The 103,239-nt window shown below is 59.5% G+C and carries 81 protein-coding genes, 2 tRNA genes and 1 pseudogene; 34 read left to right on the top strand and 50 right to left on the bottom strand.

Annotated features, from left to right (window positions below):
* Positions 1-236: 236 nt before the first annotated feature.
* A complete protein-coding gene (glnA, locus tag PMI16_RS12740; RefSeq protein ID WP_007880082.1) occupies positions 237-1,652 on the bottom strand; it encodes a type I glutamate--ammonia ligase in 1,416 nt (471 codons plus the stop codon).
* A 361-nt stretch (positions 1,653-2,013) separates the two neighbouring features.
* Here glnA and PMI16_RS12735 point away from each other — a divergent pair, with 361 nt between their 5' ends.
* Complete coding sequence (locus tag PMI16_RS12735) at positions 2,014-2,478, top strand: rhodanese-like domain-containing protein (protein WP_007880081.1); 465 nt, start codon at positions 2,014-2,016, stop codon at positions 2,476-2,478.
* Between the two features lie 38 nt (positions 2,479-2,516).
* Here PMI16_RS12735 and PMI16_RS12730 read toward each other — a convergent pair whose 3' ends face one another.
* From PMI16_RS12730 to PMI16_RS12720, 3 genes are all read right to left on the bottom strand, one after another.
* Positions 2,517-3,212, bottom strand: coding sequence for a response regulator (locus tag PMI16_RS12730; protein ID WP_007880080.1), 696 nt, complete (start codon positions 3,210-3,212; stop codon positions 2,517-2,519).
* Between the two features lie 8 nt (positions 3,213-3,220).
* Complete coding sequence (locus PMI16_RS12725; RefSeq protein ID WP_007880078.1) at positions 3,221-3,907, bottom strand: response regulator transcription factor; 687 nt, start codon at positions 3,905-3,907, stop codon at positions 3,221-3,223.
* Positions 3,908-4,075: 168 nt separating this feature from the next.
* Positions 4,076-5,368: an EAL domain-containing response regulator gene (locus PMI16_RS12720; protein WP_237719855.1), complete on the bottom strand. Its 1,293-nt coding sequence runs from the start codon at positions 5,366-5,368 to the stop codon at positions 4,076-4,078.
* A gap of 447 nt (positions 5,369-5,815) precedes the next feature.
* On the opposite strand from PMI16_RS12720, the gene PMI16_RS12715 reads away from it, so the two are divergent.
* Both PMI16_RS12715 and PMI16_RS12710 read left to right on the top strand, forming a co-directional pair.
* Positions 5,816-7,318: a DUF1800 domain-containing protein gene (locus PMI16_RS12715; protein WP_007880071.1), complete on the top strand. Its 1,503-nt coding sequence runs from the start codon at positions 5,816-5,818 to the stop codon at positions 7,316-7,318.
* A 7-nt stretch (positions 7,319-7,325) separates the two neighbouring features.
* A complete protein-coding gene (locus PMI16_RS12710; protein ID WP_007880069.1) occupies positions 7,326-8,645 on the top strand; it encodes a DUF1501 domain-containing protein in 1,320 nt (439 codons plus the stop codon).
* A gap of 87 nt (positions 8,646-8,732) precedes the next feature.
* Here PMI16_RS12710 and iscX read toward each other — a convergent pair whose 3' ends face one another.
* From iscX to iscR, 9 genes are all read right to left on the bottom strand, one after another.
* The gene (gene iscX / locus PMI16_RS12705; RefSeq protein WP_007880068.1) at positions 8,733-8,927 is read right to left on the bottom strand and encodes a Fe-S cluster assembly protein IscX; all 195 of its coding nucleotides are present in this window, start codon (positions 8,925-8,927) and stop codon (positions 8,733-8,735) included.
* Between the two features lie 48 nt (positions 8,928-8,975).
* Complete coding sequence (gene fdx, locus PMI16_RS12700; RefSeq protein WP_007880067.1) at positions 8,976-9,314, bottom strand: ISC system 2Fe-2S type ferredoxin; 339 nt, start codon at positions 9,312-9,314, stop codon at positions 8,976-8,978.
* Positions 9,315-9,331: 17 nt separating this feature from the next.
* Positions 9,332-11,197: a Fe-S protein assembly chaperone HscA gene (hscA, locus tag PMI16_RS12695; RefSeq protein WP_034380231.1), complete on the bottom strand. Its 1,866-nt coding sequence runs from the start codon at positions 11,195-11,197 to the stop codon at positions 9,332-9,334.
* Positions 11,198-11,204: 7 nt separating this feature from the next.
* Positions 11,205-11,819, bottom strand: a complete 615-nt coding sequence (locus PMI16_RS12690; protein WP_007880065.1) for a LysE family translocator — start codon at positions 11,817-11,819, stop codon at positions 11,205-11,207.
* A 6-nt stretch (positions 11,820-11,825) separates the two neighbouring features.
* A complete protein-coding gene (gene hscB / locus PMI16_RS12685; protein ID WP_007880064.1) occupies positions 11,826-12,341 on the bottom strand; it encodes a Fe-S protein assembly co-chaperone HscB in 516 nt (171 codons plus the stop codon).
* Between the two features lie 188 nt (positions 12,342-12,529).
* On the bottom strand, positions 12,530-12,853 hold the full coding sequence (gene iscA / locus PMI16_RS12680; RefSeq protein ID WP_007880060.1) for an iron-sulfur cluster assembly protein IscA: 324 nt from the start codon (positions 12,851-12,853) through the stop codon (positions 12,530-12,532).
* 28 nt (positions 12,854-12,881) lie between these two features.
* Positions 12,882-13,286 carry a Fe-S cluster assembly scaffold IscU gene (iscU, locus tag PMI16_RS12675; RefSeq protein ID WP_007880057.1) on the bottom strand — a complete coding sequence of 135 codons (405 nt, stop codon included), beginning with the start codon at positions 13,284-13,286 and terminating at the stop codon, positions 12,882-12,884.
* 69 nt (positions 13,287-13,355) lie between these two features.
* The gene (locus tag PMI16_RS12670) at positions 13,356-14,609 is read right to left on the bottom strand and encodes an IscS subfamily cysteine desulfurase (RefSeq protein ID WP_007880055.1); all 1,254 of its coding nucleotides are present in this window, start codon (positions 14,607-14,609) and stop codon (positions 13,356-13,358) included.
* 15 nt (positions 14,610-14,624) lie between these two features.
* Positions 14,625-15,128 (bottom strand): Fe-S cluster assembly transcriptional regulator IscR, encoded by a 504-nt coding sequence (gene iscR, locus PMI16_RS12665; protein WP_007880054.1) that lies wholly within the window; start codon positions 15,126-15,128, stop codon positions 14,625-14,627.
* A 301-nt stretch (positions 15,129-15,429) separates the two neighbouring features.
* Between iscR and PMI16_RS12660 the strand changes: the two genes are divergently transcribed.
* The 5 genes from PMI16_RS12660 (at position 15,430) to PMI16_RS12640 (ending at position 23,863) form a co-directional block, all read left to right on the top strand.
* Complete coding sequence (locus PMI16_RS12660; RefSeq protein ID WP_007880053.1) at positions 15,430-16,221, top strand: FadR/GntR family transcriptional regulator; 792 nt, start codon at positions 15,430-15,432, stop codon at positions 16,219-16,221.
* Positions 16,222-16,472: 251 nt separating this feature from the next.
* A complete protein-coding gene (kdgD, locus tag PMI16_RS12655) occupies positions 16,473-17,387 on the top strand; it encodes a 5-dehydro-4-deoxyglucarate dehydratase (protein WP_007880052.1) in 915 nt (304 codons plus the stop codon).
* A gap of 115 nt (positions 17,388-17,502) precedes the next feature.
* Positions 17,503-18,939 carry an aldehyde dehydrogenase family protein gene (locus PMI16_RS12650; RefSeq protein ID WP_007880051.1) on the top strand — a complete coding sequence of 479 codons (1,437 nt, stop codon included), beginning with the start codon at positions 17,503-17,505 and terminating at the stop codon, positions 18,937-18,939.
* Positions 18,940-19,318: 379 nt separating this feature from the next.
* Positions 19,319-20,989: a methyl-accepting chemotaxis protein gene (locus PMI16_RS12645; RefSeq protein ID WP_007880050.1), complete on the top strand. Its 1,671-nt coding sequence runs from the start codon at positions 19,319-19,321 to the stop codon at positions 20,987-20,989.
* 237 nt (positions 20,990-21,226) lie between these two features.
* Entirely contained in the window at positions 21,227-23,863 is a 2,637-nt protein-coding gene (locus PMI16_RS12640; protein ID WP_007880049.1) for a 2-oxoglutarate dehydrogenase E1 component, read from the top strand.
* Positions 23,864-23,888: 25 nt separating this feature from the next.
* Here the strand turns inward: PMI16_RS12640 and PMI16_RS12635 are convergent, their stop codons facing one another.
* The 4 genes from PMI16_RS12635 to PMI16_RS12620 form a co-directional block, all read right to left on the bottom strand.
* On the bottom strand, positions 23,889-25,463 hold the full coding sequence (locus PMI16_RS12635; RefSeq protein ID WP_007880046.1) for a methyl-accepting chemotaxis protein: 1,575 nt from the start codon (positions 25,461-25,463) through the stop codon (positions 23,889-23,891).
* A gap of 217 nt (positions 25,464-25,680) precedes the next feature.
* Positions 25,681-26,766, bottom strand: a complete 1,086-nt coding sequence (locus PMI16_RS12630) for a lactonase family protein (RefSeq protein WP_007880044.1) — start codon at positions 26,764-26,766, stop codon at positions 25,681-25,683.
* 101 nt (positions 26,767-26,867) lie between these two features.
* On the bottom strand, positions 26,868-28,451 hold the full coding sequence (garD, locus tag PMI16_RS12625) for a galactarate dehydratase (protein ID WP_007880041.1): 1,584 nt from the start codon (positions 28,449-28,451) through the stop codon (positions 26,868-26,870).
* Between the two features lie 47 nt (positions 28,452-28,498).
* The gene (locus PMI16_RS12620; RefSeq protein WP_237719856.1) at positions 28,499-29,788 is read right to left on the bottom strand and encodes an MFS transporter; all 1,290 of its coding nucleotides are present in this window, start codon (positions 29,786-29,788) and stop codon (positions 28,499-28,501) included.
* A gap of 386 nt (positions 29,789-30,174) precedes the next feature.
* Between PMI16_RS12620 and PMI16_RS25900 the strand changes: the two genes are divergently transcribed.
* Entirely contained in the window at positions 30,175-30,405 is a 231-nt protein-coding gene (locus PMI16_RS25900) for a hypothetical protein (RefSeq protein ID WP_157212621.1), read from the top strand.
* Here the strand turns inward: PMI16_RS25900 and PMI16_RS12615 are convergent.
* The 3 genes from PMI16_RS12615 to PMI16_RS12605 form a co-directional block, all read right to left on the bottom strand.
* Positions 30,387-30,806 carry a CHRD domain-containing protein gene (locus tag PMI16_RS12615; RefSeq protein ID WP_007880037.1) on the bottom strand — a complete coding sequence of 140 codons (420 nt, stop codon included), beginning with the start codon at positions 30,804-30,806 and terminating at the stop codon, positions 30,387-30,389. The genes PMI16_RS25900 and PMI16_RS12615 overlap by 19 nt on opposite strands.
* 64 nt (positions 30,807-30,870) lie before the next feature.
* Positions 30,871-33,123 (bottom strand): xanthine dehydrogenase family protein molybdopterin-binding subunit, encoded by a 2,253-nt coding sequence (locus PMI16_RS12610; RefSeq protein WP_007880035.1) that lies wholly within the window; start codon positions 33,121-33,123, stop codon positions 30,871-30,873.
* Complete coding sequence (locus PMI16_RS12605; protein WP_007880033.1) at positions 33,120-33,590, bottom strand: (2Fe-2S)-binding protein; 471 nt, start codon at positions 33,588-33,590, stop codon at positions 33,120-33,122. Before PMI16_RS12605 ends, PMI16_RS12610 begins: the two co-directional genes overlap by 4 nt.
* 262 nt (positions 33,591-33,852) lie before the next feature.
* On the opposite strand from PMI16_RS12605, the gene PMI16_RS12600 reads away from it, so the two are divergent.
* Positions 33,853-34,734, top strand: coding sequence for an alpha/beta hydrolase family protein (locus tag PMI16_RS12600; protein ID WP_007880019.1), 882 nt, complete (start codon positions 33,853-33,855; stop codon positions 34,732-34,734).
* 109 nt (positions 34,735-34,843) lie between these two features.
* On the opposite strand, the gene PMI16_RS12595 is transcribed toward PMI16_RS12600, so the two are convergent.
* Positions 34,844-35,152 carry a hypothetical protein gene (locus tag PMI16_RS12595; protein ID WP_007880018.1) on the bottom strand — a complete coding sequence of 103 codons (309 nt, stop codon included), beginning with the start codon at positions 35,150-35,152 and terminating at the stop codon, positions 34,844-34,846.
* Between the two features lie 499 nt (positions 35,153-35,651).
* Here PMI16_RS12595 and mgrA point away from each other — a divergent pair, with 499 nt between their 5' ends.
* Positions 35,652-36,689, top strand: coding sequence for an L-glyceraldehyde 3-phosphate reductase (gene mgrA / locus PMI16_RS12590; protein WP_007880017.1), 1,038 nt, complete (start codon positions 35,652-35,654; stop codon positions 36,687-36,689).
* A 109-nt stretch (positions 36,690-36,798) separates the two neighbouring features.
* On the opposite strand, the gene PMI16_RS12585 is transcribed toward mgrA, so the two are convergent.
* A complete protein-coding gene (locus PMI16_RS12585) occupies positions 36,799-37,593 on the bottom strand; it encodes an IclR family transcriptional regulator (RefSeq protein ID WP_034380226.1) in 795 nt (264 codons plus the stop codon).
* Positions 37,594-37,798: 205 nt separating this feature from the next.
* Here PMI16_RS12585 and PMI16_RS12580 point away from each other — a divergent pair, with 205 nt between their 5' ends.
* From PMI16_RS12580 to PMI16_RS12565, 4 genes are all read left to right on the top strand, one after another.
* Entirely contained in the window at positions 37,799-38,569 is a 771-nt protein-coding gene (locus PMI16_RS12580; protein ID WP_007880013.1) for an ABC transporter substrate-binding protein, read from the top strand.
* A 94-nt stretch (positions 38,570-38,663) separates the two neighbouring features.
* Complete coding sequence (locus PMI16_RS12575) at positions 38,664-39,320, top strand: amino acid ABC transporter permease (RefSeq protein WP_007880011.1); 657 nt, start codon at positions 38,664-38,666, stop codon at positions 39,318-39,320.
* A complete protein-coding gene (locus PMI16_RS12570; protein ID WP_007880009.1) occupies positions 39,317-40,090 on the top strand; it encodes an amino acid ABC transporter ATP-binding protein in 774 nt (257 codons plus the stop codon). Before PMI16_RS12575 ends, PMI16_RS12570 begins: the two co-directional genes overlap by 4 nt.
* Positions 40,091-40,098: 8 nt before the next feature.
* Positions 40,099-41,406 (top strand): NAD(P)/FAD-dependent oxidoreductase, encoded by a 1,308-nt coding sequence (locus tag PMI16_RS12565; protein ID WP_034380304.1) that lies wholly within the window; start codon positions 40,099-40,101, stop codon positions 41,404-41,406.
* Positions 41,407-41,421: 15 nt separating this feature from the next.
* Here the strand turns inward: PMI16_RS12565 and PMI16_RS12560 are convergent, their stop codons facing one another.
* A complete protein-coding gene (locus PMI16_RS12560) occupies positions 41,422-42,273 on the bottom strand; it encodes an SDR family oxidoreductase (protein ID WP_007880006.1) in 852 nt (283 codons plus the stop codon).
* Positions 42,274-42,381: 108 nt separating this feature from the next.
* Between PMI16_RS12560 and PMI16_RS12555 the strand changes: the two genes are divergently transcribed.
* Both PMI16_RS12555 and PMI16_RS12550 read left to right on the top strand, forming a co-directional pair.
* Positions 42,382-42,789: a winged helix-turn-helix transcriptional regulator gene (locus PMI16_RS12555; RefSeq protein WP_007880005.1), complete on the top strand. Its 408-nt coding sequence runs from the start codon at positions 42,382-42,384 to the stop codon at positions 42,787-42,789.
* Between the two features lie 376 nt (positions 42,790-43,165).
* Positions 43,166-44,101: a hypothetical protein gene (locus PMI16_RS12550; RefSeq protein ID WP_007880004.1), complete on the top strand. Its 936-nt coding sequence runs from the start codon at positions 43,166-43,168 to the stop codon at positions 44,099-44,101.
* A 166-nt stretch (positions 44,102-44,267) separates the two neighbouring features.
* On the opposite strand, the gene PMI16_RS12545 is transcribed toward PMI16_RS12550, so the two are convergent.
* The 3 genes from PMI16_RS12545 to PMI16_RS12535 are packed head-to-tail and all read right to left on the bottom strand — an operon-like array spanning position 44,268 to position 48,819.
* Complete coding sequence (locus PMI16_RS12545) at positions 44,268-45,617, bottom strand: ATP-binding protein (RefSeq protein WP_237719854.1); 1,350 nt, start codon at positions 45,615-45,617, stop codon at positions 44,268-44,270.
* Positions 45,618-45,628: 11 nt separating this feature from the next.
* Positions 45,629-47,797 (bottom strand): ATP-binding protein, encoded by a 2,169-nt coding sequence (locus PMI16_RS12540; RefSeq protein WP_007880002.1) that lies wholly within the window; start codon positions 47,795-47,797, stop codon positions 45,629-45,631.
* A gap of 47 nt (positions 47,798-47,844) precedes the next feature.
* Positions 47,845-48,819, bottom strand: coding sequence for a TRAP transporter substrate-binding protein (locus PMI16_RS12535; protein WP_007880001.1), 975 nt, complete (start codon positions 48,817-48,819; stop codon positions 47,845-47,847).
* A 300-nt stretch (positions 48,820-49,119) separates the two neighbouring features.
* Here PMI16_RS12535 and PMI16_RS12530 point away from each other — a divergent pair, with 300 nt between their 5' ends.
* From PMI16_RS12530 to PMI16_RS12495, 8 genes are all read left to right on the top strand, one after another.
* Positions 49,120-50,511 carry an aminopeptidase P family protein gene (locus PMI16_RS12530; RefSeq protein ID WP_007880000.1) on the top strand — a complete coding sequence of 464 codons (1,392 nt, stop codon included), beginning with the start codon at positions 49,120-49,122 and terminating at the stop codon, positions 50,509-50,511.
* A gap of 211 nt (positions 50,512-50,722) precedes the next feature.
* Entirely contained in the window at positions 50,723-52,333 is a 1,611-nt protein-coding gene (locus tag PMI16_RS12525; protein ID WP_007879997.1) for an ABC transporter substrate-binding protein, read from the top strand.
* Positions 52,334-52,649: 316 nt separating this feature from the next.
* The gene (locus PMI16_RS12520; protein WP_007879991.1) at positions 52,650-53,660 is read left to right on the top strand and encodes an ABC transporter permease subunit; all 1,011 of its coding nucleotides are present in this window, start codon (positions 52,650-52,652) and stop codon (positions 53,658-53,660) included.
* A complete protein-coding gene (locus PMI16_RS12515; RefSeq protein ID WP_007879989.1) occupies positions 53,657-54,583 on the top strand; it encodes an ABC transporter permease subunit in 927 nt (308 codons plus the stop codon). The genes PMI16_RS12520 and PMI16_RS12515 overlap by 4 nt, the downstream gene beginning before the upstream one ends.
* Positions 54,584-54,586: 3 nt before the next feature.
* Positions 54,587-55,585 (top strand): oligopeptide/dipeptide ABC transporter ATP-binding protein, encoded by a 999-nt coding sequence (locus PMI16_RS12510; protein ID WP_007879988.1) that lies wholly within the window; start codon positions 54,587-54,589, stop codon positions 55,583-55,585.
* Positions 55,585-56,604 carry a dipeptide ABC transporter ATP-binding protein gene (locus PMI16_RS12505; protein ID WP_081493410.1) on the top strand — a complete coding sequence of 340 codons (1,020 nt, stop codon included), beginning with the start codon at positions 55,585-55,587 and terminating at the stop codon, positions 56,602-56,604. Before PMI16_RS12510 ends, PMI16_RS12505 begins: the two co-directional genes overlap by 1 nt.
* 138 nt (positions 56,605-56,742) lie before the next feature.
* Positions 56,743-58,029 carry an aspartate carbamoyltransferase gene (locus PMI16_RS12500; protein ID WP_034380222.1) on the top strand — a complete coding sequence of 429 codons (1,287 nt, stop codon included), beginning with the start codon at positions 56,743-56,745 and terminating at the stop codon, positions 58,027-58,029.
* A 1,081-nt stretch (positions 58,030-59,110) separates the two neighbouring features.
* Positions 59,111-60,637, top strand: coding sequence for a hypothetical protein (locus PMI16_RS12495; protein ID WP_007879983.1), 1,527 nt, complete (start codon positions 59,111-59,113; stop codon positions 60,635-60,637).
* Positions 60,638-60,766: 129 nt separating this feature from the next.
* On the opposite strand, the pseudogene PMI16_RS25305 reads toward PMI16_RS12495, so the two are convergent.
* The 3 genes and pseudogenes from PMI16_RS25305 to acs all read right to left on the bottom strand — a co-directional run.
* Positions 60,767-60,997 (bottom strand): annotated as a pseudogene (locus tag PMI16_RS25305) (Arm DNA-binding domain-containing protein); the annotation flags it as partial.
* Between the two features lie 323 nt (positions 60,998-61,320).
* Positions 61,321-61,411: transfer RNA gene (locus tag PMI16_RS12490), tRNA-Ser, on the bottom strand.
* 205 nt (positions 61,412-61,616) lie between these two features.
* Positions 61,617-63,599, bottom strand: a complete 1,983-nt coding sequence (acs, locus tag PMI16_RS12485; RefSeq protein WP_007879981.1) for an acetate--CoA ligase — start codon at positions 63,597-63,599, stop codon at positions 61,617-61,619.
* Positions 63,600-64,044: 445 nt separating this feature from the next.
* Between acs and PMI16_RS12480 the strand changes: the two genes are divergently transcribed.
* From PMI16_RS12480 to PMI16_RS12465, 4 genes are all read left to right on the top strand, one after another.
* On the top strand, positions 64,045-64,668 hold the full coding sequence (locus PMI16_RS12480; protein ID WP_007879978.1) for a YqhA family protein: 624 nt from the start codon (positions 64,045-64,047) through the stop codon (positions 64,666-64,668).
* Between the two features lie 36 nt (positions 64,669-64,704).
* Positions 64,705-66,246: a fumarate hydratase gene (locus tag PMI16_RS12475; RefSeq protein ID WP_007879976.1), complete on the top strand. Its 1,542-nt coding sequence runs from the start codon at positions 64,705-64,707 to the stop codon at positions 66,244-66,246.
* Positions 66,247-66,376: 130 nt separating this feature from the next.
* On the top strand, positions 66,377-67,207 hold the full coding sequence (murI, locus tag PMI16_RS12470) for a glutamate racemase (RefSeq protein ID WP_007879973.1): 831 nt from the start codon (positions 66,377-66,379) through the stop codon (positions 67,205-67,207).
* Positions 67,208-67,307: 100 nt separating this feature from the next.
* Positions 67,308-67,383 (top strand) — tRNA-His (locus tag PMI16_RS12465).
* A 265-nt stretch (positions 67,384-67,648) separates the two neighbouring features.
* Here PMI16_RS12465 and PMI16_RS12460 read toward each other — a convergent pair.
* A complete protein-coding gene (locus PMI16_RS12460; RefSeq protein WP_007879971.1) occupies positions 67,649-68,317 on the bottom strand; it encodes a response regulator transcription factor in 669 nt (222 codons plus the stop codon).
* 625 nt (positions 68,318-68,942) lie between these two features.
* Complete coding sequence (locus PMI16_RS12455) at positions 68,943-69,734, bottom strand: ferredoxin--NADP reductase (RefSeq protein WP_007879966.1); 792 nt, start codon at positions 69,732-69,734, stop codon at positions 68,943-68,945.
* 257 nt (positions 69,735-69,991) lie between these two features.
* Here PMI16_RS12455 and PMI16_RS12450 point away from each other — a divergent pair, with 257 nt between their 5' ends.
* Together PMI16_RS12450 and PMI16_RS12445 are read left to right on the top strand one after the other, a co-directional pair.
* On the top strand, positions 69,992-71,758 hold the full coding sequence (locus PMI16_RS12450) for an autotransporter assembly complex protein TamA (RefSeq protein WP_034380292.1): 1,767 nt from the start codon (positions 69,992-69,994) through the stop codon (positions 71,756-71,758).
* A gap of 30 nt (positions 71,759-71,788) precedes the next feature.
* On the top strand, positions 71,789-75,793 hold the full coding sequence (locus PMI16_RS12445) for a translocation/assembly module TamB domain-containing protein (protein ID WP_007879964.1): 4,005 nt from the start codon (positions 71,789-71,791) through the stop codon (positions 75,791-75,793).
* A gap of 235 nt (positions 75,794-76,028) precedes the next feature.
* On the opposite strand, the gene corA is transcribed toward PMI16_RS12445, so the two are convergent.
* The 3 genes from corA to PMI16_RS12430 are packed head-to-tail and all read right to left on the bottom strand — an operon-like array spanning position 76,029 to position 79,368.
* Positions 76,029-77,009 (bottom strand): magnesium/cobalt transporter CorA, encoded by a 981-nt coding sequence (corA, locus tag PMI16_RS12440; protein WP_007879963.1) that lies wholly within the window; start codon positions 77,007-77,009, stop codon positions 76,029-76,031.
* On the bottom strand, positions 77,006-77,923 hold the full coding sequence (locus tag PMI16_RS12435) for a DMT family transporter (RefSeq protein WP_007879962.1): 918 nt from the start codon (positions 77,921-77,923) through the stop codon (positions 77,006-77,008). The genes corA and PMI16_RS12435 overlap by 4 nt, the downstream gene beginning before the upstream one ends.
* Before the next feature lie 20 nt (positions 77,924-77,943).
* Positions 77,944-79,368: a DHA2 family efflux MFS transporter permease subunit gene (locus tag PMI16_RS12430; RefSeq protein WP_007879961.1), complete on the bottom strand. Its 1,425-nt coding sequence runs from the start codon at positions 79,366-79,368 to the stop codon at positions 77,944-77,946.
* Positions 79,369-79,562: 194 nt separating this feature from the next.
* On the opposite strand from PMI16_RS12430, the gene pabB reads away from it, so the two are divergent.
* Positions 79,563-81,437: an aminodeoxychorismate synthase component I gene (gene pabB, locus PMI16_RS12425; RefSeq protein WP_007879959.1), complete on the top strand. Its 1,875-nt coding sequence runs from the start codon at positions 79,563-79,565 to the stop codon at positions 81,435-81,437.
* 39 nt (positions 81,438-81,476) lie between these two features.
* Here pabB and PMI16_RS12420 read toward each other — a convergent pair whose 3' ends face one another.
* The 5 genes from PMI16_RS12420 to PMI16_RS12400 all read right to left on the bottom strand — a co-directional run bounded on the left by PMI16_RS12420 (position 81,477) and on the right by PMI16_RS12400 (position 91,872).
* Complete coding sequence (locus PMI16_RS12420; protein ID WP_007879958.1) at positions 81,477-82,940, bottom strand: efflux transporter outer membrane subunit; 1,464 nt, start codon at positions 82,938-82,940, stop codon at positions 81,477-81,479.
* 22 nt (positions 82,941-82,962) lie between these two features.
* Positions 82,963-86,184 carry an efflux RND transporter permease subunit gene (locus tag PMI16_RS12415; protein WP_007879956.1) on the bottom strand — a complete coding sequence of 1,074 codons (3,222 nt, stop codon included), beginning with the start codon at positions 86,182-86,184 and terminating at the stop codon, positions 82,963-82,965.
* Between the two features lie 22 nt (positions 86,185-86,206).
* Positions 86,207-89,383 carry an MdtB/MuxB family multidrug efflux RND transporter permease subunit gene (locus PMI16_RS12410; RefSeq protein ID WP_007879955.1) on the bottom strand — a complete coding sequence of 1,059 codons (3,177 nt, stop codon included), beginning with the start codon at positions 89,381-89,383 and terminating at the stop codon, positions 86,207-86,209.
* Positions 89,384-89,392: 9 nt separating this feature from the next.
* The gene (locus PMI16_RS12405; RefSeq protein ID WP_007879954.1) at positions 89,393-91,039 is read right to left on the bottom strand and encodes an MdtA/MuxA family multidrug efflux RND transporter periplasmic adaptor subunit; all 1,647 of its coding nucleotides are present in this window, start codon (positions 91,037-91,039) and stop codon (positions 89,393-89,395) included.
* Between the two features lie 308 nt (positions 91,040-91,347).
* Positions 91,348-91,872 (bottom strand): Spy/CpxP family protein refolding chaperone, encoded by a 525-nt coding sequence (locus PMI16_RS12400; RefSeq protein WP_007879953.1) that lies wholly within the window; start codon positions 91,870-91,872, stop codon positions 91,348-91,350.
* Positions 91,873-92,079: 207 nt separating this feature from the next.
* On the opposite strand from PMI16_RS12400, the gene PMI16_RS12395 reads away from it, so the two are divergent.
* Positions 92,080-92,808, top strand: coding sequence for a response regulator (locus PMI16_RS12395; RefSeq protein WP_193365731.1), 729 nt, complete (start codon positions 92,080-92,082; stop codon positions 92,806-92,808).
* Positions 92,805-94,235 (top strand): ATP-binding protein, encoded by a 1,431-nt coding sequence (locus PMI16_RS12390; protein WP_007879951.1) that lies wholly within the window; start codon positions 92,805-92,807, stop codon positions 94,233-94,235. Before PMI16_RS12395 ends, PMI16_RS12390 begins: the two co-directional genes overlap by 4 nt.
* A 53-nt stretch (positions 94,236-94,288) precedes the next feature.
* Here PMI16_RS12390 and trpS read toward each other — a convergent pair whose 3' ends face one another.
* The 11 genes from trpS to rpsP all read right to left on the bottom strand — a co-directional run bounded on the left by trpS (position 94,289) and on the right by rpsP (position 103,074).
* A complete protein-coding gene (trpS, locus tag PMI16_RS12385) occupies positions 94,289-95,350 on the bottom strand; it encodes a tryptophan--tRNA ligase (protein WP_007879950.1) in 1,062 nt (353 codons plus the stop codon).
* A 325-nt stretch (positions 95,351-95,675) separates the two neighbouring features.
* The gene (locus PMI16_RS12380) at positions 95,676-96,242 is read right to left on the bottom strand and encodes a glycine zipper family protein (protein ID WP_007879948.1); all 567 of its coding nucleotides are present in this window, start codon (positions 96,240-96,242) and stop codon (positions 95,676-95,678) included.
* A gap of 89 nt (positions 96,243-96,331) precedes the next feature.
* Positions 96,332-96,664, bottom strand: a complete 333-nt coding sequence (locus tag PMI16_RS12375) for a hypothetical protein (RefSeq protein WP_007879946.1) — start codon at positions 96,662-96,664, stop codon at positions 96,332-96,334.
* A 267-nt stretch (positions 96,665-96,931) separates the two neighbouring features.
* Entirely contained in the window at positions 96,932-98,320 is a 1,389-nt protein-coding gene (fumC, locus tag PMI16_RS12370) for a class II fumarate hydratase (RefSeq protein ID WP_007879945.1), read from the bottom strand.
* A gap of 155 nt (positions 98,321-98,475) precedes the next feature.
* Positions 98,476-98,820 carry a DUF3579 domain-containing protein gene (locus tag PMI16_RS12365; protein ID WP_007879944.1) on the bottom strand — a complete coding sequence of 115 codons (345 nt, stop codon included), beginning with the start codon at positions 98,818-98,820 and terminating at the stop codon, positions 98,476-98,478.
* Between the two features lie 169 nt (positions 98,821-98,989).
* The gene (locus PMI16_RS12360) at positions 98,990-99,946 is read right to left on the bottom strand and encodes a CobD/CbiB family protein (protein WP_007879943.1); all 957 of its coding nucleotides are present in this window, start codon (positions 99,944-99,946) and stop codon (positions 98,990-98,992) included.
* Between the two features lie 189 nt (positions 99,947-100,135).
* Positions 100,136-100,801, bottom strand: a complete 666-nt coding sequence (locus PMI16_RS12355) for a CoA pyrophosphatase (RefSeq protein ID WP_007879933.1) — start codon at positions 100,799-100,801, stop codon at positions 100,136-100,138.
* An 81-nt stretch (positions 100,802-100,882) separates the two neighbouring features.
* Entirely contained in the window at positions 100,883-101,266 is a 384-nt protein-coding gene (rplS, locus tag PMI16_RS12350) for a 50S ribosomal protein L19 (protein ID WP_007879931.1), read from the bottom strand.
* A 154-nt stretch (positions 101,267-101,420) separates the two neighbouring features.
* Entirely contained in the window at positions 101,421-102,167 is a 747-nt protein-coding gene (trmD, locus tag PMI16_RS12345; protein WP_007879930.1) for a tRNA (guanosine(37)-N1)-methyltransferase TrmD, read from the bottom strand.
* Between the two features lie 47 nt (positions 102,168-102,214).
* Entirely contained in the window at positions 102,215-102,733 is a 519-nt protein-coding gene (gene rimM / locus PMI16_RS12340; RefSeq protein ID WP_007879929.1) for a ribosome maturation factor RimM, read from the bottom strand.
* A gap of 86 nt (positions 102,734-102,819) precedes the next feature.
* The gene (gene rpsP, locus PMI16_RS12335; RefSeq protein ID WP_007879928.1) at positions 102,820-103,074 is read right to left on the bottom strand and encodes a 30S ribosomal protein S16; all 255 of its coding nucleotides are present in this window, start codon (positions 103,072-103,074) and stop codon (positions 102,820-102,822) included.
* Positions 103,075-103,239 lie beyond the last annotated feature (165 nt).

The following is a 103,239-nucleotide window of genomic DNA, read 5'->3' as shown; positions in this document are numbered from 1 at the left end:
GCGTTACGAATCGGGGTCAAGACGCCCAGTCTTGACCCCGATTCGCGCCTTGCACTTCATCCCAAACAGGGCAAGCTCGCACTCACGCCTATTTATGAAATGAGTTCTAGTGTATGACAATATTTTCGCAGGTCCAACCATGTGCGACGAAGCATGACGGCAATGCATGCAAGGTCGCGACAAGCCATAAAAAAAGGGAAGCAAGCTTCCCTTTTTTATCAATGCAAAATCGACGATTACAGCGAGTAGTACATGTCGAATTCGATTGGGTGTGTCGTCATGCGATAGCGTTGCACTTCCTGGCCCTTCAGGTCCAGGTAGGCATCGATCATGCTGTCGGTGAAGACGCCGCCGCGTGTCAGGAACTCGCGATCCTTGTTCAGTGCGTCCAGCGCTTCTTCCAGCGATGCGCACACTGTCGGGATCAGCTTGTCTTCTTCCGGCGGCAGGTGGTACAGATCCTTCGAAGCTGCTTCGCCTGGATGGATCTTGTTTTGCACGCCGTCCAGACCCGCCATCAGCAGAGCCGAGAAGCACAGGTATGGGTTCGCCAGTGGATCCGGGAAACGTGTTTCGATGCGACGGCCCTTGGGATTCGCAACGTGTGGAATACGGATCGATGCGGAACGGTTGCGTGCCGAGTAAGCCAGCTTGACCGGTGCTTCGAAGCCCGGAACCAGACGCTTGTACGAATTGGTGCCTGGGTTGGTGATCGCGTTCAGCGCCTTGGCGTGCTTGATGATGCCGCCGATGTAGAACAGCGCGAATTCGGACAGACCGGCATAGCCGTCGCCTGCGAACAGGTTCTTGCCGTCTTTCCAGACCGATTGGTGAACGTGCATGCCGGAACCGTTGTCGCCGACCAGTGGCTTGGGCATGAAGGTCGCTGTCTTGCCGTAGGTGTGGGCAACGTTCCAGATCACGTACTTCAGTGTTTGTGTCCAGTCGGCGCGCTCGACCAGCGTCGAGAACTTGGTGCCCAGTTCGTTCTGACCTGCGCCGGCCACTTCGTGGTGGTGCACTTCAACAGGGATGCCCAGGGATTCGAGGATCAGGGACATTTCCGAACGCATGTCCTGGAAGCTGTCGACCGGTGGGACCGGGAAGTAGCCGCCCTTGACGACAGGACGGTGGCCGGTGTTGCCGCCTTCGAGCTTGGCGCCGGAGCTCCACGATGCTTCTTCGGATTCGATCTTGACGAAGGAACCGGACATGTCCGCGCCCCAGCGCACGCCGTCGAAAATGAAGAATTCTGGCTCAGGACCGAAATAGGCGGTGTCGCCCAGGCCCGAGGACTTCAGGTACGCTTCAGCGCGCTTGGCGATGGAACGTGGGTCACGATCGTAACCCTTGCCGTCGGATGGCTCGATCACGTCACATTGCATGAACAATGTGGTTTCTTCCATGAACGGGTCGATGTTGGCAGTATTCGGATCAGGGATCAGCAACATGTCCGAAGCTTCGATACCCTTCCAGCCAGCGATCGAGGAACCGTCGAATGCGTGACCCGATTCAAACTTGTCGATGTCGAAATGGGAAACTGGAACCGTTACGTGCTGCTCTTTACCCCGGGTGTCGGCAAAACGGAAATCAACAAACTTGACTTCATTGTCTTTCACCAACTTCAAAACCTCTGCGGCCGTCCTTGCCATGCGAATCTCCTAAAACGAGGAAGTAGTATAAATTTGTACAATTTGGGTGATGAGCCGACTACGTGCGACTTGATGTGTGCAGCAAAATACAACAGATAGTGCGCCAGAACTCAGGCGGGAATGATAGCAGATTCCATGCCATCAACTGCCTTGTGTTGATGCGTATGGCATATTTTAGGGAGTTATTGCCGGACAGGCGTTTCCGAGCAGTGCATTGGCGCGTAATCATCGACTCAAAATGGTGCAAATTACAATAAATGCACCAATAAACATCATTTTCACTTATACGCACCATTTAAGTGCATTTATCAGAATCGATATTTGTACTTTTTACTTTCATTCATAATTGACAGGAAGCAATATGACCTCCAGCAACGACATTCTTTCTTCCGCGCAACAGCGCGCCCAAACCGGTCAATTTCCCTACGCCGGCGCAGTCACGCCGCAAGAAGCATTTGCATTGCTGCAAGGCAATGCAACCATCAGGCTGGTCGATGTCCGCACCAAAGCTGAACGCGACTGGGTCGGCCAGGTGACGGTGCCGGCCGAACAACATCTGGCGGTGCAATGGAACCTGTATCCGGAAGGGACGCCGAATCCGCAATTCCTTGAACAACTTGCTGCCGTTGCGGGCAAGGATACCGTCCTGCTGTTCCTGTGCCGCTCGGGCGTGCGCTCGCGGCATGCGGCGAAACTCGCCACCGAAAACGGCTACACGCAGTGCTACGACATTCTGGAAGGATTTGAAGGCAACAAGGATAGCGCGGGCCATCGCAAGACGATTGAAGGCTGGTGCAAGGCTGGACTACCCTGGGCAGGCGCCTGAGAGCGGTTAGGTCAATGCTGCGCAACGATGAAACAGGCTCAGATCGTCTGCAGTTGCTGCTTCAGCATATCGATTTCGGCAGGCAGGTCCGACGCCGGCGCCGCGTTGCGGATGACAATGGCTTCGATGCGTTCGAGCGTCCCGACGATAGTTGCGGCGCCCATGGTCAGTGCGGCGCCTTTCATGCGATGCGCCATGCGACCGATGCCGCGCATGTCGGCTTGTGCGAGCAACACCTGCATGGCGGCAAAATCCTCCAGCGACGTCGATCTGAACAAGGCCTGCAAATCGGCGGCCGACATTTCCTCCACGGTCGTCGCAGGCGATGCGGCGACATCAACGTCGCACCAAAGCGACAATATCTTCTTCAGTTCGTCAACCGGCAGAGGTTTGCCCAATACGCCGTCCATCCCGCTGTCCAGGCACATTTGCATATGGGCCGCGTCGGTTTCGGCGGAAATCGCGACGATGGGCGTGTGTGCGCTCTCCTCTTCCCGCTCCCGCTTGCGCACCTGCATCGCAACGTCGTAGCCGCTCATGTCCGGCATCTGGCAATCGAGCAGAACCAGATCGAACTCGACCTTTGCCATCGCGGCCAACCCGGACATGCCGTCTTGTGCCGTGGTCACGTTACAGCCCAGTTTCTTCAGTTGCTTTTCAATCACGACGCGGCTGGTGGCCGAATCATCGACGACGAGAATCAATGGCTCCGGTGCTGACAAAGTAGTAGTCATGATGCGCCTTATAAATCCTGAAGTTGATGCTGAATCTTGAACAGTTCGTTATCGTTGCGCACGCCAAGCTTGCGAAACGCGGCCTGCTTCTGGCCGCTGATGGTCTTCACGCTGCGCGCAAATTTTTCGGCGATCTGCGTCACGCTCATGCCTTCCAGGCAGCAGCGCAGCACTTCTCTTTCGCGCGGAGACAATTCGGTATTGTCGGTCAGGGAATCGCCCGTGCCGGAGGCGTCGTCGTCTTGCACATTACTGGACAGCATGGAAGAGATTTCCGCCGCCATCAGCGGGTTGAGATGCACCCTGCCGACCGACACCGAGCGCACTGCGGCGATCAGCTCCGACAGCTCCTGCTCCTTGCCGACGAAACCGCGCGCGCCCGCCCTCATGGCCAAAGCGACCGTAGCGGGGTTGTAGTGGGAAGATGAGACGAGGATTTTACTGTCGGGGAAACGCACCTTCAAGGCACGGATCAGATTGAGCCCGTCGATGTCGTTGATGCTCAGCGAATAATCGATCAGCAGTATGTCGGCAGGAGACGCACGCAATGCCGCCATCATGTCTTTGCTGGTGGCGTAGGTGCCGACGATCTGAAAGTCCGACTCTTCTTTCAACCGCGCCGCCAGTCCGTGTCTGACAACGGCATGATCGTCCAGCAATGCGATTCGAATCGCTTTTGTTCCTGCCCATGTCATCGTGACACCCTTTCGCGAGCCTTCCGAGTCTTCATTACGCAGCAAAACCGACGGACATCGATATCGATTCTTTTGTTTGGCCTAGATGCGATCACGATAAAATTCGAGCCAACGGCCAAACGAATCATGATCAAGTGTATCAAGAATAGTAAAAATACAATAGTAAGTTCACTCATCTACGAGGCTATTGTTAAACAAATACGCGGCGCCGACGCTATTCAAAAAATCTTCCTGCTTCATCGCCTTGGCAATCCCCCCTTGCCCATGCATGCATCCCATCGCAGCCAGCACTTCCATCTGCCGCGCGTTCTCAATCCCTTCCGCCACGACCTTGAGGCCGAGCCGCCTGGCGATGTTGATGATCGATTCGACAATGACACGGCACTGGGCCTGGCGCAGAAACTGGCGGACGAAGTGGCCGCCGATGCGAATCTCGGTAAAAGGCATCTGCGACAGCAGCTTCATTGTCGAGATGCCCGACCCGAAATCGTCGATCGACAAACCCAATCCGCGCAAGCGCAAGCGATTGAGCGAAGCAGCCAGCTTCAGGGCTTGCTGCGGCGGCTCCTCCTCTGAAATGCCGATGGTGATGAGCGCGGGTGGGACGTCATGTTGCTGAAGGCGCTCATGGAGGTAATCCGCGATTTCCGGCGTCTCCAGCGTGACGGCGGAGGCCTTCACGCAAACGGGAATACTGCAGCCGATTTTTCCCAGCTTTTGCTGGGTCTTCAGGACGTGGTTGACGGTACGATAAAACAACATCAGCCCGAGGCCTTGTTTCTCGATCAGATCGGCAAACTGGGCCGGCGACAAGCCGCTGAATTTGGGATGGCGCCAACGCACCAGCGCATCGGCGCCGACGACCATTTTGGTCTTCAGTGAAATATGCGGCTGATACCACACCTCGAACTCGCTGGTGTCGCATATCGCCCGCAAAATATCGTCGTCGCCGATTCCTTCTTCGGAAGAAACGCGCGTCGACGCGGGCATCCTCTTCTGTGCAACATCAGTTGTCTTCAACGACGCCAGCACCGCGTCGAGGGCGGCCGCCAGCATCGGCGAGGTCAGCGGCTTGGCAATCGCATCGACAAAAGGAAAACCTGCCGAACTCGCCATCTGCAAATGCGATTCCAGCACGTCTCCGTCGTGTGCGCTCATCCAGATCAGCATGGGAAGATGCGCGCCATGCGACGCCGGCAACGCGACTTGCGCCAGCACGAATTGAGAGCCATCCATATTGGGCATGCCGATGTCGCAAAATATCAAGTCGACCCGGCGCTCTTTCAACAGGGCGATGGCTTCAACGCCGTCGCCTGCACATCGGATATCGATTGCCCCCAGTTCTTTGAGTTTCTCGGCGATGAAGGTGCGTTGAAGTGGTTCGTCTTCGACGATTAAAACGGATAGTTCCTCAATAATTCTCATAGTCGCTCCAACTTGGTGGCGCTTGCCGCAGCGCATCGGGTAGCTTGGTACAGGGCGCCATTGTGGACATCGAATTAAAGAGCGTATATGAGAATTTTCTTAATTTTTAACCTTGTTTTTTCGAAGAAAAAAGACGAGATTTCAAATCTGTCTTACAGACGAAAACATCGCCAATCCGATTAAATATTTTTGCTAAATTTAAATAATTTTTTCTTGATTATATTTTCAAAAATATTAGTGAAAATAATTGAATTACATTCAAATTAAGTCGATGTTTTTAGAGAAAATACGTCACAAAAATCAATGTGTTTTTTTTCAAAAAAACACCAATCCCGGTGATAATCTGTGCGAGTTGAATCCATCGTGACTGACAGCTTTTTGTCAGGATTATTTCTATCCTTACACTTTATTACAGCGACAGGAAACGAGGATGTCCATACTGAAGGCATCGCCCCGCCCCCCCTTTTTTTGCGCAGAGAAATCATGCAGACCTCGTTCCGACACGGCTTGACCGGATTGCTGACATTGTGCCTGTGCAGCGTCGCATCCGCGCAGGCGCTGACCTCTCAGGAGAAGGCGCTGCATGTACTCAACCGGCTGGCATACGGTCCTCGCCCCGGCGATGTCGCTGCCGTCGAAAAGATCGGCATAAAGCGCTACATCGACGAGCAGCTCGATCCGGAACACATCGCGTTGCCTGCCGACCTGCAGGCCAGACTCAACGGCTTGCCGACCTATAACCTGAGCGCACCGCAACTGTATATCCAGTACGGCCCGCCGTCCTCCCCCCCCAACACCGCTTCACCGGAGGAAAAAAATGCCGCGCGCCAGCGCGCCGCCAAAGAGATCACGCCGGCCAGCCATCTGGCCCGCCTGTGGATGGCGACGGAAAGTCCGCGTCAGTTGCAGGAGGTCATGACCGAGTTCTGGTTCAATCATTTCAATATCTTCGAAGGCAAGGAATGGGTGCGCTACTGGAATGCGGACTACGAAAAGAACGTGATTCGTCCCAACGCACTCGGCAACTTCCGCCAGTTGCTGGGCGCCGTCGCACATCATCCCGCCATGCTGTACTACCTCGACAACTGGCTCAGCAGCGGCGCCAATACGCCGCAAGCCAAAGGCCGCTTCAAGGGCCTCAACGAGAACTACGCGCGCGAGCTGATGGAGCTGCATACGCTGGGCGTCAACGGCGGCTATAGCCAGGCCGACGTCATTTCTCTGGCGCGCATCCTCAGCGGCTGGACCATCGATGTGCGTGAAATGAAAGAAGGCGCCGACGACGCCTCCTTCATCTTCCGTCCGGGACGTCACGATACGGGCGACAAGCAATTCCTCGGCAGGACCATTCCGCGCGGCGGCCAGCAGGAAGGCGAAGTTGCCCTAGACATGCTGGCGCGCCATCCCGCCACGGCGCGTTTCATCTCGACCAAGCTGGTGCAATACTTCGTCTCCGATCAAGCCGATCCGGAATTGGTCAATCAGATGTCGCAGCGCTTTCTCGCCACCAACGGCGACATCAAGTCGGTGCTGCGCGTCTTGTTCGACAGTCCGCAATTCTGGGCGCGCAAGAATTACCAGAGCCAGTTCAAGACGCCATACCAATACGTCATCTCGTCCCTGCGTGCAACCGCAACGCCGGTGGTCAACGGCAAGCCCGTCAGCGGCGTTTTAAACCAATTCGGGATGCCTTTGTACGGCTGGCTGACGCCGGAGGGCTACAAATACTCCGAAGAAGCCTGGCTCAATCCCGATGCGCTATTGCGCCGGATCAATTTCGTCAACGGCCTGAGCAACGGCAAATCGCCGATTGCGCGGCCCGAGGGGACGCAACCGTCGCCCGATGCGGCGTCCGTCGATCCCGTGCAACTGATGCAAACGCTGTCGCCGATGCTGAGCCAAGAGAACGTGACGACGATTGTCGCGTCGCCAACGAACCTGCAGGTTGGCCTGATCCTGGGCAGCCCTGCCTTCATGAAACGTTAGGAACATCATGAACCGTCGTGAATTCATTCGTTACATGGGCATGGCCGGCGGCAGCGCCATCGTCATCCCCATCGGCCTGTCGGGCTGCGCCGTGGCGCCGGTCGGCAAGCCCTCTTCTGCCGCGTCTTCCACCAGCAGCGCCCCGCTCGCCTATGGCACACCCAAGCAACGCCCGCATGCCAACGGCGACGGCACGCCGCGCATGGTGGTCGTCTTCCTGCGCGGCGCCGTCGACGGCCTCAATGTCGTCGTGCCGCATGGCGACCGCGAGTACTATCAGGCGCGCCCCGGCATCGCCGTGGCGCGTCCGGGGCAGAACAACGGTGCGATCGATCTGACCGGCTACTTCGGCCTGCATCCGTCTCTGCGCCCTTTGATGCCCTATTGGGAAAGCGGGCAGCTGGCTTTCGTCCATGCATCGGGTTCGCCGGACGGTTCGCGCTCTCACTTCGAAGCGCAGGACTATATGGAGACCGGCACGCCCGGCCAGCACAACACGCGCGACGGCTGGATGAATCGGCTGCAAGGCCAGCTGCCGCGGTCCGAATCGCCGGTGCAAGCGTTGACGCTGGGAGAATCGACGCCGCGCATCCTCAGCGGCCGGCAAGTCGTCGCCAACATGCCGACCGGCCGCGATGCGGCCCGTCAAACTTTGATCGATCAACCCAAAGTCAATCAAGCCTATGGCGCCATGTACGTCGGCAACGACGCCCTCGGCAAGGCTTACCGCGACGGCCTCGCCGCACGCAAGGAGCTGATGGCGGAAATGAGCAGCGACGAGCAACGCATGGCCAACAACGGTGCGCCCTTGCCGAATGGCCTGTCCATCGACACCGCCCGCCTGGGTCGCTTGATGCGCGGCGATCCGAAGATCCGTCTTGGTTTTCTCGCGGTGGGCGGCTGGGATACGCACGCCAATCAAGGCAACGGCGCCGGCCAGCTTGCCGGCCGCCTGGCTCCGCTGGCGACCGGTCTGGCGACGCTGGCGCAGGAACTCGGTCCGGCGTTCAATGACACGGTGATCGTCGTGGTGTCGGAGTTCGGCCGCACCTTCCGCGAAAACGGCAACGGCGGCACCGACCACGGTCACGGCAACGTGATGTGGCTGCTCGGCGGCAACGTGCGCGGACATACGATTTACGGCCAGTGGCCGGGGCTGAACAAGGCGGAACTCAATGAAGGACGCGATCTGGCGATCACCACCGACTTTCGCGCGGTGATGTCGACGCTGTCGGAGAAGCACATGCGCATTCCCGACAGCGCCATGCAGCAGATTTTTCCGCAGTACGCGACGGGCATGCAGCACGTGTCGAATATTCTGGTGTGATTGCCGGCGCAGATTGCCACATTGCAGGCATGAAAAAAGGAGCGATCTACGCTCCTTTTTCACGTCTGCAGCAAGCACCGCCGGAACTTACCCGGCTTCTTCGATCCAGGCGGCCTGAATCGCTTCCAGAATCTTTTCGCCGGAACGATTGGCGTCGTCATCAAAACCATCCAGCTCCATCACCCAGCGATGCAAATCGGTGAAGCGTATGGTCTTGGGATCGGTGTCCGGAAACTTGTCGTTGAGTTCTTCAGCAATATGCTGAATATCGGTCCATTTCATGGCTGCCTCCTTCATGTTGATCAGTCGCCCACGCAGCCGCAAGTCGAATCAATGATTCTCGCTGGCGTGATTGATCGTGTACTTCGGAATCTCGACGACCAGATCGTCGTCGCCCAGCACCACCTGGCACGACAGGCGCGAATTCGCTTCCAGGCCCCAGGCCATGTCGAGCAAATCTTCTTCCTTGTCGGTCGGGTCATCCAGCGTGTCGAATCCTTCGCGGATCACCACGTGGCAAGTGGTACAGGCGCACGACTTCTCGCAGGCGTGTTCGATGTCGACATCGCTGTCGAGCATGGCGTCGCACAGGGTCTTGCCGACCGGCGCGTCAATCACGGCGCCGTCGGGGCAAAAAGTGGGGTGTGGGAGTATGACGATTTGTGGCACGGTATTCACCTCTATCTTTACGAAACTTCATCCAATTTCTTGCCGGCCAGCGCGGCGTGAACGCTGCGGTCCATGCGGCGCGCAGCGAATTCTTCGGTGCCCTGCGCCAGCGCTTCGACCGCCGCCTTGATCGCCAGATGATCGTCGCCTTGCGCCTTCTCGCGCACGACTTCGATCAATGCAGCGACGTCGATGCGCTCTTGTTCATTCAGCAAGGCACTGTCGACATTCAGCGCCGACTCCGTCGCGAGAATGATGCGCTCGGCTTCAACCTGTTCTTCGCGCAAGGCGCGGCGCTTCATGTCTTCGTCGGCCGACTGGAAGGATTCCTGCAGCATACGTGCGACGTCGTCATCGGCCAGGCCGTAGGAAGGCTTGACCGTGATCGCCGCTTCCACGCCCGACGTCATTTCACGCGCCGACACCGACAGCAAACCATCGGCATCAACCTGATACGTCACGCGGATACGCGCAGCGCCTGCCGCCATCGGCGGAATGCCGCGCAGTTCGAAACGCGCCAGCGAACGGCAGTCGGCGACCAGCTCGCGCTCGCCCTGCACCACCTGGATCGCCATCGCGGTCTGGCCATCCTTGAACGTCGTGAACTCTTGCGCACGCGCGCACGGAATGGTGGAATTGCGCGGAATGACTTTCTCCGCCAGGCCGCCCATGGTCTCGATGCCGAGCGACAAGGGAATCACATCCAGCAGCAGCCAGTCGTCGCCGGCAGCACGGTTGCCGGCCAGCAGATTGGCCTGTACGGCGGCGCCCAGCGCCACGACCTTGTCCGGATCGATATTGGCCAACGGTGTCGTCTGGAAGAATTCACCGACCGCCTTGCGCACGTGCGGCATGCGCGTTGCGCCGCCGACCAGCACCACGCCGTCGACGTCATCCACGGAAAGGTTCGCATCGCGCAGCGCCTTGCGGCACGGCGTGATGGTCTTGCCGACCAGATGCTGGGTCAGCGCGGTGAACTCTTCCGCCGTGATCGACAGGTGCACTTCTTCGCCCGAATTCAGGACCGCATCGATTTGCGTGTAAGCCTTGGACGACAGCAACTCTTTCACTTCGCGCGCCTTCACCAGCAGGATGCGCGTGTCTTCGTCCGACAAGGGCGCCAGTTGCGACTGTTCGCAAATCCAGCAGAACAAACGCTGGTCGAAATCGTCGCCTCCCAGTGCGGAATCGCCGCCGGTCGACAAGACTTCAAACACGCCCTTGGTCAGCTTGAGGATGGAAATATCGAAGGTGCCGCCGCCCAGATCGTAGACGGCGAACGTGCCTTCCGATCCATTGTCCAGACCGTAGGCAATCGCGGCAGCCGTAGGCTCGTTGAGCAAGCGCAAAACATTGAGACCGGCCAGTTGCGCCGCATCCTTGGTCGCCTGGCGCTGCGCATCGTCGAAATACGCCGGCACGGTGATCACGGCGCCGACCAGGTCGTCGCCCAGCGCGTCTTCCGCAGTCTGGCGCAAGGTTGCCAGAATCTGCGCCGAAATCTCGACCGGGCTTTTCACACCCGCCACTGTCTTCAGTTGCACCATGCCCGGCGCATCCTGGAAATCGTAGGGAAGATTCTCGACGTAGGCGATGTCTTTCAGGCCGCGACCCATGAAGCGCTTGACCGAGACGATGGTGTTCTTCGGATCGGTGGTCTGCGCAGCTTGTGCCTTGTAGCCGATGTTGGCGTGGCCGTTGGGCAGGTAACGCACCACCGACGGCAACAGGCTGTGGCCCTCTTCGTCGTTGAGGACCTCAGGGATGCTGTTGCGCACGGTCGCGACCAGCGAATTGGTGGTGCCGAGATCGATGCCTACCGCCAGCCGATGCTGATGCGGCGCGGTGGACATGCCCGGTTCGGAGATTTGGAGAAGAGCCATAGTCGATTTATTCCGGCAAGGCGATGCGGATACCCAGTCCCACAAACGCACAGCCGGCAAGCCTGTTCAAATAGAGAGCGGCACGCGCCTGACGCTTGAAGTACGCGCCGACGATGCCGGAGAAAAACGCAATCGCGCTGAAAATCGCCAGCGCCTGAAGAATGAACACCACCGCCAGCAACAGCATCTGCCAGGCCACGTGGCCGGCATGCACGTTGACGAATTGCGGCAGGAAAGCGATGAAAAACAGCGTCACCTTGGGATTGAGGATATTGGCGATCACGCTTTGCCAATAAATGCGCGACAGGCTGACCGGCGTCATGGTCGCTTCCAGCGACATCGATGCGGCAGAGCGCAAGGTGCGGATGCCGAGATACACCAGATACGCCGCGCCCGCATATTGCAAGAAGTGATAAGCAGCCGGATAAGCCTTGATGATGGCGGCAAAACCGAGCACCGCCAGCAAGGTGTGGAAGAACAATCCCGATGAAAAGCCGAGTGCTGCAACCAACCCCGCCTTCTTGCCCTGCGCGATGCCGCGCGTGAGCACGTAGATGTTGTCCGGCCCCGGAGCGAGGGTCAGCATCATGGCAGCGATCAGAAACAGGAACACGTCAGGCATGGCGCATCAACCTTCGATCAGGGCGAAAGCATTGCCGATCTCTTCGCCGAATTTTTCAAGGAACATCAACTGGCGCACCAGTTGGGCGGCACCGGCGAAATCGTTGGCGTCGAGCAGCGTTTCGATGCGGATGACGGAGTCCTTCTTTGCGCCACGCAAGGCGCCGTCGAGTTGTTCCAGTGCATCGACATTCTTGTCTGCACGCGCGTCGTCGAGCTCTTCACGCCATTCCATTTGCTGCATCAGGAATGCCGGAGGCATGGAGGTGTTGGATTCGGTTTGCAGATCGACGCCGTTGAGCTCGCACAGATAGGTGGCGCGCTTGAGAGGATTTTTGAGCGTCTGGTAGGCTTCGTTGGCGCGCGTGGCCCATTGCATGGCGACGCGCTTCTCGGCGCCGGTCGCATTGGCGAATTTGTCCGGATGCGCCTGATTCTGCACGCCATGGAACGCCTTTTCCAACGCGGTCAGATCGACGGCAAAGCGTTGCGGCAATTGGAAAAGTGCGAAGTGATTTTGCATACGTTGTGCAAAGCTTGTTCAGGTGAACAAAAAAATAAAAAGCCTGTTCGGACTTCAACAGGCTTGGCAGAACTACTCTTCAGAGGCTATCGCTGAAACGATACAAACGCGATTCTGGCTAAGCACTAGATCCGGATCGACCGGGTCGCCACAACATCGGCGATTCGGTGACCGCAACAATCATCACATCAGATACGGAAGCTTTCGCCGCAACCGCACTCATCCTTCATGTTCGGGTTCTGGAACTTGAAACCTTCGTTCAAACCTTCACGGGCGAAGTCGAGTTCGGTGCCGTCGATGTAAGGCAAGCTCTTGGGATCCACATAGACGCGAATGCCGCGCGATTCGAACACCTGATCTTCCGGTGTTTCTTCGTCCACATATTCCAGCTTGTAAGCCAGGCCGGAGCAGCCGGTCGTGCGCACGCCGAGACGCAGGCCGAGGCCTTTGCCGCGACGTTCCATGTAGCGGCTGATGTGCTTTGCAGCTTTTTCAGTCAGTGTGATTGCCATGATGCTTGCCCTTCGCTTGCTTCTGGAATTAGGCCGCAGCCTTTTGCTCGACGCTGCCGTGCTTGGCCTTGTAGTCTTGCACCGCGGCCTTGATGGCGTCTTCCGCCAGGATCGAGCAGTGAATCTTCACCGGCGGCAACGCCAGTTCTTCGGCGATCTGGGTGTTCTTGATCGACAAGGCTTGATCCAATGTCTTGCCCTTGACCCATTCGGTCACCAGCGACGACGAAGCAATCGCCGAACCGCAACCGTAAGTCTTGAACTTGGCGTCCTGGATCACGCCGTCGGCGCCGACCTTGATCTGCAACTTCATGACGTCGCCGCAAGCGGGCGCGCCGACCATACCTGTGCCTACGGTCTCGTCGCCCTTTTCGAAGGCGCCGACGTTACGTGGGTTTTCGTAGTGATCGAGTACTTTTTCCGAGTAAGACATTTTGATGCTCCTTGATGAGGTCGCCCCTGCGTTCTATAGGGGGGCGGTTTTCATTTTCGCGATATTTATTTAGTGTGCAGCCCATTGGATCGTGCTGATGTCGATCCCGTCCTTGTACATATCCCACAGCGGCGACAGTTCGCGCAGCTTGCCGACCTTGCTCTTGATCAGATCGATCGTGAAGTCGATGTCTTCTTCGGTCGTGAAACGGCCGATGGTGAAACGAATCGAGCTGTGCGCCAGTTCGTCGCTGCGGCCCAGCGCGCGCAGCACGTACGACGGCTCCAGGCTGGCCGAGGTGCAAGCCGAACCGGACGACACCGCGATGTCCTTGATCGCCATGATCAGGGATTCGCCTTCGACGTAATTGAAGCTGACGTTCAGGTTGTGCGGCACACGGTGCTCCATGTCGCCGTTGATGTAGGTTTCTTCGATCTCTTGCAAACCCTTGGCCAGGCGATCGCGCATGGCGCGGATGTGGGCCAGTTCGGTGTCCATTTCTTCGCGGGCGATGCGGAAGGCTTCGCCCATGCCGACGATCTGGTGCGTCGCCAGCGTGCCCGAACGCAGGCCGCGCTCGTGACCGCCACCGTGAATCTGTGCTTCGATGCGCACGCGCGGCTTGCGGCGGACGTACAGCGCGCCGATGCCCTTGGGACCGTAAGTCTTGTGGGCCGAGAAGCTCATCAGGTCGACTTTCCAGTTTTCCAGGTCGATCTTGACCTTGCCGGTTGCCTGGGCAGCGTCGCAATGGAAAATGATGCCCTTGGAACGGCAGAATTCGCCGATTTCAGGCACGGGCTGGATCACGCCAATTTCGTTGTTGACCAGCATGACCGAGATCAGGATGGTGTCGGGACGCACGGCTGCGGCGATTTGCTCGACGGTCACCAGACCATTGTCCTGCGGTTGCAGGTAAGTCGCTTCGAAGCCCTGGCGCTCCAGTTCGCGGAAAGTATCCAGCACGGCCTTGTGCTCGGTCTTGACCGTGATGATGTGCTTGCCCTTGGTCTTGTAGAACTGTGCCGCACCCTTGATGGCCAGGTTGTTGCTTTCGGTCGCGCCGGAAGTCCAGATGATTTCGCGCGAATCCGCGTTGACCAGTTTGGCGACTTCTTCGCGTGCATCTTCCACGGCCTTCTCCGCCGTCCAGCCGTACATGTGGCTGCGCGACGCAGGATTGCCGAACTGCTCGCGCAGGTAGGGAATCATCTTGTCGGCCACGCGCGGGTCGACCGGCGTGGTTGCCGAGTAATCCAGGTAAATTGGAAAATGCGGCGCCTTGATGGTGTCCAACAGGCTTTTTTCCAGAGGTGCATTCATTTGTTCTAGCTCCAATCAAACCGCTGCGTGAGGGCGGTGCATGACAACCACGCTTTGTTCAGTACCGAGTGTTCTGTGTTCCGGATGCTTCTGTTCTTTCTGGTGCTGCTGGTCGACCAGGTCTTGCAGGGAGACCGAGTCGAGATATTCGACCATCTTTTCATTGAGCGTCGACCACAGGTCGTGCGTCATGCAGCGCGTGCCGCCGGGGTGGGTGACGCTATGGCAATTTTCCTTGCCGCCGCATTGCGTTGCATCCAGGGGTTCATCGACGGCGATGATGATGTCGGCCACCGACACATCGCCCGCCTTGCGCGCCAGGTTGTAACCGCCGCCGGGTCCGCGCACGGACTCGACGATCTGGTGGCGCCGCAATTTGCCGAACAACTGCTCCAGATATGATAAAGAAATTTCCTGCCTCTCGCTGATGGCGGACAACGTGACGGGGCCATTGCCCTGGCGCAACGCCAGATCAATCATTGCTGTCACGGCAAAACGACCTTTAGTAGTTAATCGCATGAAATCTCGACTCCAGAACAGTTTTCAGAACCACTCCCTGAATTCCCGAATATTTACGTCAAGTATATCAAAGTTGAGTAATCTTGTCAGGTACTGAAAAAATCCTCTCGCCTGATGCTTCCGAGACCTCGAAACGCCTTCGGCTTACCGGACAAAAGCCCATGCAGCTCTCCGTAAAGAGCTTACGAAAAACAGTCATCCTCTGGTAAGATGTCGCATATCTTTTTGCGGGCTGACGACGTTCATCCGGATGCGCCCCCATGCAATCCCAGGCCACTTTCACACATATCGACCTATAAAAATGGAAGTCAACGAGACCCCCAGCCCGCTGATGCGCCCGCGCAAGAAGACCCAGAGCCTGTCTCAGGAAGTGGTCGGCGCCATTTCCGAAATGATCTCCAACGGCTCCATCAAGCCGGGCGAGAAGTTGCCGACCGAGTCTGAAATCATGCTCACTCAGGGCGTCAGCCGCACCGTGGTGCGCGAAGCGATTTCGCGCCTGCAGGCGGCCGGGATGGTGGAAACGCGGCACGGCATCGGCACTTTCGTGCTGGAGGCGCAAAAGACCGGCAACATCAACATCGATCCGGCCACCATCACCACGATGAAGGATCTGCTGGCGTTGCTGGAACTGCGCATCAGCCTGGAAACCGAAACCGCCGGCCTGGCCGCGGCGCGCCGCACCGACGCGCAACTGCTGGAAATCCGCCAGGCGCTGGATGCCTTCCATGACAATCAGAAAAAGGGCAACGACACCGTCGGCCCCGACTTCCGCTTCCACTTCCAGATTGCCAACGCCACCGGCAACCGCTATTTCATCGAAATCCTGAGCCACCTCGGCGCCGGCGTGATTCCGCGCAAACGCCTGAACACGGCGGAGCTGGCGCGCGACCCGCAGGCCAGCTACCTGGACCGCGTGCAGCGCGAACATGAAGACATCTACGAAGCCATCGCCCGCCGCGATACCGAAGCGGCGCGCGCGGCCATGCGCAACCACCTGACCAACAGCCGCGAACGCCTGCGCCGGGCGCAGGAAGCGGCCGAATCGGCAGCCGGCGCGCAGCAGAAGGCTTCGGACACCTCCGCGCCTTAAAAAAACCGACAAAGCAACAACGCAGCCGCAGCACATCGACAACGAAAAACAAGCACAAAACCGGTCGGCTGCGAAAAACTGCTGGCTTTCTCTCAATTCATGTTGTACGATGACTGATATCTTAAGACACTTAAGAACAAATTCCATCCAGAAGCGCTGAATACGCCCGGAATACGTCCGAATAAATCCGAGGCAGAGTTTGGCATCAAGCGCGACGGCATTTTTAACTTCATCACCTGGTACCTACCGACATGTACACACCACAAGACCTGAAACAGATTCTTTCCGCCGGCCTGCTCTCTTTCCCGCTGACCGACTTCGACGAGCAAGGCGACTTCCGCCCCAAGACTTACATCGAACGTCTGGAATGGCTGGCTCCCTATGGCGCCAGCGCACTGTTTGCCGCCGGCGGCACAGGTGAGTTCTTCTCGCTGGTGCCGGGCGAATATTCGGACATCATTCGCACCGCCGTGGAAACCTGCAAAGGCAAGGTGCCCATCATCGCCGGCGCCGGCGGCCCTACCCGCGCTGCCATCGCCTATGCACAAGAAGCCGAACGCCTCGGCGCGCACGGCATCCTGCTGATGCCGCATTACCTGACCGAAGCCAGCCAGGACGGCATCGCCGAACACGTTGAAGCCGTCTGCAAGTCGGTCAAGTTCGGCGTCATCATTTACAACCGCGGCGTCTGCAAGCTCAACGCCGACATGCTGGAACGCCTGGCCGAGCGCTGCCCCAACCTGATCGGTTTCAAGGACGGCGTCGGCGAGATCGAATCCATGGTCACGATCCGTCGCCGCCTGGGCGATCGCTTCACCTACCTCGGCGGCCTGCCGACGGCGGAAGTCTACGCCGCCGCCTACAAGGCGCTGGGCGTGCCGGTGTACTCGTCGGCGGTGTTCAACTTCATCCCGAAGACAGCGATGGATTTCTACCACGCCATCGCCAGGGAAGACCACGCCACCGTCGGCAAGCTGATCGACGAATTTTTCCTGCCCTACCTGGCCATCCGCAATCGCAAGGCCGGTTATGCCGTGAGCATCGTCAAGGCCGGCGCCAAGGTCGTCGGCCACGATGCAGGTCCGGTGCGCACGCCGCTGACCGCCTGCACCGAAGCCGAGCACGAAGAACTGGCCGCGCTGATCAAGCGCCTGGGACCACAGTAATTGCAACCTCAATTGCAACCTCAATTGCAACATCACACAATAAATAACTAAGCCCTCGACTGACCGCCGGATTCTTCCCGCGGTCAGTTTTGGCTTCCACATCCAGGAGAAATCGATGACCCAATTCGCGAACTACATCAACGGTGAATGGCTGCAAGGCGCCGGCATCAACAAGAACGTCAATCCATCCGACCTGTCCGACATCATCGGCGAATACGCACAAGCCGACGCCGCGCAAGCCGACATCGCCATCGCCGCAGCGCACGCCGCCTTCCCGGCATGGAGCGTCGGCAACATCCAGGCGCGTTCCGACGCACTGGACAAGATCGGTTCCGAAATCCTGGCGCGCAAGGAAGAACTCGGCCGCCTGCTGTCGCGCGAAGAAGGCAAGACACTGGCCGAAGGTATCGGCGAAGCCGGCCGCGCCGGCAACATCTTCAAATTCTTCGCTGCCGAAGTGCTGCGCATCCAGGGCCAGAAGCTGGCCTCCGTGCGTCCCGGCATGGACATCGAAATCACGCGCGAACCGGTCGGCGTGGTCGGCATCATCGCGCCGTGGAATTTCCCGATGGCGATCCCGGCGTGGAAGATCGCACCGGCGCTGGCCTACGGCAACACCGTCGTCTTCAAACCGGCTGAACTGGTGCCGGGCAGCGCCTGGGCGATTGCCGACATCATCAGCCGCTCAGGCATCCCGGCCGGCGTGTTCAACCTGGTCATGGGCCGCGGTTCGGTGGTCGGCCAGCGCTTCATCGACGACCGTCGCGTCAGCGCCCTGACCTTCACCGGTTCGGTTTCGACCGGTGGCCGCGTAGCGCAAGGCTGCGTCGCCCGCATGGCGAAGTTCCAGCTCGAAATGGGCGGCAAGAATCCGCTGGTCGTGCTCAACGATGCCGACCTGAACGTCGCCGTCACGGCAGCCGTGCAAGGCGCGTTCTTCTCGACCGGCCAACGCTGCACCGCCTCGAGCCGCATCATCGTCGAAAAAGACATCTACCCGCGCTTCATCGAAGCGGCGCGCAACCAGCTGGCCGGCCTGAAGATCGGTCACGCGCTGACGGCGGACACCAACATCGGTCCGGTGGTCGATCAGTCGCAACTCGACCAGAACCTGTCGTACGTGGAAATCGGCAAACAGGAAGGCGCCAATCTCGTCTTCGGCGGCGAGCGCGTCAAGCGCGACACCGACGGCTTCTACATGACGCCGGCGCTGTTCGCCGACTGCAACAACGACATGCGCATCTCGCGTGAAGAAATTTTCGGACCGGTCGCTTCCGTGATCCCTGCCGACAATTACGAGCACGCGCTGCAACTGGCCAACGACACCGAGTTCGGCCTGTCGTCGGGCATCTGCACCACCTCGCTGAAGTACGCCACCCACTTCAAGCGCAATGCGCAAGCCGGCATGGTGATGGTCAACACGGCGACTGCCGGCGTCGATTACCACGTACCGTTCGGCGGCCGCAAGGCATCGAGCTTCGGCCCGCGCGAGCAAGGCGCCTATGCTGCCGAGTTCTACACCACCGTGAAAACTGCATACACCTCCGCATAATCTTGCAGGTGACGAGACGATGTAAAGAACCCTGACCTCATCAGGTATCCACAGCCGCCGGCAACGGCGGTTTCAACGCCGGCGCATCAGCTCCGGCGTTTTTTTTGCGCAAATTGGTCTTGATTTGCAACCTACCAAACATAAGGTGTTTGAATGCCTATCCAGAGTGTCAATGGCTAGAAAAACATCAGAGATATCCCTATAGACTCTCGGCAATTTGCCCGCTACTCTTGCTCTTATTCATTGCGCGGCAGCCACATCGTTTTGACCTCGCTGCCCCGTGGATTCCGCCATGTATTACGAATCGCGCTTGCCCTGTTCCCCACAGACCCGGAAGCAAACCGCGTGCTGATTAAACCCCGCCACAGAGGAGCAGCAAATGAAAATCTCCAACCTCAAAATAGGAGTCCGTCTCGGCTCTGCGTTCGCCCTGGTCGTTGCCTTGCTGATCGGTACAGCAATCGTCGGCATCCAGCACCTTGACGCCAACAATGAAAAAATGGATCGCATCGTCGGCGAGCGTTACTCGCTGATCGCCATCAGCAACCAGATCAAGAACAACGGCAACAAAGGCAACGCCATCGTCAGCAACCTGCTGCTGACAAGCTCGCCTGAGCGCGCCAAGAAATACATGGACGACTATGCCGCGCTACGCAAAGCCAATGCAGAGGCTTACGCCAAATTCGAAAAGATGCTGCAGAACGAACAGAGCAAATCGCTGTTCAAGCAACAGTTCGAATCGCGTTCAGCCTATGGCGTCACCGTGCGTAAATTCTTCGAGCTGATTGCAGATAACAAACAACAGGAAGCACGCGATCTTTACCAGGGCGACATGGCCCGCACGCAAGCCGCCTATTACGTACTGGTCGACAAGATGGTCGACTACCAGGCGCAAGAAATGGAAAACGACGTCGCCAATGCGGCCCAACAGGCGCGCAATGCCAAGATCCAGATGGCGATCCTGTCGGCTTGCGCGGTGCTGTTGTCGATCGTGACCGGTATCTTCATCACGCGCACCATCACACGGCCGATCAATCGTGCCGTCGATCTTGCCGAAGCCGTGGCCCAAGGCAACCTGACGCACCATCTGGAAATCGACAGCAAGGATGAAATCGGCCGCTTGCTGGTGGCCCTCAAAGTCATGATCGAAAATCTGCACGGCATCGTCAGCAAAGTGCGTAAAGGCACGGACACCATCGCCGAGGCTTCACGCGAAGTCGCCAGCGGCAACATGGACCTGTCCAGCCGCACCGAACAACAAGCCAGCTCGCTGGAAGAAACCGCCTCGGCGATGGAACAGCTGACCTCGGCGGTCAGGCAGAACGCCGACAATGCACGCCAGGCCAACCAGCTGGCGTCCAACGCATCGGCCGTCGCGATCAAAGGCGGCGATGCCGTCGGACAGGTCGTCGACACCATGAGCGCCATCAATAATTCGTCGCGCAAGATCGTCGACATCATCGGCGTGATCGACGGCATCGCCTTCCAGACCAACATTCTCGCCCTCAACGCCGCCGTCGAAGCGGCGCGCGCCGGCGAACACGGCCGCGGCTTCGCCGTCGTCGCCAGCGAAGTGCGCAACCTCGCGCAACGCAGCGCCGTCGCCGCGAAGGAAATCAAGACCCTGATCGGCCACTCCGTCAATCAGGTCGACAACGGCAGCAAAATGGTCGAACAAGCCGGACAAACCATCCAGGACGTGGTCAACAGCATCCGGCACGTCACCGACATCGTTGCGGAAATCAGTTCTTCCAGCCAGGAACAGAGTGCCGGCATCGAACAGATCAACCAGGCCATTACGCTGATGGATCAGGTCACGCAGGAAAACGCCGCACTGGTCGAACAGAGCGCCGCGGCAGCACAAGCCCTGCAAGACCAGACCGGTCAGCTGACCGATATGGTCAGCATTTTCACCCTCGACAGCGACCTGCTGCCGGCGACGACGACTACCCGCGGCGGCTCGCCTCGCCGCTCCATCGATATCACAGCGAAACCCTCCCGGCTGGGCGCAAACAAGACGCCTGAACTCGCGTTCAGCGCGTCAACGTAAGGAGACGCGAGCCGGTTTTCCGGGACCGGCTCGAACAGAAGAAACAAACGGAGCGCTTTGCATTGACTTAGGTCGCTGAGTTTGCAGTCGCGGCCGCAGCGCCCCGGGCCGTCTTGCCGCCTGTTGGAAGACGCCGCGCGCCGGTCTCGCCCTCACGCTGTATGTGGCGAGACCGGCACGGGGCGGTCGGAATGAGGCAGCGGACTTCTACAACCGCATTTCTCTTCTCCCTAGACCATGTCAAACAACTATCCTGAACACCTTGCGCTGCCGCGCTTGTCCTTCATTCCCTCCGAGGAGCCTGCCGCCGTCGATGCCACCGCGCTGTCGTCCTGGTACATTGCGCAGTTCATCCAGGCGCACCGCAACCTCGGCCACCGCATCGCGCGCCTCGACCCGCTCACGTCATCCGCTCAGCAAGCCGCGCCGATGCCGGCCGAACTCACGCCGGAATTCTATGGACTCGATCCGGCCATGGCGCGTCCGCCCGGCAGCACGTTCTTTCCCTCCGCCACGACGGTGCAGCAACTCGACCGCCAGTTGAAAGCCATCTATTGCGGCGCCATCGCGCTGGACTGCAGCGGCATACGCGACGAATCACGCCGCGCCTGGCTGTTTTCCCGCATGGAAGCCGTTTCGTCGACCGCGCCTGCGGCAGCGCAGCGCCAGGCGATATTTCACCGGCTGCTCACGGCGGAAGTATGGGAACGCCACCTCGCCGCCACCGCGTCGCATGCCAAGCGCTTTTCGCTGGAAGGTTGCGAAAGCCTGCTGCCGTTGATGGACATACTGATCGAGAACGCCGCACGCCACGGCGTACGGCAAATGTTCCTCGGACTGCCTCATCGCGGCAGGTTGAACATGCTGGTCAATCTGATGGACTTCCCCGTGCAGCATATCCTGGCTTGCCTCAATCATGACTCCCACGAAGCCATCAGCCAGAACGACCTGCCCTTCCATCTTGGCGGCAGCGCCCTGAAGCAGACCGGACATGGCGAGGTCGCGGTATTCCTGGCGCACAATCCCTCGCACCTGCAAAGCGTCTATCCGGTCGTCAGCGGCATGGCGCGCGCCTTCCAGGACGACAATCCCGACACGGGATGCGTGCCGGTCATGGTGCATGGCGACGCTGCGTTCGCCGGCCAGGGCATTGTCATGGAAACCCTGAACCTGACGCGCGCCGAAGGCTATACGCTGGGCGGCACCATCCATATCATCGTCAACAACCAGATCGCCTTCACCACGTCCAACGCCATGGACGTGGCCGGCAATCTCTACTGCACCGATATCGGCCGCCTCGTCGATGCACCGGTGATCCGTGTCAACGCAGATCACCCTGACGACCTCGTCCGCGCTGCCGCGATCGCTTTCGAATACCGCATGAAATATGGCGCCGACGTCATCATCGACCTGATCGGCTATCGCCGCCTCGGGCATTCCGAGCATGACATCCCGGCCCTTACCCATCCGCGCCTGCAGGCGGCGATCACGCGCCATCCGCCGGTTACAACGCTTTACCATGCGCGCCTTGCCGGCGATGCTGCAAACGCGACCGCGGCAAGCGACATCGACAACCTGCGCGCCGACATATTGCGAACGGTGCTGACGCGTTCAACGGAAAGCAAGCCTGCCATGCAGATGCCGCCGGCGACCGACAATAACGCCTCCGGGTTGCGTTTCCAAGCGCCGTCGATCGAGCGCCTGCAAGCGCTGGCGGCAATCATCACCACCCCGCCCGAGGACTTCACGGTGCATGCGGTCATCCGGAAACTGATTCAGAAATGGCAAGCCGGCGCCGCCGACGCGCAACACCCGGTCGACTGGTGCTTCGCTGAAAACCTCGCTTGCGCATCGCTGCTCGGCGATGGCGTCGACATCCGCGTGTCCGGCCTCGACGTCGGCCACGGCACCTTCATGCATCGCCATGCACGCTGGTTTGCACAGGATGACATCGACGCGCATGCCGGCGGGGTATTCATTCCGCTCGACCATATCGGCGCCGATCAGGGCCGCTTCGACATCGTCAATTCGCCGCTGACCGAAGAAGCCGTGCTCGGCTTCGAATACGGCTACAGCGTTCAGGCGCAACGCCGGCTGACGATCTGGGAAGCGCAGTTCGGCGACTTCGTCAATGGCGCCCAGGTCATCGTCGACCAGTACATTGCGCCGGGCGAACACAAATGGGGATATCGCTCCGGCCTGACCATGCTGCTGCCGCACGGCCAGGAAGGCGCCGGCCCGGAACACTCGACCGCTTACCTCGGGCGCTTCCTGCAACTCTGCGCGGACCGCAACATGCGCATCGCGTTCCCCTCCACTTCGGCGCAGTGGTTCCATCTGCTGCGTCAGCAAGCCGTGGCGACGGATCGCAAACCTTTGGTCGTCATGTCGCCGAAGTCGCAGCTCTATGGCAACCCGCGGTCTCATTCATCGCTGCAGGAAATGGCCGAAGGCGAATTCAAGCCGCTGCTGACCGACCGCAACGTTGCCGATCCGACCGCGGTAGATCGCGTCATTCTGTGCAGCGGCAAGTTCTTTTATGACATCGAGGCGGCCCGCAATGAAGCGAACGACGTCGCCACTGCCATCATCCGCGTTGAACAGTTATATCCGTTCCCCGAGGATGCGCTGAGCGAGGCGCTGGCAGCCTTCCCTCATTTATCCGAAGTGGTCTGGGCGCAGGAAGAAGACAAGAACCAGGGCGCGTGGCGCTTCGTGCGCGATGCCCTTGAAGAAAGTTTGCCGCCGGGGATCGCCTTGCGCAACGTATGCCGTATCGCTACGGCTGCGGGTGCGCACTCGTCGCTGAGACGCCATCAGCACGAGCAACGCCGGCTGGTGGCCGACGCTTTGGCAAGGAAGCAGAAGCTGTAGAAGGAAGGACGTGGCGACAGGCCGGCTACCGGACTGTCGCCACGGCTTGCGCCTCTATCCGGAAAATACTGACCGCGTCGGCCAGCGTGACCGCCTGTGTTTGCAGCGACTGCGCAGCGGCGGCGGCCTCTTCCACCAGCGCGGCGTTTTGCTGCGTGACTTCATCCATCTGCGTGATCGCATTGTTGACCTGACCGATGCCTTCGCTCTGCTCGCGACTGGCCGAACTGATCTCGCCGACGATGTCGGTCACGCGGCGCACGCTCGCCACCACTTCGCTCATGGTCTTGCCGGCGTGCTCGACCAGGCGGCTGCCGGAGTCGACTTTTTCCACCGAGTCGGTGATTAGTTCCTTGATCTCTTTCGCGGCGGCGGCGGAACGCTGCGCCAGGCTGCGCACTTCCGACGCCACGACCGCGAAGCCACGCCCCTGTTCGCCGGCACGGGCGGCTTCCACTGCCGCGTTCAACGCCAGGATATTGGTCTGGAAGGCAATGCCGTCGATCACGCTGATGATGTCGACGATCTTCTTCGACGACTCGTTGATCGCATTCATGGTGTCGACCACTTGCTCCACCACCTCGCCGCCCTTGACCGCGGTCTCGGATGCCGAGTGGGCAAGCTGGTTGGCTTGCTGAGCGTTCTCGGCGTTTTGTTTTACGGTGCCGGTCAGTTGCTCCATCGATGCCGCGGTCTCTTCCAGCGAGCTGGCCTGCGTCTCGGTGCGCGAAGACAGGTCGAGATTGCCCGCGGCGATTTCCTGTGCGCCGGTATTGATGATGTCGGTGCTGCTGCGCACGCGCGAGACGGTAGTGAGCAAGCCTTGCTGCATGTTGCGGATGGAGGCGAACAGACGGCCGATTTCATTGCGGCCCGGATCGGGAATCTTCATGGTCAGGTCACCGTTGGCCACCTGGTCCAGCAGGGTGACGGCGCGGTTCAACGGCGTCAGCACGATGCCGCGCAAGACGAAATGCACCGTCAGCACCAGCGCCAACGCAGCGACCAGACCGACCACCACCAGCCAGACCACCATGTTGTACTCACGCTCGCGTTCGGCGACGATGTCTTCCGACAAGTCCTTGGTCAGTTTCTGGAATTTCTCCAGCAAAGTCGAGAAACTCGCTCCCCTGGCCGTGATGTCGCGGCCGTTGATCGCTGCGTAAGCAGCCGTATCGTTGTTGCGCAACGCGTCGGCGGCCTTGTTCAGCACCTCCGACAACTGCTTGCCGGCATCGACCAGATCCGCCTTGAGCTTGTCGTCCTGTCCTTTGAAGGCCGGCGCCTTGTTGAATTCATCCAGCTGCTTCAGCGTGCGGTCGTAACTGGTCTGTGCGCTCTTCAACGCCGAGTTCTTGACTTCCTGATCGTTCTGCTCTTTCAGTGCGCTATAGGCGCGCGTCAGCGCCGCGCGCGTGCGCGTGGTGTCCTTGTAAGCATCGTTGATGGTCAATGCGCGCGAGGCGACGTCATGCACCATCACGGTCGACTGATTGGCGCGGCCCAGCGCGAAGATGCCGACGGCGGCGCCCAGCGCGATCATGGCGGCGAACAACGCCAACGCTCCCATGAGGCTGAAACGAACGGTGATATTTCGCATTCCCTGCTCCTGTTTATTATGTTTGTTCCGCACGCTCAACGTGACCTTGCCATCTTAGAACAAGGCTGAAAAAACGGTCCGCTTATTTACGCCGTATTTGCGAAAAATCAATGGCAAGGTTGACGAATAGATAATTTTTCAGCGCCAACGACAAATCCCCCGCATGACATCGCGAGGGATTCTTGATCTGCCGCCTTGCCAGGCAAGCCGGGGGAACTCAAGGGAAACTGACGATCTCCACCCAGTTCGGATTCTTGCCCAGCTCATAGTGCTGCAGCGGCGTCAGCGCGCCGGTTTTCTGGTTGATGGCGTAGCTGGTCAGGCCGTTGGACTTTTGTCCGACCGCCAGCAGATACTTGCCCTGCGGATCGATGTTGAAACCGCGCGGCTGGGTCTCGGTCGGCACATTGCCGATCAGCGTCAAGGCGCCGGTCGCGGCATTGACGCGAAAAGCGGCCAGCGTGCTCGACGTGCGTTCGGAGGCATACAGGAAACGGCCGTCCGGCGTCAGGTGAATATCGGCCGCCGCCGGCGCATCGCCCTTGAATCCGGCCGGCACGACCGAGACGCTGCCTTGCAGGGTCAGCGTGCCGTGCGCCGCATCGTAGGCGTAAGTGTTGACCGTGCCGTCGAGCTCATTGGTCGAGAACACATAGCGCAGATTCGGATGGAACACGAAATGGCGCGGGCCGGCGCCGGCCTTGGTGGCGACCGACGGCGGCGTATTCGGCGTCAGCGTGCCGGTGGCGACGTCGAACTTGAATTGCAGGATGACGTCGCTGCCGAGGTTGGACGCAAAGACGAAATTGTTCTTCGGATCGCTGCCCACTGCGTGGGCATTCTTGCCGGTGTTGATGACGACGGCAGGCCCCTGCACCAGACCGGCGGCGCTGATCGGATTGACCGAAATCTTGTGGCCGGTATAGGACGCGGCAAACAGGAAACGGCCGGTCTTGTCGGTCGCCAGGTTCGCCATGTTGTCGGCCAGCGGCACGGTGGACAGCGCCCTGAGTTTGCCGCTTTGCTGATCGACGGCAAAGGTGGTCACGGAATACGGTTGCGAGCGCAGCGAGGCGTACAGGCGGCGATGGTCCGGGCTGAACGCCAGCGGCATGACGGTGCCGCCGGTTTGCACCTGCTCGACCGGCGTGACGCTGCCGTCCCGGTTCAGTCGCATGACGTAGATGTCCTTGCTGTCGGCGTTGGACACGTACACCATCGTGGCGGCATTGACGCCGGCACAGAGTGCGCTGCTCAAGACTGCTGCTACGCCAAGCTTCAGCGCAAAATGCGTGATTCCCATGCTTCCTCCTCAGGGTGAAAAATGCCTCTGCTCTGCAATGAGGCAGAGGCTGTTGGTCTTATCGGGTGCGGCGGTGCGACGTGAATTGCAAATGATGACGATCAGGTAATCGGCGCCGGATTGAACAATGTCAGCGCGTTGTGCAGCTTCCATTTCTCGGCCCAGGTCTGCTTGCGGCCGCTGGCGACGTCCAGCATCAGCTGGAACAGCTCCCAGCCGACGTCGGCGATCGTCGCCTCGCCGCTGGCGATGGTGCCGGCGTTGACGTCCATCAGGTCGTGCCAGCGGCGCGCCAGATCGTTGCGCGTGGCGACCTTGATCACCGGCACCGCAGCCAGGCCGTAAGGCGTGCCGCGGCCGGTGGTGAAGATGTGCAGGTTCATGCCGGCGGCCAACTGCAAGGTGCCGCAGACGAAATCGCTGGCCGGCGTGGCGGCGTAGATCAAACCTTTTTGCTTGAGTTTGTCGCCGGGCGCCAGCACGCCCGAGATCGGGCTGCTGCCCGACTTGACGATGGAGCCCATGGCCTTCTCGACGATGTTGGCGAGACCGCCCTTCTTGTTGCCGGGAGTCGTATTCGCACTGCGGTCGACGCCACCCTTTTTGAGGTAATTGTCGTACCAGTCCATCTCGCGGATCATGGCTTGCGCGACGTCTGCATTGACGGCGCGCGAGGTCAGCTGGTCGATGCCGTCGCGCACTTCGGTCACTTCCGAAAACATCACGGCGGCGCCTGCACGCACCAGCAGATCGGTCGCAAAGCCGACCGCCGGATTGGCCGTCACGCCCGAGAAGGCATCGCTGCCGCCGCATTGCACGCCGACCACCAGATCGGACGCCGGGCAAGTCACGCGACGGCGCTTGTCAAGTTCCTGCAGGCGCGCTTCGGCCATGTGCAGGATGGAAGCTATCATGGAGTTAAAACCGACGTGTTCCGCATCCTGCAGGCAAACGACGTAAGGCTCGCCCTCCTTGTGGATGGGGATGACACTTTCCGGCAGCAGGCGGTTCGGTTGCAGCTTTTCGCAACCGAGGCTGACCACCATGGCCTGGCCGCCAAAATTCGGATTGAGGCTGATGTTGCGCAGCGTGCGGATCGGGATGTCGGCGTTGGGCGCATCGATGGCGACGCCGCAACCGTAGGTGTGTTCCAGCGCGACCACGTCTTCGACGTTGGGATACTTCGGCAACAGCTCCTGGCGGATGCGTTTTACCGCATGCTCGACCACGCCGGCCACGCATTGCACGGTGGTGGTGATCGCCAGCAGGTTGCGCGTGCCGACCGAGCCGTCGGCGTTGCGATAGCCTTCGAAGGTATAGCCTTCCAGCGGCACGGAAGCCGAAGCAGGCGCCTTGCGCGTGGCGATCGGCAGGTTGTCGAGCTCGCGCGCCGGCGGCAGCGTCACCACCGATTCTTCGATCCAGCTGCCCTTGGCGATGTCGCGCGCGGCGTAGCCGATGGCGACGTCGTAGCGGATGATCGCTTCGCCCTGGGGAATATCGCGCAAGGCGATCTTGTGTCCCTGCGGCACCTGGCTGATCAGCGTCAGGCCGTCCGGGAACACCGTCCCGGCAGGCAGGCCGCGGTCGTTGACGACGATGGCGACATTGTCGTTCTCGTGCATCAGGATGTAACGCGGCGTGTTGACGTTGATGCCGGCTTCGCTGTTTGTTTCGGTGCTCATGGCTATTCCCATCTGCTGCAAGTTGTTACAAGATCAAAGCGGCCTCATCACAGAGGCTTTAGTTCGACGCGCTTGATTTCCTTCACGATGACCAGGTAGCTGATCACGGTCACCAGCGCATTGGCGCCGACGAACACCAGCGCGCCCGAGAACGAACCGGTTTCTTTCAGGATATAGCCGATCACGATCGGCGTCGTGATGCCGGCGATGTTGCCGAAGGTATTGAACAGGCCGCCCGACAAGCCGACGATTTCCTTCGGTGCGGTATCGGCCACGACTGCCCAGCCAAGTGCGCCGACGCCCTTGCCGAAGAAGGCCACGGCCATGATGCCGACCACCAGCCATTGCGCATCGACGTAGTTGCACAGGATCATCGTGGTCGACAGCAGCATGCCGCCGACGATAGGGATCTTGCGGGACATGGTGACGCTGTTGCCGCGCTTGATCAGACGGTCCGAAATCAGGCCGCCGACCACGCCGCCGACGAAGCCGCACACCGCCGGAATCGACGCCACGAAACCCGCTTTCAGGATCGACATGCCGCGTTCTTGCACCAGGTACACCGGGAACCAGGTCAGGAAAAAATAGGTAATCGTGTTGATGCAGTACTGGCCGATGTACACGCCCAACAGCATGCGGTTGCTCAGCAACTGCTTGATGTAGCCCCACTTGGCCTTGCCGGCATCAGTGCCGGTGCCTGCAGCTGCTTTCGGCTTGGCCTGGTCCATGTCCACCAACCCGCCGCCCTGTTCGATGTGCTCCAGCTCGGCCTTGTTGATCATCGGGTGATCTTTGGGGCTGTGGATGATCTTGATCCAGATGAAGGTCAGCAGGATGCCGAATGCGCCCATCACGGTGAACACGTGGTGCCAGCCGTAGACATGCGTGATCCAGCCCATCAGCGGCGTGAACAGCACGGCGGCGAAATACTGCGCCGAGTTGAAAATCGCCGAGGCCGTGCCGCGTTCCGCCGTCGGGAACCACGACGCCACGATACGACCGTTGGCCGGGAACGACGGCGCTTCCGCCAGACCGACCATGAAGCGCAGCAGGAACAGCAACACCACCGCAGCGGCAGTACCGAACCAGGTGACGCCGCCTTGCAGCAGCGTGAAGAAAGACCACAGAAAAATGCTCAGCGCATAAATCTTCTTGGAACCGAAGCGATCCAGCAGCCAGCCGCCCGGCAATTGCGCCAGTACATAAGCCCAGCTGAACGCCGAGAAAATATATCCCATCATCACCGGATCGAGGCCGAGTTCGGCCTTCATCGACGTGCCGGCAATCGACAGCGTGGCGCGGTCCGCGTAGTTGACCGTCGTCACCACGAACAGCATGAACAGAATCAGATAACGAACATGACTTGCTTTGGCGCTTGCACGCACGGTGGCGCTTAGCTTTGCGCCGACTTGATCGATACTCACGGACTATCTCCCGACCGGTACCGCGCTTCGGCCGGCGTGCGACAAGACGATAATCCGGATGCCGAAGGCTGATGCGCCGACGGCGGTCTCCTGCTTATTGTCTTGCGGCGCGCAATAGGCTTGCAGCAGCAGTATTTATTATTAAGGGGCTGTAATTCGAAAAATTTGTCATCAGTCGTCATACAACATGAAGCGGAGTATAAACATGCCGATTTCATTTTGCAAATGAATTATCGAGGGTCGGCCAAAAAACCCGCAAAGCCTTATCCAGAGCGAACTACAAGCCAACAACAAAATAGGTGAAAGCGCACTTTCTTTTGTCGCTTTTTGATGTTCGAAGCCGCTTTCAGTCGTCTGAAAATCCTGCTGTTGACGACAAAATCAAGGACGTGTTGTCTGATGATTTAAAAAGATCGAGGGGCGCCAATGAAAAAGCCGCCACCTGCGCGATGACGGCTTGTCCGGATTGTTCCGATAAGGAGGTGAACGCCCCCTCTTCCTCCAAACGGATTTACTTCGGCAACAACTGACCGCGAATCTCGCCGCCTGGATGTGCAGCGCTGTGCACGTTGACGTACAGTCCGCCGGCCATGTAAGCGGCATACTGCTCGTCGGTAAATTTGGCGCCGGCCGGCACGACCCAGCCGTTGTCGCCGTCCTTGGTCAGGCCGACCAGCACCGGACCGTTGGCGCCCGCCGCGCCGGTATGGATATGCGCCATCTTGCCTTCGATGCCGGTGGTCTTGATGCTGCCGCTGACGGACTTGTCGGCAGCCACGCTGATGCTGCCGGCGCCGCTGGCAGTCGATGTATTGGCGGGCACTTCGTTACCGCCCTTGAGCTCGACGCTGACGGTTTGCGCCATCGCGGATATGCCGGTCATCAGCAGAGCGGCAAACAGAGCTGTCTTGATGGTGTTTGTCTTGATCATGATTATTCTCCTCAGTTTTTATGCTTCATGGGAAACCGCCAACGCAGTGTAAAACACAAACGAATCAGATGCTCGCCAGCGCCGCCTTGACCCGCTCCGGCGTAAACGGCACGGTGCGCAGGCGGATGCCGACAGCATCCCAGACCGCATTGGCCAGCGCCGCCGTCACCGGGGATGCCGCCGCCTCTCCGCCACCTAACGGCGGCATGGTGGGCCGGTCGATCAGGTCGATGCGCACCTCCGGCATCGCCGGGAAGGTCAGGATGGGATAACTGGCCCAGTCGACGTTCTGCACCCGGCGCGTGTCGAAACGAATCTCTTCAAACAGGCTGCGCGAGATGGTTTGCAAGATGCTGCCCTCCACCTGGGCGCGCAAGCCGTCGGGATTGATGATCAACCCACAGTCATGCGCGCACGCCACGCGCAGCACGCGGATCTCGCCGCTGCTGCGATCGACCTCGACTTCCATCGCCATGGCGACATAGGTCTCGTTGTGCTTGTAATGCGAATAGGCGATGCCGCGTCCGCGCTTGTTGGTTTTGCTTCCCGCGCTTGCGCTGGCGGCGCGCGCCTCCCAGCCGAACAGCGAGGCCGTGCGCCTGAGCACTTCGGCGCCGCGCGCATCCTTGAGCGATTGCAGACGGAACGCCAGCGGATCAATGCCGGCTCTGGCTGCCAGCTCGTCCGTCATGCACTCGACGGCATAGATGTTGGCGATCTTGCCGGGTGCGCGGATGTTGGCCGGACGCAAAGGCGCGCTGTCGTGCCAGTACACGCCGACCGACACGTTGGCGACGTCATACGGCGGATCGCCGTTCTGCGAAATCAGGCCGGTCGAGATGCCCTTGGGCTGCGGCATGCCCGCGGCCTGCGGCGCCAGCAACGGTACCGTCGGCAGACTCGCTGTCGCGCGCGGCAGCCACATTTCGGTGCGCCAGGCAGTAATCGCATTGTCGGGGCCGAGCGCCGCTTCCAGCGTCAATGCCTGCGGCGGCCCCTTGGGATCGAAGCCGTGTTCATCCTGGCGCGACCATTGCACGCGCACCGGCTTGCCCAACGCCTTCGACATCAGTGCCGCATCCGCTGCGGCGTCGTCATGCCCGTTCATGCCGTAGCAACCGGCGCCGTCGACATAGACCAGCCGCACGGCCTCGTTCGGCAAACCCAGCATTTGCGCGTAGGCGGGACGATAACGATGGGTGCCCTGCGAGGCCGTATAGATAGTGGCGTGCCTGGCGCCGACATCGGCCACCGCGCACGACGGACCGATGGAGCCGTGCGTCTGCGGCGGCCAGTAGTAGCTCGCGCTCAGCTTGCCGGATGCGGCTTGCAACGCAGCAGCTGCATTGCCTTTGTTGACCAAGGTCTCTGCGCCATCGAAAGGACCGTTGCGCAACCATTGTTCGACCTTGTCGTGGCCCATCAGCTTGCCGGCGTCGCTCCAGACCACCTTCAATGCGGCAGCGGCCTGGATGGCATCCCATTCGTCGGGCGCCGCCACCGCGAGAAAGTCGCCGATGCGCACGATCTTCACGCCCGGAAATTTCTTCACCGACGACTCGTCCACCGAGAGAATCTGTGCGCCCTCGCCGGCCGGGCGAAGCACTCGACCATGCAGCATGCCGGGCAACTTCACGTCATGGACATAGGTATGCGTGCCGGTCACCTTGGCCGGCACATCGGGACGCAGCAACGGCTTGCCGACGACGCGATAGGCGGTCGGATTGTTCAGTGGCGCCTTGGCGTCGACCTTGAGATTGAAGCGCTTGCCGCCGACCAGTTCGGCATAGCTCAGGCCGGTGCCGCCGCTCCTGGGGCGCACCACGCCATCCTGCACCATCAGTTCGGACGGTTGTTTCTGCAAACGCTCTGCCGCCAATGCAATCAGCGCCTCGCGCGCCGTTGCCGCGGCCTGGCGAATCTGCACGCCGCCGCGCATGATGCCGCTGCTGCCGGCGGTAGGCCCCTGGTCGGGCGTGAGCGCGGTGTCTCCTTCAATCATCTCGATTTTGTCGACGCCGATGCCCAGCTCTTCCGCCGCCATCTGGCGGATCGCGATACGCAAACCCTGGCCCAGATCGACCTTGCCGGAAAACAGCGTCACCGTGCCGTCCTGATGGATGGCAATGAAACCGTCCACGGCGCTCACGTCCAGCGTCTTGTCCAACAGCGCGTGCGGTTGCGCATTGCCGCGTTTGTCGCGCAACACCTGTTCGGTCGCGTGCACAGACAACGGCAACGCCAACGTCACCACCAGCGCGCCGCCGGCCTTGAGCAACTGGCGCCGGCTCATTTGCATGTCGAATGGCGCGTTCATGCCGGCGTCCTCCCGGAAGCGCGCATCACCGCGCGCACGATGCGCACATGCGTGCCGCAACGGCAGAGGTTGGCGGACAAGGCATCCTTGACTTCGGTTTCGCTCGGTTTGGGATTGGAAGCCAGCAAGGCGGCGCTGGTCATGACCATGCCGTTGGCGCAATAACCGCACTGGGCAGCCTGCTCGGCGATAAAGGCCGCCTGCACCGGATGCGGCTTCTCGGGCGTGCCGAGACCTTCGATGGTGGTGATGGATTTGCCTGCGACCGCCGACAAGGGCGTGATGCAACTGCGCAGCGGCGTCTTGTCGAGCAAGACCGTACACGCGCCGCATTGCCCCAGACCGCAACCGAACTTGGGCCCGGTCAGGCCGATGGTATTGCGCAGCGCATACAGCAAAGGTTGTTCGGGATCGCGGACATCGACGGAACGACGCGCCCCGTTGACGGTGAAAAAGATGGTAGGCATGACGCTCTCCGGGTCTGTGAAGCGTTGACGGCAAATCTGTTGTTTGTTCACTTGCACACCTGTAGCGCGATGGATTCTAGCACGCCGGCCGGAGCGACAACGCCCGTGCCGTCAGCTCGCTGCAAGCCTTGCCGATTATGATTTACACAGTGACAACAGAGACTTTTTTCGTCGCAAAAAATCCTCCGCCAAATCCACGCAAACACCGCCGGTTCACGGATAATTTCAAACGCCGTCTCCAATCACAACCAGAACAAAGACCATGCGCCACTTCCTGCTCTGCCTCAGCCTTGCCGCGACAACCGTTACCGCCGGCACCCAGCAACTCGCCAACGACTTGCATGAGTCGGTCACATCGCTTGATGTGAAGGTCAAGGATTTCTACGGTCGCGAAGAGACCGGCAAAGTCGTGGTGACGCAGTTCAAACCCGATGGCAACGGCCCTTTTCCTATCCTCATCCTCAATCACGGACGGAGCGGGACCAATCGTTCCGATCCGCCGCGCTTTCGCTACACCAAGCAGGCGCGCTTCTTTACCGAACGCGGTTTTGCGGTATTTGCACCGACCCGCATCGGCTACGGCGAACAAGGCACGCACTTCGATCCTGAAGAAAGCGGCTCCTGCTACAGCAAGAACTATGCGCCCATGGCGGAAGCAGCCACCACCGAGATTCTGGCAGTCCTGAAATACGCCAAGGAACAATCCTATGTCGATCCCAACCGCGTGTTGATCGTCGGCCAATCGGTCGGCGGCTACTCGACGGTGGCCACCGCCGCCAAACATCCCGATGGCTTGGTCGCCGCCATCAATTTCGCCGGCGGCTCCGGCGGCGACCCTGTTACCCATCCCGGCATCCCCTGCCAGGGCAACCGGCTGGAGGACATGTACTCCCGCTTCGGCAAGACCACCACGGCGCCGATGCTATGGATCTATACGGAAAACGACCAGTACTTCAATCCCTCGCACAGCAAAGCCTGGCATGCGGCTTTCGTCAAAGCCGGCGGCAATGCCGAATACCGCCTGCTGCCGCCCTTCGCCAAGAACGGGCATACCTTGTTCTCCAACGGAGTTGAAATCTGGTCACCCATCGTTGCGGAATTCCTCGGCAAGCAGGGTTTCAATGCAGCACCGGTGAAACATTAGGCGGCATCTCCCGGGCGATCGCGCAACGAAGCGACCGGCGGGGTCAAAAGAATCGCAGGGACGACGACGATAAAGAAAAAAAGGGGGGGGAGAAACGCCGTAAAACTTCTCAGCGTTTCGTCTGACGACGCTCGCCATGCCTGAGGACGGCGGCGCGTTCTTCGCTGGTCAACTCCAGGATGTCGACATAGACCAGATCGACGGCCTGCTCATAGGACAAGGTCTTGTCCAGTTCCATTTTTTCAGTCAGCAGCGCGTTGGCTTTTTTAAGATTGCCGTCGCAGACATCCCGGATGAAATTCTGCTTGCGCTGAAAATCGGAGAGCGGCGCTTCCAAGCTCGGCGACCTGCCATAGCGCAGCCACAGCAACGCCACGCCGAATACGCCCGCGCCCGCCCCGATCAAAAGGTTTTCCATGCACTTCTCCAGCCGAGTGGTTAATCATTGTTATAACTCGTCACGCAAAACAGGCGCCTGATTTTTGCGCCCCTCATGCATTTGCGATTTTGCTTGGATCCCCCCAAGACTCTTGACCCGGCGTCTCATGTTTCGAGAAATATATTTTTCCCGGCCAGGCGACATTAAGCGGTATTTTTAAGTGCTTCGCAACAAATCTTTACAACATACCAAGATGACTGCGAGAACCGCGCCAGCAAAGCTTTCCGCGTCAGCAATGCGTCAGTTTTTTGTCAGCAAACCGGTGTTTTCCGGTCCTTTTCTTCCGACAATCAAACCTGGCCCGGAAGCACGCAATCCTCATGCCGACACATTGCAAGCTCTCCTCCCCCGCAGCGACGGAAGCTGTACCTTGCTACACGGCACGGTGTAGTACGACGCGTTTGCCGGCATTGGTCTAAGATCATGGCCTCGCCTGTTGGCGCGCATCAATCATTCCGAGAAACAAGGAGAGACATTCATGACCTACCTGGCCTCAAGCACCCGCTATGAATCCATGCCATACCGCAACTGTGGGCGCAGCGGCCTGAAGTTGCCGTTGCTGTCGCTGGGCATGTGGCACAACTTCGGCGACACCAGTTCGCTGGCGAACCAGCGCGACATGCTGCGCACGGCGTTCGACCTGGGCATCACCCACTTCGACCTGGCCAACAACTACGGCCCGCCGTACGGCAGCGCCGAGGCCAATTTCGGTCATCTGTTCAAACAGGATTTCCAGCCGTATCGCGATGAACTGATCATCTCGACCAAGGCCGGCTGGGATATGTGGCCGGGCCCCTACGGACAGGGCGGCGGCTCGCGCAAGTATGTGCTGGCCAGCCTGGACCAGAGCCTCAAGCGCATGAATCTCGACTACGTCGATATTTTCTATTCACACCGCTTCGATCCGGACACCCCGCTGGAAGAAACCATGGGCGCGCTGGCGACCGCCGTGCAGCAAGGCAAGGCGCTGTATGTGGGCGTGTCGTCGTACTCGCCGCAAAAGACCAAGGAAGCGGCCGAGCTGCTCAAGGAATGGAAAATCCCCTGCCTGATCCATCAACCGTCCTACAACATGTTCAACCGCTGGATCGAGCAAGGCCTGCTCGACGAACTGGAACGCCAGGGCATGGGCTGCATCACCTTCACCGCGCTGGCGCAAGGCCTGCTGAGCGACAAGTACCTCAACGGCATTCCGGAAGATGCCCGCATCAACCGTGCCGGCGGCGGCTCGCTCAAGGGCGATCACCTGAGTCCGGAAAACCTGGCGCGCGTGCGCGTGCTCAACGACATCGCCAGGGCGCGCGGGCAATCGCTGGCGCAGATGGCGCTGGCGTGGGTGCTGCGCGATCCGCGCGTGACCTCGACACTGATCGGCGCCAGCAGCAGCAAACAGATCCGCGAGAACGTGGCGGCGCTGGACAAGCTGGACTTCACGACGCAAGAACTGGCGGCGATTGACGAGCAGGCGAAGGACGGTCACCTTAATTTGTGGGAAGTATCTTCACGCCATCAATAAGGAATCAAGAAGGGTCGGCGCATCGCCGCTCGTGTTCTTGTGAACGTCGCCGAAGCCGCCGCAGAGAGAGATTTCTGCGGCGGTTTTTCTTTTCTGCAACCAGACGAAATCAGGTCAATGTACGTATCGAATTGCTGATCGCGCGTCCGCATTCCAGCACCAGCGGCCCCAGGCGCTTCTCCGCTTCTTCCTGCGTCCAGCGGCTGGTCGGCGCCACCACGTGCACGGCCGCCACCGGCATGCCCTGATTGTTGAGGATGGGCGAGGCGATCGTCATGTCGCCGAGGAAGAGTTCTTCCACGTTGCAGGCATAGCCCTTTTCGCGAATCGTCTCCAGCACTTGCAGGATGTCGTCGATGTCGGTGCGCGTGTGCTGCGTGCGCACGATCAGGTCGGTAGCCTGCAGCTGGCTGCGCGCCTCTTCCGGCGGCAAGGCGCTCAGGTAAGAACGTCCCGACGCCGTGCAATACATGGGAATGCGGCTGCCGATGGGCATGTGGATGGGAATGAATTTGCTGCTCACGAAGCGCGCCACGTAGACCATCTCCTGGTCATAGGGCTCGGTCAGGTTGACGGTCTCGCCGGTGATGTTCGCCAGCTCGGACAGGAAAGGATTGGCGACGTCGACGAGAATGTCGGCGGCGAGGTAGTTGTAGCCTACTTCCATGACCTTGGGCGTCAACTGATAGCGCCGCGTCTGGGAATGCTTGCGCACATAGCCCAGTGCTTCGAGCGTGTAGATCATCCGCTGCGCCGAACTCTTGGTGATCGAGGTGGCTTCCGCCACTTCGGCCAGCGTCATGGTGCGGCGCTGTGCGCTGAAGGCGCGCAATACCGCCAGCCCCTTTTCCAGGGACTGGTTGAACAACAGGTCGGAAGCCTCACGCGGCTCCTTCGTTTCCATCTCACTCATTGCAAACCTCGTGGTGGCGAATCTCTGGGCTGACTATCCACGCTTATTATAAATCGTATCGAATATCGATACAATAATATCTATTGACGATATTTTAAATGCGAATATACTTATTTTCGTAGCGTTTATTGATGTTCAATCCGTCAAACCCGGTCGCCCGCCGATCCGGCCGGACTCATACCAAAAAGGGAAATGTATGAAACCGTTCACCTCTCTTCGCAAACACCTGTTCAGCACCGTCCTTCTTTTTGCCGCCGTTTCCGCCTCTTCTGCCGTTTTCGCGCAAACGTCTTACACCGTCGGCGCCACCTCGACCGGCGTGCCGTTCACCTTCCTCGACATCAAGACCAACAAGCTGCAAGGCATGATGGTCGATACCGTGACCGCCGTCGGCAAGAACGCCGGCTTCACCGTCAACGTGCAGCAGACGCCTTTCGCAGCGCTGATCCCTTCGCTGACGTCGAACAAGATCGACATCATTGCCGCCGCCATGCTCAAGACCGCCGCGCGCGCGCAGATCGTGGACTTCAGCGATCCGGTGTATTCGTATGGCGAAGGCTTGTTCGTCAATGCCGAGGACAAGCACGTCTACAAGTCGCTGGATGACCTGAAGGGCGAGATCGTCGGCGCGCAGGTCGGCACGGTGTTCGTCGATGCGCTCAACAAGAAAGGCGGCTTCAAGGAAGTGCGCGTCTACGACTCCATCGCCGACATGATGCGCGACGTCGGCCTGGGCCGCATCAAGGCCGGCTTCGGCGATCGTCCTATCGTGGCGTATCAGTTGTCGCAAGGCGCCAATCCGCAAGTGCGCCTGGTCAAGGAATACCAATCGACGCTGATGGGCGACGTTTGCCTGGTGGTGCGCAAGGGCGAGACGCAATTGCTGGAACGCCTGAACAAGGCCATCGCGACGGCAAAGGCCGACGGTACGATCGCCCGCATCGTGCAACAGTGGAACCTGAACTAAAGCATTCCCGCGCAGGCTGCCGGTCATCCGGCCAGGGCAGCCTGCGACTGAATCCCTCCATTTTCCACCTGCTCTTTACCCAGTCGAAAACGCCATGCTTATCCAGAACATGCTCGATTTCCTGCCCATCCTGCTGCGCGGCGCATGGGTGACGGTCGAGGTCACGATCTATGCCTTCATCCTGAGCTCGCTGATCGGCCTCGCGCTGGCGCTGATGAAACTCTCGCGCTGGCGAGGCCTGGCGCTGACCGCCGCGACCGTCATCAATATCATTCGCGGGCTGCCGATCATCGTGCAGCTGTTCTACATCTATTTCGTGCTGCCCGAATTCGGCATCCAGCTGAGCGCCTTCCAGGCCGGCGTGATCGGACTGGGGATTGCGTACTCCGCCTATCAGGCCGAGAATTTCCGCGCCGGCATCGAAGCCGTCGACGTCGGCCAGATCGAGGCGGCGCAATCGATCGGCATGAAGAATCCCATGATCATGCGCCGCGTGGTGCTGCCGCAGGCGTTTCGCATCGCCCTGCCGCCCTACGGCAACACGCTGGTGATGATGCTCAAGGATTCGTCGCTGGTGTCGACCATCACCGTGCTGGAAATGACGCGCGCCGGCCAGATGATCGCCTCTTCCACCTTCCAGAACATGACGGTCTACACCATGGTGGCGATCCTGTACCTGCTGCTGAGCCTGCCGCTGGTATTCATCATCCGCCGTCTGGAAATCCGTACCGGCAAAGGAAAAGCCAAATGATCGAGGTCAAGCAGATCCATAAATGTTTCGGCAAGCACGAAGTATTGAAAGGCGTGTCGCTGCAGGTTGCACAAGGCGAAGTCGTGTGCCTGATCGGGCCGTCGGGCTCGGGCAAATCCACGGTGCTCCGCTGCATCAACGGACTGGAAACTTACGAAGCCGGCGAGATCCTGATCGACGGGCAACGCGTCGACAGCATGTCGCCGTCCATCCACCAGTTGCGCACGCGGGTCGGCATGGTGTTCCAGCGCTTCAATCTGTTCCCGCATCGCACGGTGCTGGAGAACGTGATCGAAGGCCCGATCTTCGTCAACAAAATCGCCCCCGACGTCGCCAGGAAGTCCGCCATGGCGCTGCTGGAAAAAGTCGGCCTGGCGCAACGCAGCGACGCTTATCCCAACCAGTTGTCCGGCGGCCAGCAACAACGCGTGGCGATTGCCCGCGCACTGGCGATGCAGCCGCAGGCGATCCTGTTCGATGAACCGACCTCTGCGCTCGATCCCGAACTGGTGGGCGAGGTGCTCGCCGTGATGCGCACGCTGGCGGCCGACGGCATGACCATGATCGTGGTCACGCATGAGATGGGATTCGCCCGGGAAGTCGCCGACCGCGTCTGCTTTTTGCATAGCGGCACGATTGTCGAAGAAGGCTCGGCCAAGGACGTGCTCGGCGCGCCTCAGCATGCGCGCACCAAGGATTTCCTGCGCCGCATCCTGGCGCCCCAGATCGGCGTGCAAGGCGATCATCCGGGAACGGCGGTCGCGCCATGAGCAAAGCCATGGATCAAACGCCGGCCGGCGCCGCCCTGCCGCCATCGCTGTGGGCCGCCACCGCAACCGAGGCGATAGCGATAGCGACGGCGACACCGCCCTGCACCGAATCAAAAACGGTCGACGTCGCCATCATCGGCGGCGGCTACACCGGCTTGTCCGCCGCGTTGCATCTGGCCGAGGCAGGCGTGAACGTCTGCGTGCTGGAAGCCAGCGAGCCCGGCTGGGGCGCTTCCGGGCGCAACGGCGGCCAGGTCATCCCCGGACTCAAGTATGACCCCGATCAGTTGCGCGTCATGTTCGGCTCCGCCAAGGCCGAAGGCCTGATCGACACCATAGGCAAGGCCGCCGATACGGTATTCGACCTGATCGCGCGTCATAACATCGACTGCGACGCGGTGCGCAACGGCTGGATCCAGCCGGCGCATTCGGCCGCCGTCATGCCCGTGCTGGAAAAGCGCGCCGCGCAATGGGCCGAGCGCGGCGCGCCGATCGAATTGCTGGACCGGGACGCGGTCGCGCGCCGCATCGGCACCTCCGCCTATGTCGGCGCCTGGGTCGACCGCCGTGCGGGCAGCATCCATCCGCTGAAATATTGCCGCGGCCTTGCGCGCGCAGCGCTGGCGCAAGGCGTCGCCATCCATGGCAACACGCCCGTCGTCAGACTGGAACGCCAGGGACAACGCTGGCTGCTGCATACCGGACAAGGCGCCATCATCACCGCCGAGCGCGTGATCATCGCCACCAACGGCTACACCGGCGCGTTGTGGCCGCAGCTGAAACAGTCGGTGATTGCGGCCAACAGTTTCATCGTTGCGACACGTCCGCTGCCCGCCGCGCTGGGCGACAGCATCCTGGCGGGCAAGGAAGTGGTGTCCGATTCGCGCCGGCTGCTGCTGTATTACCGCCGCGATGCCGAAGGCCGCCTGCTCATGGGCGGACGCGGCCCCTTTCCCGATCCGCGGGGACCGCAAGACTTCGCGCATCTGGAACGTTCGCTGGCGCTGCTGTTTCCGCAACTGGCGGAGGTCGGCTATGAATACCGCTGGGCCGGTCGCGTGGCGATTACGCGCGACTTCCTGCCGCACGTCCATGAACCGGCTGCCGGACTGACGATTGCACTCGGCTACAACGGCCGCGGCATCGCCATGGCCAGCACCATGGGGCGTTGCCTGGCGCAACGCCTGACCGGCGACGCCGCCACGCCCTTCCCGTTTCCGGTCAGCACGATACAGCCGATTCCTTTTCACGGATTGCAGCGCTTCTACATCGCCGCCGGCGTGGCGTATTACAGCGTTCTCGACAAGCTGTCGTAAGGGGACGTTCCAGGTTTATTTCAACACCGCCGCCACCGAACTTGCCCACGGTGTGGTCGGCCGGCCGATCAGCGTGGAGAGTTGCCGTCCTTCGTCGAACAGCGCGCCGCCGGATGCCGCCGTATCGGAATCGGACAGCAGCGTCGCGACGGCTTCCGGCAAGCCGAAACCGATCAGCGCGGCCTTGTAATCGGCTTCCGGAATATTGCGATACTCCACCGTCTTGCCCGACTGGCGCGACACTTCGGCGGCCAGCTCGGTCAAGGTGTAGGCGCTGTCGCCGGCCAGTTCATAAATCTTGCCCGCCTGTCCCTCGCCGGCCAATACGACTGCCGCAGCCTCCGCATAGTCGCTGCGCGCCGCCGAGGAAATCCGGCCGTTGCCGGCGCTGCCGTAGATGGCGCCTTGTGCGAGCGCGCCCGGCACGCCGGCGGTGTAATTCTCGGTGTACCAGCCGTTGCGCAGGATGGCTGCCGGCACGCCGCTGTCCTTGATGGCTTGTTCGGTTTGCAGATGTTCGGCCGCCAGACCGAGCTTCGAGGTATCCGCGCGCAGGACGCTGGTGTAGGCCAGGAGTTGCACCTTGGCGCGTTTGGCGGCATCGACGACCGCACGATGCTGGGCAAGACGCGCGCCGATTTCATTGGAAGAGATCAGCAAGATTTTTTTCGCCCCCTGGAACGCAACGTCGAGGCTGGCGGCGTCGGTATAGTCGGCGCGGCGCACCTGCACACCCAGCGCGGCAAGGTCGCCGGCTTTCTCCGGGCTGCGCACGGCGGCAACGATCTGGCCGGCGGGAACGGTTTTCAACAATGCTGCAATGACGAGACGGCCCAATTGGCCGGTAGCTCCGGTAACGACGATCATGACGATTCCTATCCAATAAAAATGAAACTACAGTGAAAGAAATCTCAGGTTACCGGATACACTTACTTTTAGTAAGTACGCACAAAAAGGTTAGTGTAGAATAAACGGATGAATACACGAGATCCCCTCCCCGACCCGCTCGCAGATCACGTTTCACTCAAGGAACGGCTACGGCGCGGCGAGTTGTTTTCCGCCGATTGCCCCTCGCGTGCCGTGCTCAAGCACATCACCAGCCGCTGGGGCGTGCTGATCCTGGTGGCGCTGCTGGCCGGCACGCACCGCTTCAGCGACTTGCGCCGCAAGATCGGCGGCGTCAGCGAAAAAATGCTCGCCCAGACGCTGCAAGACCTGGAAGGCGACGGCCTGGTGATCCGCAAATCCTATGACGTGGTGCCGCCGCACGTGGACTACACCCTGTCGCCCCTGGGATTGGAAGCGGCGCAGCGCGTGGAAGCGCTGACGGACTGGATAGAGATGAGTTTGCCGCGCATCATGGCAATACGGCAGGAGAACTGAAGCCCAACGCAAGGAAGAATGCAGGTCCTGCTATAACAAGAAAACCACATCAGCCCGGCGCTTGATGTGGTTTTTTATTGCGCGGAAAAATTAGGCCATGAAATAAATTTGCGCCTGAAATATTTCCGTCGGAACACTTTCCGCTTATTTGCCATCCGACCGATTTCCGCAGCTTCCATCGCTTGAAAAATCATGGCCCGGCGGAAGCGCCGCCGCTGCCGTGGAAGCAGAGTCCGGGGTTGTTTTGCTGACACGCGGGATGCGCTTCAAATCGCAACAATTTCTGTCCACGCATAATTTTGAGTTGTATTATTAGCCATTGCACCACGGTGGCAGACGCTAGGCAAAATCTTCAATCAACGAGGGGGAAACACTCATGTCGGAAACAAAAAAATATCGTCTGGTGACGCGCAGCGACTTTGACGGTCTGGTCTGCGCAGTCCTGCTGAAACACCTGAACATGATCGACGACATCCTGTTCGTGCATCCGAAAGACATGCAGGACGGCAAGATCGCGATCAGCGACAACGACATCACCACCAACCTGCCGTTCGTGCCGGGCGTGCATATCGCCTTCGACCATCACTTGTCGGAAACCATCCGCAACACCGGCGAACGCAAGAACCACGTGATCCACCCCGACGCGCCGTCGGCCGCGCGCGTGGTGTACGACTACTACGGCGGCGAAAAGGCTTTCCCCGCATCGTGGGGCGACATGATGGCCGCCGTCGACAAGGGCGACGCCGCCCGCTTCAACGAACAGGAAGTGCTCGATCCGCAAGGCTGGGACCTGCTCAACTTCCTGATGGATGCCCGCACCGGCCTCGGCCGCTTCCGCGACTTCCGCATCTCCAACTACAACCTGATGATGGACCTGATCGAACTGTGCAAGTCGCACACCATCGACCAGATCATGGCCTCGCCCGACGTCAAGGAACGCAAGGACCTGTACTTCGAGCATGCCGAAAAGTGCAAGGAACAAATCCGCCGCTGCGCCACCGTGCACAAGAACCTGGTGGTGCTGGACCTGCGCAACGAAGAAGTCATCTTCGCCGGCAACCGCTTCATCATCTACGCCCTGTTCCCGCAGACGAACATCTCCATCCACGTGCTGTGGGGCCTGAAGAACCAGAACACCGTCTTCGCCACCGGCAAATCCATCCTGAACCGCACCTCGAAAACCAACATCGGCGCACTGATGCTGGAATACGGCGGCGGCGGGCACGAGAACGCCGGGACTTGCCAGGTGGAGAACGAGCGCGCCGAAGAAGTCTTGAAGGCGTTGATCGCGCGGATTAATGCGGATGGTTAACTGACGGTTCGCTTGCCGCAAGCGCATTGATTGCCGCACATTGAAAGGCTCCCGTTCGGGAGCCTTTTTGTTTGCCGGCAGCGCGTGGCCTTCGCAAAACGCCGGCAGGTCACGCCATGACTCCATGTGCAGGACCGATTGCATTCAAAGAGCTTCCGCTGACGATTCAATCCTCTTTCATTTCGACAAGGAGCGGGTCTACCGGCAAATGAATCGTGAAAGACGTGCCGACGTTGAGTTCACTGCTTACTTGAATTTTTCCGCGATGATTGCTGACTATTCCATAGGACAAGGACAAACCAAGCCCGGTACCGCTGCCAACAGGTTTGGTGGTAAAAAAGGGATCGAAAATCCGCGTCAAATTCTCGGGAGGAATACCGGCACCGTCGTCGCTGATTTTTATCCAGACCTGATCCTCTTCGGTTCCGGTGCAAATGGTGATGACGCCACGTTTCTCAATCGCATGCGCGGCGTTGACGAGCAGGTTCATGAAGACCTGATTCAGTTGGGAGGCAATGCATTTGACCGGGGGCAGAACGCCGTATTGCTTGACCACGTTGGCTTTATATTTGATTTCATTGTTGACGATGTTCAAGGTGCTGTCCAAGCCGTGATGCAGGTCCGCAAACTCCCACTCGCTGACTCCTCTGTGCGAAAAGTCCTTTAACGATTGCACGATATCCTTGACGCGCTTCAAACCATCCTGCGACTCGGTCATCAATTCATCCGCATCCGTTTTCAGAAAATCCATATCGGCATGCTGCTTGAGTTGCTCCATTTGCGGCACTGTCGATGGATGCTGCACAAGGAGTTTCTCGTAGCTGTCGATCAGGCCGAACAAGACACTCATGTATTGACGCAAGGAGTTGAGATTCGAATTGACGAAGCCGATCGGATTGTTTATTTCGTGAGCGACCCCTGCGGCCAATTGTCCGAGCGAAGCCATTTTTTCCGATTGAAGCAACTGGTTCTGCGCCTCCTTCAATTGAAGGATGAGCTGATGTTGCTTGTCACTTTCCACTTGCAAAGCCTGTTCCGCAAGGACGCGCGTCCTCACCTCTTGCTGCAATTCGGCATTTTGCATGCTCACTTGCTTTTGCATTTCTTGTAATCGAAGATGCGTTCTGATGCGCACCAACACCTCTTCGATTTCGATCGGTTTGGTGATGTAGTCGATCCCGCCGACGTCAAATCCGGTCACGATGTTCGTCGTATCGGTTAACGCTGTCATGAATATCACCGGAATATCGCGCGTTGCTTCGTCCTTTTTTAATCGGCGACACATTTCAAATCCGTCCATCCCCGGCATCATGACATCGAGCAGGATCAGGTTTGGCAATACATATTGCGCCCGCTGCAAACCTTCTTCGCCGTCTTGCGCCACGACCACCGTGAAGTCCTGGCTTTCCAGGAAATCGGTTAATACACCTATGTTCGCGAGCGTGTCGTCCACCACCAGAATAGTGACCGGTGTCGGCGGAATGGACAGGTTGGCGGGTTCTACCATAGTTGACATGTCGACATTAGTCATTGAGACGATGTTCGCTGCACATATTTTTCTATCAAACTCACCAGCGTCTTTGATTGATAGGATTTGGCCAATTGGCGCAATTTCTCGGCAAAGGGATGATATGTGTGACTCAGTGTATCGAGATAATCCGCACGCTGACGAATTTTCCGCATATCGCCGGCTAATGCCATGCGATACAAAATCTCAATCTCCTCAATGGGAGGAATGACCAGGACATGCTCATCGCTCTCGGCTTGCGGGGCAGCCTCGGCAATCGCCTGGTCATAAACCAGCGATACCTTGAGATACTCGTTCATTTTATGCACAAGAATTTCTTGCTGCACAGGTTTTTTCATAAAGAAATTAACACCGGCATCCAAACTCTTCTGTTCATCTTCCGAGGTCACGCTGGCGGAAATGGCAATGACCGGAATACTCTGCGTTTCCGGTATTTCCCGGATCTTGCGGGTCGCATCGAGTCCGTTCATTACCGGCATCACGATATCCATCAGGATCAGATCGGGCCGCAGTTGCTGCGCCTGTGCCACGCCGTCTTCGCCATTGACGGCAAGGCAGATTTCGAATCCAAGTCCACCCAGCATGTCACTCAGCATTTCCCTGTTTGCGGCAATATCGTCTACCACCAGAATTTTTTTCCGAGGCCCCTGATAAGCGACGACCGGCAAGCCTGGCAGCGGCGCGGCAACGTCAGCGGTTGCGATGGGAAGCAGTAAGGTGAAATGAAATATGCTGCCGGCACCCAGTCGGCTCGATATGGCGATGTCGCCATCCATCATGCGCACGAGTTGGCGACTTATCGACAAACCCAAGCCGGTTCCGCCAAAGCGGCGTTGCGTTTCGCCAACCTGTTCGAACGGCTGAAAAATGGTCTCGAATTGACCGGGATCCAGGCCAATGCCGGTATCTTCGACAGCAAACCTCAACTGTATTGCATTCGCATTCCGGGACAATACCGATACGCGTAACGTAACTTGTCCCGTATCGGTAAATTTGACGGCGTTCCCCAGCAAGTTCAGCATTACCTGTCGCAACCGTTTCTCGTCGAGCACAAGCGTCGGTATCGTCTGATCGCTGTCAAGAACATATTGAAGGCCTTTTTGCTCGGCCTTGACGCGAATAATATTGCCGATACCGTCCAAAAACACATGCAAGTTGACTGGATAAGGAAACAATTCGAACTTGCCTGCTTCGATTTTCGACAAATCCAGCAGATCGGTGATCAACATCAAGAGATGCTCGCCACTATCATAAATCGTATTGAGACCGATGAGTTGGCGTTCGCCAAGGTTTTTGTTGCGTTTGAGAATTTGTGCGTAGCCGAGAATCGCATTGAGCGGGGTACGCAATTCGTGCGTCATGCTTGCCAAAAATGTACTTTTTGCATGATTGGCCACTTCGGCACGTTCTTTTGCAATACTCAGTTCCGAAGTGCGTTCGTTGATCAATTCTTCGAGATGATTGCGGTGCTGTTTAAGCTCTTCCTCGATACGCTTTCGTTCGGTGATTTCGCTGACAAGCGACAAGAGAGATTGTTCTTTTTCCTTGATGTACTGCCTGATCAGATACATCACCAGCAGTGCCGTCAAAATAGTGGCAAGCAAGGAAATCGACATTCCTAAATACAGGCCGTCCCTGCTCGAACGCAGCAAATCGATGATGTTTTTCGTTGCGCTGGCGGTCTTGCTGGTACTGAAGCTGGTCAGTTTTTGCAATACCAGTTCAATCCGTTTGTTTTCTTCTCCTTGCGCGGAAAACTCAAGTATGCGCGGATCAACGCCTGCACTACGCTGCCGGATCACCGCTTGCATCGACTGACGATACAACTGTGTCAACACTTCTGCCTTGTCGATCAATAATTGTTCCTCTTGCATCATATCGGCGGTACTGCGATAGGCGCGGAGTTGCTCGTCGAGCAGATTCAGTTCCAGCATGAAGCGTTCATCGTAATTGCCGCCACGATGAATGTAGTCGACAAAATCCAAGGCCGCAGCACTAAGATGGATGGAGCTTTTCAGAAGCAATTCATTGCGTTTGACGGTTACCGTGGACATTTCCGTCCATTGCTCGGACAACCGTGAAAAAATAGTCAGCGAAAATATCACAATGCCGATGACCGTCACGACGATGACGCCGAAGCCACTTCCCAGCACGGTTTTTATTTTCATATCTGCATGAAGTTCACGGTTACAGGCGAGTGTTTTGCCTCATTGACTCATTTCTCCCGGGCCGCATTGACGACGCGTTTTGTAAAATCCCCGATGGCACTGGCAAACCATTTCTCCGTCACGCCATTGGTGGCAGCGACGAATGGTTTCAATTGCACCTTGTTGATACTGACACCCTTGTTCTTCAATTCCACCAGCAGTTTTTCTTCTTCTTCCTTCGCCAGCTTGCGTTGCAATTGCGTGGCCTGGGTTGCCGCGTTCAGAATAATCCGACGATCGCCTTCGGATAAGCCATCCCAGGTGCGTTTGCTCATCAGAAAGGGAGTCATTTCATATTTGTGATTCGTCAATGAAATATATTTTTGTACCTCGTAGAGCTTGCCTGCATTGATATTGACCAGCGGATTTTCCTGACCGTCGACAATGCCTTGCTGTAATGCCGCATACAAATCGGAGAATTTGATCTGAAACGCCTTCGCTCCCAAGGCCTCCATGATGTCTATGGTTACCGGATCCGGAGGAGTACGAATATTCATTTGTTTCATATCCGCGGGCGTGAGGATGGGTTTCTTGTTATTCGTCATCTGACGAATGCCGTTGTCCCAATAGCCCAGGACGATCATTCCTTTGGCGGCGGTTTTTTGTGCCAATTCCTTGCCCAGCGGCCCATCCAGCACCTTCCAGGCTTGCGTCACATTGGCAAAGAGAAATGGCATGCCAAACGCATTGTATTCAGGGACCACTGCGGAAACCGGGCCCTGGCTATTGGCCGACATGTCCAAAGTCCCGGCCAACAGCGAGTCGATCATGGCAACGTCATCGCCCAGCCGCGCTGCACCTGCCACTTCAACCTCAATGCGATTATTGCTGTCTCTTTTAACGATTTCCGCGAAACGCATTGCCGCTACCTGACGCGGACTGTTTAGCCCGGTCCCGTGTCCCAGCACCAATTTGATTTGAGCAAACGAAGATAAGGAAAAAAATGACAGCAATATACCAACGATTATTTTATTAATTAGCATGGTCGGTCACCTTTGATTGAGCTTTGATATTTTTCAACGCCACTTCAAGTCAAACTGCCACCAGACTACATTATTCTAATGATTACTTGTGAGATTGTCGTACACGAATGTTGGCAATAGCCCGACCGCCCCGGAGAAGCGGGCATGAACGAAAGCCGGGCCATCCAGGAAATGCAAAACAGTTGTCGTCGCCGGCAACTTGGACCTATCATCCTGATCCATGTAGTCTGACAGCGCCCGAGAAGAACCTGCATCCGTTTGCATCACCGATATTTTTACCGACAATAAAACGGAGACACGATGTTTACCCGTAACGAATACCAACGCCGCCGCCGGCAGCTGCAGCAGTCCATGCCATCCGGGCTGGTGCTGCTGATGGGCGCCGATGCCATTCCGCTCAGCTCGCCGCGGGACGCCTATCCGTTTCGCCAGGACAGCACCTTCGCCTATTTCCTCGGCTTGCAACGCCCGGCCCTGAGCGCGATCATCGATCTCGACGACGGCAGCGAAGTCCTGTTCGGCGACGAGCAATCCGACAGCGACATCATCTGGCACGGCCCCCACCCCATGAGCCTGCGGGAAGAAGCCGCTCAGGCCGGGATCGATACCGTCTTCCCCAGCGCGGATTTGCAGCAGTTGCTTGCCCGCGCACAGCAGCAAATGCGCACGATCCACTATGTTCCGCCCTATCGCGCCGAGACCGTTGCCGTACTGGGTGATTTACTGCAGAAACCGGCGCAGCAAATCAGGGATGGTGCATCGCAAGATCTTATTGCCGCCATCGTCCGCCTGCGCGAAGTCAAAAGCAGCGAAGAAATCCTTGAAATGGAAAAGGCGCAAGCGGTCGCGCGCCTGATGCACATTGCGGCGATGCGGCACGCCAAACCCGACGTCTACGAATATGAGATTGTTGCGGAAATGGAGCGCGTGCTGCGTCGTCACAATACCTACGCGCCGTACATACCGATTTTTTCCCGTCACGGTGAAATTCTCCACAACCATTCCTATGACAACCGTTTGCGCAAAGGCGACCTGGTCGTCAACGATTCCGGCGCCGCGAGCCCGTTTCACTATGTCGCCGACATCACGCGCACCATCCCCGTCGGCGGCCGTTTCTCGGACCGCCAACGCGCCGTCTACGAAGTGGTGCTGCATGCGCAACAACAGTGCATTGCAACGCTGCGGGCAGGCATTGCTTATGCGGACGTGCACCGTGCTGTGGCAATCGACCTGGTGCGCGGCCTGACCGCATTGGGACTTTTCCGCGGCGATCCTGAAGCGATCGTCGATTCCGGCGCTTATGCCTTGTGCTATCCGCACGGACTCGGCCACCAGTTGGGCCTGGACGTCCACGACATGGAAAGTTACGGCGAAGACCTGGTCGGCTACGACGCCCGGCACCGCCGCAGCGAACTGTTCGGCCTGCGCAATCTGCGGCTGGCCAAACCCCTGCGCGCGGGCATGGTCATCACCGTGGAACCCGGCATTTATTTCATCCCTCAACTCATACAGCGCTGGGAAAATCAAGGATTGCACCGCGAATACATCGACTATGAGCGGTTCAATGACTACCTGGATTTTGGCGGCATCCGCATTGAAGACAACGTCGTGGTCACCGACGGCGACGCGCGTATCCTGGGAGAGGTCATTCCCAAAACCTGCGGAGAAATTGAAGACATCATGGCAACCTGAGCAGGCGCCTCAATCGGCAACCGGAATGCCCGGTCCGGCCAGGACAGGCATATAGGACAGTACGAAGCCGTGCGCACAAAATTGGCCCGATATTTGCATTGCGATAGCGAAATGCAACAAAGCGGCTAAGGAACCGCCGAAGTTTTCAGACGATGCAACAAGCCGTCTCGGTGGAGTTTTTGTTTTGGTACATATAAATGGGGCACAACAGATGAAAAGTAAGCACAAGTTAATGATCAAGGCAGGCCTGTTCTCGGTCCTGTGCATTTACGGCGGTGTCGCCATGGCGGCAAAGACGCTGGTGTTCTGCTCGGAGGGCAGCCCGGAAGGATTCAATCCGCAACTGTTCACCACCGGTACGACCTTCGATGCTTCGTCCGTACCGATGTACAACCGCCTGGTGCAGTTCGAGCTCGGCACCACCAACATCGTGCCGGGACTGGCGACATCGTGGGAAGTCTCCGCCGATGGCCTGACCTATACATTCAAGCTGCGCCATGGCGTCAAGTTCCACACCACCGCCAAGTTCACGCCGACCCGCGACTTCAATGCCGACGACGTGATCTTTTCGTACAATCGCATGGCCATAGACAGCCATCCTTTCCACAAGCTGGCGGCCGGCCAATCCTTCGCCTACTTCAACGACATGGGCATGAGCAAGATCGTCGACAAGCTTGAGAAGATCGACGACTACACCGTGCGCTTCACGCTCAAGGCGCCTGAATCGCCTTTCCTCGCCAACCTGGCGATGGACTTCGCGTCCATCCTGTCGGCCGAATACGCCGACAAGATGGCGGCCGCCGGCACGCCTGACGTGATCGACCGCGATCCGGTCGGCACCGGGCCGTTCCAGTTCGTCTCCTATCAGAAAGACGCGGTCATCCGTTACAAGGCGTTCGACAAATCCTGGCAAGGCCGTCCCAAGATCGACAACCTGATCTACGCCATCACGCCGGATGCTTCGGTGCGCTACGCGAAGCTGAAAGCCAACGAGTGCCAGGTCATGGCCTATCCGAAATCGGCCGACCTGGCCTTGATGAAGGAAGACAAGAACATCAAGCTGCTGACCAAACCAGGCCTGAACGTCGGCTACATCGCCTTCAACGTCGAGAAGAAACCCTTCGACAGCAAGGAAGTACGTCAGGCGCTGAACATGGCGATCGACAAGCAAAGCATCCTGAACACCGTATTCCTGGGTACCGGCATGGCCGCCAAGAACCTGATCCCGCCGACCATGTGGAGCTATAACGACAAGGTCAAGGACTACGCTTACGACCCGGCCAAGGCGAAGGCATTGCTGGCCAAGGCAGGCTATGCCAACGGCGTCGAAGTCGAGCTTTGGTACCTGCCGGTCAGCCGCCCCTACAATCCGGACGGCAAGCGCATGGCCGAACTGATTCAGGCCGACTGGGAAAAGGTCGGCGTCAAGACCAAGCTCACGACCTTTGAATGGGGCGAGTATCGCAAGCGCTCCAAAACCGGTGAACAGCACGCCATGATGTACGGCTGGAACGGCGACAACGGCGATCCGGACAACTTCTTCAAGACCGTGCTCGGCTGCGATGCGGTGCAAGGCGGCGGCAACGTGGCGCGCTGGTGCAACAAGGATTATGAAGCGCTGGTGCAAAAGGCCAAGTCCCTGAACAAGCAAGCCGACCGCGCCAAGCTGTACGAACAGGCTCAGGTCATTGCCAAGGAAGAAGCGCCATGGGTCACGATCGCGCACTCCACGCGCTTCGTCCCGGTGCGCAAGGAAGTGGTGGGCTTCAAGATGGATGCGACTATCCATAACTATTTCGACAAGGTCGATCTGGCCAAGTAAGCTGACCAGCTGGGCACTACCGCTACCGGCGGCCTTCTTGTATCGATAAGAAGGCTGTCGGCGGCAACACATACAAGACGACGATGAAACGACGACATCGCTTCCTCTGCAACGGCCGGTAGTCCACATCGGATCCGGGTGTCCAGAGAATTCGACCAGTCCTTGATCAACTGAAAATACCAGGCAACACAAGTCGTACCGGTCGCTGATTTCGCCATCGCGATGACGGCAGTGCAAGTCTCCGACAAGTTTTCTGAGGTCAGTGGAGACCAGACGGACCGGCGCGTTCTTTTCATTTTTACCCAAGGTATTTCTTATGTTCGTTTTTCTGCTTCGCCGGGCCGGCCTGGTCATTCCGACCTTCCTCGGCATCACCCTGCTGGTGTTCACACTGATCCACCTGATCCCTGGCGATCCGGTGGAAGCCATGTCCGGCGAACGCGGCATGGATCCGGCGCTCTATGCGCGCATGGCGCATGAACTGGGTCTGGACCAGCCGCTCTACATTCAATATTTCAGCTATCTGAAGCAAGTCGCCAGTGGCAACCTCGGCGTGTCTTATGTCACGCATGAACCTGTCTTGCGCGAGTTTGCGACGCTGTTCCCGGCGACGCTGGAGCTGTCCGTATGCGCCATGCTGCTGGCGCTGCTGATCGGCATCCCGGCCGGCATTCTGGCCGCGCTGAAACGCAATACCGTGCTCGATTATTCCGTGATGGGCGTCTCGCTCACCGGCTATTCGATGCCGGTCTTCTGGTGGGCGCTGCTGCTGATCCTGCTGTTCTCCGTCACGCTCGGCTGGACACCGGTATCGGGCCGCATCGACATCATGTTCGACCTGCCGCCGGTGACCGGCTTCATGCTGATCGATACGCTGATCGCGGGCGACATGGACGCCTTCCGCTCCGCCCTTTCGCACCTGATCCTGCCGACCGTGACCCTGGCGACCATTCCGCTGGCGGTCGTCGCGCGGATGACGCGTTCGGCGATGCTGGAGGTGCTGCGCGAAGATTATGTCAGGACGGCGCGCGCCAAAGGCCTATCCCAGCTGCGCGTCATCGGCATCCATGCCCTGCGCAATGCGCTCATCCCGGTGGTGACCGTGATCGGCCTCCAGATCGGCACGCTGCTGGCAGGCGCGATCCTGACCGAAACCATTTTTTCCTGGCCCGGCATCGGCAAGTGGCTGGTCGGCGCGATCCAGAGCCGCGACTACACCGTGGTGCAGGGCGGCATCCTGCTTTCCGCGAGCATCGTCATCGGCGTCAATCTGGCCGTCGATTTGCTGTACGGCGTCATCAGTCCAAGAATCAGGCACAGCACATGAGCGATCAAACTTTCCCTGCCGCGCCAACCACGGTCGCGAACATCTCCGCCGAGATCGGCAAGCCGCCACATCCGGCGATCGAACTATGGCGTCACTTCCGCCAGAACCGCGGCGCCGTGATCGGCCTGGCGCTGATCCTGCTGATGTTGCTGGCCACGATCTTCGCCGATGTCATCGCGCCGCACTCCGCCATCGAGCAATTCCGCGATACGACGCTGGCGCCGCCTGCGTGGCAGACCGGCGGCAGCGCCCGCTTCCTGCTCGGCACCGATCCGGTCGGCCGCGATATCCTGTCACGCATCATTTACGGCACGCGCCTGTCGCTGATCATCGGGCTGGTTTCCGTCACCATTTCGCTGAGCGTCGGCATCGCACTGGGTCTGATCGCAGGCTTCTTCCGCGGCGTCGCCGAACTGATCATCATGCGCCTGATGGACATCCTGCTCGCCCTGCCCAGCCTGCTGCTGGCGGTAGCGGTGGTGGCCGTGCTCGGCTCCGGCCTGATGAACGCCATGTATGCGATCGCCATCGTGCTCTTGCCGCACTACACGCGGCAAACCCGCGCCGCCGTGATCAGCGAACTGTCCAAGGACTACGTCAACGCGTCGCGTATTGCCGGCGCCGGCAAGCTGCGCCTGATGTTCAACTGCGTGTTGCCCAACTGCGCAGCGCCGCTGATCGTGCAGGCCACGCTGGGATTTTCGACCGCCATTCTCGACGCTGCGGCGCTGGGCTTTCTCGGTCTCGGCGCCCAACCGCCGACGCCGGAATGGGGTTCCATGCTCGCCAGCGCGCTCGAATTCATCCAGAGCGCGTGGTGGGTGGTGACCTTCCCGGGCCTGGCGATCCTGATCTCGGTGCTGGCATTCAACCTGATGGGCGACGGTCTGCGCGACGCCCTCGACCCCAAATTGAAACGATAGACCATGGCGCTTCTTGACATCCACCATCTGCGCGTTGAATTCGGCACGGAGACCAATCCGCACATCGCCGTCGACGATCTCGACTTGCACATCGAACGGGGCGAGGTCGTCGGCATCGTCGGCGAATCCGGCTCCGGCAAGAGCGTCACTTCGCTGGCGCTGATGGGACTGATCGACTATCCCGGCCGCGTCAAGGCCGAGCGCATGGCCTTCGATGGACAGGACCTTCTAAAGATGTCAGAGCGTGAACGGCGCGCCCTGCTGGGCAAGGACATCGCGATGATCTTTCAGAATCCGATGACGAGCCTGAATCCATCCTTCACCGTCGCGTATCAGTTGATGGAAACCTTGCGCGTGCATGAAAAGGGGTCAAAAACCGAATTGCGCGCCCGCGCGCTTGAACTGCTCAGGCAAGTCAATATTCCCGATCCCGAGCGTCGGCTGGATGCCTATCCGCATCAGCTGTCAGGCGGCATGAGTCAACGCGTGATGGTCGCCATCGCCATCGCTTGCAATCCGCACCTGCTCATCGCCGACGAACCGACCACCGCGCTCGACGTTACCGTGCAGGCGCAGATGCTGGACTTGCTGCTGGACTTGCAACGCGAACGGGGCATGGCGCTGATGCTGATCACCCACGACCTGAGCGTGGTGGCGCAGACCGCGCAACGCGTGGTGGTGATGTATGCCGGCCAGGTGCTGGAAACCGGCACCGTTCCCGAGATCTTCAACGCGCCGCAACACCCCTATACCCAGGCGCTGCTGGCAGCGCTGCCGGAAAACAATGCCGGCCGCGATCGCCTGCAAACCATTCCCGGCATGGTGCCGGGCCAGTACGACCGGCCTGCCGGCTGTCTGCTCAGTCCGCGCTGCGCCTATGCCTTGCCTTACTGCAGCGAAGTGCGCCCGGCCCTGACCGGCGCTGACCACGCCAAAGTGCGCTGCCATTTTCCGCTGGATAGCGCCGGCCGTCCGACCAATCAATGGCAAAAGGCAAGCTGATGACCGAACTCTTTACATCGACGCCGGCAAGCACGCCCACGACAGGTGCATCGGAAATGCTGCTGCGCGCAGACAAACTGACCAAGCACTACCCCGTTTCTCAGGGATTGTTCAAACCCAAGGCGATCTCGCGGGCGCTGGATGGCGTGTCCTTCACGCTCGCCGCCGGCAAGACCCTGGCGGTGGTCGGTGAATCCGGCTGCGGCAAATCGACCCTGGCCAGGCAGGTCACCATGATCGAATCGCCAACCGCCGGCGCACTCTGGCTGGATGGAAAAAATGTCGCCGACCGCGATCCCGTCATTCTGAAGTCGGCGCGCCCACTGGTGCAGATGGTGTTTCAGAATCCCGACGCCAGCCTGAATCCGCGCAAAAAAGTCGCCGCCATGCTGGAAGAACCGCTGATCATCAACACCCGGCTCAACAGCGCCGAGCGCATGGAAAAAGCCAAGGAGATGATGAAGCAGGTCGGACTGCGTCCGGAATTCTACAGTCGCTATCCGCACATGTTTTCCGGCGGCCAGCGCCAACGCATCGCCATTGCGCGCGCGCTCATGCTGGATCCGAAAGTGATCGTCGCCGACGAACCGGTCTCGGCGCTGGACGTCTCGATCCAGGCCCAGGTGCTCAATCTGCTGATGGATATCCAGCAAAAGACCAGGGTCGCGTATCTGTTCATCTCTCACAACCTGTCGGTGGTGGAGCATATTGCCGATGACGTCATGGTGATGTATCTCGGCAAAGTGGTCGAACACGGCAGCAAGGCCGACACCTTCGGCCGCCCGCTGCATCCGTATACGCGCGCCCTCCTGGCCAGCACGCCGCGCATCGATCCGGCGCAACGCCAGGTGCGCCTCATGCTCGACGGCGAACTGCCGTCGCCGCTGGCGCCGCCGCCCGGGTGCGCCTTCCATGGCCGCTGCCCGCACGCCGTCGAACGCTGCCGCCAGGAGGCCCCCGTGCTGCAAAACTTCAAGGGCAGCCTGGTCGCCTGCCATCGCGTCGGCGAAATTGCCTGATCTGCGGCGACGTGACTAAAACTGCAAGGTCGCAGCGCCACTTGCCACAAGACACTACGCAACATGTATATGAATATCATTGCAATTTCCAAAAACAATCAATAAAATACGCATTGCGTACAATATCGATGAATAACAATGACTATTCAACAACAAAGCTTTCTGCGTGATGCCATGCGTCGCCTGAACATGACGCGAGAAGTGCTTTCTTCAAGAATCGGCGTGAGTCGCAGGGCCCTGGACACCTGGCTATTGCCGGTCGAATCGCAAGAGTTTCGGCGCATGCCTGACATTGTTGAGCGTTTTGTGACTGAAATTCTCAGCGCGAATACGCCAATCAATACGCAAAGCGTATATCAAGCTTCTGATTTAACTATCTCGCATGAAGGCAAACCCTGCCTGCTCTCCGTCGATCAGTTTTCGCGCGAATCCGCCGAGGCGCTGTTTCGACTGGCGGACGTGATGCAGCCGATTGCGCGCAGACAAAAAGTGTCGCGCGTGCTGGAAGGCGCCGTACTGGGGAATCTGTTTTTCGAAGCAAGCACCCGCACACGGGTGAGTTTCGGCGCGGCTTTTTGCCGGCTTGGCGGCTCGGTGTGCGACACGACGGGTTTCACGTTCTCCTCCATGGCGAAAGGAGAATCGATCTACGACACCAGCCGCGTCCTGAGCGGTTATGTCGACGCATTGGTGGTGCGTCATCCGGACCAGGGCTCCGTCGCGGAATTCGCGCGCGCAACCAACATCCCCGTCATCAATGCAGGAGACGGGCCGGGCGAACATCCAAGCCAGGCACTCCTTGATCTGTACACGATACAGCGCGAATTCTCCCGCCTGGGCAAGCTGGTCGACGGCGCCCACATCGCCATGGTCGGCGACTTGAAATATGGCCGTACCGTGCACTCGCTGAGCAAACTGCTGGCGCTCTACCGCGGCATCAAATTCACGCTGATCGCTCCCGGACAACTGGAAATGCCGGCGCACATCGTCGAGCGCATCGCGGTCAACGGCAACGTCGTGGAGCAAACATCGGATCTTGCCAACGGCTTGCGCGGCGCGGATGTCGTGTATGCCACACGCATACAGAAAGAACGCTTCGGCAACGAAGCCATCGAGGGCTACACCCCGGATTTCCAGATCAACCAGGCGCTGGTCAATGCGGTGTGCAAACCGGATGCGCTGATCATGCACCCCCTGCCGCGCGACAGCCGCCCGGGCGCGAACGATCTCGGCGCCGATCTTCTGCACGACCCTCGCCTGGCGATCTTCCGCCAGACCGACAACGGCATCCCGGTCCGGATGGCGCTTTTCGCCTCCCTGCTGGGCGTCGCGGAACAAGTGCCGCATTCGCTCAAAGACGCGACCTGGAAAGCGCCGCGCTTTATCGGGCCTGATGATGCGCTTTTTCATGGGATGGATGGTTGAGGGCGATGCTCGTAAGTCTGCAGTGGCAAACTACGAATGGCACAACCTATGCTGAATAGCACAAATGAAAAAGCCTCCATGTCTGGAGGCCTTATCTGTATTCTGGCGGAGAGAGGGGCAGTATTAAGCGATCAGCAAAGCCGCTCTGGTTATGGCTCCTCTTCCAAATTTCTCTCCTTACCCACGTGAAGCCGTAATGCGCCGGCCATGCAACAAGAAGGAGCCGAGGATCAGGCCTTCTACGTGTGCGGGCATTCTTTCGCCTATTTGTTGCTGTCAGTTCATGGGGTCTGTTTCATCAAATTCACGCACCGGGCGCAGCCGTTATACTGTCCTCAAAATAAATCTACAAGGAGAATGGAATGACAAACGCTGAATGAGACAAAGCGTGAGCGAAAATCACAGGCATGAAAGCCGTGCTCTATTCGCTTTGTGCAGCCCAGGCCCCTGAGCAGGCACGCCTTTTCAGACGCTCCTACAGAGACAGCTTGATTCCATTGAGGAAAATTCGGCCCCATCAGCCGATGCGCGCGAATTCATGGAGCGGACTGTCGCCGTGATTCACGATTTTATCCTAGTAGCGAAGAAAGACTAGCTTCGGGGAAATACCCCATGGCTTGCTTCCGCTTTCGACTAGAAGTAGCCTCGCCGACAAATAAAACACGCAACAGAAAATACATATAGGGAAAGTATCAGTGTTTAATTTTTTTAAGAAAAAGAAGAACGCGCTAGACTTTTCCGAAATTGACTCAAGAGAGAAGGCCGAAATAGCTGCGAAGGGCGGTGCGTTTGGAGGCGCTCCTGAGGGACCAAACGTCTTGTTTTTGCCAACATGGGCCGCCGAGCAAAAAGAGCGAATCGACTTGGGGATTGTCTTACCTTTGGCTCATGAGGGAAAATCACTCGATATTAGGCTAAACCGACATGTAAGGGGAATAGCTTCGTACCGTCCACCATCAACATTCGAGCGCATACACCGGCTGACTTTTCTGCCACTATAGAAATTTGGTAACGAAATGACTGGCTGCAATCGGCGGCAAAAGCAGACACTTACCGTGACGCCCCGCCTCAAAGGGAAACAATGAAAGCACCGCTTCAACCTCGTGCATCGATACAAAGCGCCCCGACCTCTCAGCAATCGTTGTCAAGAGAAGATGTCGCCGGATTTAGCGACAATCGAGACAGCGCGGCCGCTCATCGCACGATGGCGCAGCAGCTTGCGATGAGCCCACGCGCCCAGTTGCAACGCAAAGCGCAAACCGTTTTGCGGCCGGCTTCGGACAGCGGAGCATATCAACTGAAGAAGGTGACGCCAGCCAAGGCAGCAGCAGATGCGAAGGCGAAATATGATACCAAAGACGGAAATAAAGGGGCGGTCACCAATGATTGGATACTGACGTCGGAAATCACTGCTGTCGACCATGAGTGGGGTAAATTGGGAGCGGCGGATCCCGCCGGTGATAATTGGAATACCGGTTCTTCAGTGTCCGGTGGAGGCGCGAACAGACCCACTCAAAATCTGGATTTGAGAGTGCGCCGGAAAAATAGCCATGAGTCTCATTTCATCTATCATTTACCCTATTTCAAGGATATCCACGATCTCATCGCACAAGTGATGGAGATTTCGAAGGTCAATGCAGGAATCACCCACATAGCTGCGTTTAAGAGCCTCAATATCGCAAATATACGCGACGCAAAGATTGAAGAAATTGCAGAGTACGAACCGTTATCTATCAACTTGCTGACTAGACTCCCTTTATATGATGAGAATAAAACGGATATCGAGGCTGCACATCCTAATTTCTTAGCGGATGTTGAAGCGAAGCAGCTAAATCCTGCGAATGCGGATCTCGCTACCTTGAAGCAGAATCCGCAGGTAATCAATCGCTATCCAGGGATTTTGGCGAAAAAGACAGCCATGCAAGTGCAGGCGAAGGTAGGTGTCTTGAGGACTAAATTGCCTCCTACACGTAATCAATACGCTGTCGGAACGGAATTCGCGGCAAGGCAAACGGCGGATGAGTGCATCGTAGTGACCAGGAGAGGACGGACAATTGCTGGCGTCGATACCCTGCTTGGTGCCGCCTTATGTACAGAGATTGATGCGTTGATTGAAAGACATCGTCAGTTTGGCATCCAGATACAACAATATAAAACGTTACTTGCGCAGGCCAACACGTTGGCGGCAGACGTTGCGACGAGGAATAATGCGCTTCCTATCGCAGGTGCAGCGGCAGCAGCAGCGGCAGCAGCAGTTAAACCGCTGACAATTGTCGAGTGGAATAACTACATGGAGAGATTCAAGAGCTTGGCGGCGAGTCACAAGAACATCAAGACGACCATACGAACAGAAGAGGATGCCGAGATACTTGCAGTTATGAAGCCGTTACTGACCAAAATAAAACTCTTGCAACCTGCGGGCAAGCGCAACGCAGATGAGGACGATGCGAGCGCAGTAGGCGCTGATGAACATGCGAGAAAAGTCTCCCGAAAGAACGCTGCCGATGTGAAGGGCGAACCGCCCGCGGCAGTAGCGGTAGTAGCGGCTGTTGCGCCTGTTGTCGGCGCGGCGGCTGCTGCTTCGGCCCCTGCCGTCACACCGAACTAGCTCTCTGCGCACCAACTCCCATACTATCGCACTGCTGCGCACTGTACTGTGTCGGCGTCTTGCGAATAATCTGCGAAACATGCTGGTGAAGGCGCTAGCCTCACTTTGCGATCCTCGATAGGATCAACGGAGTTTGCGACACCGCGTCGCTTCAGAACGAGCTTCGGCCAGCGAAATAGCAGAAAGCGGGCCCAACCCCATCTCCCGAGAGCGTTTGGCCAGTGTGAACCGGAATATCCAAGATCGTGAGCCGCTCGGGGAAATCTGCAAATAAAGACCGCCACCATCGGCGTGATAGCCGGGGGAGGCCTCTTTGGCCACTTTTACTGCATTTAATCGATGGATTGATTTAGCCGACATACCCTCAAGCCTACCCACATTTGATGGTGCGATTATGTGGGTAGCCCTGAGAACAGGCAAGAAGGTTGTTACCCCCGGAAAGGCCGTCCAGCTTGGCCTTTCGAGAGCGTTAGAGATTTACTGAGAACCTCTGAGAACTATATTTGGCGGAGAGAGGGGGATTCGCCTACGTTCCGCAGGCCGCTGAATCGCTTGCAAGCGATTCCCTTCGAATCCACCACGTAAGCCGCGCAGGCGGCTTACTTCTCTCCGCAGATGGGTTTGCTGCGCAAACAAAATGGAAATACAAATAAAAACGCCCGCTGGCGCGGGCATTTGTATTCTGGCGGAGAGAGGGGGATTCGAACCCCCGATAGGCTATTAACCTATACACGCTTTCCAGGCGTGCGACTTCAACCACTCATCCATCTCTCCGGAATTTGGCTTCGTTTTTAGCGAAGCCGCTGATTATAGCAACATTTTTCGGAAAATGAGATGGTTTTATCCCCTTACCCACTAAAAAATAATGGCGAGGCATTGCTGCCCCGCCATGATTACTTGCCTGATCGCTATCGATCGCCGGGCCGCCAGCGAGCTTGAGGCGCTGTCCGCCGGCCCTTCCGAACGATCATTACGTCTCTTATTGCGCTTCTTTCAACTGATCCAGGATGGCCGGATTTTCCAGCGTGGAGATGTCCTGGGTGATGTCCTCGCCCTTGGCCAGCACGCGCAGCAGGCGGCGCATGATCTTGCCGGAACGGGTCTTGGGCAGGTTGTCGCCGAAACGGATTTCCTTCGGCTTGGCGATGGGGCCGATTTCCTTGGCGACCCAGTCGCGCAACTCCTTGGCGATGGCCTTGGCTTCGTCGCCGGTCGGGCGCGGGCGCTTGAGGACGACGAAGGCGCAGATCGATTCGCCGGTGGTTTCATCCGGTTTGCCGACCACGGCGGCTTCGGCCACGATGGGATTGGCGACCAGCGCGGATTCGATTTCCATCGTGCCCATGCGGTGACCGGAAACGTTGAGCACGTCGTCGATGCGGCCGGTGATGGTGAAGTTGCCGGTTTCCTTGTTGCGGATGGCGCCGTCGCCGGCGAGGTAGACCTTGCCGCCGAATTCTTCGGGGAAATAGCTCTTCTTGAAACGCTCGGGATCGTTCCAGATGGTGCGGATCATGGACGGCCACGGACGCTTGACGACCAGGATGCCGCCGGTGCCGTTGGGCAGGTCGTTGCCGGTTTCATCGACGATGGCGGCGGTGATGCCCGGCAGCGGTAGCGTGCAGGAGCCCGGCACTTGCAGCGTCGCACCCGGCAGCGGCGAAATCATGTGGCCGCCGGTTTCGGTTTGCCAGAAGGTGTCGACGATCGGGCATTTTTCATGGCCGATGTTCTTGTAGTACCACATCCAGGCTTCCGGATTGATCGGTTCGCCGACCGACCCCAACAAGCGCAGCGACGACAGGTCGTATTGCTTGGGATGGATTTTTTCATCGGCGTCGGCGGCCTTGATCAGCGAGCGGATCGCGGTCGGCGCGGTGTAGAAAATGGTGGCCTTGTGACGTTGGATCATGTCCCAGAAACGGCCTGCGTTCGGATAGGTCGGCACGCCTTCGAACACGATCTGCGTCGCGCCGACGGCCAGCGGACCATAGGCGATGTAGGTGTGGCCGGTGATCCAGCCGATGTCGGCGGTGCACCAGTAGATGTCGTTGGGCTTGATGTCGAAGGTCCACTTCATCGTCAGCACGGCCCACAGCAGGTAGCCGCCGGACGCATGCTGCACGCCCTTCGGTTTGCCGGTGGAACCCGAGGTGTAGAGGATGAACAGCGGATGTTCGGCATCTACCCATTCCGGTTCGCAGACGTCGGACTGGTTGGCGACGACGTCGTGCAGCCACAGATCGCGGCCTGCCACCCAGTTGATGTCGGCGCCGGCGCGTTTGTAGACGATGACGTTCTTGATGGTGTCGCAACCGCCCATGGCGAGGGCTTCGTCGACGATGGATTTCAACGGCAATTGCTTGCCGCCACGCACCTGGTAGTCGGCGGTGATGACGGCGACTGCGCCGGCATCGATCACGCGTTCTTGCAGCGACTTGGCGGAAAAGCCGCCGAACACCACCGAGTGCGTGGCGCCGATGCGGGCGCAGGCTTGCATGGCGGCGACGCCTTCGACCGACATCGGCATGTAGATGACGACGCGGTCGCCCTTCTTGACGCCGAGCGACTTCAGGCCGTTGGCGAAGTGGCAGACTTTCTTGTGCAGTTCGCGATAGGTGACGCGCGTGACTTTGGCGTCGTCGGATTCGAAAATGACGGCGGTCTTGTCGGCGTTGCCGTTGTCGAGATTGACGTCGAGGCAGTTGTACGAGACGTTGATCTTGCCGTCTTCAAACCATTTGTAGAACGGGGCGTCGGACTCGTTCAGGGTTTTGGTGAAAGGCTGCTTCCATTGCAGGTTTTCACGCGCCAGCCGGGCCCAGAAACCTTCGTAGTCGCGCTCGGCTTCGGCGCACAAGGCGTTGTAGGCATCCATGCCGGATACGGCGGCATTCTTTACGAATTCCGCCGGTGGAGCGAATACACGGTTTTCCTGCTTGAATGTTTCGATGTCTGCCACGATTAGTCTCCTGCGATTGATGATTTTGCGTTTTGCAAAACATAGGCGTATTCACTTACTCAGTCCTTACACCTTCCGGATTGATGCCCCTCCGGAAGTCGCGTCTGCACTTCGTTCGCTGCGATGCATGCGCCTGTCCAAAGGTCAGACCATGGCGATGCGGCGAAATTTGCGAAGCGCCCGTCTTGCGATATTGCCCGTCTGCATTATCGCATTTGCCGGCCGGATCGACAGCAATGACGGCGCAATCGCGCCGTGCCGCCAAGAGAGCGGCAAGGGAGTGTAAAATAGCGGCCTGAATTCGTCCGCAGCTTGCGACGACGCGCCAGACAAGGTACCGAACGAGTGCCGCCTGGATACCGGCAACGACCGAACAAAGCGTCGCCGGCATCGCGCTCCGCAAACATCTCCGGTTTCAACACTACGATTTTTAAGATTCGCGCCAATGAAAGACACCCGCCCCGCTTCTTCCGCCAAGAAAAAGATCGGCATTCTGCCCAATCTGATTTTCATGAGCCGGTGGCTGCAGTTGCCGTTGTATCTTGGCCTGATCCTGGCGCAGTGCGTCTATGTCTATCACTTCTGGGTCGAGCTCAGCGACCTGATCGGCGCGGCGCTGGGCAATCCGTCTTCGCTGGAACATATCCTCGACGCCGTCGCCATCGAAGGCGCGCTGCGTCCGGAAAAGCTCAACGAGCAAACCATCATGCTGGTGGTGCTGGCGCTGATCGACGTGGTGATGATTTCCAATCTGCTGATCATGGTGATCGTGGGCGGCTACGAGACCTTCGTCTCGCGCATGAATCTGGAAAGCCATCCCGACCAGCCCGAATGGCTGTCGCACGTGAACGCTTCCGTGCTCAAGGTGAAGCTGGCGACGGCGATCATCGGCATCTCGTCCATCCATCTGCTCAAGACCTTCATCAACGCCAACCTGTACGACGTCAAGACCCTGCTGGCGCAGACCGGCATCCACATCACTTTTCTGTTGTCCGCCATGGCGATCGCTTACTGCGACCGGCTCATGAGCCATCCGCAGGAGCCGTCGGGGTCGCCTGACCTGCACTGACGTCCCTTTTATTCATTCAACCCGAGAGAACCAGCCATGACCATCATCAAGCAAGACGATCTCATCGAATCCGTAGCCGCCGCGCTGCAATACATCAGCTACTACCATCCGGTGGACTACATCCAGCATCTGGCGCGCGCCTATGAGCTGGAGCAAAGCCCGGCCGCGAAGGATTCCATCGCCCAGATCCTGACCAACTCGCGCATGTGCGCCGAAGGCAAGCGCCCGATCTGCCAGGATACCGGCATCGTCAACGTGTTCCTGAAGATCGGCATGGGCGTGCGCTTCGAAGGCTTCTCCGGGTCCATCAGCGACGCCGTCAACGAAGGCGTGCGCCAGGGCTACAGCCATCCGGACAACGTGCTGCGCGCATCGATCGTGGCCGACCCGCAATTCGAACGCAAGAACACCAAGGACAACACCCCTGCCGTGATCCACATGGAACTGGTGCCGGGCAACACCGTCGACGTGCGCATCGCGGCCAAGGGCGGCGGTTCCGAGAACAAGACCAAGTTCGTCATGTTGAATCCTTCCGACTCGCTGGTGGACTGGGTCCTGAAGACGGTGCCGACCATGGGCGCCGGCTGGTGTCCGCCGGGCATGCTCGGCATCGGCATCGGCGGCACCGCCGAGAAAGCCATGCTGATGGCCAAGGAAGTGCTGATGGACGACATCGACATGTACGAACTGAAGCAGCGCGGTCCGCAAAACAAGACCGAAGAACTGCGCATCGAACTGTGCGACAAGGTCAATGCGCTCGGCATCGGCGCGCAAGGCCTGGGCGGCCTGACCACCGTGCTCGACGTCAAGATCATGATGCATCCGACGCATGCGGCCTCCAAGCCGGTCGCGATGATCCCGAACTGCGCGGCGACCCGCCACGGCCACTTCGTGCTCGACGGTTCCGGCCCGGCCTACATGGAGCCGCCATCGCTGTCCGAATGGCCTGAAGTGCACTGGGTACCCGATACCGAGAAGTCCAAGAGCGTCAACCTCGACACGCTGACCAAGGAAGAAGTCGCATCGTGGAAGCCGGGCCAGACCCTGCTGCTAAACGGCAAGATGCTGACCGGCCGCGACGCCGCGCACAAGCGTATCCAGGAGATGCTGGCCAAGGGCGAGAAGCTGCCGGTCGACTTCACCAACCGCGTGATCTATTACGTCGGCCCGGTCGATCCGGTGCGCGACGAAGTGGTCGGCCCGGCCGGTCCGACTACCGCCACGCGCATGGACAAGTTCACCGACATGATGCTGGAGCAAACCGGCCTGATCTCCATGATCGGCAAGTCGGAGCGCGGTCCTGCCGCCATCGAGGCGATCAAGAAGCACAAGTCGGCTTACCTGATGGCGGTCGGCGGTTCGGCTTACCTGGTGTCCAAGGCGATCAAATCGGCCAAGGTGCTGGGCTTTGCGGACCTGGGCATGGAAGCGATCTACGAGTTCGACGTCAAGGACATGCCGGTCACCGTGGCGGTCGACGCCAACGGCATCTCGGTGCACAACACCGGTCCTGCCGAGTGGAAGGAAAAGATCGCGACCAACACCGCGCTGAGCAAAATCCCCGTCACGGCTGCATGATGACGCAGCAACAAGCGACACAAGCGACACAAGCGACACAAGCGACACAAGCGACACAAGTGAAGCTGCAACCGGAGATCGTTCGCTGATGACCGGTGCGGCTTTACCGTCACAATCGCAGGCAACACCGATGCCGATGGCCGCCGATGCGCCCATCGGCATTTTCGATTCCGGCATCGGCGGTTTGTCGGTGCTGCGTCATGTCCGCGTGGCCTTGCCGCGAGAAAAACTGCTGTATTTCGCCGACTCCGGCTATGCGCCCTACGGCGACAAGGAAGAACAGCAGATCGTCGACCGCTCGCTGGCTGTGGCAAGTTTTCTGGTGGAAGCCGGCATCAAGGCGCTGGTGGTCGCCTGCAATACCGCCACCGCCGCCGCCATCCAGGCCATCCGCCAGCACTGGCCGCAACTGATCGTGGTCGGTATCGAACCCGGCCTCAAACCGGCTGCGGCGCAAAGCAGGAGCAAAATCGTCGGCGTACTGGCCACGCGCAGCACCTTGGCGAGCAAACGCTTCGTCCGGTTGCGCGAGCAGATCGCCGCAACGAACGAGGTACGCTTCCTGTCGCAAGCCTGCGTGGGACTGGTCGATCAGATCGAGAAAGGCGAACTGCAGTCTGCCGCCACCGCCAGACTGGTGGATCAATATGTCGCCCCGCTCGTCGAGCAAGGCGCCGACACGCTGGTGCTCGGTTGCACGCACTATCCTTTTGTCCGCGCGCTGATCGAATCCGCCGCCCATCATGCCGGCCTGGCCTCACCCGCCATCATCGACACCGGAGAAGCCGTCACGCGCCAGCTACAGCGTTTGCTGGAAGAACGCTCGCTAGGCAACACCGGCGCCCCGATGGAAGCGCTGACGGCCTATACGACGGCTAGCGCATCGACGCTCGACACGATCTTTGCCAGCCTGCTGCAAATACGGCCCGATATCGTCGAGATTACGGGGAAAACAGCCTGATCGAAATTGAATGACTAATTCATTTGCCATAAGTCCCACAGTTTTGTATAATCTTGTGCTTCACTGGCTTAAGGCAGAAACAAGTCTTGGTCATGCAGTGGTGGCTGTAGCTCAGTTGGTAGAGTCCAGGATTGTGATTCCTGTTGTCGCGGGTTCGAGTCCCGTCAGCCACCCCAAATACTGCAAAGGCGCAAAAGTGTTTCGCGCTTACAAAATCTCTGCCAGCAAATAATCAAGGACCGGATTCGGTCCTTTTTTGTTTTCCAAGCCCTGTGCACCTGCAGCCCGGCAAGTCATGCGGCCTTATGCAGCCTTATGCAGCCTTATGCGACCTTTATTGCCAAAATGAAAATTTGCCGACACTTGCGCCCCGCTTAGCCGAATAAAAAAGCCTGCCCACGTTTGTCATGGACAGGCTTCGGGACAGTGAACATAAGAACCTTAGATCATCCCGGTTGCATACGCGTACTTGATCAGATCCGCATCGGTCGCCAGTCCCAGCTTGCGCATGGCGTTGTTCTTGTGCGTGCTTACCGTGCTTGGCGTGCGCGACAGGCGTTCGCAGATGTCGCTCAACGAACTGCCGCCGACGAACAGGCGCACGACTTCCAGCTCGCTCATCGTCAACTCCTTGTTCTGCGTAAAAGCATCGCCCTGCGCCCAACTCATCTCCAGTTCGCCGCGCAAGGAAACAGGAAAATAAACCTGCTTGCTGGTCTGCGTCGCCAGGCAGGCGTTGATCAGCTCTTCCGCTTTTTCTTTCTTGCTGATCACCGAGAACACGCCCAGGCGATACAGGCGCTTGACGACCGCGCTGTTGTTCATCGCGGTATAAACGATCAGCTTGGTCGACGGGTAGTCGTTGCGAATGCGCTTGATCAGGACAAAGCCATCCGATTCGTCCTTGTCGTCGGTCGGCATGGCGAAGTCGGTGATGACGACTTCGCATGGCGTGCGCTGCAGGGCTTCCAACAATTTTTCACCGGTCGGCGCCATCAATACGATGCGAAATTCCGGCAGACGGCTCAACTCATTTTTCAGTGCGCTCAATACGACCGGATGGTCGTCGGCAATCGCGATCTGCAATACCTTATTCAAAATCAGACTCATACCTTCTCCTATCATCAATTCATGTAGACAGTCGCTCCCGTCATGTACCCTCTCGTGCATGCACGATGCAGCACTCAACAATCCATGCTCCGGAGCGAACGTTTATGCGCTTTTGATCCCGCCATTTTTCCCTTCCTGATGTTGATACGCGCTTTTTTTCATGAAAGCGCGCGAAAAAAATTTCAGAAAAAATCGAGATTGCGAAGCGACGATAATTTACGAAACTTATCCGAAAATAAATTCATAACACGATGAGTATAGGAAGATGGGGCCTTAAAAATCTCTAGGAAAATTCTTATTTTTATGAATATTTTTTTCTGTGGCCGGCCGTTTTTTGGGGAACTTAGAATCGCGAAAGATGACATGCCAAAATAAAACCCCTGCGATTTTCTTTTGGTTTTCGGATGATGCTTTCATAGCGAAAAAATGCGTAAATCGTTTCTATCCGGCGGCCCTGTTGCATACCTCCCGGGAGCGGCATACCAATAAGAATCTCGTCAAAACGATCGTTCATTTGCGTAGGCTCCGTTTCGATGTGAGGGTGAAAAACAACATAAAAAAAATGGCGATGAGACCTGTCGCCCGCATCGCCACCCATCGTCCCCGGCAAAGCCGACGGCCGTTGTCACCAATAATCTTCGGTAATGAACTGACCGCCGCCGGCGCGACGACAGGGGCCAAGGCCGCGCTCTTTCAGGATCTCCCGCACCTCGGTAATCATGTCGGGGTTGCCGCAGACCATCAGGCGCGACGATGCCGCCGTAATCGGCAAACCCGCGCTGCGCTCAAGACCGCCGTCGCGCAGCGCACTCGTGATACGGCCATGCAGGCGATCCGATGCGGTCGCGCCATCGTCCCGCGTCGTCATCCGTATCAGTTGCAACCGGGCCGGCAGGTTTTGCGCCGCCGCCTCTGCGCGCAAGGACTGGAATTTTTCCTGATAGGTCAATTCTTCCTCGTGACGCACGCAATGCACCAGAATCAGATTGCGGAACTGTTGCCACACCTCGCGCTGCTGCAGAATGGAAACGTAGGGCCCGAGGCCGGTGCCGGTCGCCAGCATCCAGAAATCCTCGCCGTCGGTGAAGCGATCCGGCGTCATGAATCCATAGCTGAGCTTTTCCACCCATATCGGGTCGCCGGGCTGCAACTGGTTCAGCGCCGACGTGAACAAGCCGTCGGGAACGATGATGGCGTAGTACTCCAATTGGTCCTCGGCTTGCGCCGAAGTGATCGAATAAGCGCGCCATACCATTTCGCCGTTGACCTGCAATCCAAGTCGTGCGAACTGCCCCGGCGCAAACCGATAACCGGCCGGCCGCGTCGTCCTGAATGTCAGTAATTTTTCCGTCCAGCGATGGATCGAGACAAGACTTTCCTGCGTTGCCTTGTCCGTTGCAGCTGTCTGCTCGCTCACCACGTTCCTCCTTCACATTCGTATTTGGGCAAATTCTGAAAATCGCGACGAATCGTCTGCATTCGCCTTGATTTTCCGGTTTGCCGGATACAATAACGGCAAGTCCAGACTTACCGGGCCCGCGAACCGGCCGGAGAGCCGGATCAGGGAACTATTCCCCCCCGGCAGAGCCTAGTCAAGAGAATAAACAACATCCTAACTGCACTTTCGTCCGAGTGCTTTTGATTACCAAGTTTCCCGAATTCACGCACACCCCAATGAAATGGAATTGTCGATTAGCCATTGCTGTTTTGTCGTGCGCAGCCGGATCTGCCCATGCCGCATATAAAGTCGACATTGATGCGCCCGCTCCGCTGCAAAAGATGCTCAAGGAATTTCTCGACCTGGTGCGCTACCAGGATCGTGCGGACCTGAGCGACGAACAATTGCAGTTCCTGCTCGACACCGTCAGCGACCAGGTGATGCAACTGGCGTCGACCGAAGGCTACTTCACGCCCACCACGACGATCAAGGTCGAACAAACCCAGGACGAAAAAAGCACTAAGCATGTGCAACTGCATGTAGACGCCGGGCCGCAGACGAAGATCGGCTCGGTCGAGATCACGGCAACCGGCGCCGCCGCCCAGGAAGACCCCTCGCGCATTGCTGATATCCGGAAAAACTGGTCCCTGCCCGCGGGCGCGCCGTTCCGCCAGGAAGACTGGGACACCGCCAAGAACCAGGGACTGGAAAAACTGCAGCAGCACAAATATGCCGCCGCCCGCATCGCCCAGTCGCAGGCCAGCGTCGATCCCGACGACCAGCAGGCCGACCTGACGGTGCAGTACGACAGCGGCCCGCGCTTTACGCTGGGTCCGCTGCAGATCACCGGCACCAAGCGCTATCCGGAAAGCATCATCCGCAACGTCAACCCGCTCAATGTCGGCGAGGAGTACGACGTCAACCGCCTGCTGTCGCTGCAACGCCAGATCCAGAATACGCCCTACTTCAGCAACGCCATCGTCGGCATCGACAACGATCCCGAGAATGCCGACATGGCGCCGGTCAAGGTGCAGGTCACCGAATTCCCGACGCAACGCATCCGCACCGGCGTCGGCTACGCCACCGATACCGGCGCGCAGGTAGAGGGCCGCTATACGCACTACAACGTCTTCAACAAGGCCTACGTGTTCGACAGCCAGCTGCGGCTGGAGCAAAAGCGCCAGTACGGCCTGCTCAACCTGGCCATGCCGCCGGATGGCAAGAACTTCGTCAATAGCGTCAATACTTCGATGGAACGCACACGGCTCGAAGGCGTCGACCTGCGCAGCCTGCGCGCCGGCATCAAACGTGCGCGCACCGGCGAGCTGTACGATACCGCCTACACGCTGACCTATTACCGCGACGAACTCCAACAGGAAGACGGCGCCACCTTGCCGGCCGACACCGTCATTTCGCAAGGCAAGCATCAGGCGCTGGTGCCGGGATTTTCGTGGGCGCGCCGCAATGTCGACAATCCCATCTTTCCGCGTCACGGCAACCTGCTGACGGTGGAAACCGGCTTTGCGCTCAAGGGCGTGATCACCGACCAGACCTTCGGCCGCATCTACGGACGCTTCAAACAATACCTGCCGGTCGCCAAGCGCGACCTCATCATTTTCCGCACCGAACTGGGCGGCGTCTTCACCAAAGGTTCGGCATCGGAAGTGCCGGCGTCGCTGCTGTTTCGCGCCGGCGGCAATGAATCGGTGCGCGGCTACAGCTACGACAGCATCGGCAACGCACAGAACGGCACCGTTTATCCGACCAAATATCTCGTGACGGGCAGCGCCGAATATCAGCGTTGGTTTACAGAGAAATGGGGCGCGGCAGTGTTCTATGATGTCGGCGCCGCCGCCGACAACTGGAACAACAAGACCTTCTACAACGGCGTCGGCGCCGGAGCGCGCTGGCGCAGCCCGGTCGGTTCGCTCAACCTGGACCTGGCTTACGGCGTGCAGAAGAGGCAAATCCGTCCGCACATTTCGCTTGGCATCGCCTTTTAATTCTTACTCTCGAATCGACACGACGCACGCATGACCGCACCGACGACACCAAACGCACCCGACGCCGGCGACACTTGCGACAACCCGCAAGCGCCGGCCCCTGCTCCTCGCTACGTCGGACGCCGGCTGCTGGCAAGCGTCGTTGTGTCATTGCTCGCGCTGGCGGCGACAGCGGTCTGGCTGGTCGGCACCGACAGCGGCGCGCGCAATGCATGGCGCGTTGCGGTGTGGGCGATGCAAGGCAAGTTGTCGGGAAATCTGGTCGGCGGCAATCTGGCCGAAGGCATACGCCTGCGCGATCTGCGCTACCGCGATGCGACCATGCAACTGGATATCGATCGCATCGAATCCAGCTGGCGCCTTTCCTTGCGCCAACGCCGGTTGACGGTGTCCTATCTGCACGTCGGCACGGTCGACATCAACAAGCAGCCGACGCCGCCAACCCCGACCGTCCTGCCGGCATCGCTGAGCTTGCCGCTGGCATTGGACCTGAACGATATCTCGCTGCAGCAACTGCGGCTGCAAACGGGCACCTCCGTCACCGAACTCAGCGGCCTGCAATTGCATGGCACTTCCGACGGCGTGCAACATACGCTGGTGCTGGACAAACTGACCACGGCCTTCGGCCAGGCCACTGCCCTGCTGCATCTGAACGGCAAACAGCCTTTCGCCACCAGCGGCGGCATCGAACTGGCAGGCCTGTATCAACAAGAAAAACTGCAGGAGAAATTCCAGCTGGCGGCGCAATTGTCCGGCTCCCTCGAAGAGCTGGGCATTGCCCTGAGCGCCACCGGCGACAAGCTCAACGGCTCCGCCGACATCGTCGCCACGCCCTTCGCCGCCGTCCCGCTGAAGAAAGCCAAGGTCGACCTGCAGCACGTCAATCCGCAAACCTTCAGCCCCGGCGCACCGAAAGCGGACCTGCGCCTGCAAGCCGACCTGGCGCCGGCAGCCGGCGCCACCGCCGACAATTTACGCGTCGCGGGCGATGTGACGATAGTCAACGCCATCCCGGGCAGCATCGATCAGCAACGCTTGCCATTGACTTCAGCCAAGGCCAGCGTCGATCTGGGCGTGGACAGCCAGCAGTTGTCGAACCTGCATATCGCCCTGCTCAACAAGGCCGGCATCACCGGCAAAGGGCAGTTCCGTCCGGCGGACAAGGCCGGCAGTTTCGACTTCCGGATTGCCGACCTGGACCTGCATGCCATCCACCGCGAGCTCAAGACGACCATGCTGCGCGGCCCCCTCACCGTGCAATTGAAGCCTGATGCGCAAGACATCGTCCTCACGCTGCAGGACGCCGTCTACAACGTCCAGGCTGATGCCACCATCACCGCCGACAAGGTGACGCTGAATCAAGTCCTGCTGACTGCCGCCAAAGCCCGCCTTGAACTGGCCGGCACATTGGGCACGGTCGGCGCGATGGACTATGCATTCAAGGGCAAGCTCGGCAACTTCGATCCGTCCCTGTGGATGCATACCGGCACCGTGCCGGCAAATGCCAACAACAAAGGTGCAAAAGCCGCAGGCAGCCGATCTGTCTCGGCGCGCATCAACATGGATTTCGACACCAGCGGTTCGCTGTCGCCGGCACTGCAAGCGAAACTTGCCTTCAACATCCACGACAGCAGCTACGACAACCTGCCCATGAGCGGCAACGGCAAAGTGCAACTGGCCGGCAAGCGTCTGCTGCCCAGCACCGTCGACTTGCTGGTGGCGGGCAACCAGCTGCAACTCAAGGGTGCCTTCGGTGCGCCGTCCGACCGTCTCGACGTGCACGTCAACGCGCCTCAGCTGGCGCGATTGGGATTCGGCATCTCGGGACTGCTGAAGCTGGATGGCCAGGTGACCGGCACCATGCAGCGACCGAACCTGCGCGCGACCTACAGCGGCGAACAACTGTCCTTCGGCCAGCACCGCCTGAACAAGCTCGACGGACAAGCCGATCTGCAGACCGATCTTGCCGGCGGCGCCTCGTCAGCCAACAACAAGCTGCAATTAAGCCTGAACGGCGAAGCTTACAACGGCCCGGACGCGACGCTCAAACAGCTGAAGCTGAACCTGTCCGGCACCTACGGCAGCCATCAGCTGGCGCTGCAGGCCGACGGCCGCGTCAGGGGGCAGACGCTGGCCTTGCAGCTCAATGCACACGGCAAGGTCACCGAAGACAAAACCGGCTACGGCTGGGACGGCGTCATCGACAAACTGGACAACCAGGGCTTGCCGCACATCGCCCTGGCGTCGCCGCTGAGCCTGACGCTGGCGCCCGACACCGTGATCGCCGGCGCAACACGGCTCAACATCGACAAGATGGCCATCGACCTGCGCAGCCTGAGCTACCGGCAAGGCCGCATCCGCTCGGAAGGCAGCGCCAAAGCCGTCGATGTCGGCCGCCTGCTGGAACTGGTGCAGGAGATGACGGGCACGCCGCCGCCGGTCAAGACCGATCTGGTGTTCGATGCCGACTGGAATTTCGGTCTGGCGGAAAGCGCCGGCGGCTTCCTGCAAATCGCGCGCAAGAGCGGCGACGTCTCCGTCAATACCGGCAGCTCGCAAGTAGCGATGGGCCTGTCGGCGCTGCAATTACGCATTGATCTCGCCGGGCAGGAAGCGAAGTTCGACGGGCGCATGGCCGCCAGCCGCATCGGCACGGTTGAGGCCACCGGCCAGGCCGGCTTCATCAGGCAGGACGGCATCCTCGCGCTGACTGCGGATTCTCCGCTCAAGATGCAGGCCAGGCTCAACGTCCCTGAAGTCAAAACCATCGGCGCCCTGCTCGGTCCGCAATACAGCCTGAACGGCAAGCTGGCCATGGAGTTCAATGCCGTCGGCACGCTCGCCAAACCGCGTCTGTCGGGCGCCATCAACGGCGACAACCTGGCCGTGACCCTGTTCGATCAGGGCATCCAGCTCAAGGATGGCATTGCCCGCATCGTCATGGACGACAACGTCATCGATTTGCGCCAGATCGAATTCCACGGCGGCGAAGGCACCTTGCGCGCGAGCGGCAAGGTGCAGCTCGGCGCCTCCGATCCCGACCTCAACGCCACCATCGTCGCCGACCGCCTGCAACTGTTCGCCAGTCCCGATCGCCAGCTGATGCTATCGGGCCAGGCCAAGCTTGCCAACGTCAATGAGCAGTTGCGCATCGACGGCAAATTCGTGGTCGACAAGGCCTTGTTCGATCTGCCCAAGAGCAGCGCGCCCAAGCTCGGCGACGACGTCGTGATCGTGCGCAAGGACAAGGATGGCAAGGCCCGGGCCAAGGCAGGTGCAGCGGCGACATCGCAGGAAAAACTGACCGCCGCCACCGAAAAGCCCGCCGGACGCTTTGCCCCGGTGATGAATATCCAGGTCGACCTGGGCAACAACTTCCGCTTCAACGGCAGCGGCGCCGACCTGCGCCTGCGCGGCGACATGACGGTGCGCAGCGAGCCCTTGCTGCCCTTGCGCGCCACCGGCACCATCAACGTCGCCGAAGGCACCTACGAAACCTTCGGCACCAAGCTCAACATCGAGCGCGGCATCATCAACTTCCAGGGGCCGATCAGCAATCCCAATCTGAATATCCTGGCGATGCGCCGCAATCAGGACGTCGAAGCCGGCGTCGAAGTCACCGGCAACGCCAACCAGCCGCGCGTGCGCCTGGTGTCGGAACCGAACGTGCCGGACGACGAAAAACTGTCATGGATGATGTTCGGCCACGGCAGCGACAGCTCGGGCCTCGGCCAGCGTAGCGCCAGCAGCCAAGCGCTCGCCTTCGTCGGCAATTTCGGCGGCAAGAAAATCGCCAAGGACATCGGCCTCGACCAGTTCTCCATCGGCGCCAGCGAGTCGGGGCTTTCGGACGAACAGGTCGTCAATCTCGGCAAGGCGATTTCGGAAAAGCTCTCAGTCGGTTACGAACAAAGCCTGACCGGCGCCGCCAGCATCGCCAAAGCAACCTGGCAGTTGTCGCGCCGCTGGTCGGTGGTGGCGCGCACGGGCACCATCAACGGTCTGAACATCCTGTACAACCGCCGCTTCGACTAAGGGTATGAACGTGCAAGCGTAAATGTGACCGTAATGCCGTTCAGTCAAGCTTAAAAACCCCCATTCACGATGACTGTCGTCCTGACGGAAGTCAGGACCCAGCGGCGTATCGACCGTCTTCACGACACTGGATCCCGGCGTTCGCTGGGACGACGGCTTCAGGAAAACAGGCTTCAATAAACGGCATTATGGTCACATCCGCCCCGTCAAAATTGCGGCATCGGCACGTAGTCGACTACAACCAGCCAACGCGGCGCAGACGGAAATACAGCCAGGTGCAGGAACCGGCAATCCCGGCCAGCACCACCGGATAACCCCAGTGCCACTCCAGCTCGGGCATGAACTTGAAATTCATCCCGTACAAACTGAAAACCATCGTCGGAATCGCCAAAATGCCGCCCCACCCCGCCAGGCGTTTGACGACTTCGTTCTGGCGAATGGTCACCTGGGCCAGATCGATCTGCATCGCGGCCGCCACCATTTCACGCAAGCGGTCGCCGGTTTCGATCAGGCGCACCACGTGGTCGTAAATATCGCGGAAGTAGATCTTGCCTTCCTTGGTGATGATGTTTTCATGGAAGCGCAGCAACTGCGTGCAGACGTCCAACAAGGGTACCGCCGCCGAACGGATCTTGATGAGCTGGCGCTTCAACTGATACAGATCCTGCAAGTGGGCGCGCTCGGAATCGCGTTCGAACAGTTCCGATTCGAATTTGTCGAAACGCGCCTCAAGATCGTCCATGATGGGGCCGTAGTTATCGACCACGAAGTCCATGATCGAATACAGCACGTAGCTGGGGCCGCGCACCAGACGATCCGGCAGGCTTTCGCAATGCTCGCGCACCTTGACGTAACTCTTCGACGAGCCGTGCCGCACCGACACGACAAAGCGCGCGCCCACGAAAATATGCGTCTCGCCGAACTGCACCACGGCGTCGACGACCTGCGCCGTTTGCAGCACCACGAACAGCGTGTCGCCGTACTCTTCGATCTTGGGCCGCTGATGCGCCGCGTAAGCGTCTTCGACCGCCAGTTCGTGCAAGCAGAACTCTTCCTTGATTTTCTGCATCAGCTCGACGCTGGGCTCCAGCAGGCCGACCCAGACGAAGGTATTGTCCTCTTCAAGGACGTCGCTGATTTCTTCGATGGTGATGTCGCGCAGCTTCTTGCCGCTCTTGTAGGCAGTGCAATTGACGATCATGTTTGCATTGATCATGTTTGTTCCTTCTTGCATGTCGATCGGACGGCCGGGCGGACTATCCTTTGTTTCAGCAGTTGCGCCAGCAGCACGCCGATCAGCGTAATGCCGCCGCCGATTGCGTGATACGAATGCACGGACTCGTCCAGAGCCGCCACGGCAATTATGACGGTAAAAATGGGGAACAGGTTCATGAACACCGTCGCGTGGCTGGCGCCCAGATGCGCGACGCCATTCATCCACAGGATCTGCGAAATGATCGATGCGGCGATGCCTGCATACAGCAGCAGCGGCAGATTGGCCGCCGTCACCGGCGAATGCGGCGCCAACAGGAACGGCGGGAACAGCAACACCACGGCGATCCAGATCTGCAGATACAAGAGATGCCAGGAAGCAATCGGCAACGCCCACTTGCGCAGCAACACGCCATACAGCGCATATGCCAGCGTCGCCAACAGCATGAGGATGTCGCCGAACACCACGCCGTGCTCGAACAACTGCATCGGATGGCCTTTGCCGATCAGGATCATCAAACCCAGCAGCGACAGCACGCCGCCGACGAGCGTGCCCCAGGTCGGCGGCTCGCGCAGGAACAGGCTGCTCAGCAGCAGGGTCAGCAACGGCATCAGCGAAGCGATCATGCCCATGCTGGTCGCCGACGAAGTGGCCGCCGCGAAGTACGCGAGGCTCTGATACAGCACCATGCCGAGCAAGGCCAGCACGAGGACTTTCAGCAAGTGCGACCGGATCGCGCGGCGTTGCCGCCATACCGGCTTCAACAAGAGCGGCGTCAGGATCAGCCCCGCCAGCAGCCAGCGGTAAAAGGAAATCGCCGCCGGTTCGATCAGGCCCGCCGACATTTTGCTGACGATGGTGTTGCCGGCCCAGATCAGTACCGCTCCGAGGGGAAAGACGCTGTATTTGAGTTGCATGGCGCGCTTGTTCTTCCGCTTCAGGCCGATGTCGGTTTTGCCGCAGAGGCGGATCCGGGACCGCGCCCGGCCAGTTCGGCCCCTGCATTCGCGGGCAGGCGCATCAGCAAGGGAATCGAAAAGGAAGCCGCCACGGCGACCGTGAGGAAGGCGGGCCAGAAGTCCTGCGCCACCAGCGTGGCATGCCCCTGCAAATGATTCGAGGTCTGCAAGGCGAAACCGCCCAGCACCACGCCCATGCCCACCGACAACTGCTGCGCCACGCTGGCGATGCTGGTGGCCTGGCTCAGCTTGTGCGTATCGACGTCGGCATAAGAGATCGCATTGAGGCTGGTGAACTGCAAGGAACGGAAGCAGCCGCCGACCAGCAGCACGATCAGCATGACGGCGTACGGCGTGGTCTGGGTGAACAAGCCGATGGCCGCGAGCGAAATCACGCCGCAGGTGCCATTGATGATCATCACGCGGCGGAAGCCGTAACGCTTGAGGAATTTCGCCGCGATCGTCTTCATGAACATGGCGCCGGCCGCCGAGGCGCACGTCAGCAGCCCGGAATGAAAAGCACTGAAACCGAAACCGAGCTGCAGCATCAGCGGCAACAGGAAAGGAATCGCACCGATACCCAGGCGAAACAGCGAACCGCCGCCGACGCCGGCCTGCAAGGTCGTGATCTTCAACAGGTTCAGATCGATCAGCGGATATTCGGTACGGCGCGCATGCCAGACGTAGGCCACCAGCGACAGCGCGCCGACCACGACGCAGGCCAGCGAGATATCGCCCGACACCAGATGACGGCCGGCGGTCGCCAGTCCCATCATCAGCAGCGAACATCCCAGCGCCGACAGGATGAAACCGGGCCAGTCGAGCGGCGCGACCTGCGCTTCCTTCTTGTTTTCAATGAAACGCGTGGCCAGGTACAGACCGAGAATGCTGATCGGGATATTGATGAAGAAAATCCAGCGCCAGTGGAAGTAGGTCGTGATGAAACCACCCAGCGGCGGCCCCAGCACCGGACCGAACATCGCAGGAATCGTCAGGTAGCTGAGCGCCTTGACCAGGTTGGCCTTGTCGACGCTGCGCAAGATGACCAAGCGGCCGACCGGCACCATCATCGCGCCGCCGATGCCCTGGAAGAAACGCGCTGCGACGAACTCCGGCAGGTTTTGCGAAATGCCGCACAGGATCGAGCCCATCATGAACACGCAGATCGCCGAACGGAAAATCGTCAGCGCGCCGAAGCGGTCCGCCATCCAGCCGCTGATCGGGATGAATACCGCCAGGCTCACCAGGTAGGAGGTCAGCGCCAGCTTCAGCGAAATCGGGTCGACCGCCATGTCCACCGCCAGCACCGGCAGCGACGTGGAGATCACGGTGGAATCCATCTGCTCCATGAACAAGGCGCAGGCAACGATCAGGGGAATGGTGAATGTGCGCGGAAATGCCATCGGAAGAAAATGAGAGTGGAAAGTGGGTCTTGATTGCCTTGATTGCCGCTATCCGGGCGACCGGTCCGGATACCGTGAAATGCCCTTCAGTATACCGTTTAAGCTATGATGCTGCCGGTGCCGGGCATGGGGCAATGCCTCACGCAATACGCCATACTTGCCATCCTTTGTGAATTTGCTCCGTTTTTTGCGCTATGATGCAGCCCCCCTGCTTTGCCTTGCTCGACGACAACGATGTGCGTGCCGCTACGCCGCGCTCGCGCCTCTACACGGGCTATCACGCCACGCTGAGCTGCCGCAGCGCCGCTGGACTTCCGGCGCTGCTTGCCGACATGCAGAAGGCGATCCAGGGCGGTTTGTACGCGGTCTCCTTGCTGCACTACGAACTGGGCGCCGGACTGCATGGCATTGATCCTCATCCGGCAGCCAGGGATGCTGAACCGGCACAGGCAGAAATCTTGCTATTCAAGCAATGCCGGCACCTGACCGCGGCTGAAACCACTGCCTGGCTGCAAGAGCAAGCCGATGCCGACGTTGCGCAGGCAAGCGGCGTCGCCAACGTCCGCGCCAGCGTGGACGAAACGCAGTTCGCCGACGACATCGCGCGCATCCGCGACTACATTGCCGCCGGCGATACCTATCAGGTCAACTACACCTACCGCCTGCACTTCGACATGTACGGTGCGCCGGCCGCCTTGTACAACAAGCTGCGCGCGCGCCAGCCGGTGCCCTACGGCGCCTTCATCCGCTTGCCGGACGGGCGCTGCGTTCTGTCGTTTTCGCCGGAACTGTTCGTGCGTCACGAACGTGGCACGCTGCATGCACAGCCGATGAAAGGCACCGCCCGCGCCAGCGGCGATGCAAAAGAAGACAAGCTTCGCGCAAACGCGCTCTCGAACGATGAAAAAAATCGCGCCGAAAACCTGATGATCGTCGACCTGCTGCGCAACGACCTCGGCAGAATTGCAGTGAACGGCTCGGTCGCGGTGCCGCATCTGTTCGCCGTCGAACGCTTTGGCCAGGTGCTGCAAATGACCTCGACCATCACGGCGCAACTGCGTCCCGACGCCACGCTTGCCGAACTATTCACCGCCCTCTATCCCTGCGGCTCGATCACCGGCGCACCCAAGCGGCGCACCATGCAAATCATCCGCGAACTGGAGAGCACGCCGCGCGGACTGTATACCGGCGCCATCGGCTGGTTCGACGCTGCTCAAGATGGCGCTTCCATCGGCGACTTTTGCCTGTCGGTGCCGATCCGTACCCTGGTATTGCAGGCGCCGCAAGACGGCGTGCGCAGCGGCGAAATGGGCGTCGGCGCCGGCATCGTCTACGACAGCAACGCCGCCGACGAATATGCCGAATGCCTCCTCAAGGCCGCGTTCCTGACCGGCCTGGGCAGCGATTTCACCTTATTCGAAACCATTTACGCCACGCATGAAGACGGCTGCCGCCATCTCGATTTGCACCTGCAACGCCTGCAAGCGTCGGCGGCTTATTTCGGCTTCGCGTTTGATGCCGCGTTGATACGCGCGGCATTGCAGCAGTCCTGCGCGCAACTACCGCCGGCCACGCCGCATCGCTTACGGCTGGCGTTGCTGCCGGACGGCGCGCTGCAAGTGCAGCAAGGCGCCTTGGCGCCACTGCCGCCGCGCGTCAAGCTGTTCGTCGCGCCGGATGTCATGCAGAGCGATGAACTGTTCCTGCAGCACAAAAGTTCAGTGCGCACCGCGTATGACAACGCCTGGCAAACCGCCGAGCGGCACGGCGGCTTCGACATGCTGTTTTTCAATGAACGCGATGAGTTGACGGAAGGCGGACGCAGCAGCGTCCTGGTGCAACTGGACGGCCGCTGGTACACGCCGCCGCTGTGCGCCGGCGTCTTGCCCGGCGTGATGCGCACCGTGCTGCTGCGGGATCCGGGATGGGCCGTCAGCGAGCGGCGCGTGACGCGTGACGAACTGCGGCGCGCGCAAGCCGTGGTGGTCTGCAATGCCTTGCGCGGTGCGGTGCCGGCCGAGGTCGTATGGGATCTTGCAGCCGTCGCAGCGACCGACGACAAAAAATAAGCGCAAGACGTTCAGCCCTGCGCCTGGGCGACTCCCTGCTTAATTCTTCTTGCTCTGTTCCGACTGCGTCGCCAGCTTGCCCATGTCCGCGATATTCTGATCGCTCCAGCCGCCGCCCAGGGCCTTGGTCAGCAGCACGCTCGCAGCCATGCGGCGATACAGGATATCCAATGCCGAGCGTTCACTGGCCAACGCGGTCGCCTGCGCCGTGATCACGCTGACATAGCTGACGGTGCCGGCCTTGTATTGATTGGTGACCAGCGTCACGGCCAGGCGCGCCGATTGCAGGGCCTCGTCCTGCACTGCGGCCTCCTGCTCCAGGATGCGCAAGGCGGCGAGATTGTCTTCCACTTCCTGGAACGCGGTCAGCACGGTCTGCTTGTAGGTCGCGGCGGCGGCGTCATAGGTCGCAATGGCCTGGTTGGTGGCGGCCTTGCCGGCGCCGCCGTCGAAGATCACCTGGCTGATCTGCGGACCCAGCGACCATACGCGGCTCGGCACGTTGAACAGATTGGCGATGCCGTTGGTGCTCAGATAGCCGGCCGATCCCGTCAATGAAAAATCAGGATAATACGCGGCTTCGCTCACGCCGATCTGTGCATTGGCGGAGGCCACGCGACGCTCGGCGCCGGCCACGTCGGGACGACGTTCCAGCAACATCGACGGCATCGCCAGCGGGATCGGCGGCGCCGTGGCCGTCAGCGGCGACGGCTTGATGGCAAAGCTCGATGCCGGCTGCCCCACCAGCAAGGCGATCGCATGTTCCAGTTGCGCGCGCTGCACGCCGTTGTCCAAGGCTTGCGCCTGTGCGGTCTTGAGCTGGGTCTGCGCCTGGATCACGTCGGACTTGGCGACAATGCCGGCGGCGTACTGGTTTTGCGTCAGTTGATACGAGCGTTGATAGGCTGCGACGGTGTCTTCCAGCAGTTGCTGCTGGGCGTCGAGCACGCGCAATTGCAGGTAGTTTTGCGCCAATTGCGCCTGTGCGCTCAGGCGTGCCGCCGCCAGATCGGCAGCGGTGGCTTGCGCGCTCGCTTCATTCGATTCCACATTGCGGCGCACGCGGCCCCAGACGTCGATCTCCCAGGCGGCATTGAGCGACAGCGCGTAGCTGTCCTTGGTGGTCGATTTTCCCGCCGCGGTATACGTGGCGGAGCGCGTCTTGCTGGCGCTCAGCCCCACGGTCGGGTAATAGTCGGCGCGCGCGGTTTGCACCAGCGCCATCGCCTTGCGGAAATTGGCTTCGGCCACGGCCAGGTTCTGGTTCGACACATCGACCTGTTCCACCAGCGCGTTGAGTTGCGCATCGTTGAACATTTCCCACCACTTGCCGTTCAGCGCCAGCTCATTCGGCTGCGCCGGCTTCCAGCCTTGCAGTTCCTTGAAGGCGGTCGGCGCCGGCGGCATCGTCGGACGCACATAGTCGGGACCGAGCGTGCAGGCGGCCAATGCCGCCACCAGCGGCGTCAGCAAGAAGAGGCGATTGATTTTACGTTGTTTCATTTTCATTTCTCCGTAAGCGCGCTTAGTGTGCACCTGAATTCGCCCGGCGCGCCGTGGTCCGCTCAAACAGCTTCTTGCTCCACAGGCGAAAACGCTCCATGTACAAATAGACCACCGGCGTGGTGTACAGCGTCAGCATCTGGCTGACGATCAGGCCGCCGACGATGGAAATACCCAGCGGCTGGCGCAGCTCGGCGCCGTCGCCGGTACCCAGCGCCAGCGGTATCGCGCCCAGCAGCGCCGCCATCGTGGTCATCATGATCGGACGGAAGCGCAGGCTGCACGCCTCGAAGATCGCTTCGCGCGGCGACAGTCCCCGCGTACGTTCCGCCTGCAAGGCGAAGTCGATCATCATGATGGCATTCTTCTTGACGATGCCGATCAGCAGGATCACGCCGATCAGCGCGATCAGGCTGAAGTCGGTCCCGGTTGCCAGCAAGGCCAGCAATGCGCCGACGCCCGCCGACGGCAGGGTCGAGAGGATGGTGATCGGATGCACCAGGCTTTCATACAGGATGCCGAGCACGATATACACCGCCAGCAAGGCCGTCAGAATCAGCAAAGGCTGACTGCCCATCGACGCCTGGAAGGCATTGGCGGTGCCGGCAAACGCGCCGTGCACCGCCGTCGGCACGCCAAGGCGCGCCAGCGTATCGTTGATCACGGTGGTGGCTTGCGACAACGACACGCCTTCGGCCAGGTTGAAGGAAATCGTCGACGCGATGAACTGGCCTTCGTGATTGACGCTCAACGCCGTCGTCGTCGGAGCAAAACGCGAAAACGATGTCAGCGGCACCTGCGTCGATGCCGCCGTCGACAGCGTCAGGGCCAGCGACGAGTTGGCGTTGAGCTTGCCGCCCGCCGTCAGCGCCGGCGGCGTGCCCAGCGCCGAAGTCGTCGGCGACAGGTTGGCGGTGCTGTTGGCCAGGCTGACGTAGGTGTTGTTGAGGATTTCCGGGCTTTGCCAATACTGCGGCGCAGCTTCCATCACGACGTGGTACTGATTCATGCCGCTGTAAATCGTGGAAATCTGCCGCTGCCCGAACAGGTCGCTCAGGCTGGCGTCGATCAACTGCGGCGTGACGCCGCTGCGGATGGCTGTCTCGCGGTCTATCGTCAGCGTGGTCTGCAAACCCTTGTCCTGCTGGTCGGTGGTCACGTCTTCCAGTTGCGGCAGGTTGGAGAACGCCAGGCGTATCTTCGGCTCCCAGGTGCGCAGCATCTCCAGATCATCCGATTGCAGCGTGAATTCGTATTGCGAATCGCTCTGGCGCGCGCCGACGCGAATATCCTGCGCCGCCTGCAGGAAGACGTTGGCGCCGGCCACGTGCGCCAGCTTGCCGCGCAAACGGGCGATCACTTTGTCGGCCGATATCTTGCGCTCGGACAAGGGCTTGAGCGAAACGAACATGCTGCCGCCGTTGCGCCGCCCGCCGCCGGTGAAAGCAGTCACGTTGTCCACCGCCGGATCCTGACGCACGATCTCGATGAACTCATTGAGCTTGATGCGCATCGCCTGGAAGGAAATCGACTGGTCGCCGCGGATGCCGCCGATCAGACGGCCGGTATCCTGCTGCGGGAAGAAGCCCTTGGGCACGATGACATACAGGTAGACGTTGAGCGCGATGGTAGCGAACAGGATGACGATCATCAGCGGCGAGAAGCGCAGCGCCCACGCCAGCGAACGTTCGTAGCCGCGCAGCATGCCGTCGAACATCCGCTCCACGGCGGAGAAGAATCTGCCCGGTTTGCGCTCTTGTTCGCCCTCGCGTTTAAGCAGCTTGGCGCACATCATCGGCGTGGTCGTCAGCGACACCAGCAGCGAGACCAGGATCGCGACCGACAGCGTCACCGCAAATTCGCGGAACAGCCGGCCGACGATGCCGCCCATCATCAGGATGGGGATGAACACCGCGATCAGCGAGATGCTCATCGACAAGACCGTGAAGCCGACTTCGCGCGCGCCGATCAACGCCGCCTTGACCGGCTTCATGCCCTGCTCGATATGGCGCGAGATGTTTTCCAGCACGACGATGGCGTCGTCGACCACGAAACCGGTGGCGATCGTCAGCGCCATCAGCGACAGGTTGTCCAGGCTGTAGCCCAGCAGGTACATCACGCCGAAGGTGCCGATCAGCGACACCGGCACCGCCACGCTGGGGATCAGCGTGGCGCGGCCGTTGCGCAGGAAGATGAACACCACCATGATCACCAGGGCGATCGACATCAGCAGGGTCTTCTCGGTGTCCTTGAGCGAGGCGCGGATGGTCGGCGTGCGGTCCATCATCACGTCGAGGTTGATGGCATGAGGAATCGATGCCCGCAATTGCGGCAGCAAGGCCATCACGGAATCGACGGTTTCGATGATGTTGGCGCCCGGCTGGCGATTGAGGATCAGCAGCACCGACGGCTTGCCGTTGGCCGAACCGGCGTTGCGCAAGTCCGCCACCGAATCGCGCACCTCGGCCACGTCGCGCACGCGCACCGGCGAGCCGTTGCGGTACGAGACGATCAGCGGCGCATACTCGGCGGCCGTCTTGGCCTGGTCGTTGGCGTAGATCTGCCAGTTGCGGTCGCCGTCTTCGACGATGCCCTTGGGGCGATTGGCGTTGGTGGCGGCGACGGCCGTGCGCACGTCGGCCGAGCCGATGCCGTATTTGTTGAGCGCGGTCGGATTCAGCTCTATCCGCACTGCCGGCTGCGAGCTGCCGCCCACGCTGACCTGGCCGACGCCGCGCACCTGCGACAGCTTCTGCGCCAGGATGCTGTCGGCGGCGTCGTACATCTGCCCTTGCGTCATGGTGTCGGACGTCAGCGCCAGGATCAGGATCGGCGCATCCGCAGGATTGACCTTGCGGTAGCTCGGGTTGCTTGGCATCCCGGACGGCAGCAGGTTGCGCGCGGCGTTCAGCGCGGCCTGCACGTCGCGCGCGGCGCCGTCGATGTCGCGGTTGAGATCGAACTGCAGCGTGATTCGGGTGGAGTTCAGCGAGCTCGACGAGGTCATCTCGGTGACGCCGGCGATGGCGCCGAGCGCCCGCTCCAGCGGCGTGGCGACGGTGGCCGCCATGGTTTCCGGACTGGCGCCGGGCATCGAAGCGGAGACCGAAATGGTTGGATAGTCGACCTGCGGCAAGGGCGACACCGGCAACAGCCGGAACGCCACCATCCCCGCCAGCGCGATGCCGATGGTCAGCAAGGTGGTGGCGATGGGCCGCTCGATAAAGGGACGCGAAATATTCATGCTGTCTTATGTCGTTTCGGCGTCAGGCGTGCGGCGGCAAGGATGGCGCCGGTGCCGAAGGTGCGGAAGGCGCGTTGTCGTCCCTGTCGTCGAGATCGTCGGCATGGCCGGGCTTGTCCTTGCCGAAACGCTTGCGCATGCGCTTGGCCAGGCTGTCGAAGCCCAGATAGATCACCGGCGTGGTGAACAGCGTCAGCACCTGCGACACCAGCAAGCCGCCCACCATCGTGATGCCCAGCGGCTGGCGCAGTTCCGAGCCGACGCCGGTGCCCAGCATCAGCGGCAACGCGCCCAGCAAGGCCGCCATGGTCGTCATCAGGATCGGACGGAAGCGCAACAGGCAAGCCTGATAGATCGCCTCGCGCGGGGTCTTGCCTTCGTTACGCTCCGCTTCGAGCGCGAAGTCGATCATCATGATCGCGTTCTTCTTGACGATACCGATCAGCAAGATGATGCCGATGATGCCGATGATGCCAAGGTCATTGCGCGAGATCATCAGCGACAACAACGCCCCCACGCCCGCCGACGGCAAGGTCGACAGGATCGTGATCGGATGGATGTAGCTTTCGTACAGCACGCCGAGCACGATGTACATGGTGACGATCGCCGCCAGGATCAGCCACAGGGTATTCGACAGCGAGGCCTGGAAGGCCAGCGCCGCACCCTGGAAGTTGGTGACGATGCTGTCGGGCAGATTGATGTCCTTCTCGGCGGCGACGATGGCCTTGACGGCTTCGCCCAGCGATGATCCCGGCGCCAGGTTGAACGATACGGTCGCGGCGGGGAACTGGCCGAGGTGATTGACCACCAGCGGCGCGGTGCGCTCGGTCACCTTGGCGATGCTGGCCAGCGGAATCTGGTTGCCGTTGGAGGCGACCAGGAAGATGCTGTTGAGCGCATCCGGGCCCTTCTGGAATTCCGGCTTGACCTCCATCACCACGCGGTACTGATTCGATTGCGTGTAGATGGTCGAGATCAGGCGCTGGCCGAAGGCGTTATACAAGGCGTTGTCGATCGCCGCCGTGGTGATGCCCATGCGCGAAGCGGCGTCGCGGTCGATCTCGACGTAGGCCTGCAAACCCTGGTCCTGGACGTTGCTGGCAACGTCGGCCAGTTCCGGCAACTGGCGCAGGTGTTCCACCAGCTTCGGTACCCAGGTGCTGAGTTCGCCGGCATTGGCGTCTTCCAGCGTGAACTGGTATTGCGTGCGGCTGACGCTGTCTTCGATGGTCAGGTCTTGTACCGGCTGCATGTACAGGGTGATGCCGGGGACTTTTTCGGCCAGCCTGGGCTGCAGGCGACGGATGATGTCGCTGGCGCTGAGGTCGCGCTGGTCATGCGGCTTGAGGTTGATCAGCATGCGCCCGCTGTTGAGCGTGGCGTTGATGCCGTCAACGCCGATGAAGGACGACAGGCTGTCGACCGCCGGATCTTCCAGCACGACCTTCGCCAGCGCTTGCTGACGCTCGGCCATGGCGCCGAACGACACCGACTGCGTCGCCTCGGAAATTCCCTGGATCACGCCGGTATCCTGCACCGGGAAGAAACCCTTGGGCACGTAGACATACAACAGCACGGTCAGCGCCAGCGTGCCCAGCGCCACCAGCAGCGTGGAGCGCTGGCGGTTAAGCACCCATTCCAGCATCACGCCGTAGCGCGCAATGATGCGGTCGAAGAAAGCGCCGCTCTTGTGATAGAACCAGCCCTGTTTTTCTTCCGGCACGTGATGCAGCAGGCGCGCGCACATCATCGGCGTGAGCGTCAGCGATACCACCGCCGAGATCAGGATCGCCACGGCCAGCGTGACGGCGAATTCGTGGAACAAGCGTCCCACCACGTCGCCCATGAACAGCAGCGGAATCAGCACGGCGATCAGCGAAAACGTCAGCGAGATGATGGTGAAGCCGATCTGCTGCGCGCCCTTCAACGCCGCCTGCAAGGGCTCCATGCCCTCTTCGATGTAGCGCGAAATGTTCTCGATCATGACGATCGCATCGTCGACCACGAAGCCGGTGGCGATCGTCAGCGCCATCAGCGTCAGGTTGTTGATCGAGAAACCGGCCATGTACATGATGCCGAAGGTGCCCACCAGCGAGAGCGGCACGGCCACGCTAGGAATGATGGTTGCCGGAATGTTGCGCAGGAAGATGAAGATCACCATCACCACCAGCACGATCGACAGCAGCAGCTCGAATTTGACGTCGTCCACCGAGGCGCGGATGGTGGTCGTGCGGTCGGTCAGGATCTGCACGTCGATGGCGCCCGGCAAGCTGGATTGCAGCGTCGGCAGGATCTTCTTGATGCTGTCGACCACGGCGATCACGTTGGCGCCGGGCTGACGCTGGATGTTGACGATCACCGCGGCGGAATCGTTGGCCCAGGCGCCGAGACGGATGTTCTCCGCGCCGTCGACCACGTCGGCCACATCGGACACGCGGATCGGCGCGCCGTTCTTGTAACCGATGATGAGGTTGCGATACTCGTCGGCGGACTTCAACTGATCGTTGGCATCAATGGTCGATGCGCGCGTCGGACCGTCGAAGCTGCCCTTGGCTTGATTGACGTTGGCGTTGCCGATGGCGGTGCGGATGTCGTCCAGGTTCATGCCCAGCGAGGCGATGGCGCGCGGATTCAACTGCATGCGCACGGCAGGACGCTGGCCGCCGGACAAGCTCACCAGACCGACGCCGGAGAGCTGCGAAATCTTTTGCGCCAGACGCGTGTCGATCAGATCCTGCACCTTCGGCAGCGGCAAGGTCTTGGAGGTCACCGCCAGCGTCAGGATAGGCGTATCGGCCGGATTGACCTTGCTGTAGATCGGCGGCGCGGGCAAGTCGGACGGCAACAGGTTGCCGCCGGCATTGATCGCGGCCTGCACTTCCTGTTCGGCGATGTCGAGGCTGAGGTCGAGGTTGAATTGCAGCGTGATGACCGATGCGCCGCCCGAACTGGTCGACGACATCTGGTTGAGGCCAGGCATCTGGCCGAACTGGCGTTCCAGCGGCGCGGTCACCGACGAAGTCATCACGTCGGGGCTGGCGCCGGGGTACAGCGTGACGACCTGGATGGTCGGGTAATCGACTTCCGGCAGCGCCGACAGCGGCAACTGCTTGTAGGCCACGATGCCGGCCAGCAGGATCGCCAGCATCAGCAGCGACGTGGCGACCGGCCGGAGAATGAACAGGCGTGAAGGATTCATGCTTCAGCCTTACTTGCTTGCATTGGCATTGCCCGCTGCGGGCGCGCCGGCCGGGCCGGCGGCATTGGAATCGCCGCCATTGGCGCGCTGGCGGCGCATTTCCATCATGCGCTGGCGGCGCTGGTCTTCGGGCAGCTTCTTGATTTCTTCGCCGAACTCACCGGCATCGATGCGCTTGTTGATCTCGGCCCAGCGTTTCTGGCGTTCTTCGGGCGTCATGTTCTGACCGCCCTGCCCGCTTTGCTCGCCTTGTGCGGCGGATGTGCCGGATGCACCTGCAGCACCGGCAGTACCGGCAGCAGCAGCGCCAGGAGCACCTGCACCCGCCGCCTTGTGACGGCGCGGGCCGGCTTTTTCAGTCAGCTTGTTGGCAGGATCGTCGGCGCCGCCGCGCATGACCGGCTCCACCTTGGCGCCTTCGCGCAGGCGGTCGATGCCGTCGACCACCACGGTTTCACCGGAAGCCACGCCGTCTTCGATGGCGGTCACGTCGCCTTCGGTCGGACCTGTCTTGACGTTGCGCACGGTGACGCTGTTGTCTTGCTTGACGACATAGACGAACAAGCCCTTGGAGCCGCGCTGAATCGCCGCGCTTGGAATCACCGTCGCGCCCTGGCGGGTATCGAGCAGCATGCGGATATTGACGAACTGGTTCGGAAACAGCGCGAAGTCGGTATTCGGGAACTGCGCCTTGAGCTTGACCGTGCCGGTGGTTGCATCGACCTGGTTGTCGATGGTCAGCAAGGTGCCGCTGGCCAACTTGTTTTTCTGCTCGCGGTCCCAGGCGTCGGTCGCCAGTTTTTTGCCGGCTTGCAGCTGTTTCATGACGGCCGGGATATTGTCTTCGGGGATGCTGAAGATCGTCGTGATCGGCTGCACTTGCGTGATGATGACGATGCCGCTGGTGTCGCTGGAATGGACGATGTTGCCGATATCGACCTGGCGCAGGCCGGTACGGCCGCTGACCGGCGCGGTCACGCGCGAATAAGTCAGTTGCAGGCGCGCGCTGGCGAGGTTGCCCTGGTCGGACTTGACCGTGCCTTCGTATTGCTTGACGAGTGCAGCCTGGGTATCGACCTGCTGGCTGGCGATGGAATCTTGCGCCAGCAACGTGCGGTAACGCTTCAAATCGAGCTGCGCCGCATTGAGCAGGGCCTGGTCGCGCGCCAGCTGGCCTTCGGCCTGGGTCACGGCAACCTCGTAAGGGCGCGCATCGAGCTCCGCCAGCAAATCGCCCTGCTTGACCAGTTGGCCTTCCTTGAAATGCAGCTTCATCAACTGACCGTCGACTCGGCTGCGCACCGTCGCCGTCGCCGTCGGCGTGACGCCGCCCAGGCCGGTCAGGTAGACATTGACATCCGCCGTCTTGGCCAATGCCACGCCCACCGGCGACAGACCCATGGTGCCGAAGCCGCCCGGACCGCCGGCGCCGCGTCGTCCCTTGCCGCCGGGACCACCCTGACCACCTGCACCACCAGGTCCGCCCTGAGCCTGCTCGGCCGTCGCTGCGCGTTTATGGCTCCAGTAGGAATACCCGCCTCCCGCCAGCACCACCAGCAAAACCCAGAACCACCAACGCCTGAGCAAGCCCGGTTTGCCGACGGCAGAAGAGGAGGATGGCGCTTGCTTGTTATCGGGAGTCGGTGTGGTAGTCATCTTGGAAGACAGGAAACGGATAGGTGTTAATCAAGACATTTCATGAACATCAGCATCGCCGGCAACTGACCCGTCGCTGGTGTTCACAAAATGCACTCGTCATCGGTTACGGGAATCAGGTGCAACAATTCAGTCCGGCAAAGAAGCCGGAAAAGCCAACGCGATATTATCGTCCAGAAGCATGACGACACGATGATGAAATAGTGGATTGTTCATCATTGCATGACAAAAAGCATCCTGGACATATCTGGAAAACCAAAAGGCCTTGTGCATAAACATATGCACAAGGCCTTGATTACAAAAGAATATTATTTCTTTGCAGCCTGATCGCCGCCGCCATCATGACCAAAACGGCCGTGTTTGAAGCGGTGTTCTTCCATCTTGCGGAATTCCTGGTCGAAGGTTTTTTGCTGTTCCGGCGACAACACGGCATAAAATTCCTTCGTCGCCGCGATGCGGTCCGTCATGCGCGCTTCCATTTTTTTCATCATGTCCAGATGACGGTCCAGGCGTTCCGGCGTGGTCAGCTTGTTCCATTCGTCCTTGCTTGGGCGACCCCACGCGGCCGGATGCATCGGCGCGGACTTTTCCGTGAAGGTCTTCCAGGCGCCTTCCTGCGCGGCGGTGATCTTCAGCTTGTCGTGCAATTGGGCCTGGCGCTTGGCGCGATGCTGTTCGAATTTGGCGATCTGGTCGGCGGTCGGGGCATGGCGTCCGGCCGGAGCTGCGCCGTTGCCATCGGCCGGCGGCATCTGGGCGAACGAGGACATGGCTGTCAGACCGATACCCGCGGCGGCAACGCCGATCATCAGGTGTTTTTTCAGATTCAACATGGTGTGTTTCCTTTCGTGATAGTGCTCTCTGCACGCTTCACATTTAACCGCCGGGGTGTAACCGCGATTTTTCCCGTGTTGCCCGATTTGTATCGTTTTGTATATGGGAAAGGCCGCTTTGTTTCGCTCTATGTCTGGCGGCCGCCCTGTTATCCCAATATACAATTCAGCGTCGCCCTCTTTACAGGAATTGTCATAATGGCCGCCATGGACACAAATTCTCACATTTTGGTGGTCGATGACGACCGCGAGATCCGCACCTTGCTGGCGGAGTATCTCGACGCCAATGGTTTTCGCACCTTCACGGCGACCAATGGCGCGGACATGCGCAAAGTGCTGGAAGAGTCGCGCGTCGACCTGATCGTGCTGGATCTGACGCTGCCGGGCGAAGACGGCCTGACGCTGTGCCGCAACCTGCGCTCGCATTCGAACGTGCCGGTGATCATGCTGACGGCGCGCGGCGAGCCGCTGGACCGCATCCTCGGCCTGGAAATGGGCGCCGACGATTACCTTGCCAAGCCGTTCGAACCGCGCGAGCTGTTTGCCCGCATCCGCAGCGTCTTGCGCCGCACCCAGGCGCTGCCGCCCAACATGAGCCGCTCGGAAGCCAAGGCCATGCACTTTTCGGGCTGGACGCTGGATCTGACGGCGCGCCACCTGCTGAGCAACGACGGCGTCGTGGTGGCGCTGTCGGGTGCGGAATTCCGCATGCTCAAGGTCTTCCTCGATCATCCGAACCGGATCCTCAATCGCGACCAATTGCTGGAACTGACCCAGGGACGCGAAGCCGATCCCTTCGACCGTTCGGTCGACATCCAGATCAGCCGCCTGCGCCAGAAGCTTGGCGACGATGCGCGCACGCCCACCATCATCAAGACCATCCGCAACGAAGGCTATGTGCTGGCGACAACCGTGACCATGGAAACCCCTGAATGAAAAATATCTTCAGTTCGTTCTTTAGCTCAATGGCCAACCGGGTCTTCGTGATCCTGTTGGCGGGTATCGTGGTGGCGACCGTCACCACGACCTGGCTGGCTTCCAACGAACGCCGCAACACGCTCAAGGAAATCCGCTATCAGCACGTGGCCGAACGCGTGGAGCAATTTGTGCTGGCGCTGGACGAGATCAGCCCCGAGGCGCGTCGCAACGTCATGCAGGCCGCCGACAGTTTTGGTTTTGAAGCGGCGGTCGTCGACGGTATCGGCGATACGGTCCGCCCCAGTTCGAGCCCGATGGCCGACATCCTGAAATCGCGTCTCGGCGCCGACCGCCAGATCGTGGTCCAGCGCGAGAGCGACTGCGCGCCGCGCGCACCGCGCAAGAACCGGCCGGAGCCGCAGGGCAAACCGCGCATGGAAACCTGCCGCGTCATTTACGTCAGCCTGCAGGACAAGGCATTGCTGCGCCTGCGCCTGCACATTCCCGGCGAACCGCCGTCATGGCGCGGCCGCGGCGGCGATATGGGTTCATTCAGCGGCACGCCTTACATTTTGCTGTTCCTGGTGCTGATCGCCATGCTGGCGTATGTGGTGGCGCGCATGACGGCGCGTCCGATCAAGCAACTGGCCGGTGCTGCCGTCGAGTTGGGGCGCGACATTGATCATCCGCCGCTGGCGGAAAAAGGCCCCACCGAAATCCGCCTGGCGGCCAAGGCGTTCAATGCCATGCAAGCGCGCATCCGCCGCCAGATCCAGCACCGCACGCACATGCTGGCCGCCATCACGCACGACTTGCAGACGCCGCTGACGCGCCTGCGCCTGCGGCTGGAAAAGGTCGGCGACGAAGAATTGCAGCAGAAACTGATCGACGACCTCGCCGTCATGCAAGGCATGGTGCGCGAAGGACTCGACCTGGCGCGCAGCATGGATTCCTCCGAAGCGATGCAGCGCCTGGATATCGACTCGCTGCTCGACAGCGTGTGCGCCGACGCGTCCGACGCCGGCCAGCAAGTCAAACTGACGGGCAGCACGCGCGCTTTCATCGTTGCCCAGCCGAACGCCTTGCGCCGCTGCCTGACCAACCTGCTCGACAACGCCTTCAAGTACGGTCAGCGCGCGGATGTCTCGATTGCGCTCGACGACCTGCTGCCCAATCGCGTGCTGATTTGCATCCGCGACTACGGTCCGGGCATTCCCGAAGATCAACTTGAAGCGGTGTTCGATCCCTTCTACCGGCTGGAGACATCGCGTTCGCGCGATACCGGCGGCACCGGACTGGGACTGACGATTGCGCGCAATATCGCAGAAAACCACGGCGCGCTGCTGAACCTGCGCAATTACCGTGACGGCGGGCTGGAAGTGCTGTTGTCGTTGCCGCTCAGGCAGGCCGGCGGCAAAGCCCGCAACAAGCCGGCCCAGAACTGAAGAGGATGCAAGGCGCGCCGGAACGACGTGCCTTGACGATGATCGGATGCGAATCAGAAGTAATTCAGGCCCAGCGCGCCGCGCACTTCGGATACGGTCTGTGCTGCCACGGCGCGGGCCCGCTCGGTGCCGCGACGCAAGATCGCCTGCACTTCGCCGCGATCCTTTTCCCATTCCTGACGGCGTGTGCGGATCGGTTCCAGCAAGGCTTGTAGGTGCGCTTCCAGTCGGCGCTTGAGCACGCTGTCGCCGAGACCGCCGCGACGATAGTGCTGCTTCAATTCTTCCAGCGCCACACGATCCGGTTCGAAAGCGTCGAGGAAATCAAACACGACATTGCCCTCTACCTGCCCCGGATCATCCACGCGCAAGTGATTCGGATCGGTGTACATGCGCTGTACGGCCTGCTTGATTTCATCGGGCGTGGCGCCAAGCGCAATCGCATTGCCGAGCGACTTGCTCATCTTGGCCTTGCCGTCGATGCCGGGCAGGCGTCCCGTTTCGGACAGGACTTCCTTGCACTCGACCAGGACTTCCTTGTCGACGACGTTGTTGAAGCGGCGCACCAGTTCGTTGGTCTGCTCTATCATCGGCAACTGGTCGTTGCCGACCGGCACCAGCGTGGCCTTGAAGGCGGTGATGTCGGCAGCCTGACTGACCGGGTAAGTCAGGAAACCGGCGGGGATATCGCGCTCGAAACCGCGCAGGCGAATTTCTTCCTTGATGGTCGGATTGCGCTCCAGGCGCGACACCGTCACCAGGTTGAGCAGGTGCATCGACAGCTCGTACAGCTCGTAGACCTGCGACTGGATGAAGATGGTGGATTTTTCCGGATCGATGCCGACCGCCAGATAATCGAGTGCGACTTCCAATACGTTGTCGGTAACCTTTTGATGGCGACCGACGTTGTCGGTCATCGCCTGCGTATCGGCCAGCAGCAGAAACTGGCTGGCTTCATGCTGCAACTGCACGCGCGACTTCAGCGAGCCGATGTAATGGCCCAGATGCAAAGGACCGGTAGGCCGATCGCCGGTCAAGACGACAGGTTTCCTGGAAGGCGTGGAAAGGGCAGAAAAGGTGGAAGATTCGGATGCTGGCGAAACATTCAAAGACATGGTCACTCCGGAAATTTCGGAATGTCGCCAGTCATGTCGAACAGCAAAAAATAATGCCGCCAAGACTGGCGGCATCACATTGACAAAAGCTGTACTGCAAAGCTGTGCAAAAGCGGGCCACCTGGATCAGGTGCGCCACCAATGCTGAATTTGCGTAAAGGGAATTTGCGGGATTCGGTATTGCATCGGGCGAGTATATCACCAAGGCCTGCGCCTGTGCTGCATCGCAACCGGGGAAACGAGCCCTGGGGGCCTTCAGGCAATAAAAAAACCGCACTGGATGCGTGGTGCACACAATGCGGTTTGTCCGGTCTGCCGGTCGCTATCAGTACGCGCCCGGAGGAGGACCGTAGTACCCCGGCGGCGGGCCGTAATATCCCGGAGGCGGCGGAGGCGCCGAGTAGTAATAATAGCGGCGCGGATGATAGGTATAAACCGTCGTCTGCGCCTGTGTCTGGACCTGGTTGCCCTTGCTGTACATGCACTGGCTGTAGGTCATGTCGTAGCGTTGCTGCATCGAATAATTGCCGCCTGCAGCCGCGTTGCTGCCGGCCGCGCTCCCCACCAGCAAACCGCCGCCCGCGCCGATGGCAGCGCCCGCTCCCGCATTTCCGGATGCCGCGCCGATCAGCGCACCGGCCACGGCGCCTATCGCCGTACCTGCCGCTGCGCTATTGACCGTATTGTTCTGCGTCGCTTGGGCAGCACCGCCGATGGATTCCTGCGCATATTGCTGGCATTGCGCCTGCTCGGCACGGAACTGCTCATACGGTTTGCCCTTGCCCGGCATGGCCATCACGGATGGGCCGGTCGGTACGCTGACGCATCCGCCAAGCGCCAGCAGTACGGCGACAGCCGAAACGGCGCCTGTTGTCTTGTAAATTGGTTTCACGATGTTGTCCTCGAAAATAAAGCCCGGCGGATGCAGCGCTCGTGCCGACTGCAATGGCTCGGCGTCGCTGCGCTCGTTCGTTGGAATCCTTATTGCGGCGGAGGCTGATTGCCGCCGGGGCCGTTCGGCACCACCTTCATCCAATTGCTGGGGCAGCTTTGAACGTAGGGGTAATAGCCCTTGGATTCCTGGCAGTAGTACCAGTAGTTATCCGGTGCGGAGCTTTGCTCAACATAAACCGGTGGCGCGGTGCGCTCGACATAGACTGGCGGCGAGTAATACACCGGCGGCGGATAGTAGACCGGCGGTGGGATCCAGAGCGGTCCGCCGATGTATACGCCGAAACGGGTGTGCGCAGAACTGGCGCCGCTTGCCACCATGCAACCCAGCGCAAACAATCCCAACAAAGCTGCTTTCTTCATATTCGCCTCGAATATTTCACAGAGATCTTCCGGAGACGACACGCGCCATCCCTCTGTATTCAATATACTCAAAACGGCAACGTTTCAACGACTTTGTTTCAATTCGTAACCCTATTTAAGAATACTGTACATGACGCTACAAAGCCGCATACATGCGGCTTTTCCGGGAGCAGAAAAGACAACGCCGCTTCCCTGAAAGCGGCGTTGTCGGACCATCGGAAAACTTTGGTAACAAGCTCACCGAGGCAAGCCGGTTTTCATCGCTTTTTACTTCGGACCGGTCATTTCTTCAGGCTTGATCCACTGTGCGAACTGCTCTTCGGTGACATACCCGAGCGCCAGCGCCGCCTGTTTCAGCGTGGTGCCGTCGTGATGCGCCTGCTTGGCGATCTTGGCGGCCTTGTCGTAGCCGATGTGCGGCGCCAATGCCGTCACCAGCATCAGCGAACGCTCCATCAGATCGGCGATGCGATCGCGGTTGGCTTCGATACCCCGGGCGCAATGCTCGTCGAAGCTGTCCATGCCGTCGGCCAGCAAGCGCACGCTTTGCAGGAAGTTATGCACGATCAGCGGCTTGAACACGTTCAGTTCGAAATTGCCGGAAGCGCCGCCGATATTGATGGCAACATCGTTGCCGAACACCTGTGCGCAGAGCATGGTGAGCGCTTCGCACTGGGTCGGATTGACCTTGCCCGGCATGATGGAACTGCCCGGTTCGTTTTCCGGAATCGTGATTTCGCCGAGGCCGGAGCGTGGACCGGAAGCCAGCCAGCGCACGTCGTTGGCGATCTTCATCAACGCTGCGGCGAGCGTTTTCAGCGCACCGTGCGCGGACACCAGCGCGTCATGGCTGGCCAGCGCGGCAAACTTGTTCGGCGCGGTCTTGAACGGGAAGCCGTAATGCGTTTCCAGTTCCGCGGCAACGCGTGCGCCGAACTCCGGATGCGCGTTGAGGCCGGTGCCCACGGCGGTGCCGCCGGCGGCCAGTTCGCTGACCGCGTTGAGCGTGGAAATGATCGCCATCTCGGCATGCGTCAGTTGCGCGACGTAACCGGAAAACTCTTGCCCCAAAGTCAGCGGCGTGGCGTCTTGCAAATGCGTGCGGCCGATCTTGACGATGTCCTTGAATTCGTCGGATTTCTTTTCCAGCGTGGCGCGCAGCTTGTGCAGCATCGGAATCAGGTGCGTTGCAACGGCCATGCAGGACGCCACGTGCATGGCGGTCGGGAAGATGTCGTTGGAGGACTGGCTTTGATTGACGTCGTCATTCGGGTGCACCAGGCGTTCTTCGCCGCGTACGCCGCCCAGCAATTCCGAAGCCCGATTGGCCAGCACTTCGTTCATGTTCATGTTGCTCTGGGTACCGGAACCGGTCTGCCAGATCGACAGCGGAAACTCCTGAGGATGCTTGCCGGCGATCACTTCGTCGGCGGCGGCGACAATGGCGGCGCTCTTCTTGGCATCCAGCTTGCCGAGGCCTTGATTGACCACGGCGCAGGAACGCTTGACTGCCGCCAGCGCGACGACCAGTTCGGCCGGCATGCGTTCGGTGGAAATATGGAAATGATGCAGCGAGCGTTGCGTCTGCGCGCCCCACAGCCGATCGTCGGGGACCTCGATCAGACCGAAGGTGTCACGCTCCATTCGATGTTTCATGATGCTTTTCTCCGCAAGAAATATGGTTCGACAGAACCGCTACATCCCGTACGGCTCTGGCGCACGACCACTGGCTGGCTTGAGCGATATGAGACCACTTGAACGCATTATCTCAATTGCCTGCACGATCGCAACTGCAATTGAGGTAATGCGTCCTAGGACTTGCCGCCGTTTTTCTCGGGCAGCAAGCAGGCGTCGATGACCTGCAAGCCGTTGTCTTTGGCGAAATTGAGAACGAAATGGTAAGCCAACGGATCGAGACCGCGCAGCGCCTCGTTGACGACGACCGAGCGCACGCCATTGATCATGGTGGGCAAAACGTAAGGGGAGTATTGAAGGTGAGCGTTGCGTCCGCCAGTGCCTTCCGGGCGGAAACAGGACATGACGCCGCATAGCCGTTCTGCCCAGTCACTGGGACGGAACTGTTTACCATCCTGGGTCAGACCCAGGATGATGAATTCTTGTGCCGGCGCGTTGGAGGTATTGATGGGATCAGCCATGCGTGCAATTCGTTTTCTAGCGCTTGCCACATAAATAGCTTCTTGCCGGATGGGGAGGAAGCCTTCGTAACCCAAGTATTATATCTTATAGAAGACTTGGGATGCACCTATATCTGAAATATGAAATGCCTGAAGGAAACTTGTCTTTCAGGCATTTTTTGATATTGCGTCAGCCGAGCCAGACTGCCACGGACAACAACAGAAGCAGGAACATCCATAGCAACAAAGCGCGCCACACCAGGCCTACCGTACTCTGCAAGGTACGCGGCGAAGGCTGGTCGCCCGGAAAGCCGTCGGCGGCTTCCAGCGTGGAATCCACGGTCGCCGCATCGATCGGCAAGACATCCGAGGCCGATTCCGCCGGCGTGCCGAAACGCACCCCCATCGCACCGCCGCCGGCCGACAGGATGATGCCGACCGCTTCATCCTTCCAGCGATCCGCAAAATTGCGCCATGCGTAGATGGCGTCTTCGAAATTGCCGACGACCGCGAATGCCGAAGCGGTGAAACGCGCGGGAATCCAGTCGATCCAGTAGAACGCGCGCTCGGCAAAACGGCCGAATACTTCCTGCTTCATGTGATCGGGCTCGTTCCAGGCGCGCGCCAGGTACTCGGCAACGCGGTACATCACGGCGCAGGCCGGGCCGACCGGCATCAGGAACCAGAAGAATACGCCGAATACATGGCGGTGCGTGGTGACCAGGGCTTTTTCGGCGGCGATGCGGGAAATCTCGGTGACGTCCATGTCGGACGTGTCCTGCTTGATCCACTCCGCCAGCAAGGCGCGCGCCGCGACTTCGTCGCCGGTATTGAGCGCCAGCTGGATCGAGGTGAAATAGTGGCTGTAATGACGAAAACCCAATGTCATGTAGACAATCAGGACGTTCCACGCCAGTGCGGCCAGGGGGCTGATGCGCAGGCAGATCCAGTAGATCACGCCGGCCGGCACCATCAGCGCCGCCACCATGACAAACCATCCCAGACGCCCGTGATGCGCATGACCGGCATTGAACCAGTTCTCGATGCGGGCCGCGAAGGATTTGATCCATGCATAGATGGGGTTATCCGCCCGCAACGGCTTCAATTGTTCGATGAGGAGCGCAAAGAGTATGGAAAGAAATGTCATCAAGCCGCCTTTTGGTGAGTCTTATTTGTGAGCTTCCTTGCCTGAGAACCGAGGCGCGCACCTGGCGCGCAACGTTACGCAGCAACACGCAAATGATACAACGGCGGCAAGAGTAGCTGATGCTTTATGTTGTCCACAAGCGATATTTTCCCTATGAGACAGACATAAACGCACTGAAAAACGCCCGCCTCAGCTGCGCAGGAAATGGAACAGATTACGCAGCATTCCTGCCGTTGCCCCCCAGATGAAAAAGCGCTGATAAGGCATCGTGTAGAACGTGCGCCGGCCGAGTTCCTGGGAAATCTCCACCGTACGCCGCTGATGATTCATGCCGTTCATCAGGAAAGCCAGCGGGACCTCGAAAATCTCGGCGACCTCGCGCGGATCGGGAACGACTTCAAACGGCGGCTTGATCAGCCCCGCCACGGGCGTGACGCGATAGCCGGTGCCGGTGAAATACTCCGGCAGGCTGCCGATGACTTCCACGTGGCTGCGCGCCAGGCCGATCTCTTCCTCGGTTTCGCGCAATGCGGTATCGACCGGCGAGGCATCGCTCAGTTCGGTGCGTCCGCCCGGAAAGCTGATCTGGCCGGCGTGATCCTTCAGATCGGCGGTGCGCTGCGTGAACAGCAGCGTCGGCCCCTCTTCCCGCATCACGATGGGCATCAACACCGCCGCCGGCCGCGGCGCACCGGCCATCACACGCATGCGTTGCTCTTCGTTGATCTCGGGCGTCCAGGGTTGCGGATTGGCAAAGCGTTGACGCAGCCAATCTTCCCGCATGCGCTCGGCATCCAGAGACGCCTCGCCCGCGATGGACTCTATCGGAAGAATGAGGGGATCAAAACTGGCCAAGACCGTATCCTAGAAATGGAATACAAAAGGGCGTCCGAAGACGCCCTTTTGTTCATGCATATATCAAAGACTACGCGAAGATTACGCTTCAGCCTTGGCAGTGCCGCGGCGGTTAGGCAACTTCTCTTTGATACGCGCCGACTTACCGGAACGTTCACGCAGATAGTACAGCTTCGCGCGACGAACGTCGCCGCGACGCTTGACTTCGATCGAAGCGATCAATGGCGAGTACAACTGGAATGTACGCTCAACGCCTTCGCCGGAAGAAATCTTGCGGACGATGAAGTTGGAGTTCAGACCACGGTTGCGACGCGAAATCACGACGCCTTCGTAAGCCTGGGCGCGCTTGCGCGTACCTTCGACCACGTTGACGCTGACGATGACGGTATCGCCTGGCGCGAAGTCAGGGATGTTCTTTGCGAGACGCGAGATCTCTTCTTGCTCTAATTGCTGGATCAGATCCATTTTTTACTCCAATAACCATCTTGCCGGCGCCTGCTGCATCGGCTTGAAGCCGCTGCTTGAAACCGATATATGCCCGGTAGAGGATGGGGATTTATCAACAGACTGCCTTCAGCGAACTTCCGGCCTTGCCTGCACTTTTGCTACAACTGCACTGCTACAAACTGCTCAAAAACTTTTCGTCCGACTTCGTCAGCAAACCATCCTGACGGGCCTTGACGATCAGATCGGGACGTTTTTTTGCGGTCGCTTCAAGCGCCCGCTCGCGCCGCCACTTCTCTATCTCCGCATGGTGCCCACCCATCAATACCGGCGGCACTGCTACGCCCTCATATTCTTCCGGACGGGTGTAATGCGGACAATCCAGCAAACCGTTCACAAAGCTGTCTTCGACCGCCGAAGAACCGTCATTGAGCACGCCGGGCAACTGCCGGATCACTGCATCCATCAGCGCCATCGCGGGCAACTCTCCACCCGACAAGACGAAATCGCCGAGGCTGATTTCTTCGTCGACATGGCTGTCGAGCAAACGCTGATCAATCGCTTCATAACGACCGCACAACAGCACCACACCTGAATCTTGCGAAAATTGCATGACGCGTTGATGCGTCAGCGGCTTGCCTTGCGGCGACAGGTACACGACGCGCGGTGCGGGCAAACCCAGTTCGACCTGCCGCTGCTTTGCCGCCGCCAGCGTCTGCTGCAAAGGCTTGGCCAGCATCACCATCCCAGGACCACCGCCATAAGGCCGGTCATCGACTGTGCGGTGATTGTCCGTTGTGAAATCACGCGGATTCCATAACGACAACGCCCATTTCTTTTGCTCGTACGCACGGCGCGTTACACCGGACTGCGTCAAAGCGGAAAACATTTCGGGGAAAAGCGTGACGACATCAAATTGCATTCGGCACTTTCTCCAATGCTGCCGGCATCACAGACTGGATTGCCGGCTTAATAGTCCAGTCCCCAATCAACGACCATTTTTTTCTCAGCCAAAGTCACGGACTTGACGAATTGGTCGACGTAAGGAATCAGGATTTCTGTTGCAGCCTTGCCATCGGCAGCCTCGGCCGGGCTTTGTGCAGGAGCAACGCGCAGGATGGGGTGTGCCCCGTTGTCCATCAGATCGCTCACTACGCCCAGGGACTCGCCCTGCAAGTTCTCAACCGCCAGGCCGATCAGATCGACCCAGTAAAATTCATCGTCGGACAACGCAGGAAAATGGCTACGCGAAATCTGCACCACGGCGCCCTTGAGCGCTTCAGCACCTTCACGACCCGCCACTCCCATCAGCTTCGCCACCACATCACCGCTGTGGTACTTGGACTGCATCATCTCGACATCGCGCAATTCCGGCTTGTCCAGCCACCAGGTTTTTGCGCTCAGCAGTGCATCCGCATCTGCCGAATAAGGTTTGACTCGCACCCAGCCCTGAATACCATAAGCACCAGAGACATAACCGACCGTCACCAGATCCGAAGGAACGGTAACGCCTGATTGTATTGTGCGTGACAAACCTGTCTTACTATCGCTGCGAAACTAAAAAGCGACTGCGATTAAGCAGCGGCCTTCTTGCCTGCTTCGCTGACCAGGCGAGCAACTGTCGGCGACAATTGTGCGCCGGTGCCTTGCCAGTGAGCCAGACGGTCCTGAGCGATACGGAAGGACTCTTCCTTGCCGGATGCAACCGGGTTGTAGAAACCCAGACGCTCGATGAAACGACCATCGCGGCGATTGCGCGAATCAGTTGCAACGATATTGAAGAACGGGCGCTTCTTGGCGCCTCCACGAGCTAAACGAATAACGACCATAATGGTTCCAAAAAGTGTTCGAACACGGAAAAGACGACGATTATAGCCGAAATGTCAGCCAAACGGCAAGTTCAATGCCAGGCAAGCGCCGTGTCCATCCAAGCGGGCCGGAACGACCCATTTCGCTTACCAGCCGATTACATGCCGGTTTTATTCACTTTACCT

Source organism: Herbaspirillum sp. CF444 (assembly GCF_000282135.1).
Lineage (GTDB): Bacteria > Pseudomonadota > Gammaproteobacteria > Burkholderiales > Burkholderiaceae_D > Herbaspirillum.
Note: the sequence above shows the minus strand (reverse complement) of the source record. Positions and strands in the feature narration are given on the sequence as shown.

What these genes read in the sequence shown, in the direction of transcription:
- PMI16_RS12475 (WP_007879976.1), top strand. Translation starts at nt 64,705, where the DNA reads ATGACCATCATCAAGCAAGACGATCTCATCGAATCCGTAGCCGCCGCG.
- PMI16_RS12690 (WP_007880065.1), bottom strand. Translation starts at nt 11,819, where the DNA reads ATGCCTGACGTGTTCCTGTTTCTGATCGCTGCCATGATGCTGACCCTC.
- PMI16_RS12410 (WP_007879955.1), bottom strand. Translation starts at nt 89,383, where the DNA reads ATGAATCCTTCACGCCTGTTCATTCTCCGGCCGGTCGCCACGTCGCTG.
- PMI16_RS12595 (WP_007880018.1), bottom strand. Translation starts at nt 35,152, where the DNA reads ATGGAAAACCTTTTGATCGGGGCGGGCGCGGGCGTATTCGGCGTGGCG.
- kdgD (WP_007880052.1), top strand. Translation starts at nt 16,473, where the DNA reads ATGTACACACCACAAGACCTGAAACAGATTCTTTCCGCCGGCCTGCTC.
- PMI16_RS12530 (WP_007880000.1), top strand. Translation starts at nt 49,120, where the DNA reads ATGTTTACCCGTAACGAATACCAACGCCGCCGCCGGCAGCTGCAGCAG.
- PMI16_RS12510 (WP_007879988.1), top strand. Translation starts at nt 54,587, where the DNA reads ATGGCGCTTCTTGACATCCACCATCTGCGCGTTGAATTCGGCACGGAG.
- PMI16_RS12575 (WP_007880011.1), top strand. Translation starts at nt 38,664, where the DNA reads ATGCTTATCCAGAACATGCTCGATTTCCTGCCCATCCTGCTGCGCGGC.
- PMI16_RS12730 (WP_007880080.1), bottom strand. Translation starts at nt 3,212, where the DNA reads ATGACTACTACTTTGTCAGCACCGGAGCCATTGATTCTCGTCGTCGAT.
- PMI16_RS12670 (WP_007880055.1), bottom strand. Translation starts at nt 14,609, where the DNA reads ATGAATGCACCTCTGGAAAAAAGCCTGTTGGACACCATCAAGGCGCCG.
- PMI16_RS12435 (WP_007879962.1), bottom strand. Translation starts at nt 77,923, where the DNA reads ATGCAACTCAAATACAGCGTCTTTCCCCTCGGAGCGGTACTGATCTGG.
- garD (WP_007880041.1), bottom strand. Translation starts at nt 28,451, where the DNA reads ATGAGCACCGAAACAAACAGCGAAGCCGGCATCAACGTCAACACGCCG.
- PMI16_RS12580 (WP_007880013.1), top strand. Translation starts at nt 37,799, where the DNA reads ATGAAACCGTTCACCTCTCTTCGCAAACACCTGTTCAGCACCGTCCTT.
- PMI16_RS12620 (WP_237719856.1), bottom strand. Translation starts at nt 29,788, where the DNA reads ATGCTGTTCGTGGTGACGACGGTCAACTACGCGGACCGCGCCACGCTG.
- PMI16_RS12420 (WP_007879958.1), bottom strand. Translation starts at nt 82,940, where the DNA reads ATGAAACAACGTAAAATCAATCGCCTCTTCTTGCTGACGCCGCTGGTG.
- PMI16_RS12615 (WP_007880037.1), bottom strand. Translation starts at nt 30,806, where the DNA reads ATGATCAAGACAAACACCATCAAGACAGCTCTGTTTGCCGCTCTGCTG.
- murI (WP_007879973.1), top strand. Translation starts at nt 66,377, where the DNA reads ATGCCGATGGCCGCCGATGCGCCCATCGGCATTTTCGATTCCGGCATC.
- PMI16_RS12660 (WP_007880053.1), top strand. Translation starts at nt 15,430, where the DNA reads ATGGAAGTCAACGAGACCCCCAGCCCGCTGATGCGCCCGCGCAAGAAG.
- rplS (WP_007879931.1), bottom strand. Translation starts at nt 101,266, where the DNA reads ATGGATCTGATCCAGCAATTAGAGCAAGAAGAGATCTCGCGTCTCGCA.
- PMI16_RS12560 (WP_007880006.1), bottom strand. Translation starts at nt 42,273, where the DNA reads ATGATCGTCGTTACCGGAGCTACCGGCCAATTGGGCCGTCTCGTCATT.
- PMI16_RS12735 (WP_007880081.1), top strand. Translation starts at nt 2,014, where the DNA reads ATGACCTCCAGCAACGACATTCTTTCTTCCGCGCAACAGCGCGCCCAA.
- PMI16_RS12650 (WP_007880051.1), top strand. Translation starts at nt 17,503, where the DNA reads ATGACCCAATTCGCGAACTACATCAACGGTGAATGGCTGCAAGGCGCC.
- PMI16_RS12365 (WP_007879944.1), bottom strand. Translation starts at nt 98,820, where the DNA reads ATGGCTGATCCCATCAATACCTCCAACGCGCCGGCACAAGAATTCATC.
- PMI16_RS12630 (WP_007880044.1), bottom strand. Translation starts at nt 26,766, where the DNA reads ATGGGAATCACGCATTTTGCGCTGAAGCTTGGCGTAGCAGCAGTCTTG.
- PMI16_RS12540 (WP_007880002.1), bottom strand. Translation starts at nt 47,797, where the DNA reads ATGAAAATAAAAACCGTGCTGGGAAGTGGCTTCGGCGTCATCGTCGTG.
- PMI16_RS12415 (WP_007879956.1), bottom strand. Translation starts at nt 86,184, where the DNA reads ATGAATATTTCGCGTCCCTTTATCGAGCGGCCCATCGCCACCACCTTG.
- trmD (WP_007879930.1), bottom strand. Translation starts at nt 102,167, where the DNA reads ATGCAATTTGATGTCGTCACGCTTTTCCCCGAAATGTTTTCCGCTTTG.
- PMI16_RS12375 (WP_007879946.1), bottom strand. Translation starts at nt 96,664, where the DNA reads ATGAAGAAAGCAGCTTTGTTGGGATTGTTTGCGCTGGGTTGCATGGTG.
- PMI16_RS12570 (WP_007880009.1), top strand. Translation starts at nt 39,317, where the DNA reads ATGATCGAGGTCAAGCAGATCCATAAATGTTTCGGCAAGCACGAAGTA.
- PMI16_RS12605 (WP_007880033.1), bottom strand. Translation starts at nt 33,590, where the DNA reads ATGCCTACCATCTTTTTCACCGTCAACGGGGCGCGTCGTTCCGTCGAT.
- PMI16_RS12430 (WP_007879961.1), bottom strand. Translation starts at nt 79,368, where the DNA reads ATGGCATTTCCGCGCACATTCACCATTCCCCTGATCGTTGCCTGCGCC.
- PMI16_RS12445 (WP_007879964.1), top strand. Translation starts at nt 71,789, where the DNA reads ATGACCGCACCGACGACACCAAACGCACCCGACGCCGGCGACACTTGC.
- PMI16_RS12400 (WP_007879953.1), bottom strand. Translation starts at nt 91,872, where the DNA reads ATGTTGAATCTGAAAAAACACCTGATGATCGGCGTTGCCGCCGCGGGT.
- PMI16_RS12395 (WP_193365731.1), top strand. Translation starts at nt 92,080, where the DNA reads ATGGACACAAATTCTCACATTTTGGTGGTCGATGACGACCGCGAGATC.
- PMI16_RS12645 (WP_007880050.1), top strand. Translation starts at nt 19,319, where the DNA reads ATGAAAATCTCCAACCTCAAAATAGGAGTCCGTCTCGGCTCTGCGTTC.
- PMI16_RS12710 (WP_007880069.1), top strand. Translation starts at nt 7,326, where the DNA reads ATGAACCGTCGTGAATTCATTCGTTACATGGGCATGGCCGGCGGCAGC.
- PMI16_RS12525 (WP_007879997.1), top strand. Translation starts at nt 50,723, where the DNA reads ATGAAAAGTAAGCACAAGTTAATGATCAAGGCAGGCCTGTTCTCGGTC.
- PMI16_RS12725 (WP_007880078.1), bottom strand. Translation starts at nt 3,907, where the DNA reads ATGACATGGGCAGGAACAAAAGCGATTCGAATCGCATTGCTGGACGAT.
- PMI16_RS12555 (WP_007880005.1), top strand. Translation starts at nt 42,382, where the DNA reads ATGAATACACGAGATCCCCTCCCCGACCCGCTCGCAGATCACGTTTCA.
- pabB (WP_007879959.1), top strand. Translation starts at nt 79,563, where the DNA reads ATGATGCAGCCCCCCTGCTTTGCCTTGCTCGACGACAACGATGTGCGT.
- PMI16_RS12720 (WP_237719855.1), bottom strand. Translation starts at nt 5,368, where the DNA reads ATGCGCTGCGGCAAGCGCCACCAAGTTGGAGCGACTATGAGAATTATT.
- trpS (WP_007879950.1), bottom strand. Translation starts at nt 95,350, where the DNA reads ATGTCTTTGAATGTTTCGCCAGCATCCGAATCTTCCACCTTTTCTGCC.
- PMI16_RS12565 (WP_034380304.1), top strand. Translation starts at nt 40,099, where the DNA reads ATGGATCAAACGCCGGCCGGCGCCGCCCTGCCGCCATCGCTGTGGGCC.
- iscA (WP_007880060.1), bottom strand. Translation starts at nt 12,853, where the DNA reads ATGGCAATCACACTGACTGAAAAAGCTGCAAAGCACATCAGCCGCTAC.
- hscA (WP_034380231.1), bottom strand. Translation starts at nt 11,197, where the DNA reads ATGGCTCTTCTCCAAATCTCCGAACCGGGCATGTCCACCGCGCCGCAT.
- PMI16_RS12515 (WP_007879989.1), top strand. Translation starts at nt 53,657, where the DNA reads ATGAGCGATCAAACTTTCCCTGCCGCGCCAACCACGGTCGCGAACATC.
- PMI16_RS12715 (WP_007880071.1), top strand. Translation starts at nt 5,816, where the DNA reads ATGCAGACCTCGTTCCGACACGGCTTGACCGGATTGCTGACATTGTGC.
- corA (WP_007879963.1), bottom strand. Translation starts at nt 77,009, where the DNA reads ATGATCAATGCAAACATGATCGTCAATTGCACTGCCTACAAGAGCGGC.
- PMI16_RS12520 (WP_007879991.1), top strand. Translation starts at nt 52,650, where the DNA reads ATGTTCGTTTTTCTGCTTCGCCGGGCCGGCCTGGTCATTCCGACCTTC.
- PMI16_RS12500 (WP_034380222.1), top strand. Translation starts at nt 56,743, where the DNA reads ATGACTATTCAACAACAAAGCTTTCTGCGTGATGCCATGCGTCGCCTG.
- PMI16_RS12390 (WP_007879951.1), top strand. Translation starts at nt 92,805, where the DNA reads ATGAAAAATATCTTCAGTTCGTTCTTTAGCTCAATGGCCAACCGGGTC.
- PMI16_RS12545 (WP_237719854.1), bottom strand. Translation starts at nt 45,617, where the DNA reads ATGTCAACTATGGTAGAACCCGCCAACCTGTCCATTCCGCCGACACCG.
- mgrA (WP_007880017.1), top strand. Translation starts at nt 35,652, where the DNA reads ATGACCTACCTGGCCTCAAGCACCCGCTATGAATCCATGCCATACCGC.
- fumC (WP_007879945.1), bottom strand. Translation starts at nt 98,320, where the DNA reads ATGAAACATCGAATGGAGCGTGACACCTTCGGTCTGATCGAGGTCCCC.
- PMI16_RS12495 (WP_007879983.1), top strand. Translation starts at nt 59,111, where the DNA reads ATGAAAGCACCGCTTCAACCTCGTGCATCGATACAAAGCGCCCCGACC.
- PMI16_RS12460 (WP_007879971.1), bottom strand. Translation starts at nt 68,317, where the DNA reads ATGAGTCTGATTTTGAATAAGGTATTGCAGATCGCGATTGCCGACGAC.
- PMI16_RS12505 (WP_081493410.1), top strand. Translation starts at nt 55,585, where the DNA reads ATGACCGAACTCTTTACATCGACGCCGGCAAGCACGCCCACGACAGGT.
- PMI16_RS12405 (WP_007879954.1), bottom strand. Translation starts at nt 91,039, where the DNA reads ATGACTACCACACCGACTCCCGATAACAAGCAAGCGCCATCCTCCTCT.
- rpsP (WP_007879928.1), bottom strand. Translation starts at nt 103,074, where the DNA reads ATGGTCGTTATTCGTTTAGCTCGTGGAGGCGCCAAGAAGCGCCCGTTC.
- PMI16_RS12480 (WP_007879978.1), top strand. Translation starts at nt 64,045, where the DNA reads ATGAAAGACACCCGCCCCGCTTCTTCCGCCAAGAAAAAGATCGGCATT.
- iscR (WP_007880054.1), bottom strand. Translation starts at nt 15,128, where the DNA reads ATGCGATTAACTACTAAAGGTCGTTTTGCCGTGACAGCAATGATTGAT.
- PMI16_RS12450 (WP_034380292.1), top strand. Translation starts at nt 69,992, where the DNA reads ATGAAATGGAATTGTCGATTAGCCATTGCTGTTTTGTCGTGCGCAGCC.
- PMI16_RS12550 (WP_007880004.1), top strand. Translation starts at nt 43,166, where the DNA reads ATGTCGGAAACAAAAAAATATCGTCTGGTGACGCGCAGCGACTTTGAC.
- iscX (WP_007880068.1), bottom strand. Translation starts at nt 8,927, where the DNA reads ATGAAATGGACCGATATTCAGCATATTGCTGAAGAACTCAACGACAAG.
- iscU (WP_007880057.1), bottom strand. Translation starts at nt 13,286, where the DNA reads ATGTCTTACTCGGAAAAAGTACTCGATCACTACGAAAACCCACGTAAC.
- PMI16_RS12535 (WP_007880001.1), bottom strand. Translation starts at nt 48,819, where the DNA reads ATGCTAATTAATAAAATAATCGTTGGTATATTGCTGTCATTTTTTTCC.
- PMI16_RS12360 (WP_007879943.1), bottom strand. Translation starts at nt 99,946, where the DNA reads ATGACATTTCTTTCCATACTCTTTGCGCTCCTCATCGAACAATTGAAG.
- PMI16_RS12610 (WP_007880035.1), bottom strand. Translation starts at nt 33,123, where the DNA reads ATGAACGCGCCATTCGACATGCAAATGAGCCGGCGCCAGTTGCTCAAG.
- glnA (WP_007880082.1), bottom strand. Translation starts at nt 1,652, where the DNA reads ATGGCAAGGACGGCCGCAGAGGTTTTGAAGTTGGTGAAAGACAATGAA.
- PMI16_RS12585 (WP_034380226.1), bottom strand. Translation starts at nt 37,593, where the DNA reads ATGGAAACGAAGGAGCCGCGTGAGGCTTCCGACCTGTTGTTCAACCAG.
- PMI16_RS12635 (WP_007880046.1), bottom strand. Translation starts at nt 25,463, where the DNA reads ATGCGAAATATCACCGTTCGTTTCAGCCTCATGGGAGCGTTGGCGTTG.
- hscB (WP_007880064.1), bottom strand. Translation starts at nt 12,341, where the DNA reads ATGCAAAATCACTTCGCACTTTTCCAATTGCCGCAACGCTTTGCCGTC.
- PMI16_RS12600 (WP_007880019.1), top strand. Translation starts at nt 33,853, where the DNA reads ATGCGCCACTTCCTGCTCTGCCTCAGCCTTGCCGCGACAACCGTTACC.
- PMI16_RS12640 (WP_007880049.1), top strand. Translation starts at nt 21,227, where the DNA reads ATGTCAAACAACTATCCTGAACACCTTGCGCTGCCGCGCTTGTCCTTC.